106 protein-coding genes, 1 tRNA gene and 1 pseudogene (1 of these 108 cut by a window edge) are annotated in these 113,974 nt (G+C 69.6%); 26 read left to right on the top strand and 82 right to left on the bottom strand.

Annotation, left to right across the window (positions count from 1 at the left end):
• Positions 1-724: the 5' portion of a replication-associated recombination protein A gene (locus tag FN821_RS02480; RefSeq protein ID WP_131170977.1), read on the bottom strand. It extends 644 nt beyond the left edge of the window; the window shows 724 of its 1,368 coding nt (coding positions 1-724); its start codon is at positions 722-724; the stop codon falls past the left edge of the window.
• 153 nt (positions 725-877) lie between these two features.
• On the opposite strand from FN821_RS02480, the gene FN821_RS02475 reads away from it, so the two are divergent.
• The gene (locus FN821_RS02475) at positions 878-1,648 is read left to right on the top strand and encodes a PadR family transcriptional regulator (RefSeq protein ID WP_206661963.1); all 771 of its coding nucleotides are present in this window, start codon (positions 878-880) and stop codon (positions 1,646-1,648) included.
• 103 nt (positions 1,649-1,751) lie between these two features.
• On the opposite strand, the gene FN821_RS02470 is transcribed toward FN821_RS02475, so the two are convergent.
• Both FN821_RS02470 and FN821_RS02465 read right to left on the bottom strand, forming a co-directional pair.
• Entirely contained in the window at positions 1,752-3,575 is a 1,824-nt protein-coding gene (locus FN821_RS02470) for an AMP-dependent synthetase/ligase (RefSeq protein WP_131170976.1), read from the bottom strand.
• On the bottom strand, positions 3,572-4,057 hold the full coding sequence (locus FN821_RS02465) for a MarR family winged helix-turn-helix transcriptional regulator (RefSeq protein ID WP_131170975.1): 486 nt from the start codon (positions 4,055-4,057) through the stop codon (positions 3,572-3,574). Before FN821_RS02465 ends, FN821_RS02470 begins: the two co-directional genes overlap by 4 nt.
• 95 nt (positions 4,058-4,152) lie before the next feature.
• Here FN821_RS02465 and FN821_RS02460 point away from each other — a divergent pair, with 95 nt between their 5' ends.
• Complete coding sequence (locus FN821_RS02460) at positions 4,153-4,929, top strand: tryptophan-rich sensory protein (RefSeq protein WP_131170974.1); 777 nt, start codon at positions 4,153-4,155, stop codon at positions 4,927-4,929.
• 592 nt (positions 4,930-5,521) lie between these two features.
• Positions 5,522-6,571 (top strand): hypothetical protein, encoded by a 1,050-nt coding sequence (locus FN821_RS02455; protein ID WP_131170973.1) that lies wholly within the window; start codon positions 5,522-5,524, stop codon positions 6,569-6,571.
• 377 nt (positions 6,572-6,948) lie between these two features.
• On the opposite strand, the gene aspS is transcribed toward FN821_RS02455, so the two are convergent.
• Positions 6,949-8,751, bottom strand: a complete 1,803-nt coding sequence (gene aspS, locus FN821_RS02450) for an aspartate--tRNA ligase (RefSeq protein WP_131170972.1) — start codon at positions 8,749-8,751, stop codon at positions 6,949-6,951.
• 144 nt (positions 8,752-8,895) lie between these two features.
• Here aspS and FN821_RS02445 point away from each other — a divergent pair, with 144 nt between their 5' ends.
• Positions 8,896-9,807 carry a Dyp-type peroxidase gene (locus FN821_RS02445; RefSeq protein WP_131170971.1) on the top strand — a complete coding sequence of 304 codons (912 nt, stop codon included), beginning with the start codon at positions 8,896-8,898 and terminating at the stop codon, positions 9,805-9,807.
• A gap of 6 nt (positions 9,808-9,813) precedes the next feature.
• Here the strand turns inward: FN821_RS02445 and FN821_RS02440 are convergent, their stop codons facing one another.
• A complete protein-coding gene (locus FN821_RS02440) occupies positions 9,814-10,566 on the bottom strand; it encodes a HEAT repeat domain-containing protein (RefSeq protein WP_131170970.1) in 753 nt (250 codons plus the stop codon).
• A gap of 110 nt (positions 10,567-10,676) precedes the next feature.
• On the opposite strand from FN821_RS02440, the gene FN821_RS02435 reads away from it, so the two are divergent.
• Entirely contained in the window at positions 10,677-11,222 is a 546-nt protein-coding gene (locus FN821_RS02435; RefSeq protein WP_131170969.1) for a P-loop nucleotide/nucleoside kinase family protein, read from the top strand.
• A gap of 1 nt (position 11,223) precedes the next feature.
• On the opposite strand, the gene FN821_RS02430 is transcribed toward FN821_RS02435, so the two are convergent.
• From FN821_RS02430 to FN821_RS02420, 3 genes are all read right to left on the bottom strand, one after another.
• Positions 11,224-12,156 (bottom strand): GNAT family N-acetyltransferase, encoded by a 933-nt coding sequence (locus tag FN821_RS02430; protein ID WP_131170968.1) that lies wholly within the window; start codon positions 12,154-12,156, stop codon positions 11,224-11,226.
• 74 nt (positions 12,157-12,230) lie between these two features.
• Entirely contained in the window at positions 12,231-13,553 is a 1,323-nt protein-coding gene (gene hisS, locus FN821_RS02425) for a histidine--tRNA ligase (RefSeq protein WP_131170967.1), read from the bottom strand.
• Positions 13,550-14,242, bottom strand: a complete 693-nt coding sequence (locus FN821_RS02420; RefSeq protein ID WP_131170966.1) for an MBL fold metallo-hydrolase — start codon at positions 14,240-14,242, stop codon at positions 13,550-13,552. The genes hisS and FN821_RS02420 overlap by 4 nt, the downstream gene beginning before the upstream one ends.
• A gap of 94 nt (positions 14,243-14,336) precedes the next feature.
• Between FN821_RS02420 and FN821_RS02415 the strand changes: the two genes are divergently transcribed.
• Complete coding sequence (locus FN821_RS02415; RefSeq protein WP_131170965.1) at positions 14,337-15,581, top strand: DUF349 domain-containing protein; 1,245 nt, start codon at positions 14,337-14,339, stop codon at positions 15,579-15,581.
• Positions 15,582-15,846: 265 nt separating this feature from the next.
• Here the strand turns inward: FN821_RS02415 and FN821_RS02410 are convergent, their stop codons facing one another.
• The 9 genes from FN821_RS02410 to FN821_RS02370 form a co-directional block, all read right to left on the bottom strand.
• Complete coding sequence (locus tag FN821_RS02410) at positions 15,847-18,045, bottom strand: RelA/SpoT family protein (RefSeq protein ID WP_206661976.1); 2,199 nt, start codon at positions 18,043-18,045, stop codon at positions 15,847-15,849.
• Positions 18,046-18,321: 276 nt separating this feature from the next.
• The gene (locus tag FN821_RS02405) at positions 18,322-18,855 is read right to left on the bottom strand and encodes an adenine phosphoribosyltransferase (RefSeq protein ID WP_131170963.1); all 534 of its coding nucleotides are present in this window, start codon (positions 18,853-18,855) and stop codon (positions 18,322-18,324) included.
• On the bottom strand, positions 18,852-20,051 hold the full coding sequence (secF, locus tag FN821_RS02400; protein WP_131170962.1) for a protein translocase subunit SecF: 1,200 nt from the start codon (positions 20,049-20,051) through the stop codon (positions 18,852-18,854). Before secF ends, FN821_RS02405 begins: the two co-directional genes overlap by 4 nt.
• Positions 20,051-21,748, bottom strand: a complete 1,698-nt coding sequence (secD, locus tag FN821_RS02395; RefSeq protein WP_241660059.1) for a protein translocase subunit SecD — start codon at positions 21,746-21,748, stop codon at positions 20,051-20,053. Before secD ends, secF begins: the two co-directional genes overlap by 1 nt.
• A 12-nt stretch (positions 21,749-21,760) precedes the next feature.
• The gene (gene yajC / locus FN821_RS02390) at positions 21,761-22,156 is read right to left on the bottom strand and encodes a preprotein translocase subunit YajC (RefSeq protein ID WP_131170961.1); all 396 of its coding nucleotides are present in this window, start codon (positions 22,154-22,156) and stop codon (positions 21,761-21,763) included.
• A gap of 50 nt (positions 22,157-22,206) precedes the next feature.
• A complete protein-coding gene (gene ruvB / locus FN821_RS02385; protein ID WP_131170960.1) occupies positions 22,207-23,265 on the bottom strand; it encodes a Holliday junction branch migration DNA helicase RuvB in 1,059 nt (352 codons plus the stop codon).
• A 3-nt stretch (positions 23,266-23,268) separates the two neighbouring features.
• The gene (gene ruvA / locus FN821_RS02380) at positions 23,269-23,877 is read right to left on the bottom strand and encodes a Holliday junction branch migration protein RuvA (RefSeq protein ID WP_131170959.1); all 609 of its coding nucleotides are present in this window, start codon (positions 23,875-23,877) and stop codon (positions 23,269-23,271) included.
• Complete coding sequence (locus FN821_RS02375) at positions 23,874-24,440, bottom strand: crossover junction endodeoxyribonuclease RuvC (protein ID WP_131170958.1); 567 nt, start codon at positions 24,438-24,440, stop codon at positions 23,874-23,876. The genes ruvA and FN821_RS02375 overlap by 4 nt, the downstream gene beginning before the upstream one ends.
• Positions 24,441-24,477: 37 nt before the next feature.
• Complete coding sequence (locus FN821_RS02370) at positions 24,478-25,266, bottom strand: YebC/PmpR family DNA-binding transcriptional regulator (protein WP_131170957.1); 789 nt, start codon at positions 25,264-25,266, stop codon at positions 24,478-24,480.
• A gap of 192 nt (positions 25,267-25,458) precedes the next feature.
• Here FN821_RS02370 and FN821_RS02365 point away from each other — a divergent pair, with 192 nt between their 5' ends.
• Positions 25,459-26,451, top strand: a complete 993-nt coding sequence (locus FN821_RS02365) for a L,D-transpeptidase family protein (protein WP_131170956.1) — start codon at positions 25,459-25,461, stop codon at positions 26,449-26,451.
• A gap of 95 nt (positions 26,452-26,546) precedes the next feature.
• Here FN821_RS02365 and FN821_RS02360 read toward each other — a convergent pair whose 3' ends face one another.
• Positions 26,547-26,897, bottom strand: coding sequence for a HEAT repeat domain-containing protein (locus tag FN821_RS02360; protein ID WP_131170955.1), 351 nt, complete (start codon positions 26,895-26,897; stop codon positions 26,547-26,549).
• Between the two features lie 4 nt (positions 26,898-26,901).
• Entirely contained in the window at positions 26,902-27,627 is a 726-nt protein-coding gene (gene priA / locus FN821_RS02355; RefSeq protein ID WP_131170954.1) for a bifunctional 1-(5-phosphoribosyl)-5-((5-phosphoribosylamino)methylideneamino)imidazole-4-carboxamide isomerase/phosphoribosylanthranilate isomerase PriA, read from the bottom strand.
• Positions 27,628-28,171: 544 nt separating this feature from the next.
• Here priA and FN821_RS02350 point away from each other — a divergent pair.
• Positions 28,172-28,873 (top strand): DUF6498-containing protein, encoded by a 702-nt coding sequence (locus tag FN821_RS02350; RefSeq protein WP_131170953.1) that lies wholly within the window; start codon positions 28,172-28,174, stop codon positions 28,871-28,873.
• Here the strand turns inward: FN821_RS02350 and hisH are convergent.
• Genes hisH through hisD form a run of 4 tightly spaced genes read right to left on the bottom strand, consistent with a single transcriptional unit; the run spans position 28,788 to position 32,414 of the window.
• A complete protein-coding gene (gene hisH / locus FN821_RS02345) occupies positions 28,788-29,414 on the bottom strand; it encodes an imidazole glycerol phosphate synthase subunit HisH (RefSeq protein WP_131170952.1) in 627 nt (208 codons plus the stop codon). The two genes, FN821_RS02350 and hisH, sit on opposite strands and share 86 nt — an antisense overlap.
• The gene (gene hisB, locus FN821_RS02340) at positions 29,411-30,025 is read right to left on the bottom strand and encodes an imidazoleglycerol-phosphate dehydratase HisB (RefSeq protein WP_131170951.1); all 615 of its coding nucleotides are present in this window, start codon (positions 30,023-30,025) and stop codon (positions 29,411-29,413) included. Before hisB ends, hisH begins: the two co-directional genes overlap by 4 nt.
• On the bottom strand, positions 30,022-31,110 hold the full coding sequence (locus FN821_RS02335) for a histidinol-phosphate transaminase (protein ID WP_131170950.1): 1,089 nt from the start codon (positions 31,108-31,110) through the stop codon (positions 30,022-30,024). Before FN821_RS02335 ends, hisB begins: the two co-directional genes overlap by 4 nt.
• Positions 31,107-32,414: a histidinol dehydrogenase gene (gene hisD, locus FN821_RS02330; protein ID WP_241660058.1), complete on the bottom strand. Its 1,308-nt coding sequence runs from the start codon at positions 32,412-32,414 to the stop codon at positions 31,107-31,109. Before hisD ends, FN821_RS02335 begins: the two co-directional genes overlap by 4 nt.
• 19 nt (positions 32,415-32,433) lie before the next feature.
• Here hisD and FN821_RS02325 point away from each other — a divergent pair, with 19 nt between their 5' ends.
• Both FN821_RS02325 and ybaK read left to right on the top strand, forming a co-directional pair.
• Positions 32,434-33,171: a DUF554 domain-containing protein gene (locus tag FN821_RS02325; RefSeq protein ID WP_131170948.1), complete on the top strand. Its 738-nt coding sequence runs from the start codon at positions 32,434-32,436 to the stop codon at positions 33,169-33,171.
• Between the two features lies 1 nt (position 33,172).
• Complete coding sequence (gene ybaK, locus FN821_RS02320; protein WP_131170947.1) at positions 33,173-33,670, top strand: Cys-tRNA(Pro) deacylase; 498 nt, start codon at positions 33,173-33,175, stop codon at positions 33,668-33,670.
• Here ybaK and FN821_RS02315 read toward each other — a convergent pair.
• The 14 genes from FN821_RS02315 to FN821_RS02250 all read right to left on the bottom strand — a co-directional run bounded on the left by FN821_RS02315 (position 33,599) and on the right by FN821_RS02250 (position 53,052).
• The gene (locus tag FN821_RS02315) at positions 33,599-35,137 is read right to left on the bottom strand and encodes a CYTH and CHAD domain-containing protein (RefSeq protein ID WP_131170946.1); all 1,539 of its coding nucleotides are present in this window, start codon (positions 35,135-35,137) and stop codon (positions 33,599-33,601) included. The two genes, ybaK and FN821_RS02315, sit on opposite strands and share 72 nt — an antisense overlap.
• 3 nt (positions 35,138-35,140) lie before the next feature.
• Positions 35,141-35,701 carry a hypothetical protein gene (locus FN821_RS02310; protein ID WP_131170945.1) on the bottom strand — a complete coding sequence of 187 codons (561 nt, stop codon included), beginning with the start codon at positions 35,699-35,701 and terminating at the stop codon, positions 35,141-35,143.
• Between the two features lie 13 nt (positions 35,702-35,714).
• Positions 35,715-39,245: a DNA polymerase III subunit alpha gene (gene dnaE, locus FN821_RS02305; protein WP_131171189.1), complete on the bottom strand. Its 3,531-nt coding sequence runs from the start codon at positions 39,243-39,245 to the stop codon at positions 35,715-35,717.
• A 142-nt stretch (positions 39,246-39,387) separates the two neighbouring features.
• The gene (locus FN821_RS02300; RefSeq protein ID WP_165489202.1) at positions 39,388-39,918 is read right to left on the bottom strand and encodes a DUF1697 domain-containing protein; all 531 of its coding nucleotides are present in this window, start codon (positions 39,916-39,918) and stop codon (positions 39,388-39,390) included.
• A 2-nt stretch (positions 39,919-39,920) separates the two neighbouring features.
• A complete protein-coding gene (locus FN821_RS02295; RefSeq protein WP_165489201.1) occupies positions 39,921-40,508 on the bottom strand; it encodes a YybH family protein in 588 nt (195 codons plus the stop codon).
• A 55-nt stretch (positions 40,509-40,563) separates the two neighbouring features.
• Positions 40,564-41,280, bottom strand: a complete 717-nt coding sequence (locus FN821_RS02290; protein ID WP_241660057.1) for an MOSC domain-containing protein — start codon at positions 41,278-41,280, stop codon at positions 40,564-40,566.
• A gap of 5 nt (positions 41,281-41,285) precedes the next feature.
• Entirely contained in the window at positions 41,286-42,752 is a 1,467-nt protein-coding gene (locus tag FN821_RS02285; protein ID WP_131170942.1) for a glutamate synthase subunit beta, read from the bottom strand.
• Positions 42,745-47,271: a glutamate synthase large subunit gene (gene gltB / locus FN821_RS02280; RefSeq protein WP_131170941.1), complete on the bottom strand. Its 4,527-nt coding sequence runs from the start codon at positions 47,269-47,271 to the stop codon at positions 42,745-42,747. The genes FN821_RS02285 and gltB overlap by 8 nt, the downstream gene beginning before the upstream one ends.
• Before the next feature lie 129 nt (positions 47,272-47,400).
• A complete protein-coding gene (gene lgt, locus FN821_RS02275) occupies positions 47,401-48,267 on the bottom strand; it encodes a prolipoprotein diacylglyceryl transferase (protein ID WP_131170940.1) in 867 nt (288 codons plus the stop codon).
• A complete protein-coding gene (trpA, locus tag FN821_RS02270) occupies positions 48,264-49,094 on the bottom strand; it encodes a tryptophan synthase subunit alpha (protein ID WP_131170939.1) in 831 nt (276 codons plus the stop codon). Before trpA ends, lgt begins: the two co-directional genes overlap by 4 nt.
• Positions 49,094-50,329 (bottom strand): tryptophan synthase subunit beta, encoded by a 1,236-nt coding sequence (gene trpB, locus FN821_RS02265; protein WP_241660056.1) that lies wholly within the window; start codon positions 50,327-50,329, stop codon positions 49,094-49,096. The genes trpA and trpB overlap by 1 nt, the downstream gene beginning before the upstream one ends.
• A 35-nt stretch (positions 50,330-50,364) precedes the next feature.
• Positions 50,365-51,162 (bottom strand): indole-3-glycerol phosphate synthase TrpC, encoded by a 798-nt coding sequence (trpC, locus tag FN821_RS02260; protein ID WP_131170937.1) that lies wholly within the window; start codon positions 51,160-51,162, stop codon positions 50,365-50,367.
• Positions 51,163-51,420 (bottom strand): DUF202 domain-containing protein, encoded by a 258-nt coding sequence (locus FN821_RS02255; RefSeq protein WP_131170936.1) that lies wholly within the window; start codon positions 51,418-51,420, stop codon positions 51,163-51,165. It lies immediately after the preceding gene.
• A 111-nt stretch (positions 51,421-51,531) separates the two neighbouring features.
• Complete coding sequence (locus tag FN821_RS02250; RefSeq protein WP_131170935.1) at positions 51,532-53,052, bottom strand: anthranilate synthase component I; 1,521 nt, start codon at positions 53,050-53,052, stop codon at positions 51,532-51,534.
• A 74-nt stretch (positions 53,053-53,126) separates the two neighbouring features.
• Between FN821_RS02250 and FN821_RS02245 the strand changes: the two genes are divergently transcribed.
• On the top strand, positions 53,127-53,759 hold the full coding sequence (locus tag FN821_RS02245) for a TIGR03085 family metal-binding protein (RefSeq protein WP_131170934.1): 633 nt from the start codon (positions 53,127-53,129) through the stop codon (positions 53,757-53,759).
• Between the two features lie 184 nt (positions 53,760-53,943).
• Here FN821_RS02245 and FN821_RS02240 read toward each other — a convergent pair whose 3' ends face one another.
• The 6 genes from FN821_RS02240 to hrcA all read right to left on the bottom strand — a co-directional run bounded on the left by FN821_RS02240 (position 53,944) and on the right by hrcA (position 58,656).
• Positions 53,944-54,183, bottom strand: coding sequence for a helix-turn-helix domain-containing protein (locus FN821_RS02240; RefSeq protein WP_131170933.1), 240 nt, complete (start codon positions 54,181-54,183; stop codon positions 53,944-53,946).
• A complete protein-coding gene (locus FN821_RS02235) occupies positions 54,173-54,442 on the bottom strand; it encodes a hypothetical protein (protein ID WP_131170932.1) in 270 nt (89 codons plus the stop codon). Before FN821_RS02235 ends, FN821_RS02240 begins: the two co-directional genes overlap by 11 nt.
• A gap of 65 nt (positions 54,443-54,507) precedes the next feature.
• Complete coding sequence (tgt, locus tag FN821_RS02230) at positions 54,508-55,755, bottom strand: tRNA guanosine(34) transglycosylase Tgt (RefSeq protein ID WP_241660055.1); 1,248 nt, start codon at positions 55,753-55,755, stop codon at positions 54,508-54,510.
• Entirely contained in the window at positions 55,745-56,476 is a 732-nt protein-coding gene (locus FN821_RS02225; protein ID WP_131170930.1) for a 16S rRNA (uracil(1498)-N(3))-methyltransferase, read from the bottom strand. Before FN821_RS02225 ends, tgt begins: the two co-directional genes overlap by 11 nt.
• Positions 56,473-57,636, bottom strand: a complete 1,164-nt coding sequence (gene dnaJ / locus FN821_RS02220; RefSeq protein ID WP_131170929.1) for a molecular chaperone DnaJ — start codon at positions 57,634-57,636, stop codon at positions 56,473-56,475. The genes FN821_RS02225 and dnaJ overlap by 4 nt, the downstream gene beginning before the upstream one ends.
• A gap of 3 nt (positions 57,637-57,639) precedes the next feature.
• Entirely contained in the window at positions 57,640-58,656 is a 1,017-nt protein-coding gene (hrcA, locus tag FN821_RS02215) for a heat-inducible transcriptional repressor HrcA (protein WP_131170928.1), read from the bottom strand.
• A gap of 112 nt (positions 58,657-58,768) precedes the next feature.
• On the opposite strand from hrcA, the gene FN821_RS02210 reads away from it, so the two are divergent.
• Both FN821_RS02210 and FN821_RS02205 read left to right on the top strand, forming a co-directional pair.
• The gene (locus FN821_RS02210; RefSeq protein ID WP_131170927.1) at positions 58,769-59,125 is read left to right on the top strand and encodes a DUF6054 family protein; all 357 of its coding nucleotides are present in this window, start codon (positions 58,769-58,771) and stop codon (positions 59,123-59,125) included.
• Positions 59,126-59,158: 33 nt separating this feature from the next.
• On the top strand, positions 59,159-59,992 hold the full coding sequence (locus tag FN821_RS02205; RefSeq protein WP_131170926.1) for an MBL fold metallo-hydrolase: 834 nt from the start codon (positions 59,159-59,161) through the stop codon (positions 59,990-59,992).
• 178 nt (positions 59,993-60,170) lie between these two features.
• Here FN821_RS02205 and FN821_RS02200 read toward each other — a convergent pair whose 3' ends face one another.
• Positions 60,171-60,548 (bottom strand): phage holin family protein, encoded by a 378-nt coding sequence (locus FN821_RS02200; protein ID WP_131170925.1) that lies wholly within the window; start codon positions 60,546-60,548, stop codon positions 60,171-60,173.
• 211 nt (positions 60,549-60,759) lie between these two features.
• Here FN821_RS02200 and FN821_RS02195 point away from each other — a divergent pair, with 211 nt between their 5' ends.
• Complete coding sequence (locus tag FN821_RS02195) at positions 60,760-62,790, top strand: PTS mannitol transporter subunit IICBA (protein WP_131170924.1); 2,031 nt, start codon at positions 60,760-60,762, stop codon at positions 62,788-62,790.
• Positions 62,791-62,847: 57 nt separating this feature from the next.
• Here the strand turns inward: FN821_RS02195 and FN821_RS02190 are convergent, their stop codons facing one another.
• The 4 genes and pseudogenes from FN821_RS02190 to hemW form a co-directional block, all read right to left on the bottom strand.
• Positions 62,848-63,645 (bottom strand): DeoR/GlpR family DNA-binding transcription regulator, encoded by a 798-nt coding sequence (locus tag FN821_RS02190; RefSeq protein WP_131170923.1) that lies wholly within the window; start codon positions 63,643-63,645, stop codon positions 62,848-62,850.
• A 79-nt stretch (positions 63,646-63,724) separates the two neighbouring features.
• Positions 63,725-64,585: a DUF3097 domain-containing protein gene (locus FN821_RS02185; RefSeq protein WP_131170922.1), complete on the bottom strand. Its 861-nt coding sequence runs from the start codon at positions 64,583-64,585 to the stop codon at positions 63,725-63,727.
• A gap of 173 nt (positions 64,586-64,758) precedes the next feature.
• Positions 64,759-65,067: pseudogene (locus tag FN821_RS15010) on the bottom strand (ATP-binding cassette domain-containing protein); the annotation flags it as partial.
• Between the two features lie 120 nt (positions 65,068-65,187).
• Complete coding sequence (gene hemW / locus FN821_RS02175; RefSeq protein WP_131170920.1) at positions 65,188-66,405, bottom strand: radical SAM family heme chaperone HemW; 1,218 nt, start codon at positions 66,403-66,405, stop codon at positions 65,188-65,190.
• Positions 66,406-66,465: 60 nt separating this feature from the next.
• Here hemW and FN821_RS02170 point away from each other — a divergent pair, with 60 nt between their 5' ends.
• Positions 66,466-67,083 carry a rhomboid family intramembrane serine protease gene (locus FN821_RS02170; RefSeq protein WP_180319728.1) on the top strand — a complete coding sequence of 206 codons (618 nt, stop codon included), beginning with the start codon at positions 66,466-66,468 and terminating at the stop codon, positions 67,081-67,083.
• Here FN821_RS02170 and FN821_RS02165 read toward each other — a convergent pair.
• Complete coding sequence (locus FN821_RS02165) at positions 67,080-67,883, bottom strand: DsbA family protein (protein WP_131170919.1); 804 nt, start codon at positions 67,881-67,883, stop codon at positions 67,080-67,082. The two genes, FN821_RS02170 and FN821_RS02165, sit on opposite strands and share 4 nt — an antisense overlap.
• A 10-nt stretch (positions 67,884-67,893) precedes the next feature.
• Positions 67,894-69,726, bottom strand: coding sequence for a translation elongation factor 4 (gene lepA, locus FN821_RS02160; protein ID WP_131170918.1), 1,833 nt, complete (start codon positions 69,724-69,726; stop codon positions 67,894-67,896).
• A gap of 158 nt (positions 69,727-69,884) precedes the next feature.
• Between lepA and rpsT the strand changes: the two genes are divergently transcribed.
• Positions 69,885-70,145 (top strand): 30S ribosomal protein S20, encoded by a 261-nt coding sequence (gene rpsT / locus FN821_RS02155; protein WP_131170917.1) that lies wholly within the window; start codon positions 69,885-69,887, stop codon positions 70,143-70,145.
• Between the two features lie 72 nt (positions 70,146-70,217).
• Here rpsT and holA read toward each other — a convergent pair whose 3' ends face one another.
• Genes holA through FN821_RS02140 form a run of 3 tightly spaced genes read right to left on the bottom strand, consistent with a single transcriptional unit; the run spans position 70,218 to position 74,375 of the window.
• Positions 70,218-71,210, bottom strand: coding sequence for a DNA polymerase III subunit delta (gene holA, locus FN821_RS02150; protein WP_131170916.1), 993 nt, complete (start codon positions 71,208-71,210; stop codon positions 70,218-70,220).
• A gap of 43 nt (positions 71,211-71,253) precedes the next feature.
• On the bottom strand, positions 71,254-73,560 hold the full coding sequence (locus FN821_RS02145; RefSeq protein WP_131170915.1) for a ComEC/Rec2 family competence protein: 2,307 nt from the start codon (positions 73,558-73,560) through the stop codon (positions 71,254-71,256).
• Complete coding sequence (locus FN821_RS02140) at positions 73,560-74,375, bottom strand: helix-hairpin-helix domain-containing protein (protein ID WP_241660054.1); 816 nt, start codon at positions 74,373-74,375, stop codon at positions 73,560-73,562. Before FN821_RS02140 ends, FN821_RS02145 begins: the two co-directional genes overlap by 1 nt.
• Positions 74,376-74,481: 106 nt before the next feature.
• Here FN821_RS02140 and FN821_RS02135 point away from each other — a divergent pair, with 106 nt between their 5' ends.
• Positions 74,482-75,474, top strand: coding sequence for an endonuclease/exonuclease/phosphatase family protein (locus FN821_RS02135; RefSeq protein ID WP_131170914.1), 993 nt, complete (start codon positions 74,482-74,484; stop codon positions 75,472-75,474).
• A gap of 96 nt (positions 75,475-75,570) precedes the next feature.
• Here FN821_RS02135 and leuS read toward each other — a convergent pair whose 3' ends face one another.
• Together leuS and FN821_RS02125 are read right to left on the bottom strand one after the other, a co-directional pair.
• Positions 75,571-78,048: a leucine--tRNA ligase gene (gene leuS / locus FN821_RS02130; RefSeq protein ID WP_131170913.1), complete on the bottom strand. Its 2,478-nt coding sequence runs from the start codon at positions 78,046-78,048 to the stop codon at positions 75,571-75,573.
• A gap of 192 nt (positions 78,049-78,240) precedes the next feature.
• Complete coding sequence (locus FN821_RS02125; protein WP_165489200.1) at positions 78,241-79,188, bottom strand: DUF4192 domain-containing protein; 948 nt, start codon at positions 79,186-79,188, stop codon at positions 78,241-78,243.
• 100 nt (positions 79,189-79,288) lie between these two features.
• Here FN821_RS02125 and FN821_RS02120 point away from each other — a divergent pair, with 100 nt between their 5' ends.
• Positions 79,289-79,960, top strand: a complete 672-nt coding sequence (locus FN821_RS02120) for a hypothetical protein (RefSeq protein ID WP_131170911.1) — start codon at positions 79,289-79,291, stop codon at positions 79,958-79,960.
• Here the strand turns inward: FN821_RS02120 and FN821_RS02115 are convergent.
• Positions 79,937-80,836 (bottom strand): DMT family protein, encoded by a 900-nt coding sequence (locus FN821_RS02115; protein ID WP_131170910.1) that lies wholly within the window; start codon positions 80,834-80,836, stop codon positions 79,937-79,939. The two genes, FN821_RS02120 and FN821_RS02115, sit on opposite strands and share 24 nt — an antisense overlap.
• Positions 80,837-81,113: 277 nt before the next feature.
• On the opposite strand from FN821_RS02115, the gene aqpZ reads away from it, so the two are divergent.
• Positions 81,114-81,902, top strand: coding sequence for an aquaporin Z (gene aqpZ, locus FN821_RS02110; protein ID WP_206661961.1), 789 nt, complete (start codon positions 81,114-81,116; stop codon positions 81,900-81,902).
• A 75-nt stretch (positions 81,903-81,977) separates the two neighbouring features.
• Here aqpZ and FN821_RS02105 read toward each other — a convergent pair whose 3' ends face one another.
• The 6 genes from FN821_RS02105 to FN821_RS02080 all read right to left on the bottom strand — a co-directional run bounded on the left by FN821_RS02105 (position 81,978) and on the right by FN821_RS02080 (position 87,190).
• Positions 81,978-82,583, bottom strand: coding sequence for a TetR/AcrR family transcriptional regulator (locus FN821_RS02105; protein WP_131170909.1), 606 nt, complete (start codon positions 82,581-82,583; stop codon positions 81,978-81,980).
• Between the two features lie 101 nt (positions 82,584-82,684).
• Complete coding sequence (locus FN821_RS02100) at positions 82,685-83,059, bottom strand: YdeI/OmpD-associated family protein (RefSeq protein WP_131170908.1); 375 nt, start codon at positions 83,057-83,059, stop codon at positions 82,685-82,687.
• Positions 83,056-85,656, bottom strand: a complete 2,601-nt coding sequence (locus FN821_RS02095) for a sucrose phosphorylase (RefSeq protein ID WP_241660053.1) — start codon at positions 85,654-85,656, stop codon at positions 83,056-83,058. The genes FN821_RS02100 and FN821_RS02095 overlap by 4 nt, the downstream gene beginning before the upstream one ends.
• A gap of 106 nt (positions 85,657-85,762) precedes the next feature.
• A complete protein-coding gene (add, locus tag FN821_RS02090; RefSeq protein WP_131170907.1) occupies positions 85,763-86,776 on the bottom strand; it encodes an adenosine deaminase in 1,014 nt (337 codons plus the stop codon).
• Positions 86,777-86,867: 91 nt separating this feature from the next.
• On the bottom strand, positions 86,868-86,984 hold the full coding sequence (locus tag FN821_RS14855) for a PIN domain nuclease (RefSeq protein WP_142640435.1): 117 nt from the start codon (positions 86,982-86,984) through the stop codon (positions 86,868-86,870).
• A 133-nt stretch (positions 86,985-87,117) separates the two neighbouring features.
• Positions 87,118-87,190: transfer RNA gene (locus tag FN821_RS02080), tRNA-Ala, on the bottom strand.
• 146 nt (positions 87,191-87,336) lie between these two features.
• On the opposite strand from FN821_RS02080, the gene FN821_RS02075 reads away from it, so the two are divergent.
• The 3 genes from FN821_RS02075 (at position 87,337) to FN821_RS02065 (ending at position 89,406) form a co-directional block, all read left to right on the top strand.
• Positions 87,337-87,858: a hypothetical protein gene (locus FN821_RS02075; RefSeq protein ID WP_131170906.1), complete on the top strand. Its 522-nt coding sequence runs from the start codon at positions 87,337-87,339 to the stop codon at positions 87,856-87,858.
• Positions 87,859-87,922: 64 nt separating this feature from the next.
• Positions 87,923-88,636 carry a purine-nucleoside phosphorylase gene (gene deoD / locus FN821_RS02070; RefSeq protein ID WP_131170905.1) on the top strand — a complete coding sequence of 238 codons (714 nt, stop codon included), beginning with the start codon at positions 87,923-87,925 and terminating at the stop codon, positions 88,634-88,636.
• Positions 88,636-89,406, top strand: a complete 771-nt coding sequence (locus FN821_RS02065) for an SDR family oxidoreductase (RefSeq protein WP_131170904.1) — start codon at positions 88,636-88,638, stop codon at positions 89,404-89,406. The genes deoD and FN821_RS02065 overlap by 1 nt, the downstream gene beginning before the upstream one ends.
• Here FN821_RS02065 and FN821_RS02060 read toward each other — a convergent pair.
• From FN821_RS02060 to FN821_RS01975, 19 genes are all read right to left on the bottom strand, one after another.
• Positions 89,403-90,017 (bottom strand): histidine phosphatase family protein, encoded by a 615-nt coding sequence (locus tag FN821_RS02060; protein ID WP_165489199.1) that lies wholly within the window; start codon positions 90,015-90,017, stop codon positions 89,403-89,405. The two genes, FN821_RS02065 and FN821_RS02060, sit on opposite strands and share 4 nt — an antisense overlap.
• Positions 90,014-90,403 carry a ribosome silencing factor gene (gene rsfS / locus FN821_RS02055; protein ID WP_131170902.1) on the bottom strand — a complete coding sequence of 130 codons (390 nt, stop codon included), beginning with the start codon at positions 90,401-90,403 and terminating at the stop codon, positions 90,014-90,016. Before rsfS ends, FN821_RS02060 begins: the two co-directional genes overlap by 4 nt.
• A complete protein-coding gene (gene nadD, locus FN821_RS02050) occupies positions 90,390-91,097 on the bottom strand; it encodes a nicotinate-nucleotide adenylyltransferase (RefSeq protein WP_131170901.1) in 708 nt (235 codons plus the stop codon). Before nadD ends, rsfS begins: the two co-directional genes overlap by 14 nt.
• Positions 91,097-91,225 carry a hypothetical protein gene (locus tag FN821_RS14850; protein ID WP_277751003.1) on the bottom strand — a complete coding sequence of 43 codons (129 nt, stop codon included), beginning with the start codon at positions 91,223-91,225 and terminating at the stop codon, positions 91,097-91,099. The genes nadD and FN821_RS14850 overlap by 1 nt, the downstream gene beginning before the upstream one ends.
• 71 nt (positions 91,226-91,296) lie before the next feature.
• Positions 91,297-92,550 (bottom strand): glutamate-5-semialdehyde dehydrogenase, encoded by a 1,254-nt coding sequence (locus tag FN821_RS02045; protein ID WP_131170900.1) that lies wholly within the window; start codon positions 92,548-92,550, stop codon positions 91,297-91,299.
• A 38-nt stretch (positions 92,551-92,588) separates the two neighbouring features.
• Positions 92,589-93,704 (bottom strand): glutamate 5-kinase, encoded by a 1,116-nt coding sequence (gene proB / locus FN821_RS02040; protein ID WP_131170899.1) that lies wholly within the window; start codon positions 93,702-93,704, stop codon positions 92,589-92,591.
• Positions 93,705-95,219: a GTPase ObgE gene (gene obgE, locus FN821_RS02035; protein ID WP_131170898.1), complete on the bottom strand. Its 1,515-nt coding sequence runs from the start codon at positions 95,217-95,219 to the stop codon at positions 93,705-93,707.
• A 10-nt stretch (positions 95,220-95,229) separates the two neighbouring features.
• Complete coding sequence (locus tag FN821_RS02030; protein ID WP_131170897.1) at positions 95,230-96,030, bottom strand: hypothetical protein; 801 nt, start codon at positions 96,028-96,030, stop codon at positions 95,230-95,232.
• 11 nt (positions 96,031-96,041) lie between these two features.
• A complete protein-coding gene (locus FN821_RS02025) occupies positions 96,042-96,743 on the bottom strand; it encodes a hypothetical protein (protein ID WP_131170896.1) in 702 nt (233 codons plus the stop codon).
• 128 nt (positions 96,744-96,871) lie between these two features.
• On the bottom strand, positions 96,872-97,537 hold the full coding sequence (locus tag FN821_RS02020) for an LppM family (lipo)protein (RefSeq protein ID WP_131170895.1): 666 nt from the start codon (positions 97,535-97,537) through the stop codon (positions 96,872-96,874).
• Positions 97,534-98,232 carry an LppM family (lipo)protein gene (locus FN821_RS02015; RefSeq protein WP_131170894.1) on the bottom strand — a complete coding sequence of 233 codons (699 nt, stop codon included), beginning with the start codon at positions 98,230-98,232 and terminating at the stop codon, positions 97,534-97,536. Before FN821_RS02015 ends, FN821_RS02020 begins: the two co-directional genes overlap by 4 nt.
• Before the next feature lie 42 nt (positions 98,233-98,274).
• Positions 98,275-98,646: an RNA-binding S4 domain-containing protein gene (locus FN821_RS02010; RefSeq protein WP_131170893.1), complete on the bottom strand. Its 372-nt coding sequence runs from the start codon at positions 98,644-98,646 to the stop codon at positions 98,275-98,277.
• Positions 98,647-98,704: 58 nt separating this feature from the next.
• Positions 98,705-98,968, bottom strand: coding sequence for a 50S ribosomal protein L27 (gene rpmA, locus FN821_RS02005; RefSeq protein ID WP_131170892.1), 264 nt, complete (start codon positions 98,966-98,968; stop codon positions 98,705-98,707).
• A gap of 10 nt (positions 98,969-98,978) precedes the next feature.
• A complete protein-coding gene (gene rplU, locus FN821_RS02000; protein WP_131170891.1) occupies positions 98,979-99,287 on the bottom strand; it encodes a 50S ribosomal protein L21 in 309 nt (102 codons plus the stop codon).
• A gap of 107 nt (positions 99,288-99,394) precedes the next feature.
• A complete protein-coding gene (locus FN821_RS01995) occupies positions 99,395-100,234 on the bottom strand; it encodes an NAD(P)-dependent oxidoreductase (protein WP_131170890.1) in 840 nt (279 codons plus the stop codon).
• A gap of 7 nt (positions 100,235-100,241) precedes the next feature.
• The gene (locus tag FN821_RS01990) at positions 100,242-100,880 is read right to left on the bottom strand and encodes an alpha/beta hydrolase family protein (protein WP_131170889.1); all 639 of its coding nucleotides are present in this window, start codon (positions 100,878-100,880) and stop codon (positions 100,242-100,244) included.
• A complete protein-coding gene (locus FN821_RS01985; protein WP_131170888.1) occupies positions 100,877-101,080 on the bottom strand; it encodes a hypothetical protein in 204 nt (67 codons plus the stop codon). The genes FN821_RS01990 and FN821_RS01985 overlap by 4 nt, the downstream gene beginning before the upstream one ends.
• A gap of 10 nt (positions 101,081-101,090) precedes the next feature.
• Positions 101,091-103,277, bottom strand: coding sequence for an NAD-dependent DNA ligase LigA (gene ligA / locus FN821_RS01980; protein WP_206661960.1), 2,187 nt, complete (start codon positions 103,275-103,277; stop codon positions 101,091-101,093).
• A 30-nt stretch (positions 103,278-103,307) separates the two neighbouring features.
• The gene (locus tag FN821_RS01975) at positions 103,308-104,294 is read right to left on the bottom strand and encodes a uroporphyrinogen decarboxylase/cobalamine-independent methonine synthase family protein (protein ID WP_131170886.1); all 987 of its coding nucleotides are present in this window, start codon (positions 104,292-104,294) and stop codon (positions 103,308-103,310) included.
• A gap of 181 nt (positions 104,295-104,475) precedes the next feature.
• On the opposite strand from FN821_RS01975, the gene glgX reads away from it, so the two are divergent.
• Positions 104,476-106,737, top strand: coding sequence for a glycogen debranching protein GlgX (gene glgX / locus FN821_RS01970; protein ID WP_206661959.1), 2,262 nt, complete (start codon positions 104,476-104,478; stop codon positions 106,735-106,737).
• A gap of 79 nt (positions 106,738-106,816) precedes the next feature.
• On the opposite strand, the gene FN821_RS01965 is transcribed toward glgX, so the two are convergent.
• A complete protein-coding gene (locus tag FN821_RS01965) occupies positions 106,817-109,378 on the bottom strand; it encodes a glycogen/starch/alpha-glucan phosphorylase (protein ID WP_131170885.1) in 2,562 nt (853 codons plus the stop codon).
• Between the two features lie 148 nt (positions 109,379-109,526).
• Here FN821_RS01965 and FN821_RS01960 point away from each other — a divergent pair, with 148 nt between their 5' ends.
• From FN821_RS01960 to FN821_RS01950, 3 genes are read left to right on the top strand one after another with little or no spacing between them, the layout of a single operon-like run.
• On the top strand, positions 109,527-111,569 hold the full coding sequence (locus FN821_RS01960) for a maltotransferase domain-containing protein (RefSeq protein WP_131170884.1): 2,043 nt from the start codon (positions 109,527-109,529) through the stop codon (positions 111,567-111,569).
• 7 nt (positions 111,570-111,576) lie between these two features.
• A complete protein-coding gene (treS, locus tag FN821_RS01955; protein ID WP_131170883.1) occupies positions 111,577-113,220 on the top strand; it encodes a maltose alpha-D-glucosyltransferase in 1,644 nt (547 codons plus the stop codon).
• On the top strand, positions 113,217-113,894 hold the full coding sequence (locus tag FN821_RS01950; RefSeq protein ID WP_131170882.1) for a maltokinase N-terminal cap-like domain-containing protein: 678 nt from the start codon (positions 113,217-113,219) through the stop codon (positions 113,892-113,894). Before treS ends, FN821_RS01950 begins: the two co-directional genes overlap by 4 nt.
• Positions 113,895-113,974 lie beyond the last annotated feature (80 nt).

The raw sequence follows: 113,974 nt of genomic DNA, 5'->3' as shown, positions 1-113,974 counted from the left end.
GGCCCTGGGCGGACGCCGACGCCGCGGCCTCCTCCAGGTAGGTCAGCACCCGGCGAGCATCACCACCGGCCAGCTGGACGATGGTCGAGCGCGCGTCATCGGTGAGGGAGTACTGGGCTCCGTCCGGCGTGGCCAGCCCGCGTTCGTCCGTCAGCGCCCGGTCGATCAGGACGCCGATGTCGGCGTCCGTCAGCGGCTTGAGGGTGAGCAGGAGGCTGCGCGAGAGCAGCGGCGAGATCACCGAGAAGGACGGGTTCTCGGTGGTGGCGGCGATGAGGGTGACCAGCCGGTTCTCGACGGCTGGCAGCAGCACGTCCTGCTGGGCCTTGTTGAAGCGATGCACCTCGTCGACGAACAAGACCGTGGCCCGCCCACGGGCCAGCTCGCGCCGTGCGGCGTCCAACTCGGCGCGGACCTCCTTGACGCCGGCCGTGACGGCCGACAGTTCGACGAACCGGCGGTTCGTGGCGCGCGAGACCACGGACGCGATCGTCGTCTTGCCGACGCCAGGCGGACCCCAGAGGAAGACCGACATCGGCTGGCCGTCGGCGAGCCGCCGCAACGGCGAACCCGGCGCCAGCAGGTGCTGTTGCCCCACGATCTCGTCGATCGTCTGTGGCCTCAGGCGCACCGCCAAGGGCAGGTGGCCGTGGTCCGCGCTCGACAGCGACCCACCGCGCGCGGGGGCGTCCGCGAGGTCGGGGTTGCCGAACAGGTCCGTCACGCGTCCGACCGTACAACGTCCCTACGACAGGACAGCATCCGTCGACCCTGTCGACCGGCCGTCGATCGCCCACCTGAAACTCGTTGGCGATTCGACTTGTCTAGCGTGTTACTTTCGATATATCGTTATGGCAACGCACGAAAGGAACTCATCATGAGGAACGCACCTTGGGGCTCGCAATGGCCCACGACAGACACCGGACGCCGTGGGCGTCCGTTTGACGGGGCCGAGCCCCATCACCACCATCGCGGCGACGGCTGCGGGCCGCGCATGCAGACCGAGGGCCCGGGCGGCCAGGTTCCCGGCGACCGCGACGGACGCCGCGGCCGAGGCGAGGGACGCGGACCGCGTGGACCCCGCGGGTTCGGCGGATTCGGACCCATGGGTCCGATGGGGCCGATGGGTCCCGGCGGCTTCGGGCCGGGCGGTCCCGGCTTCCCGGGCGGCCCCGGCGGACGCCGCGGGCGGGCTCGGCGCGGTGACGTGCGCCAAGCCATCTTGGCCCTGCTCGCCGAACAGCCGATGAACGGCTACCAGATCATCCAGACGCTTGCCGAGCGCACGAACGGGGTCTGGAAGCCGAGCCCCGGCGCGATCTACCCCGCGATCAGCCAGCTCCTCGACGAAGCGCTGATCGAGAACCACGAGGCGGAGGGCTTCAAGGGCTTCCGGCTCACCGGGGCCGGAGCAGCGGCAGCCGCCGAGGTCACGGTCAAGCCGTGGGAGGCCGTCAACGCCGAATCCGGCCACGACGCCGAGGGTGCTGCGGAGATGTGGCAGGCCTTCGCTGGCCTCGGCGCGGCGCTGAAGTCGGCCACCGTCGCCGGCTCCCCCGGCCAACTCGCCGATGCCGCCGCGCTCCTCCACGAGACGCGCCGCAAGCTCTTCGGCATCCTCGCCGAGCAGCCGCGCGAGACCAACTAGCGCCAAGCAAGTGGGGGCCCGGCCGATCGGCCGGGCCCCCTTTGGCATTCCCCGTCCCGGCGCTGAGCCGCGGGCTGGCAACCACCTCGCGACCCGGTCCGGGTCAGGTTCTCGAGTACAACGCCTCGACGTGCGTCCGGGCGGCGGCCAGCAGGGCGTCCCTGCGGACCTTCATCGTGGGCGTGAACGTGCCGTGGACGGGATCGGTGTCGGCGACGACCGCAGCGAACGCTTTGACCTGCTCGGCGCGCGACACCCGAGCGTTGGCCCGGTCGACGATGCGCTGCAGCCTCGCCTGCAGCTCGGGAGACGGCACCCGGACGCCGCCCGGGCCGGCCGCCATCGACTCCAGCTGAGCCGCCAGGGCGTCCAGCTTGTGGCGGGCCGCCCAGGCGCTGACTTCGGCGCGCTCCAGCAGCAGCAGGGCGGCCAGGAACGGACGCCCCTCCCCCACCATGACGGCGTTGGCCACAAGAGGGTGCGCGCTGACAGCCTCTTCCCACGGCTCGGGTGCCACGTTCTTGCCGCCCGCGGTCACCAGGATGTTCTTGGCCCGACCGGTGAGGATCAGCCGCCCGTCGGCGTCCAGCCGCCCGAGATCGCCGGTGCGGAACCAGCCGTCGACGAAGGCGTCGGCGTCCAGCGCCTTGTTGCGATACCCCGGGGCCACCCCGAGCCCGCGGACCTGCACCTCGCCGTCGTCGGCGATCCGCACCTCGGCGCCCGGCACCGGACGCCCGACGGTGCCGGGACGGATGTCCGAAGGCAGGTTGCCCGTCACGGGCGCGGTGGTCTCGGTGAGGCCGTAGCCCTCGATGACCGGAAGGCCGGCGCCCCAGAAGAAGCGCGCCAGGTCGGCGTCCAGGGGCGCGGCGCCGGACAGCAGGTACTGGACGCGTCCGCCCAGGACGCCCCTGATTCGCGCGTAGAAGAGGCGTTCGAACAAGGCATGCCGGACGCGCAGGCCCAGCGGCGGGCGGCGTCCGGGCTCGTCCTGGGACGCCTCCAGGTGCTGGGCCCAGTCGACGGCGGTCCGGCGCGCGGCGGCGAACGCGCCGCCCAGGCGCGCGTCGAGCGCGCGGCGACCGACGGCGTCCGCGATCTTCTGCAGCAACCGCGGCGCGACAACGACGAACGTCGGACGCGCCTTCGAGAACGCGGACGCCACGGTGGACGGGTCGCTGTGGTGGAGGACGCGCATCCCGGACGCCACCGCCGCGACCTGCAACGCCCGGGCCAGGATGTGCGCGAGGGGCAGGACGATCACCGTGTTGGCGCGGTCGTGCACCACGTCGGCGTAGGCGTGGGCGATCTGCTGGACGAGTCCGACGAGGTTGCCGTGCGTGATGCGGACGCCCTTCGCACCGGCGGTCGTCCCCGAGGTGTAGACGAGGGTGGCCAGATCATCGCGGCCGGCGAGGGCGCGGCGGCGCTCGAGCTCGTCGGTGGTGACGGACGCCCCGCCCGCCGCGAGAGCGCCCAGGTCGTCGTCCATCGTCCAGATGGTGAGCGACGGGTCGGCGCTGCGCAGCACCTCGGCGTGCCGGGCCGAGCCCGCCACGACGTGCCGGACGCCGGCGTCCGCGACGATCGCCGCGGTCTGCTCGACCGAGGAGGTCTCGTAGATGGGCACGACCACGATGCCAGCGAACCAGCAGGCGAAGTCGACCACGGCCCACTCGTAGCGGGTGGGGGCCATCACGCCGACGCGGTCGCCCGGCTGGATGCCGACGGCGATCAGTCCGGCGGCCAGGGCCCGCGCCTCGTCGACGAACTGCCTGGTGGTGACCCGCTCGAGGTCATCCCCCTGGGGCCGGTCGAACGCGTCCGCGTCGGGGGCTTCGGCGAGGCGACGCAGCAGGAGATCGGTGACGCTCCGCAGCGTCAAGTCGTCGACGGCGACCGGGGTCGCGGCCTGGGCGGTCATGCCGACGCCTGGTTCCGGAGGGCATCAATGGCGTCCTGCATCGCGCGGACCGACACCCGCAAGTACTCGACGACCGCCGCCTGCGCGTCGGCGTCCATCGCCTTGATGCTCTGCTCGACCGACGACAGGATCGGCAGGATCGTGCCCATCGCCCGCCCGGCACTCTCGGGATTGGCGCGCACGAGGACGCGACGACGGTCGCCGGGATCCTCCTCGCGGGTGAGGTGGCCGACGCGCTCCAGCCTTTCGATGATGTTCGACGTGGCCGAAGGCGTGGTGCCGAGTTCGACGGCGAGGCGTCCGGGCGTGACGGGCCCCTGGCCCAGCAGGACGCCCATGGCGCGGTAGTCGACGAGATTGACGTCCAGGGAGCGGGCATGCGCTCGCTCCAGGTCCTCGCGGCCGAGCATCAGCTGCCGCAGCAGGAGCGTGGCCGGGTGCATCGGACCGGCGGTCCACTGCCTGACGGGTTCAGCGAGCATCGCTTTCCTTCATCATCTTGAATAGTTCAATCTCTTGAAGATAGCGTAGTGAGCAGTAGCCCTCCGCGCCAGAGGGTCCCGTCGAAAGGCCCACCGTGAACTCCACTCTGACCCGCCAGCTCTTCGTGACCGCGTCCTTCGTGTTCTGCGTCGTCGGCACCCTGTTCGGCATCGGCGTCATCGGCACGCGCGTCGAGGAGTCGTCCGGTGGAGCCCTCGCCGCGGACGCGACCCTGCTCGCGCCCGCCGTGCGCGCCTTCTCGATCTGGTCGGTGATCTACCTTGGGCTGCTGGCGTACACGGTCTGGCAGTGGCTGCCCATCGCCCAGCGGTCGGCCCGGACCCGCGACATCTGGTGGCTGGCCGGGGTGTCGATGATCCTGAACGCCGTCTGGCTGCTCGTCACGCAGGTGGGCTGGATTTGGCCGAGCGTGGGCGTCATCGCCGTGCTGGTGGTGGTGCTGGGACGCCTCGTCGCGCGCCTCACCCGCGAGCGCGCGTCCTCGACGGCCGAGCTGATCGTGGTTGACGGCACGTTCGGGCTCTACCTCGGCTGGGTGTCGATCGCGACGGCGGCGAACATCACGGCGGCGCTGGTGCAGTCCGGGGTGAGTTTCGGCAGCCTGGATCCGGTTGTCGCGGCGATCGTTCTGGCGGTCGCGGCCGGGATCGGCGTCCTGCTGGCCGTCCGGCTCGGCGGCCGGTTCGCCGTCGCCGGAGCGTTGTCCTGGGGCCTGGTCTGGATCGCGGTCGGACGCCTCACGGACTCCCCCGCGTCCGCGTTGACCGGTTGGGCGGCCGTCGCCGCTGCCGCCATCGTGCTCGGATCCGCGGCATGGATCCGCTTCGGACGCCGGGCCGCGCTCTCCTAGAGCGGCACGGTCCCTGTCAACCTCCCTCCGAGGCGGATCATGGTGCGTAACTCGGCGTTCTAGCACCGCAAACCTCACGATTGGCTCCGGTGCGGTCACCGCCCACGGAATCCTCCACACCCTCCGCTTCCTCTTCATCCTCCACACCCTCCGCTTCCTCTTCGGAAGCGGATCACTGTGCGCAACCCGGCGTCCTAGCACCGCAAACCTCACGATGATGCGTGGCTCCGGCGCGGTCACCGCCCACGGAATCCTCCCCATTCACCTCCCCCGAGCGGATCACTGTGCGCAACCCGGCGCCAGGGCACCGCAAACCTCACGATGATGCCTGGCTCCGGCGAGGTGCGGACAACGGCATCTTCCTCCTCCTCACGAGAACCTCCCCCGAGGCGAGGCGGATCATTGTGCGCAACCCGGCGCCAGGGCACCGCGAACTTCACGATGATCTGGTTGCCGGCCTAGCTCCCGGAACTCGCCGCGCTCACCCGGGAATCGTATCTGGCGCAGGAGTTATCCACAGATTCTCTCCGCGTGACAAGAATCGCCCTTTGGCGTCCAACGTGTAGGGCAGTCACGCCGAAGGAGAAACTCCATGCGCACCCTCCCCCGCTTCCCCGAACAGCACGGACTCGCGTCGCGGAACCAGTTGTCCGCGGCGGAGTGGACGCCGGACGCGCGGCGCCACTTGACGGCCACCGTGGGCCAACGGCCGTTCCCCGGCGTTTATGCAGGTCATCGAGGCACCCTGACCGACGCCGAGGAACTCTCCGCTGCCGTCCTCTGGGCTGGCCCTCGGGCCCTGTTGACCGGCGCCCACGCGTTGAAGATCCTCGGCGTCGAACTGCCCCACCCGCCGAGCGTCTACCGCTTCCTCACCCAGGATGGGCTTTACGCCCACGAATGCCCGGGAGCAGCTGTCGTGCGCACCACGCGCTGGCCCGCGGAACGCCCTGTGGGTGGGCTACGGGTGGCAGCACTGGAACGCTCACTCCTCGACGCGAGTCGGTATCAGGAGTACCCGGCCGCGCAGATCCAAGCGTTGACGATCTCGGTCCTTCAGGGCGGCCTCAGCACCGTGGCTCGCGTCCGCGCTGAGGTGAGAGGGGGACGCCGGAATGGAACGGCGGCCGTCAACCGCGGCCTCAGGGACTTCGAAGGCGGATCATGGTCGATGGCCGAGGTCTCACTTCGCCGGTTGCTGGCGCGGCGTCCCTGGACCGTGCTGTACAACCCCAGGCTTGAGGATGCACGCGGATTGCCCATCGGAACGCCGGACGCCTACCTTCCTGAGCACGGGATCGCCGTGCAGATCCACTCGAAGCGATACCACTGCGGTCCGGACAGCGACGGGGCAGACCTCTGGGAGGCCACCGTGGAGGGCGATTCCCGGTTCGGCGCCCAGGGGATCATCGCCCTCGGCTTCGCCCCGAACACCATCCGAAAACAAGGCATCCGGGTCCTGGCAACGATCGAGGCCGCCGTTGCCGCCCGGGCTGGGGCAAGCCTCCCTCCTGTGCGCATCGCGCTGTCTAGGGCTTCGACAAGTTCAGCCATCGATCCAAGCCTCCCTCCTGTGCGGATCGCGCAAACGGGATCACTGGTCCAGGACGCGAGCTCATCTCGATCGGGACCCCGAGCATGACCGGAATCTCCCGGCACGACACCTCGATCTTCGTGAGGAATCCGGCGCCCCAGCACCGGATTCCTCACGTAGATGACTGCCGTCGACTGTGGGAACCCAGCTGACCCAGGTCAGTCATTGTGCCCAATCCGTGGCCCATCCACCCGATCACGCACAGCGATCCCGTTCACGGAGGGGTACCCCCCTGGCCCGGCGGGGATCCCGTTCACGGAGGGGTACCCCCCTGGCCCGGCGGGGATCCCGTTCACGGAGGGGACCCCCCTTGCCGGCGGGGATCCCGTTCACGGAGGGGACCCCCCTTGCCGGCGGGGATCCCGTTCACGGAGGGGACCCCCGTTGAGGACGCGTCAGCCGCTTAGCCGAGCCAGAGGGACGCCCTAGCTGGCGGGGGCGTCCGCCTTGGCGGTCTTGTCGACCGGCTTGGCGTCGACGCCGGCCTCCTTGCGCTGCTGCGCGGTGATCGGCGCCGGGGCCGAGGTGAGCGGATCGAATCCGCCGCCCGACTTCGGGAACGCGATGACGTCGCGGATCGTGTCGAAGCCGCCGAGCAGCATGACCAGCCGGTCCAGGCCGAACGCGATGCCGCCGTGCGGCGGCGCGCCGAACTGGAAGGCGTCCAGCAGGAAGCCGAACTTCTCCTGCGACTCCTCCGGCGAGAGGCCCATGACCTTGAACACCCGCTCCTGCACGTCGCGACGGTGGATACGGATCGAGCCGCCGCCCACCTCGTTGCCGTTGCAGATGAAGTCGTAGCCGTAGCTCAGCGCCGACCCCGGATCGGTGTCGAACGTGTCCAGCGACTCGGGCTTGGGCGACGTGAACGCGTGGTGCACGGCCGCCCACTTCCCCGCCGCGATCGAGACGTCCCCGGACGCCTCGGCGTCCTCGCGGAGCTTGAACATCGGCGCGTCCACGACCCACAGGAACGACCAGGCGTTCTCGTCGATCAAGCCGCAGCGGCGTCCGATCTCCAGCCGAGCCGCGCCAAGGAGCTCCTGGGTAGCCTCGCGCTTCCCGGCGCCGAAGAACACGCAGTCCCCGGGCTTGGCACCTGTCGCGGACGCCAGGCCCGCGCGCTCGGCGTCCGAGAGGTTCTTGGCGACCGGTCCGCCCAGCTCGCCGCTCTCGTCGTACGTGACGTACGCGAGGCCGCGCGCGCCGCGCTGCTTCGCCCATTCCTGCCACGCATCGAACGTCCGCCGCGGCTGCGAGCCGCCGCCGGGCATCACGACGGCGCCGACGTAGGGCGCCTGGAAGACCCGGAACTCGGTGCTGGCGAAGTAGTCCGTCAGCTCGACGATCCGGTTCTCGAAGCGCAGATCGGGCTTGTCGGAGCCGTAGTGGTCCATGGCGTCGTGCCAGGTCATCCGCGGAAGCGGCAACTGCATCTCGACGTCGACCAGCTTCCAGCAGGCCGCCATGACCTTCTCGGCCATCGAGATCACGTCGTCCTGGTCGACGAAGCTCATCTCGATGTCGAGCTGGGTGAACTCGGGCTGGCGGTCGGCGCGGAAGTCCTCGTCGCGGTAGCAGCGGGCGATCTGGTAGTAGCGCTCCAGGCCGGCCACCATCAGCAGCTGCTTGAACAGCTGGGGGCTCTGCGGCAGGGCGTACCAGCTGCCCGGATGCAGGCGCGCGGGCACCACGAAGTCGCGGGCACCCTCGGGCGTCGACCGGGTCAGCGTGGGCGTTTCGATGTCGACGAAATCCATCTCGTCCAGCGCCTTGCGCATCGCGGACGTGACCTTCGACCGAAGCCGGATCGCGGCCGCCTGGCGCGGACGCCGCAGGTCGAGGTAGCGGTACTTCAGGCGCGCGTCCTCACCGACGGTGGTGCGCTCGTCGATCTGGAACGGCAGCGGAGCCGCCGGGTTCAGCACCTCCAGCTCACGGATCGCGACCTCGATCTCGCCGGACGGCAGGTCGGGGTTCGCGTTGCCCTCCGGGCGAAGCTCGACGACGCCGGTCACCTTGACGCAGAACTCGTTGCGCAGGTCATGGGCGCCGGAACTGTCCAGCAGCTCGTCTCGGACGACCACCTGAGCGATGCCGGACGCGTCCCGAAGATCGATGAAGGCGACGCCTCCGTGATCGCGGCGGCGGGCGACCCAGCCGGCCAGCGTGACCTCGGATCCGACATCGGAGGCCCTGAGGCGTCCGGCGGAATGGGTGCGAATCATGTGTGTATTCCCTTCTTGCCGCGCATAGACGGTGCGCGCACGAGGCTTCAGTCTAGGGGCAGGCTCAGACCGGATGGACACCGGCGAGGCGCCTGCGACAAGGTAGTTCCGTCAGCGTCGGCCCGCTTCTTTCAAGGATGAGCCATGCACAGCCCCCAGCCCGGAATCTTCGCCCTCAGCAATCCCGACAACGACTTCTTGGAACTCGACCTCGTCGGCGACGCCACCCTGGACGCCGCGATCCGCGCGCTCGTCAACGCCGCCGAGCCCTGGTCGACCCGCGGCGGCGTGACCGTCGTCCTGGGCGCTCGGCCCAGCCTGTGGCGGGCCCTCGCCCCCGATCGGACGCCGCAGGATGCGGCCGACTTCGACGAGCCCGTCGTGGGGCTCGACGGCTTCACCATGCCGGCCACGCAGCGCGACCTCTGGGTCTGGATCGCCGGACCCGACCGCCCCAGCGTGTTCGACGCAGCCATGGCGCTGCGAGCGGCCGTCGAAGGCGTGGCCGAGGTCAAGACCGAGCGCGTCGGCTGGCACTACAAGGAGAGCCGTGACCTGACCGGCTTCGTCGACGGCACCGAGAACCCACCGGTGCTGCGTGCGGCCGACGTCGTGACCGTGCCGTCCGGCGAGCCGGGGTCTGGGACGAGCGTCCTGCTGTACCAGATCTGGGAGCACGACATCGAGGCCTGGACGTCCCTGCCGGTCAAGGCCCAGGAGGACGCCATCGGCCGGACCAAGGCCGACGACGTCGAGATGGACGACGCCGTCAAGCCGCCGACGGCCCACATCGCCCGCTCGAAGGTGCACGTCGACGGCGAGGAGCAGAAGATCTTCCGCCGCAACACGGCCTACGGCGAGTCCGGACGCCACGGCACACTGTTCGTCGGCTTCTCCCGCGACCAGTTCCGGCAAGCCGAGATGCTCCGCCGGATGGCGGGCGTGGGCGACGGCGTCCGCGATCAGCTGACCCGGTTCACGACGCCGCTAACGGGCGCGTTCTACGTCGTGCCGACGGCGTCAGACCTCGCGGCGTACGTCGTCGACGAAGACTGAACCTGCTCAGCGGCCCAGGAGCCGCTTCGCCACGCCTGCTACGACAGCATCATCGGACGCCGCGGCGCGCGTGAGCGCGTCCACGGCGGCTTGCCGATCCAGTTCGCCGAGGGCGCTGACTGCGGCGAGCCGCACGTCGGCGTCCGCGTCGCCCAGGAGGCCTGACAAGGCATCAACGGCGGCGTCGGCCGTCGGCGAGCCCACGTGACCCAGGGCGTCCGCGGCATGGGCCCGAGCGGCCGGACGCGCATCTCCCAGGGCCGTGACCAGGTCGTCCAGGGCAACCTCCCCGAGCGTGGCGAAGGCGCTGTTGAGGGCGTCGCGCTGCTCGAGGTCGCCGTCGGCGAGCCGGGAGATCAGCGCCGGCACCACCTCGGCGCGACGCGTGTTCGCGGCGGCGCGGTAGGCCTTGACGGCCACCTGGGCGTCGGCGTCCGCCACCACGGGGATGATGTGCTCGGCGTGCGCCGGATCGGCGATCTTGCTGAGGACGTGGGCCGCCTGCATGCGCGCGGAGGCGTCCGGGCTCGTCAGCTGGTCCAGGACGCCCGGCACCGCGACCTCGCCCGCGTGGACGGTGGCCCAGGTCAGCGCCTCGCGGACGAAGCAGTCCTGCTCGGCGCCGAGGCGGGCCACCAGCGCGCCCGCCGCCTGTGGCGTCCGGACGCCGCCCAGCGCGATGGCAGCCTCCCGGCGCACGTTCTGGTCGGGGTCGACGAGACCTTTGATGAGCGTCGCGGTGTCGATGGTGTTGGTCATGGTGTTGCCTCCTCACCGGGCAGCAACGCTGTCCGACTCCCTGACATTCCAGGCCCATTCACACCGTGATTTCCTCGCCCGCCGAGCCCGGGGACACCTACGATGCGGGCATGGCTCGACTCGTCCTGCTCAACGGTGCACCGGGCGTCGGCAAGTCCACGATCGGCGCCCTGGTCGCGGGGCGTCTCCCCCGCGCGATCGCGATCGACGTTGACGACCTGAAGCACGCCCTTCCGTCCTGGCCGTCCGATCGCAAGGCCGCCGGACGACTCGCCCGCGCCCAAGCCGTGGAGACAGCCCGCGAACAGCTCGCGGCCGGCAGCGACGTCGTCATCGCCCAGTACGTTGCGCGCTCCGACTTCGTGGACGAGCTGGAGGCTGGCGCCGGCGACCTGGGCGCGTCCTTCCACGAACTGGTGTTGATGGTGCCCGCGTCCGAGTTGCGGCGACGGATCGCGGAGCGTTCGGCGACGGACGAGCCGCGCAAAGAGGGTCCGATCGCACCGAGCGACGCGACGGCGCTCATCGAGGCGCTGAACGCCTTCGTCCAGCAGCGTCCCCGGGCCGACACCGTGGACGCCAGCGGCTCCCAGGAGCAGACGGTGGCGAACGTGATCGAGGCCCTGGAGCACGGCGATCCAGAGGACGGATCCTGAGTCAGGACGCCTCGACGAGCCGCCGGAACCACACCTCCGAGCCGCTGGGTTGAAAACCCAACCGCTGATTGATCTCGCGCATCCAACGATTGGCGTCATTGTTGCCGGTGGTCACCTTGGGATCGCCGCGATCGAGCGCCTGCAGGGCCCGGAGGTTGGCGACTTTGAGAGCCAGGCCAAGCCCGTGGCCGCGGTGCTCAGCGAGCACGAGCGTCCCTTGTTGGTAGACCTCGCGTCGGGGATCGCTCGGTAGCTGCAGCACGGTGTAGCCGACCACCCGCTCGTCGTCTGTCAGCGCCAGGCTGGTGAGAAGGTCGCGCCCCGCGGCCTGGAGCAGGGCGACCTGTGCCCGGTAGTCCTCTGGGTGCACTGGAACGGGCTCGACATGAGCGTCCCCGGTGGACGCGTCGGCGTTGACCAGCCCATCCAGGATCCCAACACCGGCTTGATACGCCACCGGGACGGCTCCCTGGAAGCTCTCCACTCGGTACCCGGCCGGAGTCGGACCCGCCAAGGAATCGAGCACGTCATTCGCGACGGGCAGCGGTAAGGCGCTGAGCACGCTCCTCTCGACCTCGGTGTATCCCAGGCGAGCCACCGCCACCAGCCAGCCCTCGCTGGCGTGGCCATCGAAGAACTCGACGCAGCCGTGCAACTCCGTCCGCTGGGCCGGCAGCTCGGCGCGGATCTGGGCCTCGATGGCACGGCCGAAGCCGCGGCGCCTCCACTCGGGGGCGACGCGCACCGAGACGTAGGCATGGCTGAGGTTGCCGTTCATCGGCAACAGTGCCCAGCCCAGGCCGACGAAGCTGCCAGCTGCGATCGCGACGTACCGCCGACGCTCGTAGCCGGGCTCGGGAGCACCAAGACGATGGGAGTACTCAGCAAAGGGAACGTCAACGAAGCCGGGCTCGATGGACCGCCAGATCGCCATGTCCAGATCCCAGTACGCCAGGACTTCGGCCTCGTCGTCGATCCGGACAGGTCGGACTCAGAGCGACGGCTCGCTCACCCCGCGCTGACCGTCGGCCGCAGATCGGACGCCGGGGGCGTCCAGGTGTCGGGGTCGGCGTCCGACTGGTCGCCGGAGCGGATGTCCTTGACCGAGCCTTCCCCGAACCAGACGAACGGGATGCCGCGGCGCTCGGCGTAGCGGATCTGGCGTCCGTACTTGTCAGCCTTCGGCGCGACCTCGGTCGCGATGCCGCGAGAACGCAACCGAGACGCGACGGCCATGGCGGCGTCTCGGGTGTCTTCCGAGTCGACCGCGACCAGCACGCACGTCGGCACCGACCGAGACGCGACGAGCTTGCCGCGTCCGATCAGGACGCCCAGGATGCGCGTCACCCCGACCGAGATCCCGACGCCCGGGTAGGTCGTCTTGCCGTCGGTGGCCAGCGAGTCGTAGCGCCCGCCCGAGCAGATCGAGCCGAGCTTGGCGTAGCCCTCGAGCTCGGTCTCGTAGACGGTCCCGGTGTAGTAGTCGAGCCCGCGGGCGATCTTGAGGTCGGCGACGACGCGTCCGGGCGCGACCTTGGCCGCCGCCCGAACGACGGACGCCAGCGCCTCCAGCCCCTCGTCCAGCAGGTCGTTTCGGACGCCCAACGCGCGGACGGCGTCCACGAACGACGCGTCGGCGCTGGTGATGGTCGCGAGCGCCAGGCACTTGTCGGCAGACTCGGGCGCCATCCCCAACTCGTCGACCAGAAGCCCGCGGACGGCGTCCGGCCCGATCTTGTCGAGCTTGTCGACGCGCTGCAGGACGGCGAGGTGGTCGTCGACGCCGAGGCCGCGGTAGAAGCCCTCGGCGAGCTTGCGGTTGTTGACGTGGATGGTGACCGGCGGGACTCCGAGCGCTCGCAGTCCCTCCAGCGCCTCCAGCATCACCAGCGCGACCTCGACGTCGTGGTGTTCGGCCAGCGAGCCCTCGCCGACGATGTCGATGTCGGCCTGGACGAACTCGCGGTAGCGGCCCTCCTGCGGCCGCTCCCCACGCCACACCTTCTGGATCTGGTAGCGCCGGAACGGGAACGCCAGGTGGCCCGAGGTCTCCAGCACGTAGCGCGCGAAGGGGACCGTCAGGTCGAAGTGCAGCCCAAGATCGTCGGACGCCTCGCCCTCCGCCGCGTGCAGGCGGCGCACGACGTAGACCTCCTTGGTGATCTCACCCTTGCGGGTCAGCGACTCCATCGTCTCGACGGCCCGGGTTTCGACGGACGCGAACCCGTGCAGCTCGAACGTCGAGCGCAGCGAGTCGAGCACGGCCTGCTCGACGATGCGTCCGGCGGGCAGGAACTCGGGGAAGCCGGACAGGGGCTTGGGGCGGCTCATAGCGTCCTCAGGTAGCGGTCTTGCAGGTACGGGTTGCTCGCGCGCTCGGCGCCGATCGAGGTTTCGGGCCCGTGGCCCGATAGCACTGCCCAGTCGTCGGGCAGCACCGAGACGACGTCGCGGAGGGTGCGTCCCATGACGGCCGCGTTGCCGCCGGGCAGGTCGGTTCGACCGATCGAGCCGGCGAACAGCACGTCGCCGGTGAACAGCAACTGGGACGGCTCGTCCTCGTCGATTCCGCCGTACGGCAGCGACAACATCACGCACCCCGGGCGGTGCCCAGGCGCGGCGTGGACGTGGAAGTCCAGGCCGCCCAGCGACAGGTCCTCTCCCCCGGCCAGCAGCCGGAGGTCCTTGGGCTCGCGGAGGTCGACGCCGAGTTCCAGGGCCAGCTTCAGCGACGACGACAGGATCGGCCCCGCCTCGGTCAGCAACTCCCGGTCGGCGGCGTGAATCCAGGCCGGGACGCCCCAGTGATCGGCGACGTCCGCCGCGGACGCCACATGGTCGATGTGCCCATGGGTCAACAGGACGCCGGCAACACCGGCGCCGTCGGCGTCCAGACTCTGCCTGATGACGTCGAAGGCGCCCACACCCGGATCGATGACCACGACGTCGCGTCCGCGCTCGGGCGCGACCAGGTAGCAGTTGGTCTGCCAGGGCCCGGCCGGGAAGGATGCGAGAAACACCCCGACACCCTATCGCCGCCCCTGCGAGGCTCGGCGTTCCACTCCGCGCGGGGCGATGAAGCGGGCGCGGCCCGAATGGGGCAAAATATCGCCCATGAGTGAAACGACAGGTCCGGCGAGCCACGGCCGCGTCGCGGAGGACGGCACGGTCTACGTGCTCACCGCTGACGGCGAGCGTGCGGTCGGTCAGATTCCCGGGATGCCCGCCGACGAGGCCCTCGCCTTTTACGTCCGGCGATTCGAGGCACTGGAAGTCGAGGTGGGACTCCTCGACCAGAGAATCCGCAACGGGTCACTCAGCCCCGAAGAGGCTCGGCAGTCGATCGGGATCGTCCGTAAGAGCGTGACCGGCGCGAACGCCGTCGGTGACCTCGCGGCCCTGTCCGCCAAGCTCGACGCTCTGAGCCCCCTGCTGGCCGAGCAGTCCGAAGCCCGGAAGGCGGAGCGCGCCAAGCAGCACGAGGCGACGCGCGAGGCCAAGGAGGCCATGGTGGCTGAGGCCGAGAAGCTCGCCGAGGGCAACGACTGGCGGGCGGGCGTGAACCGGTTCCGCGACCTTCTGGAGGCGTGGCGTGGGCTCCCCCGCATCGATCGGGCGACCGACGACGCCCTCTGGCATCGCTTCTCGACCGCGCGCACGACGTACACGCGGCGCCGCAAGTCGCAGTTCGCCGAGCAGGCCGCCAAGCGCGACAGTTCCAAGTCGCTCAAGGACCAGATCATCGCCGAGGCGCGCGAACTGGCCACCTCGACCGACTGGGGCGCCACCTCGGGCGCGTTCCGCGATCTCATGACTCGGTGGAAGGCCGCCGGCAGCGCGCCGCGCGCCGTCGACGAGGCGCTCTGGACCGAGTTCCGCGGCCTGCAGGACGCCTTCTTCACCGCCCGGTCGGCGGCCCTCAACGAGCAGGACGCCGAGTTCAAGGGCAACCTGGACGCCAAGGAGGCGCTGCTGGCGCAGGCCGAGGCGTCCATCGTGCCCGTGAAGGACGTCAACGAGGCCCGCGCCGCCTTCCGCACCTTCCTGGAGAGGTACAACGCGCTCGGCAAGGTGCCGCGGGATGCGATCCGCGGCCTCGACAACCGCCTCCGCGCTATCGAGCAGGCCGTGAAGTCCGCCGAGGAGGACGAGTGGCGGCGCACCGATCCCGAGGCTCGTCAGCGCGCCGAGGAGACGGTCGGCATGCTGAGCGCCGAGATCGCCAAGTTGACCGAGAAGATCGCCAAGGCCGAGGCTCGGGGCGACAAGGCCGCCGCCAAGAAGGCCCAGGACTCGATCGACACCTACACCACCTGGCTCGACCAGGCGAAGGCCACGCTGGAGGACTTCAAGCGGTAGGCCCTCGTCGGATTCAGGGGTCGGACGCCGTCCGGCCCCTTTCTGTCGGACGCCTGAGCGGCCGGCGTCCCTTGGTCTGGCCACCGGTGCGGACTCGATGGCCGTCACCGGCTACGTCTCCCACGACTCCCCGCCCTGGTTCGGCAGCGTCACCGTGGTGGGACTCTTGCTCTGCGCGACCGCATGCTTGGTCGTGACTAGCGCGAGTCGGGCGCCTGAAGCGCTTCCCGCGGACGAACTCGCGCCGGCGGCGTCCTGAGGCGGGTCAGCTGGCCTGAGTCCGGTAGACGTCGAAGACCCCCGGGACGCGGCGCATCGCCGAGATGACGTTGTTGAGGTGCCGCGGATCCGGGGTCTCGAAGGCCAGCCGGATGCCGAACTCGCCCGTGCGGCTCCCCTTCGCGTTCACGGAGATGATGTTCATCCTCATGTCGGACAGCACACGGGTGACGTCGGTGATCAGGCCCGAGCGATCGATGGCGTCCACCTGAACGGCAACCAGGTACGCGGCGTCCGCGGCTTGGGTCCAGCCGACCGGGACGATCCGCTCGGGCGTGTTGAACAGACTCTTGCTGTTCGTGCAGTCCTTGCGGTGCACCGATACGCCCTCGCCGCGCGTCACGAAGCCGACGATCTCGTCGCCGGGCACCGGCATGCAGCACTTGGCGAGCTTCACCCACATGTCGGGATCGCCGTCCACGGCCACGCCGGTCGCGTTGAGCTTCTTTCGGATGGAGCGTCCGGTCAGGACCGGCTGATCCGCAGCGGACGCCTCCGCCGCGGCGTCCCCGCCGCCCATCGAGTCGATCAGCTGGCCGACGACGGCCTGGGCGTTGAGGTTGCCCTCCCCCACCGCGGCGAACAGCGCGACGGCGTCCGCCAGGTGGTAATGCTGCGCGACGCCCATCAGGTGCTCGGGGGTCATCGTCCGCGAGATCGACAGGCCGCGGCGGCGCAGCTGCTTGGTCAGCGCCTCCTTGCCCAGCTCGATCGACTCGTCGCGGCGCTCGCGGGTGAAGTGCTGCCGGATCTTCGAGCGAGCCCGCGGCGTCTTGACGAAGTTGAGCCAGTCGCGGCTCGGGCCGGCGTTCGTGGCGCGGGAGGTGATGACCTCGACCGACATCCCCATCTCGAGCTGGCTGTCGAGCGGCACGAGGCGTCCGTTGACGCGCGCGCCGATGCAGCGATGGCCGATCTCGGTGTGGATCGCGTAGGCGAAGTCGACGGGCGTCGCGCCTTGTGGCAGCGAGATGACGTCGCCCTTCGGTGAGAACACGAACACCTCGTTGCGGCTGATCTCGTCGCGGAACGTGTCGAGGAACTCGCCCGAGTCCTCGGTCTCCTTCTGCCACTCCGAGATCGACTGCACCCAGTTGATCTCGGTGCCCGCGCCGCCTTCCTTGTACTTCCAGTGCGCCGCGACGCCGAACTCGGCCTCCCGGTGCATCTGGTGCGTTCGGATCTGCAGTTCCACCGGACGCCCACCCGGCCCCACCACGGTCGTGTGCAACGACTGGTAGAGGTTGAACTTTGGCATCGCGATGTAGTCCTTGAAGCGGCCAGGCAGCGGACGCCAGCGCGCGTGCAGGATGCCCAGCACGTCGTAGCAGTCGCGTTTGTCCTCGACCAGCACGCGGAGGCCCACGAGGTCGTAGATCTCGTAGAAGTCGCGGCCGCGGACCATCATCTTCTGGTAGATCGAGTAGTAGTGCTTCGGACGCCCGTACACCGTCGCCTTGATGTGCGCCTCGGCGAGGTCACCTTTGACCTGCTCGATCACGGTCCGCAGGTACTCGTCGCGCATCGGCGCACGTTCGGTGACCATGCTGACGATCTCGTGGTAGATCTTCGGCTCGATCACCTCGAAGCTCAGGTCTTCCAGCTCCCACTTGATGGCGTTCATGCCGAGCCGGTGGGCCAGCGGGGCGTAGATCTCGAGCGTGTCGCGGGCGATGCGCTTCTGCTTCTCGTCGGTCAGGAAGTGGATCGTCCGCATGTTGTGCAGGCGATCGGCGAGCTTGATCACCAGGACGCGGATGTCGCGGCTCATCGCCATCACCATCTTGCGGATGGTCTCGGCCTTCGCCGACTCGCCGTAGGTGAGCTTGTCCAGCTTCGTCACCCCGTCGACCATCGTGGCGACCTCGTCGGAGAAGTCGTCCCGCAGCTGGTCCAGCGTGTAGGACGTGTCCTCCAGCGTGTCGTGCAGCAAGGCGGCCACGATCGTCGGCTCGGTCATGCCCAGCCCGGCGAGGATCGTCGCCACCGCGAGCGGATGCGTGATGTAGGGATCGCCGCTCTTGCGGCTCTGCTCCAGGTGGTGGCGGGCGGCCACCTTGTAGGCCCGCTCGATGAGTGCGGCGTCCACCTTGGGGTGGTGGGCGCGCATCGCGCTCAGCAGCGGCTCGAGTTGGGCGTCGTAGGTGGTGCGTTGGCCGCCGAGGCGCGCCAGCACGTTACGCATGCGCAGGCGAGGCTGCTCGGTCTTGGCGACCTCGGGGGGCAGGACGCGGTGGCCTTGGCTGTCGGTGTCGATCGCCGCCATGGCCGGGTCAGGACGCGGCTCGTCCAGGCCGAAGGGTGCGGCGTCCGTCGCGGTTGACGCGGGGGCAGGCGAAGGTCTCGGTCCGGACGCCTCCCGCCGTCCTCGGTCTGATGTCGCGCCTGCCATGGTTCACCTCCCCGCTCCGTGGGAGGTAAGTGTAGGCCCCGCCGACGAGTGATCCGCGTCGGCGACGACTCAGACGACGACGACCGCCGAGTAGGAGTCGATGCCAGCGGCGTCCAGGGCCTTTCGCCCGTTCAGGAAGCCCAGTTCCATCAGGACCGCGACGTGCACCAGTTCGGCGCCCAACTGCTTCAGCAGGGACGCCGTCGCCGCGACCGTTCCGCCGGTGGCGAGGATGTCGTCGACCACCATGACCCGGGCGCCGGGCCAGAGCGCATCGTGCAGCATCGTGAGCGTCTCGTGGCCGTACTCGAGCGAGAACTGCTGCTCGATCACCCGTCCGGGGAGCTTGCCCGGCTTGCGCACCGGGACGAAGCCGGCGCCCAGCTGCAGGGCGACGGGCGCCGCGAAGATGAACCCGCGCGCCTCCATGCCCACGACGACGTCGATCGGCCCGGGCGCCTGGGCGCACAGCTCGTCGACCGCGGCGCGGAGCCCCTCGGCCTTCTCGAGCAGCGGAGTGATGTCCTTGAAGACCACCCCGGGCTTCGGCCAGTCCGGAACGTCGCGGATCAGGTCGATGATGAGCTGCTGCCGGGAGTTCACGGCTTCTTCCTGTCAGCGCGGGACGACTTCGAGGGCTGGACGCGAGCGGCCGGCGGCTGCTTGAAGCCCTGGGAGAGGTCCGGGACGTCCGTGGTGGCGACGGGCGCCAGCTTCAGGGTGGACGCCTCCTGAACCGCGACGGTGGCGACCGGGGCCGACGGGGCTGCGGGAGCCGACCTGCGGGTCACCCGGCGGGCGAGGCGCGCCCGGTGCTCCTTCATAGCCGGCTCGGCCTCACGCATCAGGCAGAGCAGCGGCGTCGCGATCAGCACCGAGCTGTAGGCGCCGGTCAGCATGCCGACGAACAAGGCCAGGCCGAGATCCTTCAGCGGGCCGGTGCCGAGGATGAAGGTGCCGGCGAACAGAATGGCCGCCACGGGCAGCACGCCGATGATCGTCGTGTTGATCGACCGGACCAGCACCTGGTTGACGGAGGTGTTGGCGGCCTCCGAGTAGGTGCGGCTCTGTTTGGTGATGTCCTTGACGTTCTCGCGCACCTTGTCGAACACCACGACGTTGTCGTAGAGGGAGTAGCCCAGGATCGTCAGGATGCCGATCAGGCTGGCAGGACTGAACGCGAACTGCAGGACAGCGAAGACGCCCAGGGTCAGGATCAGGTCATGGATCAGGCCGCTGATGGCCGCCACCGACATCTTCCAGTCCCGGAAGTAGACCCAGATCATCAGGCTGACCAGCGCTAGGAACACCAGGAGGGCGACGACGCCGGCCTGGGTGATCTGCTGACCCCACGAGGCGCCAATCAGGCTGTTCGTCACCTGGGCCGGCTGCAGCTGCGCCTTCTCCGCTAAAGCGGAGCGGACCTTGCCCAGTTCCTCGGCGTTGAGGCTGCGCACCTGCACGTCGACCTGGCCGGTTCCGACCGTGCTGACATGGACCTCTGCCATGTCGGGCAGGTTGAGCGCTTGAACCGTCCGGCGATAGTCGTCGATCGACGTGGCGGTCACGGCGGTGGGCACCACGAACTGGGTGCCGCCCCGGAAGTCGATCGACAGGTTCAGCCCCCGCGTCGCCAAGGCGATGACCGAGATGGCGAGCAGGACGCCCGACATGACGAACCAACGCCTCCACTTGGGAACGAAGTCGTACGACAGCTGACCGGTGTAGAGCCGGTGGGCAAGCGAGCCGCGCTTGGCGTCAGCCGCCTCACCGAGCGTGGTGGTCTCCGTGGCGCTCATCACGCCCCCTTTCCGGCCGCCGCGGGCGTGCGCGGGCGAAGTCCTGGACGGCGGCGTGCGCCCATGTGGTCGGGCTCGAAGCCGGAGAACCTGCGCCCCTCGCCGAAGTACTTCGTGCGGCCGAGCAGCGTCACCAGCGGCTTGGTGAAGAAGAACACGATCGCCACGTCGATCAGCGTCGTCAGGCCCAGGGTGAAGGCGAAGCCCTTCACCGCGCCCATGGCCAAGACGAACAGGACGACGGCGGCCAGGACGGACACGGCGTCCGCGATCACGATCGTCTTCCGCGATCCCAGCCACCCGGTCTCGATGGACGTGCGCAGGGTTCGACCGTCGCGGACCTCGTCGCGGATGCGTTCGAAGTAGATGATGAACGAGTCGGCCGTGACGCCGATGGCGACGATCGCGCCCGCGATGCCGGGCAAGTTGAGCGCGAAGCCCATCGCCTGGCCCAGCAGCACCATGAACGCGTAGGTGATCGCGGCTGCCAGCGCCAGCGACGCCACCACCACGACGGCCAGGGCCCGGTAATAGATCAGCGAGTAGATCACCACGAGCGCGAGGCCAATGAGCCCGGCAATGATGCCGGCGTGCAGCTGCTCGCCGCCGAGCGTCGGGGACACGGTGTTCTGCTCGGACAGGACGAAGGACAGCGGCAGGGCACCGTACTTCAGGACGTTGGCAAGATCCTGGGCCGAGGCCATGGTGAAGCTGCCCGAGATCTCGGCACCGCCGCCGGCGATGCCGTTGGGCGTCTTCAGCGGGTTGATCTCGGGGTAGGAGATCACCTTCGAGTCGAGGACGATGGCGAAGGCGTTCTGCGGGGACGTCTTGGCCACCAAGGCCTTCGTCGCCTGCTCGAAGATCGTCGCACCCTCGGCGTTGAACTGGAGAGCGACGATGGGCGCCACCTGGCCCTGCGGGATGCCGGCGGACGCGCTCGTGAGCTGGCTGCCCTTCAGGATGACCGGGCCCAGCAGGAACTTGGTCTGGCCAGCGCGATCGCACGTGATCAACGGCTGATCGGTGATGTCCGGGGTGGGCGACGGGTCGCCGCACTTGTAGGCCTCGAACTCCGCCTGGTCCTGCGGCGTCGGTGTCCAGGCCATGGCCTCGGCCGTGGTCGGCTGCTTGTCGGCCGCGACCGTCGGGCGCGGGGTGGGCGGCAGCGTCGGCAGCATGGGCAGCGGGCGGCGGTTCGGGGTCGGGGACGCCGAGGGTCCGGACGCCGTCGCGTCCGAGGTCGGCGTGGCGCCGGCCGCCGGCGTGGCGCCGGCTGACGGGGACGCCGTCGCCGCGGGCACCGGGGACGCCGCGATGGTGTTCACGGGACGGAAGTAGAGCTGCGCGGTCTGGCCGACCATCTCGTTGAGCTTGTCGGGGGCGACGTTCGGCACGGCGACGATGATCTGGGTGTCACCGGAGGTCGTGACCTGCGACTCGCCCACACCGATGCTGTCGACGCGCTGCTGGATGATCGTGCGGGCCAGCTCGAGGCTGGTCTTGTCGACGGCACCCGACCCGGACACGTTGGCCGCGGTCAGCGTGATCGTTGTACCGCCCCGCAGATCGAGGCCGAGCTTCGGCGTCCAGATGTTGTTGATCGCCATGATCGCGTAGAGCGCGATCACGCACGCCCCGAAGATCAGGAGCGTCCGGAGCGGGTGCTGGTGCGTGTTGGTGCTCGTGGTGGCCACAAACAGTCCTGTCTAAATCTTGTCGTCGGGGCGGGGGTAGCCCTGGAACTCCGTGCCCGGAACCGCCTCGGACGCGATGGGTTCCGTCGCCGCCTCGTCGACCGTCGCGGCCGGCTCGGCCGAGGCGTCGTCGTACTCGAACTCCTCGTCGGCGGGGGCGACGACCTTGGCGATCGCCGCCTTGGCGATGGTCATCTCAACCCCGGGCGAGATCTCCAGGACGGCCTGCTTCTCGCCCAGGTGGACCACGGTTGCGAACACGCCGGCGGTCGTCATGATGCGGACGCCGGGCTCGATCGAGCTCAGGGTCTTCTGCTGCTCGGCCTGGCGCTTCTGGCTGGGACGGATGAGCAGGAAATAGCCGACAGCGATCACCGCGGCCATGGTGAGCAACGTCGTGTAGTCCATTGGAAATCCTCGGGTCGTGTGCGATGGCGACAGGCCACCGGCGAGCAAGACTAGCGCGTGGGGTCTGTGTCGCTGAAAAGGTCCGGCACCCCAGTGCCCTCGACGCGCGGCGCCGACAGACCCAGGTGCTGCCAGGCCCGGGGGGTCGCGACGCGACCTCGAGGCGTCCGCATCAGAAAGCCTTGCCGGATCAGGAACGGCTCGGCGACCTCCTCGACGGTCTCGGTCTCTTCGCCGACGCTCATCGCCAGGGTCGACAGGCCCACGGGGCCGCCACCGAACCGGGTGCAGACAGCCTCCAGGACGGCCCGGTCAAGACGGTCGAGGCCCAGTTCGTCCACTTCGTACAGCGTCAGCGCCTCCGACGCCACGGCCGGGTCGATGCGTCCGTTGCGACGAACCAACGCGTAATCGCGGACGCGGCGCAGCAGCCGGTTCGCGATGCGAGGCGTCCCGCGCGACCGGGACGCGATGACGGTCGCTGACGTGCGATCGATCGCGATGCCGAGCAGCGACGCGGAGCGCTCGACGATGCCGACCAGGGCGTCCGTCTCGTAGTAGTCGAGCTGCCCGGTGAAGCCGAAGCGGTCGCGCAGCGGGCCTGGCAGCAGGCCCGCGCGGGTCGTGGCCCCGACCAGGGTGAACGGCGGGATCTCCAAGGGGATCTCGGTCGCCCCCGGGCCCTTGCCGACGATGATGTCGACCCGGAAGTCCTCCATGGCCAGGTACAGCATCTCCTCGGCCGGACGCGACATGCGGTGGATCTCGTCGAGGAAGAAGACCTCGCCCTCGGACAGCCCAGACAAGATCGCGGCCAGGTCGCCGGCGTGCTGGATCGCCGGCCCGGACGAGATGCGCAGGGGGACGCCGATCTCGTTCGCAATGATCATCGCCAGGGTTGTCTTGCCCAGGCCAGGCGGGCCGGACAGGAGCACGTGATCCGGGACGCGTCCGCGCCGCTGGGCGGCGGTCAGCACGAGCTCCAACTGCTCGGCGACGCGCGGCTGGCCCTTGAACTCGGCCAGCGACGGCGGTCGCAGCGCCGACTCGGCGGCCAGGTCGCCGACGTGGGCGTGGGGGTCCAGCGGATCGTCCGTGAGCTTCGCCATGGACTAGCCCTTCGCCAGCGTGCGCAGGGCGGCGCGCATCAGCGCGCCGACGCCCAGGGTGGGGTCCTCGGCGGCGAGCGGCGCGATGCGCTCGACCGCGGCGGCGGCGTCGCGGGCCGACCAGCCGAGCGTCTCCAGGCCCGAGGCGACCTGGTCCTGCCAGCCGGACGCCGCGGGCGCGGCCTGGGCGGCCGGCTCGGCGCCCGAGCCGAGCCCGGCGACCTTGTCCCGCAACTCGATGACCAGCCGTTCCGCGCCCTTCTTCCCGATGCCGGGCACCTTCATCAGCGCGACGAGATTCGCTGTCGAGATGGCGGTACGCAGGGCGTCCGGAGGCAGCACCGACACCGTGGCGAGGGCGATCTTGGGGCCGATCCCCGACGCGGATTGGACCAGCTCGAACGCGTCGCGCTCGTCGGCGTCCGCGAAGGCGTAGAGGGTGAGCGAGTCCTCGCGCACGACGAGCGACGTCTGCAGCGTGACGGGCTGGCCCGGCCTGGCCCCGGCCGACGTCGACGGCGTCGTCAGCGCCCGGAGGCCGAGCCCGCCCAGCTCGACGACGATCCAGGTCGGCCCGGCCGACACGACATTCCCGGTGATCTGGGCGATCATCCCAGCCTCCTTTCGCGCGCCCTCGCGCGGCACTGGGCGATGCTCTGGGCCAGCTCGGCGCGCTCCCGGGCCTGCTCGATCCGCGCGATGGCCGGCGCTCGCCAAAGATGGCAGACGGCCAGGGCGACCGCATCGGCGGCGTCCGCGGGCTGTGGCGGGGCGTCCAGCTTGAGGATCCGCATCACCATGTGGCCGATCTGTGCCTTGTCGGCCCGTCCGCTGCCGGTGATGGACGCCTTCACCTCGGTCGGCGTGTGCTGGGCGACGCTGAGGCCCGCGCGCGTCCCGACGAGCAGGACCACACCGGCCGCCTGGACGGTGCCGATGATGGTCGAGACGTCGCGGCGCGCGAACGGACGCTCCACCGCGATGGCGTCCGGACGGTACTCGGCGAGGTACTGCACCAGCGACCGCTCCAACGCCGCGAGGCGCTGGCCGGTCTCCAGATCGGACGCCGTCCGGATGACGTCGGCGAGCAACAGCGTCGGCGTCCGACCGGGGTCGCCCTCGACCACGCCCACACCGCAGCGGGTGAGGCCGGGATCGATCCCGAGCACGCGCATGACTCAGCTCCTCCGAACGTTTGTTCGGATGTTAGCCCTAGTCCTCCAGGGCAGCGAGGATTTCGTCCGGCACGTCCTCATTACTCCAGACGTCCTGGACATCCTCGACGTCCTCGATGGCGTCCAGAAGCTTGAAGAGCTTGGCGGCCTGGTCGGCGTTGTCGACTGCCTGGTCGAACTGGGCCCTGAACTCGGTGTCGGCGCTGTCGTAATCGAGGCCGGCGGCCTGGACGGCCTTGCGAACCTCGACGAGGTTGTTGGGGTCGCAGATGATCTTGAAGGTGTCGCCCTCGTCGCTGATGTCCTCGGGCTCGGCGTCCAGGGTGGCCTCGAGCAGGTCGTCCTCGGTCACGACCTTGTCCGGGACGCCCTTCTGACCGGACGGCTGCTTCTTCGAGACCTCGACCACGCCCTTGCGGTCGAAGACGCGCGCCACGGAGCCCATATCGGCCATCGTCCCGCCGTTGCGGGTGACCGCCACCTTGACGTCGGCGGCCGAGCGGTTGCGGTTGTCGGTGAGGCAGTCGATGAGAATCGACACCCCCGCCGGGCCGTACGCCTCGTAGGTGATCGTGAGGTACTCGACAGACTCGCCGCTGATGCCGGCGCCACGCTTGACGGCGCGGTCGATGTTGTCGTTCGGAACCGAGTTCTTCTTCGCCTTGGTGATGGCGTCGTACAGCGTGGGGTTGCCTCCGGGGTCACCACCGCCGAGCCGGGCCGCAACCTCGATCTTCTTGATGAGGTTCGCGAAGAGCTTGCCGCGCTTCGCGTCGATCGCCGCCTTCTTGTGCTTCGTCGTGGCCCACTTGGAGTGACCGCTCATGTGATGTCCGCCTTGCTTGTACGTCTGAAATGACCGCCGCGATTCTAGTGCACGCCACGCTGGGCCCTTGGAGGCGGCCCGCCGCGCTCGACGGCAGGCGCGGACCCCGTCCGGGATTTCTCAGGTTGCTGAGTTACCCTAGCCAGCAGCGTGGCTGCCCAACGCCACCGCATTGCACCCCGAGGTAGATGTATGAGCACTGTCGACGCACCCACGACCGCTAACCGCGGCTGGGCCACGATGCTGGCCTGGCCCGTTGTCGCCGCGATCGCATTGAGCGGCTGCGCCGTGTCTCCGCCCACCCAGGCGTCCACCTCGACGGCCGTCTCGACGTCCACGCCGACCTCGGTGGCGGTGACGGTGACCTCCCCGAGCCCCTCGCTGGCGCCCAGCATCAACCCCACCACCGCGACGCCTACACAGACCACCCCGACTCCTACGGCTGCGACCTCCACCGCGACCCCATCGCCGACGAAGACCACCACCACGGCCACCCCGAAGCCGAATCCCGCCGACTCCCTGACGGCCGAGCAGCGGGCGGCGTTGGGCAACTGCCTCACGGCGTCCGTCGGACCGGGCTCGAGCGGCACCTGCGCTGCGCTGGCCTTGAAGCTGCTGAACACGGCGGGCTATTACTCGTCCAAGACGTCGAAGTCGGTCGGCACGGCGGGCGCCAACGCGATCCTCAACTACCAGCGCTCCCGTGGCATCAACCCCAACGCCTACGTCCGGACGGAGACGTGGGTGGCGCTCGCGAGCAACGCACCCGCCGTCCCGGAGGTCATCCCGGACCAGTGCAAGTCGGCCGGCGTCGTCCTGTGCGTCGACAAGGCCCATCGCAAGCTCACCTACCTCAAGAGCGGCGCGGTCGTGAAGGTCGTCCCGATCCGAGTCGGCGGCTGGAACTCTGAGGCCAAGACGGGCAAGTGGCGGGTCTTCCAGACGGTCAGCGGCACCTACCGGGTGTACAACAAGCTGGTCAACCCGCCCTCGGATAACTACGGCTCCGGGGCCATGCCCTACTCGGTGATGTTCGACCCGAACATGTACGTGCACTACTCGTCGCTGTTCCGGTCACAGGGCTACTCCACGTCGAGCCACGGCTGCGTCAACGTCGGCAACCTGGCCGACGCGAAGTGGTTCTTCACCAACACGCCCATCGGCGCGAAGGTCTACGTCTTCTGACGATCGTCAGCCTCGACCGATGGTGGTTCTGGCTGCCATGACTGGGGCTGGCGTGCTCGAACCTCGCGCCCGGCTCCTGGGTCACGGCCCCAGCGCTACTCGAAGCGGCCGATCGCCGGATCGCGCCACAGGGTCGAATCCGGACCGCGCGTCCGAGCCGTGCCCTGAATGAGGGCGTGGACCGCCAATTGTACGCGGTAGTCGTCTGACTGCAGCGCCCACTTCAGGGCGTCCTCGGTCTCGCGCGGGTCCATGCTGCCGAGGGCGTGAACAGCCGCGAGCCGCACCTCGCCGTCCGGATCGTCGAGCAGCAACGTCAGGGCATCCAGGGCTGGGAGCGCCTCATCCCGCAAGGCTCCGAGGGCCTCGACCGCGTCGAGGCGGACTCGCGCGTCGGCGTCCGACAGTCGTTCGAGAAGGACGCCGACGCGCGCCTCGTCTGCCATACGACTACTCCCCCGCAACGGCCAGCGCGTCGGTCAAGGTGAAGTTGCCGACGTACAGGGCCGTGCCGATGATGGCGCCGGTCACGCCCACGGGCACCAAGGTGCGGAGCGCGCGGAGGTCGTCCAACTGGGCGATGCCGCCGGAGGCGATGACCTCGGCGTCGGTCAGGGCGGCGACCTGCCGCAGCAGGTCCAGGTTGGGGCCGGTCAGCATGCCGTCGCTCTTGACGTCGGTGACGACGAACGTGCTGCAGCCGGCTGCCGTGAGGCGGCGAACCGCCTCGGCCCAGTCGCCGCCCTCGCGGACCCACCCGCGCGCGGCCAGGTTCGACCCCTTGACGTCGATCGCGATGCCGATCTGGTCGCCGTGCTTCGCAATCACCCGCTCGCACCAGGCCGGATCCTCCAGGGCGGCCGTGCCGATGTTCACGCGGCGGCAGCCGGTGGCGAGCGCCCGATCCAGGGAGGCGTCGTCGCGAATGCCGCCCGAGAGTTCGACGTTCAGCGTCATGTGCCGAGTGATCTCGGCGATGACCTCGGCGTTCGAGCCACGCCCGAAGGCGGCGTCCAGGTCGACGAGGTGCAGCCACTCGGCTCCCGCGTCCTGCCAGCGCCGGGCGGCGGCGAGTGGGTCGCCGAACGTCTTCTCCGAGCCGGCGATCCCTTGGGTGAGTTGGACGGCCTGGCCGCCCTGGACGTCGACGGCGGGCAGAAGCGTCAGTGGGAGCATGGGACGGAATCCTACCGAGCCGAACCCCTCCCCCTGGACGGGCCTGAGGTGCTGGAATGCACTCGCACCCTTCCACCTTGACCGCGACGGGCAGCCGACGGTCGCTGGCGCGTTGTACGGCGACAGCACGACGCCGACGTTGTCGGCCCCGCGTCTGGCAGCGCGTCCTTCCATGGCGATCCCCAGGGCGGCGATTTCTACAGTGGCGAGCCCCTGCCGAGGCATCTGGACGCCGACTGGGTGGCGACGGGTCCAGCGAAGATGACCCTTCAGGCTGGGCCGACGCAGTTCGCGCGAAACGAGTTCTTCCGCAACGCGGAGCGAGCAGCCGCAGCGATCTACCGCCTCACGGTCGGCGACCGGGTGTCTTCGGGCGTGGCAACCGGGACCATCGTGCGCGGCCACCATCTGTTGGTCCTCCAGAAAGGTTAGGACGTCGTAGCCTCGGGCAGGCCGCTGCGGTCTCGACGAGGGCGAGAGGCACCGACGTGACCCACGGCTGGACGTAGGTAGACACGTCGGGCCAGAGCCGTACCATCCAGCCATGGCAGTCACCCCGGCCCCCAGCCCTGCGCCCCACGCTGCACTCAACACGCTCGGCGTCGTTGCCTACAACCTCTTGACAGTCCTGGCCGTGGCCCTCTTTGGCGCCAAGATCGGGAACCTGCTGCTCCTCTACTTGATCGAGGCCGTGCTGGCGGGACTGGTCGGGCTGGCGCTGGTGAGTCGCGCCCAAGCCGGCGATGAGGTCGCACTTCTCCCACCGGTCGGCGACCGGCCTACCGGTTACCTTGCGGCCCTCTTCGGCGTCTACACGCTGCTGCTCGGCCTGTTCTGCGTGCTCGTCGCGATCATCGCCGGCTACAGCCTCACGCCGCTGGCCTTCTGGCTGCCGCTGGCGCTCCTGATCGTCCGCCAAACGACCGATGCCATCGCGCTGTCCAGGCCCGAGCGTCCCATCGGCGAGCGGGCGGCCGTGGGCCTGGCGTCCGCCGTGATCCGGTTCATCGTCCTGGCCGTCTCCGTCGGCTTGCTCGTGTGGATCTCGCGCGATCTTCTGGACGACGCCGACTCGCGCACCATCGGCATCGTCGCCTTGATCTGTCTCGTCAGCATCAAGACGGTCAGCGAGGCCTGGCTAGCGAGTCATCCGCTCCACTTCACCCCGCGAGCGTCGCCACCCAGTTCCGGAGCAGGCGGGCGCCCGCGTCCCCGGACTTCTCGGGATGGAACTGGGTCGAACTGAGGGAGCCGTACTCGACCGCGGCGACGAACCGGTCGCCGCCGTGCTCGCACCACGTCAGTCGGACGCCGTCCGGCCAGTTCGCCTCGTGGACGGCGTAGCTGTGGACGAAGTAGAACCGCTCATCCTGGACGCCGTCGAACAGGACGCTCCCCGGGGCCGCCACGACCGTGTTCCAGCCCATGTGCGGCAGTCGAACCGAGGTCAACTGATCGACCGTTCCGGGCAGGACGCCGACCCCGGGCGCCTCGATGCCGTGCTCGATACCGGCCGCGAACATGGCCTGGTGACCGACGCAGATGCCCAGCACAGGGCGTCCGGACGCCAGCCTCCGGCGAATGACGTCGGGGCCACCGACCGCCCGCAGCCCGTCCAGGCAGGCGGCGAAGGCACCCACTCCGGGCACGACGAGCCCGTCCGCGGCGAAGGCCGCGTCGGCGTCCGACGTCAGGACGGCCTCGCAGCCCCTGGCCTCGATAGCGCGGGAGGCCGAATGCAGGTTGCCGGAGCCGTAGTCCAGGATCGCGACAACCGGACGACTCACAAGGCGCCCTTCGTGGACGGCACCGCGCCCGCGACGCGGGCGTCCGGCTCGACAGCCTGGCGCAGCGCCCGGGCGAGCGCCTTGAACTGGGCCTCGACGATGTGGTGCGGGTCGCGTCCGGCTAGGAGGTTGAGGTGCACGCAGAGGCCAGCGTTCAACGCGAGCGACTCCACCACGTGGCGGGTCATCGAGCCGGCGAACGCCACCCCAGCTCCCCCGATGCGCGCGTAGACCTGCGCGTCGGGCTCGCCCGTGCAGACGACGTAGGGTCGTCCGGCGACGTCGACGGTGCACTCGGCGAGCGCCTCGTCCAGCGGGATGCGGGCGTAGCCGAACCGGCGGATGCCCCGCTTGTCCCCCAGCGCCTGAGCGAGAGCCTGACCGAGCACGATGGCCGTGTCCTCGACCACGTGATGGGCGTCGATTTCAACGTCACCGGACGCCGCGACCACCAGGTCGACCAGCGAGTGCTTCGCCAGCGACGTGAGCATGTGGTCATAGAAGCCCACGCCGGTGCTGACGTCCGCCGTACCGGTTCCGTCGAGGTTCACCTCGACGCGCACCGAGGACTCGCTGGTGGTGCGCTCGACGGCGCCCGTCCGCTCGCTCATGGGTGTCCGATCTGTTCGACTGCCGCGTAGAAGGCGGCCATTTCTTCCGGGGTTCCCGCGGAGACGCGCAGGTAGCCGGCCGGGCCAGTTTCGCGTACCAGGACGCCGGCGTCCAAGAGCCGCTGCCAGGCGAGGTGCCGGTCGGTGAAGCGTCCGAAGAGGACGAAGTTCGCATCGGACGGCACGACCTCGTACCCCAGCTCCGGCAGCCGGACCAGCAACTCGTCACGTGCTGCCCGTAGGAGGTCGACGTTGGCCAGCATCGCGGGGGCGTGCGCGAGGGCCACCTCGGCGATCGCCTGGGTCTGCGCCGAGAGGTGGTACGGCAGCCGGACGATCCGGCAGGCGTCCACGATCGCCGGCGCGGCGGCCAAGTAGCCGACGCGTCCGCCTGCGAGGGCGAACGCCTTCGACATCGTGCGCGACACGATCAGGTTGCCGAAGCGCGGCAGCAAGCCCAGGGCGCTGGCGTCCGGGGTGGTCGAGAACTCCTGATAGGCCTCGTCGACGACCACGATCGCGTCCGTGCCCTCGAGCACCGTCTCGATGACGTCGAGCGGAGTCGAGGTGCCCGTGGGATTATTCGGCGTGGTGATGAGCACGACATCGGCCCGCTGGGTGTCGATGGCGCTCAGCACGAGGCCCGCATCCAAGGTGTAGTCGTCGTGCCGGGCCGCGGTGACGTACTCGGTGTGCGTGTTCCGCGCGTACTCGGGGTACATCGAGTAGGTCGGCGTGAACGTGAGGCAGCGGCGTCCGGGTCCGCCGAAGGCGCCCAGCACGTGGGTCATGACTTCGTTGGAGCCGTTCGCGGCCCACACGTTCGTCATCGTCAGCCCGTACCCGAGATAGGCCGCCAGCCGGCGGCGCAGCTCGGACGCCTCCCGGTCCGGATAGCGGTCGATCCGGGCGGACGCCGCGAGGATCGCGTCCGCCATCTCGCGCCGGATCGCGTCCGAGGGCGGGTACGGGTTCTCGTTGACGTTGAGGCAGACGGGGACGTCCAGCTGGGGTGCGCCGTAGGGCTCCTCCCCCACCAACTCGGGGCGCAGCGGCAGGTCCGCGAGCGTGACGTCGGCCCTCATCGCGGACGCCTCGTCCGGATCGCGATCGCCTCGCGATGCCCCGGCAGCAGCTCGGCCGACGCGAAGGCCTCGACGAGGGGGCCGAGTTCGGCGAGGGCCTCCGCGGAGTACTCGATGACGTGCACGGTCTTGCAGAAGCTGCGCACGGTGAGCCCGGAACTGTGCGCCGCCGTGCCCGACGTCGGCAGCACGTGCGTCGAGCCCGCCGAGTAGTCGCCCAGCGGTACCGGCGCGTACGGGCCCACGAAGATGGCGCCCGCGTTGCGGATGCGGCGAGCCACGTCGCGCGCGTCGGAGGTGTGGATTTCCAGGTGCTCGGCGCCGTAGGCGTCCGCGACGGCGATGCCCTGGTCCAGGTCGTCCACCAGGACGACGGCCGATTGCGAGCCCGATAGGGCCGTCCGGATGCGATCGGTGTTGTCGAGCGCGTCGATCTGGTCGTCGAGCAGCGCGTTGACGGCGTCGGCCAACGCGGGGGCGTCGGTGACGAGGACCGACCCGGCCATCGGATCGTGCTCGGCCTGGCTGATCAGGTCGGCGGCGACGAACGCGGGGTCGGCAGTCGCGTCGGCTAAGACCATGATCTCGGTCGGTCCGGCCTCGGAGTCGATGCCGACGAGGCCGCGCAGCAGCCGCTTGGCCGCGACCACATAGATGTTGCCCGGACCCGTCACGAGGTCGACCGGCTCGCAGAGCCCCGCGACGCCGTGGGCGAACATGGCGATCGCCTGGGCTCCGCCGACGGCGTACACCTCGTCCACGCCGAGCAGGTGGCACAGGCCCAGCACCGTCGGGTCCGGCAGGCCGCCGTGCGCGCGGCTCGGCGGGGTGGCCAGCGCCAGCGACTCGACCCCCGCCACCTGGGCGGGGACGACGTTCATGAGCACCGAGGACGCCAGCGGCGCCAGTCCCCCGGGCACGTAGAGGCCGACGCGACGCACCGGAACCGTTCGAATCTCGACGGACGCCCCGGGCGCCAGCTCGACCGTGATCGAGTCCGGCTCCCGCTCGGCGAGCGCGACCGCGCGGCGGCGGCGGATCGACTCTTCCAGGGCGGCCCGCACGTCGGCGTCCATGGTCTCGGCGGAGCGGGCCAGGACCTCGACCGGCACCCGGAACGACTCAGGAACGACCCCGTCGAAGCGCTGGGAGAACTCGACCAGCGCATCGACCCCGCGGTCGCGGACGGCGTCACAGATCGGTCTGACGGCGTCCAACGCCTGCTCGACGTCGAACGAGCCGCGCGGGATGACGGCGCGGTAGTCCGGTTTCTGTCCGCGGACGTCGATGGTTCGAAGCTGCACCCGATGATTGTATTGGCGCATGTTCATCGGGCTCGGCACGGTCGCCAACGTGGTCACCGTCGCGGTGGGCTCGGTGATCGGGCTCCTATTCGGATCCCGCATTCCCGAGCGGACCAGGCAGCTCATCACCGCGACACTCGGCCTCGTCACGCTCGTGCTGGGTATCTCATCGGCCGGGTCGATCGGCTCGACGGCGCTCGCCGGCGTGGTCGGCAAGGGCGGGCTGCTGGTCGTCATCGGCGCCCTGCTGGTCGGCGGTCTGATCGGGTCGGCGCTCCGCATCGAGCAGCGGCTGGAGGGTGCCGCCGACTGGCTGCGGTCCAAGATCGCCGACGACGAGGACTCCGGACGCTTCGTCGACGCCGTCGTGACGCCCACGCTGCTGTTCTGCGTCGGCCCGCTGACCATCCTGGGGTCGTTGTCGGACGGCCTCGGCCGCGGCGCAGACCAGCTCTTGGTGAAGTCGCTGCTGGACGGCTTCGCCGCCATCGCCTTCGCCGCCTCGCTCGGCTACGGCGTGCTGTTCTCCGCGGTGCTCGTCGGCGTGTTGCAGGGCGGCCTGACCCTGCTCGCGTTCGCGCTCGGCGACTTCTTGTCCTTGGCGCAGATCGATGCCCTCACCGCCACCGGCGGCGTGATCCTGATGGCGCTCTCACTGCGGCTTTTGCAGCTCAAGCAGATCCCGGTCGGCGACATGCTGCCCGCCCTGCTGCTCGCTCCCGTGATCGTGGCCGGCGCGGCGGCCCTCCTACACTGAGATGGCCAAGAAGCTCAGCGGCGGGACGCCCGCGACCGATGCCCTGACCGCCGCCGGCGTGGCCTTCGAACTGCACGCCTACGAGCACGACCCGTCCGAGCGGCACTTCGGCGACGAGACGATCGCCATCTTGGGGCTCGACCCCCAGCGCGTGTTCAAGACCCTGATCGTCGACGTCAACCCCGGCGGACGCCCCGAGCTGGCCGTCGGCGTCGTGCCGGTCGCCGGGATGCTCGACCTCAAGGCGATCGCCGCCGCCCTCGGGGCCAAGAAGGCCGACCTGGCCGATCCGAAGGACGCGGAGCGGTCGTCGGGCTACGTCGTGGGTGGCATCTCTCCCCTGGGTCAGCGCACGCCCCTGCCCACCGTGATCGACGAGACCGCGCTGCTGTTCGACACGATCTTCTGTTCCGCCGGACGCCGCGGGCTACAAGTCGAGGTGGACGCCGAGGCGCTGGCGTCCGTCATCGGAGCTGTCTTCGCCGACATCGCCCGCTGACGCCTCCTGCTTGAGCCAGGCCAAGGGGTCGTCCAGCGCCTCGACCAGGGCCGCGCGGCCCTGATCGAGCGCGGCGGTCCGTTTCGTCACCTGCTGCTCCACCAGCAGCGCTAGCCCTGGTCCGGGATCACGCCCGGCCAGTTCGGTGAGGGCCTCGCTCGCGACGACGGTGTCCTGGGCGTCCCCGAGCGCCTCCGTGACGGCCTCCCAGCGCTTCGCGGACGCCGTCGCCTCCGGCCCATAGGCCTCGGCCAGCGCCTCGCAGGCGTAGCGAACGGCCTTGGCGGCCTTGCGCACCTCATGCCAGGGCGCGAGGTCGTTGGGACGGCTCTGAGCGGCGTCCGCGCGACGACGCACCCGCCCGATCGCCTTGGCCAGGCAGACCGCGACCACGTCGTGGGTCGGCTTGCGGCGGCGTCCGCTGAGTGGGGGGGCCGCGACGAAGTCCGCCAGCGACCGCTGGAGGGCGGCATAGCGATCCGTCTCCAGGGCCGCCACAAGCGCACCGTGGGCGGCGAAGTGCTTCTCGGCCAGGTGGCGCAGCACCTGGTCGACGCCGCCCTGGTCGACCGCGCCAGCCAGGTCGGCCAACGTGGCGGCGACGTGTTCGGCAAGCACCTCGAGATCCCGCGACGCCCCAGCCACGAGCCCGTACCAGCGCAGTTCCTCGGCCAGCGGCCGCGCCACAGACGGATCGAACACCGGGACGAACACCCTCAGCACGCTGCGGAGCCGGCGGGCCGCGACGCGGGACTTGTGGACGGCGTCCGGCGCGTCCGCTCGGACCCCCTCGTCGTAGGCCTGAAGGGACCCGACCTGCCGGGCCAGATACCCAGCGACGACGACGTTGGCCGGGCTCGTCACCGTCGTCGGCGCGGGCGGCGTCCGCAGGGCGAGTGCCCGAGCCACCTTCGACGAGTGCTCGGCCGGACCGCAGCCGGAGGCCGCGAGGGCCGCGGCGACGGCGTCCAGCGTCGTTCGTGGCTCGTCCGGGGCCAACTCGACCTCGACCTCGGACCAGGCCGAGCTGCGGTCGCCCACCTCGGCGCGGACGCGGTCGTGGCACAGGTGCGCCCGGACGCCGCCGCCGGCGCGCAGCAGGTCGTGTTCCTCGCGGACGGTGATGAGGCGGGCCACCGGGATCAGCGGTTCGTCGTCGAGCAGGTGGCCCACCTCCCGGCGGAGCGACGCCGGGGGAACGGAGCCAGCCAGCGGAACGCGCCGCTCGACCCGCGCGTCGCCGCTGCGGGGCGACTTCAGATGCCAGCCCTCGTCCCCGCCACCGGTGCGCCGCCTTAGGCTCCAGCCGGCCCGCGTCAGCGCCAACGTGGGGGTGTCGAAGTACTCGGCGTCCAGGTCGAACTGTTTCGGGGCCGCCCACTCCCCCAGCGACCGGGGCGGCACCAGGTCGCCACCGACAGGAACAGAGAACTTGCGCTCCACCTCGTTCTCGGCGACGCCGCCCATCGCCTAGGCGTCCTGGTCGATCGGCGCGGGTTCGGGGCTGACCGCGGCCCGACCGCGCGGGCCGGCGTCGCCGTGTGGCGATAGCTCGGGGCCCAGCGCGGACGCCAACAGTGTCGGCAACACCGCGGCCATCGCCCACGCCGCGAGGGCGGCCGGCGAGTGCAGCTGGAAGGCGGCGGGAACGGTGTCGCCGGGGTTAGCGTGGTCGAGGCGGACGTCCAGCGGACCGGGCCCCCAGAGCTGCCCGATCTCGCGGCAGACCAGCCCGGCCACCAGCCCCGCGCCCAGTGTGATCAGGACGACCGGCCAGCCGAGGCTGCGAAACCAGGACCAGGTCAGGCCGCCCAGGACGAGCCCGCCCACCAGGCCGATCGCCACGAACCAGGCGTCCGACGCGAAGAGCTCGGAATGCCCGCGCTCGGTCATGACGGCCACGTGGTCAGGGCCGATGACGTAGACGGGCAGGTGCACCATCCGGGCCCACACGAGAGAGCCCAAGACCCCGACCACCACCGCCAGCCCGGCGAGGACGCCGACCCACGAGACGATGCGCTGCCCGGTCATGACCGCAGCCTAGCTACACGCCCACGCAGGACGGGCCGAGCAGGGCCTTGAGCTCCGCCATCAGCGAGGGCGAGGTGGCCACCCGGAGTCGGTCGTCCAGCTTCCAGACCTTGGCGCCCGCGCCCGCGATGAGCCGCATGCGTACTTCCTGGGTGCCCGGATGCCGGCCCAGGACGAACTTCAGCTGCTCGACGACCGCCGGCGTGCAGCGCGTGGTCGGCAGGTTGAGCGTCAACGGCCCCGTCGGCCCGGTGGTCACGTCCGGGAACGACACATCGGACGCCGAGAGCTCGACGCTCTCGTCCTTCTCGCGGACGCGTCCCTTGATGCGGACGAGCGTGTCCGGGGCCACCGACATCGCCACCGGGGCGTAGGCGTTGGTGAAGACCAGCACCTCCAGGGACGCCTCGAGGTCTTCGACCGTGAGGATCGCCCACTGCCGGCCGTCCTTGCTCTGCTTGCGCTGGACGTGGGTGATCAAGCCGCAGATCGTGACGGTGCCGTCGCGGGGGCCACCGTCGGCGACGAGCATCGCGATCGAGAGGTCGCGGTTGGCCGCCACGATGTGCTCCAGGCCGTTCAGCGGGTGATCGCTCACGTAGAGGCCGAGCATCTCGCGCTCGAACGCGAGCAGGGCCGTCTTGTCCCACTCGGCGATCGCGGGAATCGGCGTCGCCATCGAGGCCGAGCCGGCGGCGTCCGAACTATCGAAGAAGGCCGCGAAGAGGTCGTCCTGGCCGTTGGCCTGGTTGCGTTTGAGGTCGATGACGGCGTCCACCTTGGCCTCGAAGCACTCCATCAGCGCGCGCCTGGTGTGGCCCAGCGAGTCGAAGGCGCCCGCCTTGATCAGCGACTCGATGACCCGCTTGTTGCAGACCACGAGCGGCACGTTGTCGAGGAACTCGTTGAAGTCGGACGCCTTGCCGTGCTCGTCCCGTCCGGCGACGATCCCTCGGACGACGTTGTCGCCGACGTTGCGGATCGCACCCAGCCCGTAGCGGATGTCGGTGCCGACGGGGGTGAACATGCCAACGGACTCGTTCACGTCGGGCGGCAGCACCCTGATGCCCATGCGCCGACACTCGGCGAGGTACACCGCCGACTTGTCCTTGTCGCCCTTCACGGACTCCAGCAACGCGGCCATGTACTCGGCCGGGTAGTTCGCCTTGAGGTAGGCCGTCCAGTACGAGATGACGCCGTAGGCGGCGGTGTGGGCCTTGTTGAAGGCGTAGTCGGAGAAGGGCACGAGGATGTCCCAGAGCGACTTGATGGCCGCGTCCGAGTAGCCGTTCGCCCGCATTCCGCCCGAGAACGGGACGAACTCGGCTTCCAGCACTTCCTTCTTCTTCTTGCCCATCGCGCGCCGCAGCAGGTCGGCCTTGCCGAGGCTGTACCCGGCGACCCGCTGGGCGATCTGCTGCACCTGCTCCTGGTAGACGATCAGGCCGTAGGTGGTGTCGAGGATGTCGCGCAAGGGCTCGGCCAGCTCGGGATGGATCGGCTCAATCGGCTGCTTGCCGTTCTTGCGGAGCGCGTAGTTGGTGTGCGAGTCGGCGCCCATCGGGCCGGGCCGGTACAGGGCCAGGGCCGCGGAGATGTCCTCGAAGTTGTCGGGCTGCATGAGGCGCAGGAGGGAGCGCATGCCGCCGCCGTCGAGTTGGAAGATGCCCAGGGTTTCACCGGACGCCAGCAGGTCGTACGCCGCTCGATCCGTCATCTCCCGGCTCAGCTCGTCGAGGTCGAGGACGACGCCCCGGTTCGACTCGACGTTGCGGATGGCGTCGTCGAGGATCGTAAGGTTGCGCAGGCCCAGGAAGTCCATCTTGACCAGGCCGAGCGCCTCGCAGCTCGGGTAGTCGAACTGGGTGATGATCTGGCCGTCTTGCTCCCGCTTCATGATGGGGATGACGTCGATCAACGGCTTGCTCGACATGATGACGCCGGCCGCGTGGACGCCCCACTGGCGCTTGAGGTTCTCGATGCCGCGGGCGGTGTCCACGACCTCCTTCACCTCGGGGTCGGTGTCGTACAGCTCGCGGAACTCGGTGCCCTCGCCGTAGCGCGGATGCTGGGGGTTGAAGACCTCGGCGATCGGGACGTCCTTGCCCATCGCCGGCGGCGTGTAGGCCTTGGTGATCTTCTCGCCGAGGCTGAAGGGCTTGCCCAGGACGCGTCCGGCGTCCTTGATCGCCTGCTTGGCCTTGATGGTGCCGTAGGTGACGATCTGGCAGACCCGGTCGTCGCCGTACTTCTCGGTGACGTAGCGGATCACCTCGCCGCGGCGACGCTCGTCGAAGTCGACGTCGAAGTCGGGCATGGACGGACGCTCCGGGTTGAGGAAGCGCTCGAAGATCAGCCCGTGCGGCACCGGGTCGAGGTCGGTGATCCGCATCGCGTAGGCGCACATCGAGCCGGCGCCCGAGCCGCGCCCGGGGCCGACCCGGATGCCGTTCTCCTTGGCCCAGTTGATGAAGTCGGCGACCACGAGGAAGTAGCCCGCGTAGCCCTTGCCGATGATGACGTCCTGCTCGAACTCCGCCTGCTTCAGCGCGTACTCGGGAATGCCGTTCGGGAAGCGCGCGGTCAGCCCCCGCGCCACCTCCTTGATGAACCAGGACGCCTCGGTCTCGCCCTCGGGCACCCCGAACTCGGGCATGTAGGTGCCGCTGCCCTCGTCGAACGAGATTTCGCACCGCTCGGCGATCTCGAGGGTGTTGTCGCAGGCCTCCGGCAGGTTCGAGAACAGCAGCCGCATCGCCTCGGCCGGCTTCAGGTAGTAGCCGTTGCCGTCGAACTTGAAGCGTCCTGGCGTGTCCCGATTCGAGCCGGACGAGACGCACAGCAGGGTGTCGTGGGCCTCGGCGTCCTCGGCGTTGACGTAGTGCAGGTCGTTGGTGGCGACTAGCGGCAGCTTGAGCTCCTTGGCCAGCTTCAGGAGGTCGGCCCGGACGCGGGCCTCGATGTCGAGGCCGTGGTCCATCAACTCGCAGTAGAAGTTGCCGGCGCCGAAGATGTCGCGGAACTCGGCCGCGGACTTCACCGCGTCCGCGTACTGACCGAGCCGCAGGTAGGTCTGCACCTCGCCGGACGGGCAACCGGTGGTGGCGATCAGGCCCTTGCCGTAGCGGTTCAGCAGCTCGCGGTCGGCGCGCGGCTTGTAGAAAAACCCCTCCAGGCTCGACAGCGAGCTGAGCCGGAACAGGTTGTGCATGCCTGCGTTGTTCTCGGCCCACATGGTCATGTGGGTGTAGGCGCCCTTGGCCGCCACGTCGTCGCCGGTGCCGTCGCCGAACTGGACCCGCTTGCGCTCAGACCGATGCGTCTTCGGCGTCAGGTACGCCTCGAGGCCGATGATCGGCTTCACCGGGCTGCCCTTGGCCGTCTTGTACCACTCGTAGGCGCCGAACAGGTTGCCGTGATCGGTCACCGCCAGCGCGGGCATCCCCATCTTCTCGGCGCCCTGGACCAGCCCCTTCAGTCGGGCCGCCCCGTCGAGCATCGAGAACTCGGAATGGCAGTGCAGATGTACGAAACCGTCCGGCATGGCGGTGGTCCGCGCCTCCTTCAGCTCGTGCGTGCGCAAGGGATGCCGGGCGGGGAAGAACCCGAGAGCCCTCACCCTAACCCCGGCCCCCGACAGTTCCACGACGCGACGCCCGGCGTGGTCGACATCGTCGATCGAGGGCTCAATCAGTCATCAACTGCAGCAGCGTCCGGCACGTAGCGAGGTTCCGCAGGGTCACGAACTCGGGCTTCAGCGCCGGGGTCACGCTGGCCGCGAGCTTGGAATCGTGGACGCCGTCGGCGAGGTCCGCGTACAGCAGCGTTCCGTCCGCCGTGACCCGTTCGGACGCCGACGCGACAGCCCGCAGCCGGTCGAGGGCGGCGTCCGGGATCGGGCCGGAGGCGAAGCCGACGTGCACCTGCTTGGGGTCGCCGTCGGCGTACGGGTGGGCGGCGACGGCCCTGGTCAGCACGTCCTTGGAGGCCACGACGACGTCGACGGCGAAGCCGAAGCGCTCGGGGATGGCGGCCGTCAGCTCGGCCGCGCAGGCGGCGTCCGTGTTCTCGGAGTGGAAGATCAGGTTGCCGGACGCGATGTAGGTGCGGACGCTGGCGTAGCCGAGGTCCCCGGCCAGGGCGCGCAACTCGGCCATCGGCACCTTGTTGCGGCCGCCCACGTTGACGGCCCGCAGTAGGGCCAGGTGACGCGGCACCGCTAGACCGAGCCGGGCTCGGGATCGGGCAGGTTTGGCACCTCGGGCACGTAGCTGGTGGCGGTCAGCTGGCCGTCGCGGGCGATCAGGGTGTCCGCGGCGATCGCGATGTCGGTGGCCTGGGCGCTGACGATGAGCCAGCTGGCGTCGGCGACCTTCTCGAGCACGAACATGATCATGCCGCGACGGACGTCGGCGACTTCGTCCTCGGGGTCGACCTGCCCCGAGATCTGCCATCGGCCGTGCAGCACGGCGGCGTCCGAGCCGACCTGGCGGAACGACACCTTCTCGAAGGTGAACGTCGCCGTCTTGAACTCGTCCTTGAAGGAGCGCTTGAACACGCGCTGGATGGAGTGTCGAGACGTCCACCACAGGCCGACCACGTTGACGTAGTCCGCATCCTCGGCGAACAGGGAGCCGATCGCGGCGGCGTCCTTGCTCTCCCACGCGGCCGCGAACTTGGCGACGACCTCCAGCGGGCCGGCCAGCGGCGTCGGTCCGGGAGGCATGGGCAGGTACTCGCGCGAGGCCGCGGCCAAGTCGCGGACCAGCTTGACCTGCCGCTCGAACCTCTTCTTCGTTCCGCTCATGGACGCCATCGTGGCACGCCGGCGTCCGGACGCCCATGGCGGCACGCACCGTCCGTCAGGACGGCTCGGCGTCCAGCGCGTAGGGGGCCCGACGCCGCAGCACGTCGATGGTCTCGGCGTCCAGGTGGTCGGCGGCCGTCAGCACCCGCCCGGCGAGGTCCGGCTCGGTCGTGATCGCCCGGTACAGCAGCGGCACCGTGACGCCGTGATCGGGCCGAGCCGACACCGTGACGCTCATGCCGGGGCGGATCGTGCCGGGCGTGACGACCGCCAGGTATGCCCCCGTGCGGCCGCGGTCGGAGAACCGCCGCACCCAGCCGGGTACGCCCATTGCGGCCCGGAAGGTGTTGCACGGGATGCGCGGGCCGGTGACCCGCACCTCAACCTCGTCCCCGATGCGCCACCGCTCCCCCACCAGCGCGGCGTCCACGTCGAACCCGGCCAGCGTGAGGTTCTCCCCGAACGCCCCCGGACGCAGCTCGCGGCCGAGCTCGGCCGACCACCAGGCGAGCTCCTCGGACGCCACCGCGTAGACCGCCTGGAGCGACCCCCCGTGGTGTCGGCCGTCCCCCACGTGGTCGTCGGCGACGCCGCTCACCGCGGCGCCGTCCAGGACGCGCTTGGGCCCCGGGTCGCGCACCTCGATGGACTCCACCGGCGCCTTGAAGATGCCGGTGCGGGGGCCGCGTCCGGTGGGACTCGGCCGAGCCGTCCCGACGTTCACCGAGAGCACCGACGGCGTCGGTTCGCCCGCGCCAGCAGCGGACGGCACGGCGCTCAGACCACCAGCGGACGCGCGGTCGGCAGGATCGGCTTCGGCAGCTGTGACTTCTCGCCCTGCAGGAACGCGTCCACTCCGTTGGCGCAGGAGCGGCCCTCGGCAATCGCCCAGACAATCAACGACTGGCCACGTCCGGCGTCCCCGCAGACGAAAACGCCCGGCACCGAGGTCTCGAAGTCGTCGTTGCGCGCGACGTTGCCGCGGGCGTCCAGGTCGACACCCAGCTGCTCGACGAGGCCCTCGCGCTGCGGGTGCAGGAAGCCCATGGCGAGCAGCACGAGGTCGGCGTCCAGGACGCGCTCGCTGCCCTCGACCGGCACGAAGCGACCGCCCTCGAAGCGCACCTCGTCGAGGCGCAGCCCGGTCACCTGGCCGTCGGCGCCGATGAACTCGCGCGTGTTGACCGAGTAGAGCCGCTCGCCGCCCTCCTCGTGAGCCGAGCTGACGCGGTAGACCATCGGGTAGGTCGGCCACGGCTGGGTGTCGGGACGCCCCTGCGGCGGGGTCGGCAGGATCTCCAACTGCGTGATCGACGTGGCGCCCTGCCGGATGGACGTGCCGAGGCAGTCTGCGCCGGTGTCGCCACCGCCGATGATGACGACGTTCTTGCCCGTGGCCAGGATCTGATCGGTCACCTCCTCGCCGACCGCCACGCGGTTGGCCTGCGGCAGGAACTCCATGGCCTGGTGGATCCCGGCCAGCTCGCGTCCGGGGACGTCCAGGTCGCGCGGGACGGTCGACCCGATGGCCAGCAAGACCGCGTCGTACTGCTCGCGCAGCTGGTCGCCCGTGATGTCGACGCCGACGTTGACGCCGGTCCGGAAGACGGTGCCTTCACGGACCATCTGCTTGACGCGGCGATCGAGGATCGCCTTCTCCATCTTGAACTCGGGGATGCCGTAGCGCAGGAGCCCGCCGACGGCGTCCGCACGCTCGTAGACGACGACCGTGTGGCCCATCCGGGTCAGCTGCTGGGCCGCGGCCAGGCCCGCCGGACCCGAGCCGACGATCGCGACCGTCTTGAGCGTGTGCCACTCGGTCAGCACCGGATCGATGCGGCGGTCGTCCCACGCCTTGTCGGCGATGGCGACCTCGATGTTCTTGATCGTGACCGGGTCGCGGTTGATGCCCTCGACGCAGGCCGTCTCGCAGGGCGCCGGGCAGAGGCGTCCGGTGAACTCGGGGAAGTTGTTCGTCGCGTGCAGTCGGTCGGTGGCCTCGACCCAGGCGTCCCGGTAGATGAGGTCGTTCCACTCCGGGATGAGGTTGCCCAGCGGGCAGCCGGAGTGGCAGAACGGGATGCCGCAGTCCATGCACCGGGCCGCCTGCTTGGTGATGATCGGCAGGACGGCGCGTCCCGGCGATTCGGGGTACACCTCCTGCCAGTCCTGCACGCGCTCGGCGACCGGACGCCGCGTCGCGACCTCGCGGGGGTACTTCATGAAGCCCCTGGGATCAGCCATGAGCGGCCTCCATCATCAGCTTGACCGTAGTTTCGGAATCGAGACCGGACGCCTCCGCGTCGGCCTTGGCGGCCAGCACGCGCGCATAGTCGCGCGGCAGGACCTTGGTGAAGCGCCTAGCCAGCTCGTCACGGCCGGCGTCCAGGAGCACCCGGGCGACGGTCGAGCCGGTCTCGGCGTGGTGCTTGGCCAGCAGCTCGGTGACCCGATCGAGGTCGGTATCGCTCAGGGGACACGGGTCGGCCAGCTCGGAGTTGAGCCGGTCGAGATCGAGGTCGAGGATCCAGGCCACGCCACCGGACATGCCGGCGGCGACGTTGCGTCCGGTGGGGCCGAGGATCAGCGCCTCTCCCCCGGTCATGTACTCGCACGCATGGTCGCCCACGCCCTCGACGACCGCGGTCGCCCCGGAGTTGCGGACGCAGAACCGCTCGCCCACGAGACCGCGGATGAACAGCTCACCGGACGTGGCGCCGTAGCCGATGACGTTGCCGGCGATGATCTGCTCCTCGGCGGCGAATGGCGCGTCCGCGGCTGGACGCACGACGAGGCGTCCGCCCGACAGGCCCTTGCCCAGGTAGTCGTTCGTGTCGCCGGTGAGCCGCAGCGTGATGCCCTTCGGCACGAACGCGCCGAAGCTCTGGCCGCCGGTGCCGGTGAAGTCGATCTCGATGGTGTCGTCCGGCAGACCCTCGCCCTTCGTGGCCTTGGTGACGTGGTGGCCCAGCATCGTGCCGACGGTGCGGTCGACATTGCGGACGTCCACCGCGAACCGGACGCGTTCGCCCTTGTCGAGCGCCGGACGCGCCTGCTCGATGAGGGTCACGTCCAGCTTGGCGTCGAGGCCGTGGTCCTGGGTCGTCGAGTTCTTCAGGGACGCCCCCGGCGCCAGTTCGACGCGGTGCAGGATCGGCGCGAGGTCGAGCCCCTGCGCCTTCCAGTGGTCGATGGCCTCGCGCGTCCGGAGCAGCTCGACGTGACCGACGGCGTCCTCGAGACGGCGGAAGCCCAGGGACGCCAGCAGTTCGCGGACCTCTTCGGCGATGTACTCAAAAAACGTGACGACAAACTCCGGGTCGCCGGTGAACTTCTCGCGCAGCTCGGGGTTCTGCGTGGCGACGCCGACGGGGCAGGTGTCGAGGTGGCACGCGCGCATCATGATGCAGCCCGACACGACCAGCGGGGCGGTGGCGAAGCCGAACTCCTCGGCCCCGAGCAGCGCGCCGATGACGACGTCGCGTCCGGTCTTGAGCTGGCCGTCGACCTGCACGACCACGCGTTCGCGCAGCCCGTTGAGCAGGAGCGTCTGCTGCGTCTCGGCGAGGCCGAGCTCCCAGGGCCCGCCGGCGTGCTTGACGGACGTGAGGGGCGCGGCGCCGGTGCCACCGTCGTGGCCGGAGATCAGCACCACGTCGGCCTTGGCCTTGCTGACGCCGGCGGCGACCGTGCCGACGCCCACCTCGGCGACCAGCTTCACGTGGATGCGGGCCACCGGGTTCGCGCACTTCAGGTCGTGGATCAGCTGCTTGAGATCCTCGATCGAGTAGATGTCGTGGTGCGGCGGCGGGCTGATCAGGCCGACGCCCGGCGTGGAGTGCCGGGTCGAGGCGATCCAGGGGTAAACCTTCTGGCCGGGCAGCTGGCCACCCTCGCCGGGCTTGGCGCCCTGGGCCATCTTGATCTGGATGTCGTCGGCGTTCGTCAGGTAGTCGCTCGTGACGCCGAAACGTCCGGACGCCACCTGCTTGATCGCCGAGCGGCGCTCGGGGTCGTAGAGGCGCTCGCGGTCCTCGCCGCCCTCGCCGGTGTTCGACTTGGCACCCAGCTTGTTCATCGCACGCGCCAGCGTCTCGTGGGCCTCGCGGCTGATCGAGCCGTAGCTCATGGCACCCGTCGAGAACCGCTTGACGATCGCGCTGATCGGCTCGACCTCGTCGATGCTGATCGGCTCGCGGGCGTCCGTGTCGAACTCCAGCAGGCCGCGCAGCGTCATCAGGCGCTTGGCCTGGTCGTTCACGCCCTGGGTGTACTGGCGGAAGATGTCGAACCGCTTCGTGCGTGTCGCGTGCTGCAGCCGGAAGACCGTGTCGGGATCGAACAGGTGCGGCGGGCCCTCGCGGCGCCACTTGTACTCGCCGCCGACGTCGAGCGTGCGGTGGGCCACCGTCCGGTGGTCGGACGGATGCGCCCACGAATGCCGCTGCCGGATCTCCTCGGCGATCTCGGTGACCCCGATGCCCTCGATGCGGGATGCCGTGCCCGTGAAGTACTTGCCCACGAACTCGCTGGACAGGCCCACGGCCTCGAAGATCATCGAGCCGGTGTAGGACGCCAGCGTCGAGACGCCCATCTTGCTCATGACCTTCAACACGCCCTTGCCGAGCGCCTTGCGGACGTTGTAGATCGCCTTCTCGGGGGTCACCGTGAGGTACAGCTCGTTGCGGGCCAGGTCCTCGGCGGTCTCGAAGACCAGGTAGGGGTTGACGGCCGCAGCGCCGTAGGCGATCAGGAGCGCCATGTGGTGCACCTCGCGGACGTCGCCGGCCTCGACGATCAGGCCGACCTGCGTGCGCAGCTTCTCGCGCACCAGGTACTGGTGCACCGCCGCGACCAGCAGCAGCGACGGGATCGGGGCCTCGTCGGTGTTGCTGTGGCGATCGGACAAGATGATCGTCCGCTTGCCGTTCTTGATCGCCTCGCCGACCTCGGTGCAGATCTCGTCCAGGCGAGCTTCCAGCGCAGGGCCGCCGTCGTGCACCTGGTAGAGCCCGCGGATGACGTAGCTGTCGAACTCGGGGTGGCTGCCGTCGCGGTTGATCCGGACCAGCTTGGCCAGCTCGTCGGAGTCCAGAACGGGGTACGGGATCACGATCTGGTGGCAGGAGTCCGGGCCGGGCTCCAGCAGGTTGCTCTCAGGCCCGATCGAGCTCGACAGCGACGTCACCATCTCTTCGCGGATGGCGTCCAGCGGCGGGTTCGTCACCTGCGCGAAGAGCTGGCTGAAGTAGTCGAACAGCAGCCGCGGACGCTCGGAGAGCACCGCCAGCGGGGTGTCGGTGCCCATCGATCCGATCGCCTCGGCGCCGGTCTCGGCCATCGGGGCGATGATCGTCTTCACCTCTTCGTTGGTGTAGCCGAACATCTGGTGGCGGCGCAGCACCGAGCTGTGCGAGTGCACCACGTGGGCGCGCTCGGGCAGGTTCTTCAGGTTCAGGCGTCGGGTCACCCACTCGCCGTACGGCTGCGCCTCGGCCAACTGCTGCTTGATCTCGGTGTCGTCGATGAGGCGATGCTGCTCGAGGTCGACCAGCAGCATGCGACCGGGCTGGAGGCGCCCCTTCTTCACGACCTTGCTCTGCGGAATGTCGAGCACTCCGGCCTCGGACGCGAACACGACGAGTCCGTCGTCGGTCACCCAGAACCGTCCCGGACGCAGGCCGTTGCGGTCCAGCGTGGCCCCGATGAGCGACCCGTCGGTAAAGCAGACGGCCGCCGGGCCGTCCCAGGGCTCGATGACGGACGCGTGGAAGCGGTAGAAGTCGCGCCGCTTGGCGTCCATCTGGCGGTTGTTCTCCCAGGCCTCCGGGATCATCATCATGACCGCGTGCGGCAGGGAGCGTCCGGCCAGGTGCAGCAGTTCGAGCACCTCGTCGAAGGACGCCGAGTCGGAGCCGCCCGGCGTGACCACCGGGAAGGTCCGGGACAGGTCGCCGGGGATCTTGTCGGTGGACAGCAGCGACTCGCGCGCGGCCATCCAGTTGCGGTTGCCCTTGATGGTGTTGATCTCGCCGTTGTGGGCCAGCATCCGGTAGGGGTGCGCCAGCTCCCAGGACGGGAACGTGTTGGTCGAGAAGCGCGAGTGCACCAGCGAGAGCGCGGACTCGCAGCGCTCGTCGGTGAGATCCGGGAACACCTCGCGCAGCTGTTGGGTGGTGAGCATGCCCTTGTAGACAAGCGTCCGCGCCGACAGCGAGGCGATGTACACGGACGCCTCGTTTTGGGCGCGCTTGCGCAGCGGGTACACCATCCGGTCCAGGTCGATGCCGGCGGTCGGGTCGACGTCGTCGGTGACGATGAGCTGCTCGAAGAACGGCTTCACCGCCAACGAGACGGGGCTGAGCGTGTCGGTGTTGGTGGGCACGTCGCGCCAGCCGAGGACGCGCAGCCCCTCCTCGATCGCGATGTACTCGATGGTGCGCTTGGCGGTGGCGCGGGCGCGGGCGTCCGAGGGCAGGAAGGCCATGCCGATGGCGTAGTGGCCGGGCTCGGGCAGGTGGAAATTGACCGTCTCGCGGATGAGCCGGTCGGGCACCTGCAGCAGCATCCCCGCGCCGTCGCCGGCCGCCTCGTCGGCGCCGGTGGCGCCACGATGGTCCAGGTTCTCGAGTGCGGTGAGCCCCTTGGCGACGATGTCGTGGCTCGGCGTCCCGCTCAACTGGGCGACGAAGGCGACACCGCAGGCGTCGTGCTCGAACGAAGGGTCGTACAGACCTTCGGCCGCGCGGCTGGGCATCACCATGGGAACTCCCGTCTTTGCAGTTCATCGGCGCACGAGACCAGACCGGGAGCAGCGCGTCGCGCGCCCGGCCGGCGCGTCATGGCCGGGGTCAGCGCCTCAGCGACGCCGACCCGCGCGCAGCTTACAGATTCATTCGGACGCCGACGCGTCCGTCCCAGCCTCCGACGTCACCGGCTCGGACGCCTCGAGGTGCGGCGCCTCGCGGCCCGGCAGGAAGCGCCGCAGCAGGACGAAACCGATGGCGCCACCGATGCAGACCGCCAGCGCCGTGACCTGGTTCGTCCGGAGCGGGCCGAGGTAGTACGAGAAGTCGGTGCGCATGCCCTCGATGACGAAGCGGATCGCGCCGTACAGCGCGATGTATAGGGCGAAGCAGGCCCCGTGGCCCAGGCGAAGCATCTTGTCGAGCTTGAGGATGATCGCCGCGGCCAGCAGGTTCAGCAGCAGCTCGTAGAGGAACGTGGGCTCGAAGGTGGCGAACTGCTCCAGGCCCGGGGGCCGGTGAGCGAGGTCGATCTCGAGCGCCCAGGGGGCCGTTGAGGGCTGTCCGAGGAGTTCCTGGTTGAACCAGTTGCCGAGGCGTCCGACGGCCTGCGCGACCGCGATGCCGGGGGCGATGCAGTCGCCGAAGGCCCACAGGCGCACCTTGTAGAGCCGGGCCGCGATGAGGGCGCCGATGGCGCCGCCCATGAGCGACCCGAACATCGCGATGCCGCCCTCCCAGATCGCGAAGGGGTTGAGGTGCCCCGGGCCGAAGTAGTCGCCCCAGTGGGTGAGCACGTGGTAGATCCGCGCCCCGACGAGGCCGGACGGGATCGCCCACATCACGATGTTCTCGAAGACGACGGGGTCTCCCCCGCGCGTGACCCAGCGCCGGCGTCCGATCAGGAACGCCACCGCGAAGCCGGACAGCATCGTCAGCGCGTAGAAGTGCACGAAGAACGGCCCCAGTTGGACGCCGTTGATCGGCGGGCTCGGAATGAACAGCAGGCTCACGACCGCAACCGTACGCCCGCAGTGAGGTCGGCCACGACCCGGCGTAGACCGCTCAGATCGCTCGGGCGTCCGGCATCCTCGGCCTCGATCAGGGTTCGGACGAGGGCGGAGCCGACGATGGCGGCGTCCGCGTAGCCGGTGATCTCACGCGCCTGGGCGCCGGTCGAGACACCGAGCCCGACGCCGACGAGCGTGTCGGGGGCCAAGGCACGGAGGCGTCCGACCAGTTCGGGAGCCAGGGACGAGGTCTCGGTCCGGGCGCCGGTGACGCCCATGACAGCGGTCGCGTAGACCCAGCCCCGGCAGGCGGCGGTCGTGGCGACGATGCGCTCGTCGGTCGAACTCGGAGACACCAGGAAGATGCGGTCGAGGCCGTAGGCGTCGGAGGCGGCCAGCCACTCCTCGGCCTCGTCCGGGGTGAGGTCGGGCGTGATCAAGCCGCAGCCGCCGGCGTTCGCGAAGTCGCGGGCGAAGGCGTCCACGCCGTAGCGGTCGACGAGGTTCCAGTAGGTCATGGCCACCGCAGGCGTCCCCGTGGAGGCGACGGCCTCGATGGCGCCGAAGACGTCCCGCGTCCGGACGCCGCGCTGCAGGGCCTGGGTGCCGGCCCGCTGGATGACGGGTCCGTCGAGGACCGGGTCGCTGTAGGGCAGCCCGATCTCGACCAGGTCGACGCCGGGGGTGTCCCCGTCGCCGCAGACGGCGCGCATCGCGGCGTACGACGTGGCCACGTCCGGGTAGCCGACCGGCACGTAGGCGACCAGCGCGCCGCGTCCTTCGGCCTTGGCCTTGAGGAAGGCCTGCCCCGACTGTCCGTAATCCGCCATCAGAACCCGCCTCCCATCGACCGATCGGGGGTGCCGTCGAGGCCGAACCAGGAGAGCGCCGTGTCGGTGTCCTTGTCGCCGCGGCCGGACAGGCAGATGCAGATCGTAGGCCGCAGCTCGGGCTGCTCCTCGGCGAGCCGGCGGCCGAGGCGCATTGCCCCGGCGACCGCGTGCGCCGACTCGATGGCCGGGATGATGCCCTCCTCGCGGGTGAGCAGCCGAAAGGCGTCCATCGCCTCGGCGTCGGTCACGGGCTCGTAGGTGCCGCGTCCGGACGCCGCCAGCCAGGCGTGCTCCGGGCCGACGCCCGGGTAGTCCAGGCCGGCCGAGATCGAATGGGACTCGAGGGTCTGGCCGTCGTCATCCTGCAGGACGTACGTCCGCATGCCGTGCAGGACGCCGACGCTGCCGGCCGAGATGGACGCCGCGTGGCGTCCGGTCTCGACGCCGTCGCCGGCGGCCTCGAAGCCGTACAGCGCGACGTCCGGGTCGTCGATGAACGCCGCGAACATGCCCATCGCGTTGCTGCCACCGCCGACGCAGGCGGCCACCCCGTAGGGCAGCACCCCGTCGCGATCGAGCAGCTGGGCGCGGGCCTCGTCGCTGATGACCCGCTGGAAGCCCTTGACCATGCGCGGGAAGGGGTGCGGGCCGGCGACCGAGCCGATCAGGTAGTGGGTCTCGTCGACGGTGGCCACCCACTCGCGCATGGCCTCGTTCATGGCGTCCTTGAGGGTCTTCGACCCGGACTCGACCGCGACCACCTCGGCGCCCAGCAGCTGCATCCGGGCGACGTTGAGGGCCTGGCGGTCGGTGTCGACGCGGCCCATGTAGACGCGGCACTCGAGGCCCAGCAGCGCGGCGGCGGTCGCGGTGGCCACGCCGTGCTGGCCGGCTCCGGTCTCGGCGATGACCCGGCGCTTGCCCATGCGTTTGGTGAGCAGCGCCTGGCCGAGAACGTTGTTGATCTTGTGCGAGCCGGTGTGGTTCAGATCCTCGCGCTTGGCGACCAGGCGGGCGTTGCCCGCGTGTCGGCTGAGCTTGGGCAGCTCCGTGATGGGGCTCGGACGCCCCGCGTAGTCGCGCAGGAGGCGTCCGAGTTCGGCCTGGAACTCCGGGTCGGACTGGGCCGCGGTGAACTCGCGGTCGAGCTGGTCGAGGGCCGCGTACAGCGCCTCGGGAACGTACTTGCCGCCGAAGATGTCGTAGTGACCACCGGCATCGGGCCAGGACACGTCGTTTCCTCTCGATGGTGGGACGCCGACTGACGTCAGCGCTGGCGAGCAGCCGTTCCCGCCGCCGTGAAGTCTGCCACGGCGCGACGGGGGTCCCCGGACCTGACCAGCGCCTCCCCTACCAGGATCACGTCGGCCCCGGCAGACGCCACGCGTTCGACGTCGCCGACGGCCAGGATCCCGGACTCGGCGACCTTGATCCGGTCGGCCGGAATGAGGCTCGCCAGCTTCTCGAACTCGGCGATGTTGACGTCGAGGGTCTGCAGGTTGCGGTTGTTGACCCCGATCAGCGCCGCCCCGGACGCGACCGCGCGCCGGGTCTCCTCGGGCGTGTGGACCTCAACCAGCGGCGTGAGCATGAGATGCCGGGAGAGTTCCAGGAAGCGTCCGAGCTCGGCATCGGTGAGGGCTGCAGCGATCAGCAGCACCAGGTCGGCCCCCGCGACCCGGGCCTCGTAGAACTGGTAGTCGGCGACCATGAAGTCCTTGCGGAGCACCGGGACCCCGACGCTCTGCCTGACCGCCACCAGGTCGGCCAGCTCGCCGCCGAAGCGGCGTCGCTCGGTCAAGACCGAGATCGCGGCGGCCCCCCCGGCGGCGTACTCGGACGCCAGCGCGGCGGGATCAGCGATCTCGGCCAGCGCGCCCTTCGACGGGCTGGACCGCTTGACCTCGGCGATGACCGCCAGTTCCGGTGCCCGGAAGCGGGGCATGGGGTCGAGCGTGGGGGGAAGCTGCGCGACGGCGTCCATCAGTTCCCGGAGGGGAAGAGACGCCTCGCGGACGGCTAAGTCTTCGCGGACCCCGACGATGATCTCGTCCAGGACCCCCACTCAGTTCTCCTTGGCGCCGTGGCCCATGTTGCGCAGCACGAGGCCGACGATCGCCGACAGGGCCACGATGGCCAGCCCGATCCACATGACGGTCCAGTTGATGCCGCCGGGCAGCACGAACGCGACCGCGGCGATGACGAACCCGACGAGGGCGATGACGCTTCCGGTCCAGGCCGCCAGGGTGCGTCCGTGATGGGTCAGCGGCTGGGTCGCGCTGCGGACGGGATCGATGGACTGATGGGCCGTGCCGTGGGTCATGGCTCGTCCTTCCTGGTTCGACGTGGTCGTGGGCTGGAGACAGCATCCCAGGAGTGGGTGCGTTTCTCCACCACGGGGTGCGCGATTCGGAACGGCGCGCCTGCTGGCGGTCTAGGCCGGACCCACCCGGGTCAGGCCGGCGGCCTGCTGGACGGCGCGCAGGACGGCCATGGCCTTGTTGCGGCACTCGGCGTCCTCGCTGGCCGGGACGGAATCGGCGACGAGCCCGGCGCCGGCCTGGACGTAGGCGCGACCGTCCTTGATCACGGCCGTCCGAATAGCGATGGCCACATCGCTGTCGCCGGAGAGGTCGAAGTGGCCCACCACGCCGCCGTAGAGGCCGCGGCGGCTGACCTCGAGCCGGTCGATGATCTCCATCGCCCGGACCTTCGGGGCACCCGAGAGCGTCCCCGCCGGGAAGCACGACAGGGTGGCGTCCAGGGCGGTCCGACCGGGCGCGAGGCGTCCGATGACGGCCGCCTCCAGGTGCATGACGTGGCTGTAGCGGCGCACCTTCATGAACTCGACGACCTCGACAGAGCCGGGCACGCAGACGCGTCCGAGGTCGTTGCGTCCGAGGTCGACCAACATCAGGTGCTCGGCGCGCTCCTTCGGGTCGGCGAGCAGCTCGGCTTCCAAGGCAACGTCTTGTTCGGGGGTGGCGCCCCGCGGACGCGTCCCGGCGATCGGACGCGTCACCGCGCGGCCGTCCGTCACCGTGACGAGTGCCTCGGGGCTGGACCCGACGACCGCGAAGCCGTCGAGCCGCAGGAGGTAGAGGTAGGGACTGGGGTTGGTCCGACGCAGCACCCGGTAGACGTCGAGCGGGTCGGCCGTGCACGGCACCTCGAAGCGCTGGCTGCCGACGATCTGGAAGGCCTCACCGGCACGGATCTCCTCGACGGCGTCGACGACGAGCGCCTGGTACTCCTCGGGGGTCCGCTGTCGGACGACGTCGGGCCATTCTTCGTCGGACGCCGTGGCGATCAGCGGCGCGGCGGGCTCGGTGAGGCGGTCGACCATCGCCTGGACGCGCACGGCGGCGTCGGCGTGGGCGTCATCCACGCGGTCGTGGGAGCCGTCGAAGTTGAGGGCGTTGGCGATGAGCCAGACCTCACCGGTGTGGTGGTCGAGGACGGCCAGGTCAGTCATCAGCATCATGACCAGCTCGGGCAGGCCGAGATCGTCGGCCGGGGCGTCCGGCAGATGCTCGAGCCGGCGGACCACGTCGTAGCCCAGGTAGCCGACCAGCGTGGCGCACATCGGCGGCAGTCCTGGGGCGGTCGGGGTGGCCAACAACGCCAGCGTGTCGCGCAACACCTGAACGGGATCGCCTCCGGTGGGCAGGCCCGCGATGGGGCGTCCGGACCAACGCCACACGGCGTCGCCGTTGGCCTCGGTCAGGGTGGCGGCGGCGTTCACGCCGACCACGGAGTAGCGGCTCCACTGCCCGTTGTCGGCGGACTCGAACAGGAAGGTGCCCGTGCGGTCGCCGCAGAGGGCGTGGTAGAGCCCGACCGGGGTGAAGTCGTCGGCCAGCAGGCGCGTGAACACCGAGATCACCCGGACGCCGTCGGCGGACGCGGCCTCGCGGAAGGCGTCCAGGTCAGGGGTGATGGTGAGTGCGGTCACGGCGGCATTGTCGCATCGGGTGCCGGTGGCGGCGCAGCGGCGTCCGGTCGGTGGCGCCGGGTATTCTCCGGGCCATGGGACACGCATCCGATCAGCGCCAGGCCTACTCGTCCGCCCTGCTGGAGGTCGGGGCCCATGCGCCGACGCTGTGCGAGGGCTGGACGGCCTACGACCTCGCGTCCCACAGCTGGGTGCGTGAGCGCAACGTGGCGTCCCTGCTGGGCATCGCGTCGAAGCGGTTCGAGAAGGTCACCGAAGACGCCATGGCGGCCGCCCGCGAGAAGATGAGCTTCGTCGAGATGGCCACGCGGCTACGGGAAACGCCGCGAACGCCGTTGACGCTGCTGCCGGCGACGGATGATCTGGTCAACGCCACCGAGTTCCTCGTCCACACCGAGGACGTCCGCCGGGCCAACGGCCTGCCGCGGCGTCCGATCGACGCCTCGTTCGAGGACGCGCTGTGGAAGCGCCTACCCGTCATGGGACGACTGCTCTTCGCGAAGGCGCCGGTCGGCGTCCTGCTGGAACGGTCGGACGCCGACGCGCCGCCGGTCCGGGTGAAGGCCGGCGAGTCGACCGTGACGATCGTGGGACGCCCGTCCGAGCTGACCCTGTTCGCCTTCGGACGCCAGCGCGCCGCCGACGTCCGTCTCATCGGCGAGGACGCCTGGGTCAAGGCTCTGAACCGAGCCAAACTCGGCGCCTGACGACAAGCACCACCACTCCCACCTAGGCGCCTCGGATTCACCAACTCCGTCACGGCTGCACATGGCCTGCTCCCAGCAGCCAAACGTCGCCTCGACCAGCGGCGTCCAAGGACGACGGGTCGTCGGGGTCCCCTCTCGACACAACGTCACCATGAAGGCCCAGAGGAACGGCGCCACCCGCAGGCTAGGGCTCCCGCAGGGTCAGCAGGTCAGCCGGGGTGCAGTCGAGGGCCTCGCAGATGGCCGTGAGCGTCGTGAAGCGGATCGCACGCGCCTTGCCAGTCTTGAGGATCGACAGGTTGGCCATCGTGATGCCCGTGCGCGCCGAAAGTTCAGTGAGGGTGACCCCGCGCGCGTCCAGGACGTCGGCCAGCCGGCAGGTGATCCGGTGGGCGTCACCGTCGTCGTAGGGCTCAGATGACACCGACGGCGTCCCTCTCTAACCGCGCGCCCGCCCGGAAGGCCACCACCAGGGACGCCGTGATCAAGGCCACCCTCACCAGGGGCAGGTTCGCGTAGACCGGATCCACCCCGATCCCCGCGACCATGCCGAGGATCACCCGCAGTCCGAGCTCGACCACTCCCACCAGCACGGCCAACACGGTCATGAATCGGGTGAGGGCCCGCAGCCCTCGGCCCCGCACCTCCAGCCGTCGCAACCGACTCCCCTCGATACCAGGCATGGCCCCTCATATCGTCGACCGATGTTATCGATAAACGATATTGACGTGTGGCAACCTGTCGAGACCTAGCGGCGTCCGGCGTAGAACCGTCCCAGGAACTCGTCTCGGAACGCCTCGAACGATCCGGACTCGATCGACGCGCGAATGTCGTCGACCAGCCGCACCGTGAACCGCTCGTTGTGGATCGTCGCCAGCGTGGACGCCAGCATCTCCTTGGCCTTGAACAGGTGGTGCAGGTACGCCCGCGTGTAGTGCGCACACGTGTAGCAGTCGCAGCCGGCCTCCAAGGGCGCGAACGCCCGCCGGTTCGCGGCCGTGTTGACGTTGTAGCGCCCGTCGGCGGTGTAGATCGCGCCGTTGCGGGCGACCCGGCTGGGGTTCACGCAGTCGAACGTGTCCGCGCCGGCCTCGATGGCCGCGAAGAAGTCGTCCGGCTCGGAGATGCCGAGCAGGTGTCGCGGCTTGTCAGCGGGCAGTTCCTCGCAGCACCAGCCCACGATCCGCCCCAAGTTCTCCTTCTCGATGGCCCCGCCGAGGCCGAAGCCGTCGAAGCGGCGTCCGTCGACCTCCAACGCAGCCAGGCCGGACGCCGCGCGCCGCCGCAGGTCCTCGTACTGGGCGCCCTGGACCACCCCGAACAACGCCTGATAGGGCTTCCCCACCCGGTCGCGAGTCAGCTCGCCGTGCGCCGCCAGGCAACGCGCAGCCCAGCGATGCGTCCGCTCGACGGACGCCTCCTGGTAAGCCCGCGAATCGGCCAGCGTCGTGAGCTCGTCGAAGGCGAACATGATGTCGGCGCCCAGCTCGTGCTGGACGCGCATGCTGACCTCGGGCGTGAACCGATGCAGCGACCCGTTCAGGAACGACTTGAACGTCACCCCGTCGTCGTCGACGTGGGCCATCCGCTCCTTGTTGGGCGCCACGATGTCGGACGCCGCGAGCCCGGCGGTGTCCATCGCGAGCACCTTCTTGAAGCCGACGCCCTGGCTCATCACCTGGAAGCCACCAGAGTCCGTGAACGTCGGGCCCGGCCAGTTCATAAACGCACCGAGCCCGCCCCCGGCGTCCACGATGTCGGAGCCCGGCTGGAGGTAGAGGTGATAGGCGTTCGCCAGCACCGCCTGGCCGCCCACGGCGGCCACCGCCTCCGGGACGACCGCCTTCACCGTCGCCTTGGTGCCGACGACGATGAACGCCGGGGTCTTGATCTCGCCGTGCGGCGTGGTGATGACGCCGGTCCGGCCGAGGGCGTCCGGCAGCGTGGATGCTACCGAGAAGCCGAACGGGCGGGCGGCGTCCGACTCAGCGGGCACCGAGGGCCTGCAACTGGGCCAGCGCGACGACCCCGGCGGTCGACGTGCGCAGCACCCCATCGCTGATCGACACCGGCACTCCCCCGGCGGCCGTCAGCGCCTCGAGCTCGTCGGGCGCGATGCCGCCCTCGGGGCCGATCACGATCATCACGTCGCCGGACGCCGGCAGCGCGACCGACGCCAGCGGCACTGACGCCTCCTCGTGCAGGATCAGCGTCAAAGCCGTCTCGGGAACGCGCAGGGCCAGCTCACGCGTCGACATCGGCACGGTCACCACCGGCACCAGGAAGCGACGCGACTGCTTAGTGGCCTCCCGTGCCGTCGACCGCCACTTCGCCAGGTGCCGCTCGGCGCGATCCGGCACCCACTTCACGATCGAGCGCGCCGCCTGCCACGGCACCACCTCGTCGATGCCCATCTCGGTCATCACTTCGACGGCCAACTCGGCGCGGTCCCCCTTGGCGAGGGCCTGCGCGGCGATGTAGCGACGGTCGCGCGTCGGCGTCCGAAGAACTTCATCCACGCGCAAGGACAACGACGCTTTCTCCGTCGAGAGCACCTCGCCGCGCACGGCCGTGCCGGCACCGTCCGAGAGCAGGATGCGCTCCCCCACCGCGATCCGCCGGACGGCCACCGCGTGGCGTCCCTCGTCACCGGACAGCGTGATCTCGTCGCCGACCGTCGGGTCGGAGAACTCTGCCAGGAACAGTGCCTCTGTCATGCCGTGAACGCGTCCTTGATTCGGTCGAACATGCCCTTGCGCGCGCGATCCACGCTTACCTCTGGACGGCTCTCCCCGCGCAGCTCGGCGAGCTGTCGAAGCAGGTCGCGCTGGGCGTCGTCCAGGTGTTTGGGGGTCTGCACCAGCAGCGTAACCCCGAGGTCGCCGCGTCCGCCCCCGCGCAGGCGCGGAACGCCGCGTCCGGCGACGACCAGCCGCGTCCCGGACTGGGTCGACGGCGGAACGTGCAGCTTCACCGTCGCGTCACCCGCCGCCGTCCCCTCACGCTCGGCCTCCAGCGTGGCGAGGTCGACCTCGGTGCCCAAGGCGGCCGCCGTCATCGGCACCTTGACGACCATCTCGAGGTTGTCGCCATCGCGGCGGAAGACGTCGTGCGGCTGAACCGAGATCTCGACGTAGAGGTCGCCCGCCGGCCCGCCGCCGGGACCCACCTCACCCTGCGAGTCCAGGTGGACGCGGTTGCCCGTCGACACCCCCGGCGGGATCTTGACGTTGATCGTCCGGGTGCTGCGGACGCGTCCCTCGCCGGAACATTCGCCACACGGGTGGGCGATGATCGTGCCGAAGCCGCGGCAGTTGGGGCACGGCTGGACGGTGCGGATGTCGCCCAGGAACGAGCGCTGGACGGTCGTCACGTCGCCTTGGCCGTGGCACGTCGTGCACTGCACCGGCTGGCCGCCGTCCCCCGACCCGGACCCTTGGCAGGAGGGGCAGATCACCGCGGTGTCGACCGTGATCGGCTTCGTCACCCCGAACGCCGCCTCCGCCAGCGCCAGATTGAGCCGGACGAGGGCGTCCTGGCCCCGCCGGACGCGCGACCGCGGCCCGCGCGACGCGGACTGGCCGAACATCGCCCCGAACAGATCGCCCATGTCGAAGCCCTGCGCGCCGCCGAAGCCGAAGCCGCCCATGCCGCCGCCCGAGCCCATCGGGTCGCCGCCGCGGTCGTAGATCGACTTCTTCTGCGGATCGTGCAGGACCTCGTAGGCCTCCTGGATCTGCTTGAACTTCTCCGCGGCGTCAGGGGCATCGCTGACGTCCGGGTGATACTTCATGGCGAGCTTGCGGTACGCCTTCTTGACCTCGTCGGCGGACGCGTCCCGCCCCACACCGAGGATCTCGTAGTAATCAGCGCTCACGCGTCATCCTTCTGCCAGGAACCGGCCGACATACCGCGCGACGGCGCGCACGGAAGCAATGGTGGAGGGGTAGTCCATCCGCGTGGGCCCGACCACTCCGAGCGTGGCCCACACGTCCTCGTCGAAGCCGTAGGCGCTCGCCACGACGGACGTCGCCTGTAGCGGCTCGTACGGGTTCTCGTGCCCGATCCGGACGGTCACATCGGAGGCCGTCGTCGCCTCGCCGAGCAGGCGCAGCAGCACGACCTGCTCCTCCAGGGCCTCAAGCACGGGCTTCACGGTGGTCTCGAACTGGTCCCCGAATCGGGTCAGGTTCGGCACGCCACCCACCACGACCCGCGTGGACGGATCCGTCGCCATCAGGTCGAGCAGCGTCGCCACCAGGACGCCTCCGGCACCTTGGGCGTCCGGCGGCAGTTGTTCGAGCAGGACACCCAGGCGATCGACGGCCTGTGCCGGGGTCAGTCCGACGACGGCCTCGTTGACGCGGGCGCGGACCAGGGCGACGGCGTCCGAGGTCAGCCCGGCGAGTTCCATCGGACGCTGCTCGATGCGTCCGGAGGAGTTGACGACGATGACGAGCGCCCGATCGGACGACAGTTCGACGACCTCCACGTGCCGGATGGTGGCCGAGTTGAGGACCGGGTATTGCACGATCGCGACCTGATGCGTGACCTGCGCGAGCAGCCGGACCGTGCGACGCACCACATCGTCGAGGTCCAGGGCGCCTGCCATGAACGTCGAGATGGCGCGCTGCTCGGCCGGGCTCAGCGGCTTGACCTGGCCGAGGCGGTCGACGAAGAGCCGATAGCCCTTGTCGGTCGGGATGCGTCCGGCGCTGGTGTGCGGCTGGGCGATGTAGCCCTCTTCCTCGAGCACGGCCATGTCGTTGCGCACCGTCGCGGGCGAGACACCGAGCCGGTGCCGCTCCACCAGGGCGCGTGACCCCACGGGCTCGCGCGAGGACACGTAGTCGGTGACGATCGCGCGCAAGATCTCGAGCTTGCGGTCGTCCATCAGTCACCTCCTGGCACTCGCGGGTTCAGAGTGCCAGCGTACTGCACCGGGTTTCAGCGCTCGACACGACACCCACCTGGCACCATGGAGTGACCCAACCCCAAGGAGGCCACTCATGGCCAAGTACGAAAGGTCGTTTTTCGGACGCCTCGACGACTTCGTTCCTTACCTCGATCGGGCGATCCTCAGCGGCAGCATGACCGCGAGCGTGGAGGACTCGACCGATGTCATGGCGGGCGACGCCCGCGTGGTGGTCCGGGTCTACGAGCGCTTCGCGGCCTCGACCCGGAGCCGGGTCAGCCTGAACATCACCGCCGTGGGCTGGGGCAGCCAGATCTACGTCTCGGCGATCACGTCCGGCGGCACCGAGGCGATGTTCACCAAGATCTTCACCCTCGGCGAGGACACCTTCCTCGACAAGGCGGTCCAGGCGATCGACGCCTTCGGAGCTACTGGCTTCGAACGTCGCTAGGAGCGTTGGCGCGGGGGCCTAGGGTTGGCGCTCATGGAGTTCTCTCTGGGTCCGTTCGAGCTCGTCGGCGACCGGGTGTGGCGCGCGGTGGCGGAGCCCGCGTCGGTCAACATCGGCCTGGTCGCCGGACGCGACGGCTGCGTCGTCATCGACACCGGCTCGACTCCCGCGCAGGGTCGCGAGATCAGGGACGCCGCCGCGCGCGTCGCCGGGGTCCCGGTCGTTGCCGCCGTCGTCACCCACGCCCACTACGACCACGCCTTCGGCCTCGCGGCTTTCGCCGATCTGCCCACGTACGCCCACGCAAGCGTGTGGCCGACCATCGAAGCCGAGGCGTCCGACGAGGAACTCGCCCACCTCGGACTGAAACGGACCGATCTCGCGGCAGCAACCCACCCCTTCAAACTCGCCGCCATGGTCGATCTGGGCGACCGCCACGTCGAGGTCGTGCATTTCGGCCCAGGCCATACCCCCGGGGACGCCGTCGCCCTCGTCCCGGACGCCCGAGTCGTCTTCGCCGGCGACCTCATCGAGAACCCGGCGCCGTACGCGAGATCGGACTCAACCCTGTCCGGCTGGCCGCTGGCGCTGGACGGCGTGCTAGGGACCCTCCGAGCCGACAGCGTCATCGTCGGTGGCCATGGCGACCCGGTCGACCGGGTGTTCGCCGTCAACCAGCGCGGGCAGTTGGCGGGGATCTACCTGCAACTGGAGTACCTCTTCCAGTGCGGGACCTCGCTCGCCCACGTGGTGGCCAAGGGCGATTGGCCGTTCCCGGACGACCACTTCGCGGGCGCCGTCGCCCGCGTGCACGCCGAGCTCAAAGCCAAGGGCAAGATCGGGCGTCCGCTCAAGGTCATTCACTGACCCGATCGAGGGGAGGCCGACCGACGACAGGCCGCCGCGTCGGCGTCCCCTCGGAGAAGCCAGCGGGCGGATCCCACTCAACCGGCGGACCCCCATCGCCGTTCGTGGAGCCCCCCATCACCGTTGGCTGAGCTTGTCGAAGCCTCGCGCTTGAATGTGACGTCGGACGCCGCAGGCGTCAACTTCGGTTCGTGCCGAGCATGCCGTTCATCACACCGCTCACGATGCTGATGATGATCGAGCCGAAGAGCGCGGGCAGGAACCCGGCCACGGAGAAGCCCAGGCCGAAGGACTGGGCGATCACGGACGCCAGCAGCAGCAGGCCGGCGTTGATGACCAGCAGGAACAGCCCGAAGGTCACCATGATCAGGCAGCCCGTCAGCGCCTGAAGGATCGGCTTGACGAGCGTGTTCAGCACGCCGATGACGAGGGCTACTGCCACCAGGGTGACGAGTTTGTCGGTCACGGAGTTCCCCGTGACGGAGATGCCCTGGATCAGGAAGGCCGCCACCGCGACGGACACGGCGGTGACGAAGGTGCGCACCAGAAAGGTCATGTGGTCCAGGATGCCCCGCGTCGGCAGCAGCACACTCCTGGGAAACCCGCGGCGCCCCCGGGCACGTCATGACAGAAATTGAAGGACTCCATGCGATTGTGACCGATTCCACCGTGGCGACCATTGACTTTCTGTGGTCACGTGTTGTTTTCTGTGGTCCAAGCTCGTTCGAGCGTCCAGAGTCACCTCACGTCAAGATCGGCCACTGCACATGACAACAGCCTCCACTGGTGTCCGCGCGAGCGACACCGCTCCGGGCTTGAACGCGCGCGCCCGCGTGCAGAAGTTCGGCACGTTCCTCTCCAACATGGTGATGCCCAACATCGGCGCCTTCATCGCCTGGGGCCTCATCACCTCCCTCTTCATCAAGGTCGGCTGGCTGAACCTGCTCGCCGGCGGAAACCTGCCCACCGATGGCTGGGTCGCCGCCCTAGGCGGTTGGGGCAGCCACCTGGTGGACGGCAAGGAAGTGGCGTACACGGGCATCGTCGGCCCGATGATCACCTACCTCCTGCCGGTCCTGATCGGCTACACCGGCGGCCGCATGACGTACACCGAGCGCGCGATGCGCGGCGGCGTGGTCGGCGCGATCGCGACCTTCGGCGTCATCGCCGGCACGTCAATCCCGATGTTCATGGGCGCCATGATCATGGGCCCGCTCGGCGGCTGGTCGATGAAGAAGATCGACTCCATCTGGGACGGCAAGATCAAGCCCGGCTTCGAGATGCTCGTCGACAACTTCTCCGCCGGCATCTGGGGGCTCATCCTCGCCGTGTTCGGCTTCTTCGCGCTGTCCCCGATCGTCACCGCCGTCGCCACGGCTGCCGGCGCTGCCGTGGGCTTCCTCGTCAAGAGCGGCCTGCTGCCCCTGACGTCGATCTTCATCGAGCCGGCCAAGGTGCTGTTCCTCAACAACGCCATCAACCACGGCGTCCTGACCCCGCTCGGCCTCGCCGAGTCGCAGGCGACCGGACAGTCCATCCTGTTCCTGCTCGAGGCCAACCCCGGCCCCGGCCTGGGTCTGCTGCTGGCCTACATGTTCTTCGGCAAGGGCACGGCCAAGGCGTCGGCGTCCGGCGCCGCGATCATCCACTTCATCGGCGGCATCCACGAGATCTACTTCCCGTACGTGCTGATGAAGCCGATCATGATCCTCGCCACCATCGCGGGCGGCATGACCGGTGTCCTGATGAACGTCATGTTCAACGGCGGCCTCCGCGCTCCCGCGGCCCCCGGCTCGATCATCGCGGTCTACACCTCCAGCACGCCCCAGGGCATCCTCGGCGTGACGATCTCGTGGATCGCCGCAGCCGCCGTCGCCTTCGTCGTGGGCGCGTTCCTGCTGCGCATCAGCAAGGACGACTCCGAGGGTGACCTCAGCAAGGCCACGGCCGACATGGAGGCCCTCAAGGGCAAGAAGTCCTCGATCTCGTCCGCCCTCACCGGCGGCGTCGCGACCCTCACCCACCCGGTGAAGAACGTCGTCTTCGCGTGCGACGCCGGCATGGGCAGCTCGGCCATGGGCGCGTCCATCCTGCGCAAGAAGATCCACGACGCGGGCTTCAAGGACGTCAAGGTCGTCAACCAGGCGATCGCGAACCTGACCGACTCCTACGACATCATCGTCACGCACAAGGACCTCGCGACCCGCGCGGCTCCCCTCGTGCCCTCGGCGAAGATGTTCACGGTCGACAACTTCATGGGCAGCCCGGTCTACGACGACGTCGTGGCCACGGTCCAGGCCGTGAATTCGGCTCCGGTCGAGGCCGCGCCCGCGGCGTCCGCTGCGCCCACGAAGAAGAAGTCGCTGGACGCGGGCCTCCTGCCGCGCGAGGCCGTCAAGCTCGGCCAGATCGCCGTCAGCAAGGACGACGCCATCCGCCAGGCCGGCAGCCTGCTGGTCGCTCTGGGCGCCTCGGACCCGAGTTACACCGACGGCATGCTCGCTCGTGAGCAGCAGGTCAGCACGTTCATGGGCAACGGCGTCGCGATCCCCCACGGCACCAACGAGTCCCGTGGCGCGATCAAGAAGACGCAGCTCGCCTTCCTCCAGTTCCCCCAGGGCATCGACTGGAACGGCAAGACCTGCTATGTGGCGATCCCCATCGCCTCGAACAGCGACGAGCACGTCGGCATCCTGTCCGCTCTCGCCGGCGTTCTCGCCGACAAGGACAAGGCTCAGCGTCTCGCGACGACCACGAGCGTCGACGAGGTTCTCGACCTGCTGACGCCCGAGGACTGACCCTCAACACCGAAGCGGGCCAGGGGAACACTCCCCTGGCCCGCTTTGCGTTCGGTGTCAGACGCGGACGACATCGGGCCCTTGGGCGGACAGCTTCTCGGCCGTCTCCTCGTCCAGGCCGGTGTCCGTCACGATCGTGTCGAGCTGGGCGACGTCGCCGAACTTGCAGAACTGGACCGCGCCGACCTTGCTGTGATCGGTGAGCAGTACGACCCGACGGGACGCCGCGATCATCGCTTCCTTGGTCTTCGACTCGTCGGGATTGGGGGTGGTGAGCCCGTGCTCGACGGTGAGCCCGTTGGTGCCGATGAAGGCGACGTCGATCACCAGATCCCGGAGGGCCGCGCTGGCCCAGCCACCCACGGCGGCCGCCGTGCGTGCCCGGACGCGTCCGCCGAGAAGGTAGAAGTCAACCTTCGGCAAGGCGGAGAGCAGCCCGGCCGCGGGGAGCGAGTTGGTGACCACCGTCAGGGCGCGGTCTTGGGGCAGCAGGCGCGCCAGGGCCATGGCCGTGGTGCCCGAATCAATCAAGACCGAGCCGCCGTCGGGCAGAAGCGCGGTCGCGGCCCTGCCGATGCGCTCCTTCTCGGCGGAGAACCGCTCGCCGCGGACCATCAGCGTCGGCTCGTAGCCGAGACGTTCGACGTGGATCGCCCCGCCGTGCACGCGCCGCACCAGCCCCTGACGGACCAGTTTGGTGAGATCGCGACGGATGGTCTCGGTGGTGACGTCGAGCTCCTCGGCGAGCGTCGTGACCTCGACCCGTCCGCGGGTGGCGACCAGTTCGAGAATGCGGTGGTGCCGCTCCTGGGGGTAGAGCTTTGCATCCGCCGCGAGGAGGGCGTCAGTGACCATACGGGCCAATATAGCGACGGACCCACACGCTCGTAACCATCCGGACGTGGGATTGTGATTGGTTCAGGCCGAAGTGCTGTCAGGAATCAGTTTCGAGGTGGTCTTCGGTGACGAAGTCGATCAGCCGCTCCACCGAGCGGAGCAGTCCGGGATCCAGGTCGCGCCACGATTCGACGCGTCGAAGGATCTGCTTCCACGCCGTGGCGACGTCGGCCTGCGTGGCATGCGGCCAGCCCAGGGCCGCGCAGATGCCCGACTTGTAGTCGGTGCCTTGAGGGATCTGCGGCCAGGCGGCCAGTCCCAGTCGACCAGGGCGGACGGCCGTCCAGATGTCGACGAAGTCATGCCCCGTGACGAGCACGTGGTCGTCGGTTACGGACGCCACGATGCGTGACTCCTTCGACCCGGGCACGAGGTGATCGACGAGGACGCCGAGGCGGCGTCCCGGGCCGGGAGCGAACTCCCGGACGATCCCCGGAAGGTCATCGATGCCCCCTAGGTACTCGACCACCACGCCGACGTGCCGCAGGTCGGCACCCCACACCTTCTCGACCAGTTCGGCGTCGTGCCGCCCCTCGACGTAGATCCGGGACGGGAGGGCGACCTTGGCGGGGGCGACCGGACCAACCCGCGAGCCGGAAGCCGTGTGCGTGCGGGCGTACTCCTGCGCACGGTCGCGGGCGGTCGCCACCCGCGCCGGCGGCTTCAGGTCGATGGGTGAGCCGTCCAGCCAGAAGTTGGGTCCGAAGGGGAACGATCGCCGCTTGCCGCGTCGGTCCTCGAGCACGACCAGACCGTTCTCCCAGCCGACCACCGCTCCCACGAAGCCCGAGGTCGGGTCTTCCAGCACCAAGTCGCGGGTCACCGGGGTCGGCACCGCCGGTCGCCGCCTGGCCTGTTGCCAGCCCTTGGCCAGCACGTCGTCTGCGTAGCGATCCACTCGGGCGAGACTAGCCAGCGCCCTGGCGCGCCCGCGAGGCGGCTCACCGGGCGCGGGCCACGCGCCCCTCGTCCCAGACCGGTTCGGACGCCTCGTAGACGCCGCCGTCCGAGCCGAACACCAGGAAGCGATCGAACCCGCGGGCGAACCAGCGGTCGTGCGTCACGGCGATCACCGTCCCCGTGCACCCAGAGGGTGTTGCCGCCCCCGCCCAGCTCGAGCGCGGCGATCGCCGTGGCCGCGTTCGCGAGCAGTTCACGATCGTGGCTCACCAGAAGGACCGTCTTCCGAGTAGCCCTCAGCTGCCCCTCCAGCCAGCGTTTGGCGGGCACGTCGAGGTAGTTGTCGGGCTCGTCGAGGAGCAACACCTCGTCGTGCCCGCGCAGCAGGACCTCCAGGGCCAGCCGCTTCTGCTCGCCTCCCGACAGCGTCGAGGTCTCGCGCCACCGTGCCTTGTCCCACGGCAGGTCCAGGGCGGCCATGCAGCACGCGTCGAACAGCACCTCCTGGTCGTAGCCGCCGGCGTCCGCGTAGTCGGCCAGGGCCGCGGCGGAGGCCAGGTTCAACTCCTCGGAGTCGTCGTCCATGAGGGAGCAGCCTCGTCAGTCCAGCAGATCGCGCACGACGGCGTCGGCGAGCAGCCGACCGCGCAGGGTGAGCCGGAGGCGTCCGGACCACTGTTCGGCGAGACCCCGGGCCAGGAGTCCAGGAACGCGCTCCGCCTCGGACGCCGTCAAGACGTCCAGCGGCAGGCCGGTCGCGAGGCGCAGCTCCAGCAGCACGCGCTCGACGCGCCGTTCGGACGCCGTGAGCGTCTCGCGTCCGGCCGCCGGGGCGCCGGCGGCCAGCCGCTGGGCGTAGGTGCGCGGATGCTTGACGTTCCACCACCGGACGCCGCCCACATGGCTGTGGGCGCCCGGGCCAAAGCCCCACCAGGGACGCCCCGTCCAGTAGGCGAGGTTGTGGCGGCACTCGTGGCCCGGACGCGCCCAGTTCGAGACCTCGTACCAGCCGTAGCCGGCCTCCGACAGCGCCTCGTCGGCGACCAGGTAGAAGTCGGCGTGCAGGTCCTCATCGGGGGCGGCCAACTCGCCGCGCGCGATGCGGCGGGCCAGCGGGGTGCCCTCCTCCACGATCAGGCTGTAGGCCGAGACGTGATCCGGTCCGACGGCCAGTGTGGCGTCGATGGTCGCGCGCCAGTCGTCCACCGTCTCCCCCGGCGAGCCGTAGATCAGATCGACCGACACCGACTCGAATCCGGCCTCGCGAGCCCAGCCGACCGCCGCCAGCGCGCGTCCGGGCGTGTGGGTCCGGTCCAAGGTCGCCAGGACGTGCGGAACGACCGACTGCATGCCGAACGAGATCCGGGTGACACCGCCCGCGCGCAGCGCGGCCAAGGACTCCGGCGTCACCGAGTCAGGATTGGCCTCGGTGGTCACCTCGGCTCCGGGGACGAGACCGAAGGCGTCCCGAAGTCGGCCCAGCAGGCCGACCTGGGCGTCCACCGACAGCAGCGTCGGCGTCCCCCCGCCGAAGAAGACCGTCTGCAGCGGGCCCGGCGCGACGGCGCCGGCAGACAGAACCGCGCCGGCCAGGTCGACCTCGCGGGCGACGGCGTCCAGGTAGGCCGACACCGAGCCTGCGGCGTCGCCCAGCTCGGACGCGGTGTAGGTGTTGAAGTCGCAGTAGCCGCACCGCGAGGCGCAGAACGGGACGTGGACGTAGGCGCTGAAACCGGCGGCGAGGTCCGCCAGCGCCTCGGCGGGAAGCATCCCGTCCGGCGGTGCCGGGTCGCCGTCCGGGAGCGCTGAGGGTGCCATCGGGTCAGTGTAGGCACTCGGCGGATCGCACCCTTGCCCGCATCGGTCACACTGGTCGACATGACAGCCCGCGCGTCTACTTCAGCCCCGGCCACCGTGGCCACTCCCCGCGAAGCCGTGGTGATCATGAGTGCCTGGCTCGCCCTGCTGTGGATCGTCGAGGCCGTCGAGCAGGTCACGCGAGGCTCGCTGCTGTGGCTGGGCATCTCGCCCCGTCAGCTGGAGGACCTGCCGCAGATCTACACCGCGCCTCTCGTCCACTTGGACTGGCAGCACCTGATGGGCAACTCGGCGCCATTCTTCATCCTGGGCCTGGTGATCCTGCTGTCCGGGGTGTGGCGATGGCTCGTGTCCACGTTCGCCTCGCTCACGAGCTCGGGCCTGGCAGTGTGGCTGCTGTCGCCGCCCAACACGGTCACCGTTGGGATCTCCGGCCTGATCTTCGGCTGGCTGACCTACCTGCTGACGCGCGGCATCTTCAGCCGCAACTGGCGACAGATCGCTCTCGCCGTCGTGGTGTTCGCCGTCTACGGCGGCATCCTGTGGGGTGTCCTGCCGGGCAGCCCGGGCGTGTCCTGGCTGGGACACCTGGGTGGTGCGGTCGGAGGCGTCGCCGCCGCCTGGTTCCTGCACAGCACCTCTGAGCGGCGCCGCCGGCTGTCCAGCCAGGGCCGCTAGCGGTTCGCCTCGACGAACTTCACCAGGCCGCCCGCTGCCGCGACCGCGTTGAGGTTCAGGGAGGTGCCGTTCAGCTTGTAGGTCGGGGTCGCCTTCACCCCGGCCGCGATGGACAGCTGGTTCGCATCACTCACGGCTCCCGCGTACTTCTTCGAGGCGAGGCACGTGCTCCAGGCCGTCACGTCCAGCCCGGACTGCTGGGCGAACGCCGTGAGCTGGGCGTCGGTCCAGCCGTCGCCCTCCTTCGGCGGTCGGTTCGCCGGCGCGAAGAGGGTGTCGTGCCACGCCGGGAAGCGGCCCTGCTCGTTGGCGCAGAATCCCCCGTTGGCCGCCCGCACGGACGAGTCGTTGCGCAGCATGCCGTCCAGGAACGACATCGCGTGATAGCGGACCTCCACCTGACCGGACGCGATCAGCGCGTCGACCTGCGGGCCGAACGTCTTCTCGACCTGGGCGCACGCCGGGCACTGGAAGTCCTCGTAGATATCGAGGACCGGGTGCCCCTGATTCGGCGTGCCCAGGATGATCGTCCCGGACGGCGCCGCTCCCGCGTCCGCCGGCTTCCCGATCGGTTCGGACGCCGTCGCCGCGGCCTGCGCCGGGGAGGACTGCCCCGGCACCGCCTGGACGACCGCAGCCTGCGGCGTCCGCATGAGGGCGAAGCCCGCCAACGCCGTGGCGACCAGTCCGACGGCGAGGCCGCCGAACGCCAGCGTCCGAAGCTTGGCGACCTCGGCCTGCAGCCTCGCGACCGGATCGGGCTGCGCGGGCGGCGGCGGGAAGCCCAACGGCTGAGTCACGTGCTCTCCTCTACTTCGTCTCGCGGGACTCGCCGGTCGACAGGGCAGCCACGAATGCCTCTTGGGGGACCTCCACGCGGCCGACCATCTTCATGCGCTTCTTGCCCTCCTTCTGCTTCTCGAGCAGCTTGCGCTTGCGGGTGATGTCGCCGCCGTAGCACTTCGCGAGCACGTCCTTGCGGAGCGCGCGTACCGTCTCGCGCGCGATGACGCGGGCCCCGATGGCGGCCTGGATCGGCACCTCGAACTGCTGCCGCGGGATGAGCTCCTTGAGCTTCTTGGCCATGGCTAGGCCGTACGCGTACGAGGCGTCCTTGTGGACGATGCTGGAGAAGGCGTCCACGGTGTCGCCGTGCAGCAGGATGTCGACCTTCACGAGGTCTGCGGTTTGCTCGCCCGCCTCGTCGTAGTCGAGGCTCGCGTAGCCCTTGGTGCGCGACTTCAGGGCGTCGAAGAAGTCGAACACGATCTCGGCGAGCGGCAGGGTGTAGCGGATCTCAACCCGGTCCTCGGAGAGGTAGTCCATGCCGGTCTGGGTGCCACGGCGGCTCTGGCACAGCTCCATCACCGTGCCGATGAAGTCGGTCGGCGTCAGGATCGTCGCCTTCACGATCGGCTCCCACACCTCGGCGATCTTGCCGTCGGGGTACTCGCTCGGGTTGGTGACGGTGTGCTCGGACCCGTCCTCCATGACGACGCGATAGACCACGTTCGGGGCCGTCGAGATCAGGTCGAGGCGGAACTCGCGCTCCAGACGCTCGCGGACGATCTCCATGTGCAGCAGGCCGAGGAACCCGACGCGGAAGCCGAAGCCCAACGCGCCCGAGGTCTCGGGCTCGTAGGTGAGTGCCGCGTCGTTGAGCTGCAGCTTCTCGAGCGCCTCGCGAAGCTCCGGGAAGTCTGCGCCGTCGATCGGGTACAGGCCCGCGTAGACCATAGGACGCGGGTGTCGATAGCCGGACAACGCCTGGGTGGCCGCCTTGTACGCCAGCGTTACGGTGTCGCCGACGCGCGACTGGCGCACGTCCTTCACGCCCGTGATCAGGTAGCCCACCTCGCCGACGCCCAGCGCACGCGACTCGACCGGCTCGGGGCTGATCACGCCGATCTCGAGCACCTCGTGGGTGGCCTTGGTCGACATCATCAGGATCTTCTCGCGGTGCGACAGCGCGCCGTCGATGACGCGGACGTACGTCACCACCCCGCGATAGGTGTCGTAGACCGAGTCGAAGATCAGGGCCCGTGCGGCCGCCCTCGGGTCGCCCTGGGGGGCCGGAACCTGGGCCACGATCGTGTCGAGCAGCTCCCGGACCCCGGCGCCAGTCTTGGCGCTGACCCGGTGCACGTCGTCAGGATCGCAGCCGACCAGGTGCGCGAGCTCGGCCGCGTACTTGTCGGGCTGAGCGCTGGGCAGGTCGATCTTGTTGAGCACCGGGATGACGTGCAGGTCGGCCCCCATGGCCAGATAGAGGTTCGCCAGCGTCTGGGCCTCGATGCCCTGCGCCGCATCGACCAGGAGGATCGCCCCTTCGCACGCCTCGAGGCTGCGCGAGACCTCGTAGGTGAAGTCGACATGGCCCGGGGTGTCGATCATGTTCAGGACGAAGCTCTCGTCGCCGACCGTCCAGGGCAGCCGGACCGCCTGGCTCTTGATGGTGATGCCCCGCTCGCGCTCGATGTCCATCCGGTCGAGGTACTGCGCTCGCATCGACCGCTCGTCGACGACCCCGGTCAGTTGCAGCATGCGGTCAGCGAGCGTCGACTTGCCGTGATCGATATGGGCGATGATGCAGAAGTTCCTGATGATCTCAGGAGGCGTGTGCCCGGGCTTCGGGGAACTCAATGCGGGGTCCTGGCGCGCTAGTGGGGACAAAGTCGAGATATCCTCTCACGTCCGCGTAGCCTGCCCTAACCGATTTGGGGCGCATCCGGCGCGCTGCTAAGGTAGGCAATCGCGTCCGTCGTGGGCGCATCCCGTTCATCAAACCGAAGGTTTCTCGAGTGGCAAACATCAAGTCCCAGAAGAAGCGGATTCTCACCAACGAGAAGGCGCGCCTGCGCAACAAGGCCGTCAAGTCCGCCCTGCGCACCCACGTGCGCAAGTTCCGGGAGGCCGTCGCGGCCGAGGATACCGAGAAGGCCGCCGAGCTGGCCCGCGTCGCGTGCAAGGCGCTCGATCGCGCCGTCAGCAAGGGCGTCATCCACAAGAACCAGGCTGCGAACCGCAAGTCGGCCATCGCTCAGACTGCCGCGTCGGTCTGACCTCAACGTCTTCATCGCCCTGGGACCTCTTGGTCCCGGGGCGATGTTGTGTTGTGGCGCGCGAGCGTTGCGTCAGTGGTGGGACGCCTCGGGCCGGCGTCCACGGTGCCCGGCGACCTCGATCACCATCTGTTCCAGCGAGAACCCCGGGTCGGACGCCGCCCCCTTGATCTCCGCATCGACGCGGGCCACGGTGCCGATCGAGGCGGCCAGGCCGTGCGGCGTCCAGTCGCGGGATTGTCGGTTCAGGTCCTTGATCTTCCACGGTGGGACGCCGACCACGCGCGCCAGATCGGCGTCCCGGACGCGCCCCTCACGGGCGTCCAGGTAGCGGCCCAGGCTGCGCAGGGCGGCAGCCATGGCGCTGCACACCAGCACCGGGGCTACACCGTTCTCGAGGGCCCAGCGGAGTTGGCCTAGCGCTTCGTCGCGTCGTCCGGCCATGACGGCGTCCGCGACGCTGAAGGACGTGACGTCGGCCCGGCCGGCAAAGTAGCGCCGGGCGACGGCTTCGGTGATGTGCCCGTCGTCGGAGTCAGCGAGGAGTTGGCGCACCGCTCCGACGATGGCCCGAACGTCCGCACCCAAGGCCTCGACCAAGGTGGCGGCCGTCGCCTGGTCGAGGCGTCCGCCGGCCTGACGGGCCTCGGAGATGGCGAACTGGGGCAGCTCCCAGGCCTTCAGGCTGGGGCAGTCGATGACCTGAGTGGGTGTCTTCTTGAGACGATCGAGCAGACCCTTGCCCTTCATTCCCCCGGGGTGAACCAGCACGAGCGCCAGGTCCTCGACTCGCGACGTGGCCAGCGAGACGACCGCGTCGAACAGGTCTTGCGGGAGATCATCGAGCCCCTCGATCACGACGATCTGATCGGAGGCGAACAGCGAACCACCAGTGGCTTCCGCGAGGGCTCCTGCGTCCAGGGTCGAGGCGGCCAACCGGAACAGCGACGCGCCGGGTCGCTCGGCGCCGGCGTCCGTGATCAGACGCTTGACGGCCCGCTCGGCGAGCAGCGTTTCGGGGCCGGATACCAGGACCACGTGCCCGAATCGCCTCGTCTCTTCCACGGGCCCCAGCATGCCAGCCACCGCGGACAGTTTCGCGTCCGGGTCAGCGTTGCGTCGTCAGCACCAGCCTCCCCTGGTCGATGCCGACCGCGATCGAGCCATGTTGGTCCGTCCGGATCACGTTGCCCGTCAAGCTGTTAACGAGCTTCAGCGTCTTGGCCGTGGGATGGCCGTAGTCGTTCTTGGCTCCCACGCTGATGAGGGCCACCTGCGGGGTGGTGGCCGCGAGGAAATCCGGGTACTGGCGCGAGCTGCCGTGATGAGGCACCAGCAGGACGTCCACGTCGAGCGAACCGGCTAGGCGCATGAGCCGCTCCTGGCCGGTGTCCTCCGTGTCGCCGGCCAAGAGAACCGTGATGCCGTCCACGGCGACGAGGATCAGCAGGGACGCGTCGTTCTCGACTGAGGACTCGCCCTCGGCGGGTTGGAGGTCGCTTCCCACGGGCTCAGCGGCTAGGACCTGGACGCTCGCCCGGCCGACGGTCCAACGATCGCCGGCCTGGGCCGTCACGTGCCGGACGCCTTCGCCGACGAGTTGCTGCACGAGGGCCTGCCCGGACGCCGGCGTCCGGACGCCGGACGTCACGACCTGATGCACACCGCGGCCAACCAGCGTAGGAAGGCCGGACACGTGATCGGCGTGCAGGTGCGTCAGCACCACGAGCGGGACCCTGGCGACGCCGAGCTGAGCCAGGCAGCGGCTGAGCAGGGCCGGGTCGGGGCCGGCGTCTACGACGATCGCCTCCCCTGGTCCGGCCGCGATGACGGTGGCGTCGCCTTGGCCGACGTCACACGACACGATCGACCACGCGGGCGGGGGCCAGCCGGGCGGGCTGGGCGTGCGCAGGAGGGCGATGACCAACGCCAGCGCGCAGGCCGCAGCGATCCAGCGCTGCGCCAATGCCCGCGGAGCGAGGATGCCGGCGGCCAGGCACAGGCCGGTGACCAGCAGGACCGCCCAGCCCGTTGCCGGCCAGGGGGTGGTGGCGCCCGGGAGGGTGGCACCGAGGCGGGCGATCCAGCAGAGCCCCAGGGCGCACCAGCCGGCCGCCCAGGCCAGCACCGACGCCAATGGCAGCCACAGCGTCGACACTCCGGCGGCGAGGAATCCCAGCACCGTCGCGGGACCGACGAGCGGTCCTGCCAGTGCGTTGGCGAGAACCCCAACCACACTCACCTGACCCGAAATCGCCGTGATGATCGGCTGGGTCGCCAGCTGCGCGGCGAGCGGAACGGCCGTGGCCTCGGCGAGCCACCGCGGCGCCCACTTCGCCATGGCCTCCGTCCAGGGGCCAGCCCACCAGAGCAGTCCCGCGGAGGCCGTGACCGAGAGCGCGAAACCGAGCGAGCGGGAGATCCAAGGGTCCCAGAGCGTGAGCGCCAACACGGCGACCGCGAGGTAGCGCAGCCCCTGGCGGGAGCGGGTGCTCGTGCCGAGGGCGGCGAGCCCGACCATGCCCATGGCCGCGGCCCGGACCACGCTGGGCTCGGCGAGGCAGAGCGTGACGAACCCCAGCACCGTTCCGGCCAGGACGCCGGTAAGGAGCCTGCCGCGGACCCCGAGCCGGACCACGGCGGCCCGCACGAACACCATCAGTAAGACCAGGTTCGCGCCCGACACTGCGGTCAAGTGGGTCAAGCCGGTCGTCTTGAACCGGGCCGTCAGGTCCGGACTCATCAGGCTGGTGTCGCCCACCACCAACGCCGGAACGAGTGCGCGGGCGTCGGGATCCAGTCCGTCACTGGCCCGGCGTAGCCCGGAGCGGACGGCCTCGACCGCGGCGTCCACTCCCCCGGGCGGGGCGAGTAGAACCGGCCTGCCGCGTGCCCTGGTGAGGGCGGCAAGACCGTCCTCCGGGCCGGCCTGGCCGAGCCGGACCGCCACCCGAACGGTCGTCCCGGGCGCCAGGCGGCGCCACTGTTGCACGTCATCGCCGGTCGCGCTGAGTTCGACTGGGGTGCCGGCCAACCATTCACCGTCGCGTCCGCTGAGGCGGGTGACGACGGCCCGGCTCATCCAGGATTGCGGCCGGGTCCCAGAGGCCAGGAACACCCGCGGCCCACCCTGGAGCACCGCCTCGATCTCGACCACGGCGCCCTCCCGCGCCAGGTAGGCGACCTCGCCGGACGCGAGCCCCACCACCCGGACGACTCCCCCGAGCAGTGCCCCTAGCGCCAGCACGGCGCAGGCCACCAGCAAGCGTCGCCGCACGCGAAGGCCGACCAGCCCGACAACGGCCGCGGCGAGCGCACCACCCAGCCACCAGGTCTGCTCGCCCGACGTCGCGAGCCAGGCGCCGGCCCACGCCGAGCAGCCCAACACCAGCGGCCGGGCGTCCGTTCGGCGCATCAGACCGTGACCTTAGGCGCCAACTGGGCGTAGGTCTTGGGTCCGATGCCGTCCACTTCTTGAATTTCCTGGACGCGCGAGAACTTTCCGTGCTTCTCGCGCCAGGCGAGGATCGCCTGCGCCGTGACCGGACCAACCCCGGGCAGGGTGTCCAACTGGTCGACCGTGGCCGTGTTGAGGTTCACCAGCCCGCCACTACCGGCGGTGCCGCCGGCAGCCGACGACCCCTGCGGCGAACGCACCTCACCGGCCGGCTGGGCCTTCGTTCCGATGACGATCTGCGAGCCGTCAATGAGGACGGCCGCCAGATTCAGCTGACCCGGCTGGGCTTCAGGGGTCAAGCCGCCGGCCGCCGCGATGGCGTCCTCGACCCTGGAGCCCGGACTCAGCCGGACGACCCCTGGGTGCACCACCGCCCCCACCACGTGAACCTGGATCGGCGGCACCGCCGACGGCGTCCCAGCTGACGGCATGGCCGTCGGAGCAGCGCTCGTGACTGCCAGCGGAACTGTCCGCGCCTGCGTCATCGAGTAGGCCGCCCACAGGCAGCCCGCGAGAGCGATGATCGCGACCACCACCAGGTGCTCGCGGGCGAAGGCCATCGCCCGCCGCCGGAGCGCCGAGCCGACGGCGTCCGACCGCTGGTCGCCGGGCAGTCCAGGCGGCGAAGGCGATTCGACTGGCCCGACGGCCTCGACGCGATCGACACCAGATGCAACGACCTTTGGCTCGCGTCCCGGTGGGCCGAACAGCGCCTCCAACCGGGCGCGCAGAACGTCGCCCTCGACCGCGCCCCGCGCCGACCTGTCCGTCACGCTCACACATTGGGCGTGGAGGCCTCACTTTTTGCAGACGGGCGAAATCTGTGGACAACTCAGCGGCGCCGAGTCGACCCAGGGCGAACTCTGGCATCGTGGCCGCGTGACCAGAGCGAGGGTGTGGCGTCTGCTGGGCTGGGCGGCGGCGCTCCCCCTCGTGCTGCTCGGTGGCACCCTGCTGGCGCTCAGCGCCGCACCAGAGCTCCAAGAACGGCACCGCCTGGCCACGCTGCTGGCAGCGTTCGTCCCCTTCGGCATCCTCGTGTGGTGCCTCGCTGCCGTCGTGGCCGCGGCGAGCGCCCGCGGACGCCTCGCGCGGTTGCTCTGCAGCCTCTGCTTGGCTGCGGCCCTCCTGCAGGCAGCCCTGGCGCATCCGCCCTGGCCACGTCCCATGTCGACCGGAGGGATCGCCTCGCTCACCCTGCTGGTCCTGAACACGAACTTCGGCAAAGCGGACCCCGACGCGCTGGCGTCCCAACTGGCCGCGGAGCGGCCGGACGTCGTCATGCTGCTTGAGGTCCAGGAACCGCTCCTCACCGCGCTGGAGAAGGGAGGCGCCCTGGCGGACTTCCGCGAGCGCATCGGCACCGCGCCGCTCGGCTACACCACGATGGGCTACGAGAGCGACCACGGGACGATGGTGCTGTCGCGGCGGCCGCTCGCCCTCGTCGAGCAGTTGCCAACCCTCAACGACCAGTACGTCGTCAGGATCTCCAACGCAGGCGGTGACGTCGTGTTCATCACCGCACGCCCCAGGAACCCGCTGCACGAGTTCGAGACCTGGCGGTCAGACCAACGCCTGCTCGCCGACGCCGCGCAACGCTACGCGTCCGAGCCGGTGGTGCTGGCGGGCGACTTCGCAGCCACCCTGGATCACGCGCCCCTGCGCAGGGTCCGTGAGCTCGGCTTCAAAGACGCGGCTGAGGCGACGGGGGTCGGGTGGCTGCCGACCTATCCCTCGCACGGGGCGCTACCGCCCGTCATCGCCATCGACCACGTGCTCGTGGGCAGCCGCCTACAGGCGACCGCGATCAGGACGTTCCAGATCGACGGGACCGATCACCTCGGCCTGGTCGCCCAACTGGCCGTGCCCTGACGCCCGAGAGAAAGCCTGACCATCGACGTCTGACCTTGTCGCAGCGATTGCAGCTGCCTCGGCAACGCCAGCCAACCGACGCCGCTTTGAGGAGTCCTAGCCCTGAGGGACGATCGACACCATCTTGGGCAGCCGCACGATGACCTTGGCCACCGCCCGTCCGTCCAGGGCACGCTGGACGCCGGCATCCGCCAGCGCGAGCCGTTCGGCGTCCGCCTCGCTCAGATCGGACGGGACCTCGATCTTCGCCCGGACCTTGCCCTGCACCTGGACGACCATCGTGACCGTGTCCTGGACCAGGAGCGCCGGGTCGGCGTCCGGCCAGGAGGAACGGGCGACGGACGGCTGGTGACCGAGGACCTCCCACATCTCCTCGGCGACGTAGGGGGCGACGACTGACAGGGCCTGGGTGACGAACTCCACCGCCTCGCGGACGGCCGGGTCGGACGCCCCGCAGCCCGAGTCGATCGCCTTGCGGGAAGCGTTGACCAGCTCCATGATCCGGGCCACGACGACGTTGAAGCGTCGCGTGTCGAGGGCCTCGGTGATGTCGGCGATCGCTCGGTGCGTGGTGCGTCGCAGCTCCACGTCGCCGGCGGAGGCGTCCGCGTCGACACCGGACGCGACATCGCAGGCGAGCCGGTAGGCGCGCTGCAGGAACTTGGCCGTCGAGCCGGGCGACATGTCCGCCCAGTCGATGTCGTCCTCCGGCGGGCCGGCGAAGACGATCGTCGTCCGGATCGTATCGACCCCGAACTGGTCGATCTGGGCGCCCAGGTCGACGCCGTTGCCGAGCGACTTGCTCATGGCTTTGCCCTGGTTGATGACCTGACCCTGGTTCAGCAACCGCGTGAAGGGCTCGACGAAGTCGATGGCCCCCATGTCGTGCAGCACCTTGGTGAAGAAGCGGCTGTACAGCAGGTGCAGGATCGCGTGCTCAACGCCGCCCACGTACTGGTCGACGGGCATCCAACGCTTCACGGCGTCCAGGTCGAACGCCTGGGTGTCGTCCGTGGGCGAGCAGTAGCGGAAGAAGTACCAGGACGAGTCCACGAAGGTGTCCATCGTGTCGGTGTCGCGCTGCGCAGGACCACCGCACGTCGGGCACGCGACCTCGCGCCAGGCGGACGCCGCAGGCCCGGCCAGCGGGGACGCGCCCTTGGGCGCCAGGTCATGGCCGCGCAGGTCAGTGGGCAGCGTCACCGGCAACTGGCTCTCCGGAACCGGGACCTCGCCGCAGGCAGCGCAGTGAATGATCGGGATCGGGCAGCCCCAGAACCGCTGGCGGGACAGCAGCCAGTCACGCAGGCGGAACGTGACCGCGGCACGGCCCGTTCCGGCGGCTTCCAGCACCTCGTTGGTGCGCGCCACGGCCGACTTGACGTCGGTCAGGCCCGTCAGAGGTCCGGCGTTGACGTACACGCCGTCGCCCTTGGTCGCGATCCCCGACTCGGCCGGATGCGGCTCACCGCTGTCCAGGACGATCCGGACCGGCAGGCCGAAGGCGCGGGCGAAGTCCAGGTCGCGCTGGTCGTGGCCGGGCATGCCCATCACGGCGCCCGTCCCGTAGTCGGCCAGCACATAGTCGGCGGCGTAGACCGGCAGCTTCTCGCCGTTCACGGGGTTGATGACGTGGACGCCCAGGAAGACGCCCGTCTTCGGGCGCTCGGTCGACTGGCGCTCGATCTCGGACGCCCGCTTGGTCTTCTCCGCGTAGGCCTCGAACTCGGCGCGGTGCTCAGCGGTGACGATCTCCTCGGCCAGCGCCGCCTCCGGCGCCACCACGAAGAACGTCGCCCCGTACAGGGTGTCCGGACGCGTCGTGAACACCGTCACCGGCTCGTCGCGGCCCTCGATCCGGAAGTCGACGTAGGCGCCCTCGGAGCGGCCGATCCAGTTGCGCTGCATCGCCAGGACGCGGTCGGGCCACTTGCCCTCCAGCGCCTTCATGTCGTCCAGCAGCCGTTGGGCGTAGTCGGTGATCTTGAAGTACCACTGGTTCAGCTTGCGCTTGGTCACAACGGCACCGCAGCGCTCGCACTCCCCCTGGACGACCTGCTCGTTGGCCAGCACCGTCTGATCGTTCGGGCACCAGTTGACGTAGGAGTCCTTCCGGTACGCCAGCCCGCGCGAGTAGAACTGCAGGAACAGCCACTGCGTCCAGCGGTAGTACTCGGGGTCGGACGTGTGCAGGCGACGCGTCCAGTCGAAGCTCAGGCCGTAGCGCTTGAACGAGTGCGCCTGGGTCTCGATGTTGGCGTACGTCCACTCGGCGGGGTGGGCGTCCCGCTTGATCGCGGCGTTCTCGGCGGGGAGTCCGAAGCTGTCCCAGCCGATCGGATGCATGACGTCGAACCCGCGCAGCATCCAGTAGCGCGAAACCACGTCCCCCATGACGAACGCCTCCGCGTGCCCCATGTGGAGGTCGCCGGAGGGGTACGGGAACATGTCGAGCACGTAGCGACGCTCGGCGTCCCCGGTGTCGGACGCGACGAACGTGCCGTTCTCTTCCCAGAACCGCTGCCAGCGCACCTGGGCCGCCGCGGCATCGTAGGTGGGTCGGACGCTCTCCATGCGTATCTCCTTGGTTTGTTCGGTTGCTTCGTGCCCTGACATGAAAAAGCCCCTCGCCCGCCGACAGGCGTGAAGGGGCGCCGCGTCACCGTGCCGTGACGCGGCTAGCGAAGAAGTCGCGCAGTGTGTTCGAAGCAAGCCACGGGAGAACTCTAAACCATGCCGCAGACCCTGCAGTGCGCGGACGACCCCTCAGGCAGCCCGCCCACGCACCAGTTCCGTCCGGACCTCGCCCCACTGGCTCGGCGGCAGCGCCACTCGCGCGGCGATCTCCAAGAACCGGAACCACTGGTTCCCCCCGGCGGAGTCCACGGCCCGTTCCAGGCAGACGTTCACCAGGGCGCCGTCACCCGAGACCCAGGCGGCCATCCCGACGAAGACGGCAGCCATTCCGCCCGCGAAGGGCGGCACTCGGCGCACGACGTCGGTCCACAGGGCTCGCACCCCTCCCGCCGTCCGGTGTTCGATGTCGCCGACCACGACGTCGGCGAAGGCCGGGCTGAAGGCAGCCACGGCGAGCATGGACGCCTCGTGGGCAGACGGTGGACGCGGGCTCGCCGACAGCGACGCCAACACGTCCAGCGCGGACGCCACGGTCGTGGTCGGCTCAATCGCGATCACGCGGGCCAGGGCCTGATCCATCTCGGGTCGGCTGATCACCGGCTGGAGCGTGGCTGCGAGTGACCCACGGTCGGGCAGGACGTTCACCCCCCAGTAGGCGGCCTCGGCGGCGACGGCGCTGCTAGGTGGGTCGTAGCGATGAGCGACCCCGAACGGCGCGTCGAACCACGCGTGCCCGTCGACGTGGGCGGCGTCCACCCACACGTCGGCCGGCAGCTCGCCGATGAAGTCCTCCACCACGGACCACGCCGCCTCGGCGTCCGTCGAGAAGGCGATCACGACGCAGGCGCAGCTCGGGTAGCGATCCCACAGCGCGCCGAAGCAGTCGTCGATGTCATCGGCGCAGGTCAGGCGCGCCAAGTCCGCCCGGGCGGTCACCGCCACCCGGCCTTCGTCTAGGCACACCACCACCAAGGACTCTTCGGGGTGGAAGCCCAGCATGCTGGGCACGAGGTGGATCAGGTCGGACAGGCCGCGGACGCGCACGGTCGGCGTCCCTCGTTGACGTTTGTTGCTCATGCCCTTCAATAGAGGCGCGAACCGGCCAAATCCGTCATCATCCACAGGTCGATTTCGGACGGTTCGGCGAACGGGAACCCGCCGGTACCCTGGAGCCACCATGAGCGACCCTCGCCCACCGTTCTCGCAGCCACCGAGTGACCCGGCTCAGCCCCCGGTGCCACTGGGCCCGTACGCGTCGTGGCAGCCGCCCTCGCCTCAGTACCCTCTGCCCTCACAGCCCGGCGCCCCCTGGACGCCCCCGGGCGCCCCCCAGCCTCCGTCCACGCGCGCCGACATCAACGCCTACGCCGCACCGCGCGTCAAGACGTCCGTCATCGTGGCGGTCGCGGTCGGGCTCATCTTGGTGGCCGTGCTGTTCGCGGGCGTGTTCCTCCGTGGCGACAAACCGACGCCGGCGCCCACCCCGACGTCCGGTACGTCCACCTCGGCCCTTCCGGGGATGCCGTTCACGATGCCCGGCGACACCACGTCCACCGGACGCTGGGAGGTCGTGGACCGCGAGTGGACGGACCAGGGAGTGAGCGTCCATATCCGCGTGTACGCCTCGAGCGGTACCGTGACCTACGGCTTCCAGGCCTACGCGAAGGGGGCGTCCGATGCCATCCGGCCGACTCGGGGCGGACGCCAGCCCGAGCTGACGACGGGCTCGATCACCAACGGCCAGGTGGCCGACGGCTACATCTTCTTGGCGTTACCGCACGCAGAGTCGACGTTGTTCTTGACGACGCGCGGTGGCCGGGCCATTTCAGCCCTGCCGATCACCGCCTAGCACTGCCGCGCGCGGCGCGTGCGTGTTCGTGGCGTTCGGGTGGTTGCGCAGGAGGATGACCACGCCGGACACCGCGATGATCGCCGCAACCGCCATGAAGGACGCCTCCAGCGCATCGATGTTCACGCCTTCGCCGAGCAGGATCAGGCCGAACGTGACGCCGACGATCGGGTCGGTGGTGTCCATCGACCCCACGACCACCTCGGCAGGCCCGCAGGCGTAGCCCTGCTGGATCATGATCCCGCCCGTGGCCAGGGTGAGCGCGAAGATCACCATCATCACGTAGAACCACGTCGAGCCGACGAACCCTTGGCCGTTGCGCATCATGACGCTGATGGCCTTGATCTGCGCCGACGAGAGCCCGAACAAGAAGGACCCGCCCGTCGCCCACCACAGCGACCGCCACAGGGCTGAGCGACCCTTGACCGCCAGGACGGCGAAAAAGCAGCCCAGCGCGTAAACCACCAGGGAGCCACGCAGCACGGCCTCCGGGTGCGTGTTGTGGTCGGGGGCGGCGTTCGCGGCGGCCGTCGAGGTGAACATCACGATGCCGGCGAGCGTGATCAGCACCGCCAGCCACATCTTGGGCGAGATCTTGTGGCCGTGGATCTTGGACGCCATCAGGATCGACCACGGCACGGCGAGGATGCCCAAGGGCTGAATCACCGTGACCGGCGCCATGGTGATCGCCGTGACGTGCAGCGTGAAGCCGCAGATGACGACGAGCAGCGCCCCGAGCCACTTGGGGTTCGTCACCATCGCGATCAGCTGGCGGCGTCCCATGGTCTTGTTCTCGGCGGTGTGGTCGATCATCCGGCCGATGACGGTGTGCTGCAGGGTCGCGCCCGTGGCGAAGAACAGCGACGCAAAGACCATGACGACGATGGCCAGCGGGATGTTTCCTGGTCCGTGCGGATGCAAGAGGGGCCGTTTCTCTTCGGGCGGGCGGGTGGCTTGGGGGAACGATGCGCGGCCCACAGTAGCCGTTCGACCCGCGGCTGCACGGCCGTTCCGTCCGGACTAGGGAAAACCCCGATGCCGCGCGCCGTTTCATCCGGGAGGCGAAAGCCTTTAGTGTTGTTGACCAGAAGGGCTGCGTCACCATCGGCGATCGCGTATCCACCCGCAGCTCTGCCCAATCAACGGAGTAACCATGAACGTCCCCATGTCCAAGCGCCTCTGGGCCGAGTTCCTCGGCACTTTCTGGCTCACCTTCGGTGGCTGCGGCTCCGCAGTCCTGGCGGCGACCTACGTCACCAAGTCCGGCTTCCAGGCCGGGATCGGCTTCCTCGGCGTCGCGCTGGCCTTCGGCCTGACCGTCGTCACGGGCGCCTACGCGCTGGGTCACCTGTCCGGCGGCCACTTCAACCCGGCCGTCACCGTGGGCCTGTGGGTCGGCAAGCGCATCGAGACCGTCGCGGTCCCGCTGTACATCGCCGCTCAGATCGTCGGCGCCACCGTCGCCGGCGCCGTGCTGTTCGTCATCGCCTCGGGACGCGGCGGCTTCAACGCCGTGAAGTCCGGCTTCGCGACCAACGGTTACGACAACCTGTCCCCCAACGGCTACTCGATGCTGGCCGTTCTCATCACCGAGATCGTCCTCACCGCCGTCTTCGTCTGGGTCATCCTGGGCACGACGTCGTCGAAGGCGCCCAAGGGCTTCGCCCCGTTGGCGATCGGCCTCACGCTGACCCTGATCCACCTGATCTCGATCCCGGTCGACAACACCTCGGTCAACCCGGCCCGTTCGCTGGGTGTCGCCTGGTTCGCCGGCGCCGCCCCCCTGAGCCAGGTCTGGCTGTTCACCGTCGCCCCGATCGTGGGCGCCGCGATCGCCGGCTTCACCTACCGGTACGTCACCGGTGACCAGGACGGCTTCGTCTCCCCGGATGCCCCGGTGTCCGAGGGTGCGCGCGCCGTCAAGCACGCCGTCACCGGCTAGTCCCCCCGACGCAGACCGGCCCCTCCCGCTCGCGGGAGGGGCCGGTCTGCGTTCTGGTGGTCGGACGCCGACGCGTCAGCTCTGCGGTCGGTCGCCGCGCACCTCGGACGCCTCGATGATGGCTTCCACGGCCACCAAGGCCCAGTGCGTGACGTCGTCCAGCTGGTGCCCGGCGTCCAGCGAGCGGAAGCCGGCGTCCACCACGGACCGGATGAGTTCGGTACGGATGGGCATGTCGGCCAGCCCGAGCGCCGACAGGCCCGACTTGAGAAAGTCTTGGGTTTGGTGCGCCTGGTCGAGGTCGGAGCGAAGCCCCTGCTCCAGCCGGGTCGACCGAGCGACCGCCATCAGCCAGCCGTGGCCGTTGACGGACGCCTGCTCGAGGTTGGCCCGGACCCACTCCAGGACACGCTCTCGCGGGTCGTCGATCCGAGCGAGACGCTCGTCCACGGCCCTCATCCAGCGCGGCAGGTAGCGCGCCAGGACGAGCCCGCGCAGGTCGCCGATCGAGTCGACGTACCGGTAGATGCTGTTCCGGGCGATCCCCGCCTCGGCCGTCACCGCCCCAGCGGTCAGTTCGGCGACGCCCTGGGTGCGCAGGATGCCCTCGGCGGCATCGATCAGGCGGGCCAGCACGATCTGGCGGTGTTCCCTCACCGTCGGGGCGGAAATCTTAGGCATGGGTCTCCCTGAACGGCACCGCAGATGGATCTCTTGGCGACGCAGTGTCGCACACTGGGCTCGCGCGCGCGATGAGGCGCGCCACTCGACCGCCTTGGCTCTCAGCGGACGCCCAGCGCGTGCTCCTTGCGGTGGGTGTAGGACAGGCGATCCCACGCGGCCCGCAGGTCGGCGTCCCCGGACAGGACCGCCTCGAGGTCCTCGGGGATCTCGACCATCCGCTCTTCGGTGTCGAGGACGAACTCGATCTCGTAGCTCTGACCCGCCTGGACGCCCGTCTGCGCGTACTGCGCCTTGGTCAGGCCCAGACAGAAGTGGCCGCCCATCGGCGCGATCGAGGTGCGCCAGGTCACGCCCTCGACGGTCACGACCACCTTGGGACGCCGCCCGCCGCCCAGGGCGAGCACGTCCGCCTCGTCGACCCAGAAGGCCGAGTTGGACGCCGACATCGGCTCCAGCGTCAAGGTGCGGATCATGAACGCGCCTCGAAGGTGACCGCGCCGTCGGCGTCCGTCGCCTTGATGACGAACGTGCCGGACGCGAGGTCGGCGTCCAACTGAGCCACGTGGCCGTGGTTCGTCCAGGTGACGCTGAGTTCGGACGCCGGCGTCTCGGCGACGACGCAGCTGGCGTCGAAGCCGAAGGCGGGGCAGCTGTTGCGGAAGCGCAGCAGCTCCAACTGTCGCTGGACGACCGGCTTCGCCAGCCCGTCCGCGATGTCGGACGCCGTGAGGTTCGTCCGGTTGATCTCCTTGTGGCCGCCCGATCCGGCCTTCTCGACGGCCGCCAGGTTGTTCTCGCCGGCGAAGAGGTCCAGGTACCAGACCTGCGGCTTGCCGGGCATGAACAGTTGGATCGCGCGGGCGAGCAGCAGCGCCTGCTCGGACGCCCCCAGCGCCGAGAAGTACGTCGCGTTGACCTGGTAGTACATCTTCTTCTCGCCGTGCAGGTCTTTGACGTAGCCGCCCCGACCCTTGACCGTGGCGATGACCGAGTCGATCTCGCCGTCGGTGAGGAGTCCCTTGAGGTCGAGCAGCGGGATGCCGTCGTGGCAGCCGAGCATGTTGACCGTCCGGATCTTCTTGGTGACCAGGTCGCCGATCCAGCCCTTGAGCTTGGAGGCGTCCTGGGTCTCGAAGGCGTGGATCAGCAGCCCGGGCAGGAAGAAGTCGTAGGTCATGAAGCCCTTGGCGGAGATCACCTCGTGGATCTTGTCGGCGTACGTCGAGTGGATCTCGGGCAGCAGCACGACGCCGTGACGGTCGGCCAGCGACTTCACGCGGTCGAGGGTGTCCCAGGTGCCGGGGTCGTTGAGGAAGTTCTTCTCCCCCGGCTCCTTGGGGGCGTACGCGAAGGCGTCCAGGCGCACGATGCGTGCCCCGTAGCCGGCAAGCTTGGCGAGGGTGTCGGCGTAGAAGTCCCACACCTGCTGGGACTTGATGTTGAGGTCCATCTGACCCAGGTACGTGCGACGACTGTCGAGGTACTCGACGACGGCGTCGCGGTGGGCGTCGAAGCGACCCAGATCCAGATCGGACGCCGCGCGTCCGGCGTCCAGTTGGGTGTTGATGCTGGACGCCAGCGCGTCGGCCGAGGCGTACTGCAGTCCGGTGGCGGCCATCAGGTCCTGGGCGTCGGGGCGCGGGTAGCGGACCTCCTGGTAGAAGGTGTTCCAGTAGGGCCGTTCGGAGCCGTCCGGGAAGCGCACCATCAGGATCGGCAGCCCGGGCTTGCGGAAGAACATGTCCTTGATGAGGTCGGCGTCCGGCTGGACGTAGCCGCCCTCGGTCATCGTGCCGTGGCCGGCCCAGAACGCGTTCCAGTCGATGAAGAAGTCCTTGTAGTCGGACGCCTCACCGCGCGCCAACAGGTCCTGGAACTGGGGCGACAGCACCGAGGCGTGGTTGAGGATGAAGTCGAACTTGAAGTCGAGGCCGGCGTCGGCGACGGCCTGCAGGTCGGCGTCCGTCGTGTAGAGGTCGTTGAGGTCGTAATCGATCACGGAAAAGCCGCGGTCGAGGTCGGTGTTGAAAATGCTCGGCAGCATGTAGATCGAGCTGAAGGCGTCCGAGACTCCCGGCTCGTTCAGCAGGGCGAGGAGGCCCGGCACGTCGCCGCCGACGCTGTCGGGGTAGACGTTCAGCATCGGGCCTGCGCCCATGCTCGAGGCGCCCATGCTTGCCAGGTACTCGGGGTAAGTCAGCAGTTCCCCCGACTTCGAGACGATGATCTTGGCCTTGGACGCCTGCGCGTGCAGCTTCGCCTGTTCCAGGGCCAGGACCAGCATCGTGAAGGGGCTGTCGGTGGCACCGTCGCGGGCGCGGGACCGGCGATGCGCGAGGGTCTCCTCGGGGGTCGAGTTGAGCAGGATCGGGATGTCGACGCCCGTGAGCAGGTCGTTGTTGCCGTGGGTCCACTCGACGATGAGCACGTCGATGCCGGTGAAGTCGACCGGGTCGTACCAGAGCTCGCCCTCGGTGCGTCCCATGCGCTTCAGCGGGATGGTCGTGGCGCCGTCTTTGAAGGCGGTGAAGATGCCGTTGACCTCGTCGAAGTCGATCTCGTTGGTGGTGCCGAGGTAGGCGGCCAGCGCCCCGCGGCCCGCGTCCTGGTAGTGCTGGAGCCACGGGTGGGCCGCGACCTGCCCGGGGTCAGCGTCCTGATCGGCCGCCTGGAGCGCTGCCAACTGCGCGCGAACCTCGTCGCCGAACACTCCGGACGCCGCCAGCCCCTGGACGCCTCCGGTGCGGAACCGGCGCAGCCGCTCGGCATCGTTGGCCGCGGGGATGCGGCGCGGGTAGTTGTCGCCCGACATGACGTAGGCGCCGATGCCGTCGCGGCGGAGCATCTCACCCAGGACCGATCCAATCTCCGACTTGCCCACTCCGGAACCGCCGTGGACCGCGACGATCGCTCGGTGGTGGCCGTTCGCGGCGAAGGCGTCCCCGAGCAGTTCGCGCAGGCGCGGGTAGACGCGTTCGGCCTTGTCGAGGTGGGATTGACCGATCTGGACGCTATCGCCCGGCATGTCTCCGGTGGGGATTCCTGCGTAGTCGTCGAGCGTGAGGCTCACGGCGTTCCTTCCGCTGAGGGCGCGTGCGCCCGTGATCGGTACCTGCCGCGTGGGCGGCGTCTGAATTCAACCGGACTTGACCGGCTGAGTCCACCGTGCAAGACGGTCAGCGGAGGTCGGCCGCGATGCGGTCGACCTCGGCCAGCCACTCGTCGCGGAGGCTGGTCGGCGCCCACGAGACCTCGAACGCGTTGCGGACCAGCTGGGTGAGCTCCGCCCGGGTGAGGTGCTGTTCGGCGTCGACGAGTTCGAGGTTCGCGTTGAGGTAGCCATTGAAGTAGGCGGGGTCGTCGCTGTTGATCGTGACCTTCACGCCGGCGTCCAGGAGCTGCTTGATGAGGTGCGACTTGGACGACTCGGAGACCCACGTGTTGGAGACCGGGCAACAGGTCAGGCCGATGCGTCGGCGTCCGACTTCTGCCACGAGGTCCGGGGACTCGACGATGTTGGTCCCGTGGTCGAGGCGCTGGACGCCGATCTCGTGCAGAGCCTGTCGAATGTGCTCGATCGAGTCGGCCTGGTCGACGTCGCAGTGCATGGTGAGGAAGTAGCCCTCCTGCCGCGCGCGGGCGAAGACGGCCGCGAATTTGGCGGGCGGATTGTCGCTCTCGTCGGAATCGAGGCCGACGCCCAGGATCCACTGCCGGTAGGGCAGCGACTCCAGCAGGGTCGCCATCGCGAATTCGGGGGTGAAGTCGCGCAGGAAGCACATGATGAGGGCCGATCGGACGCCGAGCGTCGCCTCGGCGTCCAACTGGGCGCGGCGGAGGCCGCGGATGACGATGTCGAACGGGACACCACGCGACGTGTGCGCCTGGGGATCGAAGAACAGCTCGACCCAGCGCACATGGTCGGACGCCGCGCGGGTGAAGTACGCCATGGCGAGGTCGTAGAAGTCGGGCTCGGTGAGCAGGACGTTCATGCCGTCGTAGTACTGGACCAGGAACGACGTGAGATCGGTGAAGCTGTACGCGTCCCGTACGGCCTGGGGCGAGTCGTACGGCAGTCGGACGCCGTTGCGTGCAGCGAGGTCGAACTTCAGTGCTGGCTCCAGCGTGCCCTCGACATGGACGTGAAGTTCGGCTTTCGGCAATGCTGCGATCAGTTGGACATTCGTCATCGTCTCGCCCCTCAGCTATGAGTCGTGCTCGTGAATGCACCCTAGCGAGGGCAATCAGCGCGCGCTGTCGTCCGCGGAGAAGCGAAGCAACTCAGCGGTCGACGTCCAGCCGCACGACAGGTTGGCCGGTGATGGCGGCGATGATCTCGACATCCTTGTCCAGGTGCAGGACCGTCGATGACCAGGTCAATGCGACGGTCGTGCACATCAATGGTGGGAAAGCGAGAACTCGCTCAAGCCTGGTCCGCATCGGACTGTGGCATCGCACTGTCACGGAGGCGCCGAACGTGGCGATGATGTGGCTGTATCGGAGGAGACTCAAGAGCTGAGTCTCCGATGAGTGGAGCTAACGGGATTCGAACCCGTGGCCTCTTCCATGCCATGGAAGCGCGCTACCAACTGCGCCATAGCCCCTCACGTCCTCGCGGACGGTTACGAATACTAGCCACAACTTTCCCGACGCGCGAATCGAGCGGACGCCCCGTGGCGGCGTCCGAGACACCGCTGCGACCGGCACGGATCGGCCATACTTGGCCCATCCCCCGTCGTCAGGAGCCATCGTGAGAGCCCCCCGAGCAGCCATCGCGGCGTCCGCGCTGCTGCTCGTCGGCTGCACCCCGGCGGCACCGCAGCCGACGGCGTCTGCGATCGAAACCCCCGGACTGGTCGCCCCCTACTTCGCACCGCTGGCGCCCGGCAGCCCGACGGCGAGCCTGCCGAACCTCTCCCCTGCGCCGGCCCCGAAGCCCACGTCTCCGCTGCCCAAGACCCTGGGCGAGTGGGTGTCGTATCGCGAACGGCTCCAGGACGACGGCGCGATCCAGGTGTTCTACAGCCGCGAGTCGACCCCCAAGGCCGTTGTGAGCGCCGCGGTCATGCCGTCCAACAAGTCGGACGCCCAGTTCGAGACCGCCTGGCCGGACGCCAAGCGCTACAGCAAGGCCTGGTGCGCCCGCCAGAGCCCGACGATGATCGCCTGCGTGGTCAAGGTCGAGCCCGGACGCGCCGTCCTCGCGCTCGGCAACGACGTGACGTTCGAGGAACTGGGCCAGCTCACCACCGACCTGGCGGCGACCCTCTGACCCCCCGCCCACCGCCGCGCGTGTGATGGAATAGCTCTTCCAGATCAGCACCTCAGGAGCACCCATGGCCACGCCGCACATCACCGCCGACGTCGGAGAGATCGCCCCCCTCGTCCTCATGCCCGGCGATCCGCGCCGCGCCGAGCGGATCGCCAAAGACATCCTGGACGACCCCAAGCTCGTCTCCGAGGTCCGCGGCATCGGCGCCTGGACCGGCACCTACAACGGCACCCCGATGAGCGTCATGGCGTCCGGCATGGGCATCCCGAGCGTCTGCATCTACGCGACCGAGCTGTACCGCTTCTACGGCGTGAAGCGGATCATCCGGGTCGGCACCTGTGGCGCCATGAGCCCGAACGTCCGCGTCCGCGACGTCATCGTCGCCACCGCCGCCCACACGAACTCGTCACTGCCCCACCTGTTCGTTCCGGACGCGTCGCTCTCCCTCGCGCCGTCCTTCTCGCTGCTGCACGGCGCCGGCCATGCGGCCAAGGCGGTCAAGGATGTGCCGGTCCACTTCGGACCGATCTACTCCAGCGATCACTTCTACCTCGTGAAGCCCGCGACCACCGAGGGCCTCATCAAGCTCGGCACGCTGGGCGTCGAGATGGAGGCGACCGGCCTGTACGCGACGGCCATGGCCGAGGGCGGCGAGGCGCTGGCGATCCTGACGGCGTCCGATCATCTCTTCGACCCGTCTCAGGACATGACCGCCGCCGAGCGCGAAACCTCCTACCAGGCCATGGTCGAGATCGCGGCGAACACCCTGGTGTTCTGATGTCGTCGCGCGGCACAGTCCTGATCACCGGCGTCGGACGCCGCCGCGGCATCGCCGCCGGCATCGCCGTCGACCTGGCCCAGGACGGCTGGGACGTCGCCCTCAACCACTGGACGCCGTACGACGCCCGCCTGGGACTGGTCCAGGGGGCGTCCGATCCGGAGGACATCGCCGTCGAGTGCCGCTCGTTCGGCGTCCACGCCGACGTGGTCGCGGGCGACTTGTCCGACCCAGGGACGCCGTCGCGCCTGATCGGCGCCGCAAACGCCCGCGGCGACCTGCGTGCGCTGGTGCTGTCGCACTGCGAAAGTGTCGACAGCCACACCCTCGACACGTCCGTCGAGGCCTGGGATCGGCACTTCGCCGTCAACGCGCGCGCGTCCTGGCTGCTGATCAAGGAGCTGACGCGCGTCCTGCCCCAGACGCCAACCTCGGACGCCGTCGCGCGCGTCGTGGCCCTGACCAGCGATCACACTGCGTTCAACCTGCCCTACGGGGCGTCCAAGGGGGCCCTGGATCGGCTCGTCCAGGCGGCAGGAGTCGAACTCGGGCCGCGGGGACTGCGGGCGAACGTCATCAACCCCGGCCCCGTCGACACGGGCTGGATGACCCCGGAATGGTCCGCCGAGCTGACGGCGCTGACCCCGCCCGGACGCCTCGGCACACCGCAGGACATCGCAAACGTCATCCGCTTCCTGCTCTCGGACGCCGGCGGCTGGATCAACGCCCAACTGTTGAAGGTGGACGGCGGCTTTAAGCCCGCTGGCTAGGACGAACGCTCGCCTACGACGTTGTTGTAGGACAAGATCCGCCACCGATCGCGCAGCTCCATAACGCTCCAGGAACAGTTCCACAGGCCCGTGAACGCGGTGCCCGTCGGCATGTCCATGCCGAGCAGCTGCAGGATGCCCATGCGCAGCGACAGCCCATGACCCACGACAGCCGTGGTCAGCCCCGCACCCCGGTGGGCGATCTCGCGCAGAGCCTCGGCCACCCTCGCACCGGCCTCGGTGGCCGTTTCCCCCGTGGCCGAACGCCTGAAGTCCTGGCCGGTCCGCAGCAGCTCGTCGAAGCCCGGCAGCTCGGCCGCGGCGTCCTCCTTGCGCATGCCGGCCCACGTGCCGACGTTGATCTCGGCCAGCCGGGCGTCGACCTCGACCGACAGCCCGATCTCAGACGCCAGCGCATCCGCCGTCGCCTTGGCCCGCAGCAGCGGCGACGACCAGAGGGCACCTACTCCGAGCGCCGCCACCCGAGGGGCCAGAGCAGCGGCCTGGGCCGCGCCGACGGCGTCCAACGGAATGTCGGCCTGGCCCTGGAAGCGTCCGTCGTGGTTCCACGCGGTGCGGCCGTGCCGCACCAGCACCAGCCGGGTGCTCACTCCCCCACGGCCTCCCGCGCGGGGGCGACGTCCAGCTGCAAGGGGATCGCCGGGCAATCGCGCCACAGACGATCCAGGGAGTACAGGTGGCGCTCGTCGGTGTGCTGCGCGTGCAGGACGAGGTCGCCGAAGTCCAGCAGGACCCAGCGCGCCTCGCGGTCGCCCTCGCGGCGCTTGACTTTGACGCCTTCCTTGAAGAGCGCCTCCTCGACACCGTCGACAACGGAACTGACCTGCCGCTCGTTGGACGCCGTCACGATGAGGAAGACGTCGGTGAGCGCCAGCCTCTCGGAGACGTCGTACGCGACGATGTCCGTCCCGAGCTTGTCTGCGGCCGCCTGGGCGGCGATGCGGGTGATGCTCAGGGCGTGATCAGTGGCCGGCATTCGGTTCCTTCGGTTCGGGGGACGACCCCCCACGGTACAGGCCCCGCTTGTTGATGTGCTGCACGATGCCGTCCGGGACGAGGTACCAGATGGGCAGCCCCTCCGCGACGCGCTCGCGGCAGTCGGTCGAGGAGATCGCCAGCGCGGGCACCTCCATGAGCGTGACCTTGTCGGCTGGCAGATGCGAGATGTCGCGCTCGTCCAGCGGGACGCCTGGGCGAGAACAGCCGATGAAATGGGCCAGCTCGAACAGTTCGTCCGCGCCGTGCCACGTCAGGATCGAGGCGAGGGCGTCCGCGCCGGTGATGAAGTACAGATCGGTCTCGGTGCCCCGCTGGGCGTGCAGGTCCTTGAGAGTGTCGACGGTGTAGGTGTCGCCCGGACGCTCGATGTCGACCCGGCTGACCGTGAACTTCGGGTTGGACGCCGTGGCGATGACGGTCATCAGATAGCGGTCCTCGGCCGGCGAGACCACACGGTTCTTCTTCTGCCACGGGGTTCCGGTGGGGACGAACACCACCTCGTCGAGCCCGAACTTGGCAGCGACTTCGCTGCCGGCCACGAGGTGGCCGTGGTGGATGGGGTCGAAGGTGCCGCCCATGACGCCCAGGCGCCAGGGGCGTCCAGGTTCATTGGACGCCAGCGGCCCCGGATCGTTCGCCGCAAGTCGGGCCGGATCAGGGGCGGGGGTCATCAGCTGTGCGGCCGGCTGGAGCCGAAGGCGTGCACGATCAGCATCAGGACCACGAGCAGGATGAACACCGCAACGCCGACCGCGATGTTGATCGGCGCGAAGTGCGAGGAGGACTCCAGGAGCGTCATGGGGGCGAGCATAGCGACAACCCCGGCGCCGGTGGAGGGCGTGTTCACGGTCCCCGACAAGGCCGGACGCCTCAGGGCCGCGTTTGCCCCTGCCCGGTCAGCACGTACTTCGTCGAGGTCATCTCGGGCAGCGCCATCGGTCCGCGGGCGTGCAGCTTTTGGGTCGAGATGCCGATCTCGGCGCCGAAGCCGAACTCGCCGCCGTCGACGAACCGGCTGGAGGCGTTCACCAGGACGGCTGCGGCGTCCACCTCGGCGACGAACCGGTCGGCGTTGGCGATCGAGGCCGTGACGATGGTCTCGGAGTGGCCGGTCGAATGGTGGCGGATGTGGTCCAGCGCCTCGTCCAGGTCGGCGACCACGGCGGCGGCCAGGTCGAGCGACAGGTACTCGGCGTCGAACTCGTCGTCGGCGGCAGGGACGACGGCGTCCGAGAAGGCCCGGACCTGAGGCGTCCCGTGGACCGTGACGCCGGCCTCACCGAGGGCGGCGATGGCGCGCGGCAGGAAGGCGTCCGCGACGGCCCGATGGACGAGCAGCGTCTCGGCGGCATTGCACACGCTGGGCCGCTGGACCTTGGCGTTGAGCAGGATGTCGAGCGCGACGTCGAGGTCGGCGGTGGCGTCCACGAAGACGTGGCAGTTGCCGGTCCCGGTCTCGATCACGGGCACCTTGGAGCCCTCGACCACCGCGTTGATCAGGCCGGCTCCCCCGCGCGGGATGAGGACGTCGATGAGTCCCCGGGCGGCCATCATCTCGGCCGTGACCTCGCGTCCGCCCTCGACCAACTGGACGCACGTGCGAGGCAGGCCTGCCGCCGCCAGGCCATCCTGCAGGGCTGCGACCGTGGCCCGGTTCGAGTTGAAGGCGGACGACGACCCGCGCAGCAGGGCCGCGTTGCCCGACTTCACGCAGATGCCGGCGGCGTCCGCGGTGACGTTCGGACGCCCCTCGTAGATGATGCCGACCACCCCGAAGGGCACCCGGATCTGCCGCACCTGGACGCCGTTGGGGTTCGTCCAGCCGCGCAGCACGTCGCCCACCGGGTCGGGCAGCGCGGCGACGTCGCGGAGCCCCTGCACCATGCCCGCCAGCCGCGCCGGCGTGAGGGCGAGACGATCGATCAGGGCGTCCGACATGCCGGAAGCGCGTCCGGCCGCGACGTCGTCGGCGTTCGCGGCCAGCACCGACGCCTCCGCCGCGGCCAGCGCGTCGGCCATGGCGTGCAGAGCCTGGTCCTTGAGGCGGCGCCCGGCGGTCGCGAGCGAGCGCGAGGCGTCCTGGGCTGCGCGTGCCTGATCGGTGAAGGTGAGGTCGCTCTCCATGGGCGCATCGTACGGCCCACGACCGGACGCCTCCGGCGCTACGACCGCTTCTTGAGCGTCAACTGGTCGCGGTGGACGACCTCGCGCTCGAACTCGGCGCCCAACTCGGAGGCCAGCTCGCGGGTCGACCGACCCATGATCCGGGGCAGGTCGGACGCGTCGTAGTTCACGATGCCGCGCGCGATGACGCGACCGGTTGCGTCGAGGAGCTTGACCGCGTCCCCGGCGTGGAAGTCGCCCTTGGCTCCGGTGATGCCGGCCGGCAGCAGCGACGCCTGCCGCAGCGTGACCGCGTCGACGGCGCCCTCGTCCAGGGTGAGCTCGCCACGCGCCTTGGACGCGTAGGCCAGCCAGAGCAGGCGACGCGAGCGACGGCGTCCAGTCGGCAGGAACAGGGTGCCGACGTCGCGTCCGGCCAGGGCGTCCCCGACCGAGTCCGCGGACGCCAACAGCACCGGGATGCCACTGTCGGTGGCAATCCGGGCGGCCTCGACCTTGGTCGTCATGCCGCCGGTGCCGACGGTCGAGCCGGCCCGGGAGGTGTCGACGTCGAGGGCGTCGAGGTCGTCGACCAGCTCGATGCGACGCGCGTCCGGGGAGGCGGGATGAGCGGTGTAGAGCGCGTCGACGTCCGAGAGCAGAATCAGCGCGTCGGCCTGCACCAGGTGCGCCACCAGGGCCGCCAGCCGGTCGTTGTCGCCGAACCGGATCTCGTGGGTGGCGACCGTGTCGTTCTCGTTGACGATCGTGACCACGCCCAACTCGAGCAGGCGGGTGAACGTGCGCAGCGCGTTGCTGTAGGTGTTCTTGTGCGTGACGTCGTCGACCGTCAGCAGCACCTGACCGACGGTCATGCCCCGGGCGCCGAACAGCTGCGAGTACTTCTCCAGTAGGACGCCCTGGCCAACGGACGCCGCCGCCTGCTGCGAAGCCAAGTCTCGGGGACGCGACTTCAGCTTCAGCGGACCCATCCCAGCCGCGATCGCCCCCGACGAAACGAGGACCACCTGGCGTCCGTTCTCGACGGCCGTCGCGATGGCGTCCACGAGGGCGAACAGGTGACGCCCGTCGAGGCGTCCGCCCGGACCGGTCAGGGACGAGGACCCGATCTTGACGACAACGCGACGCGCATCGCCAATGTGCGTGCGCCGCATCTAGTCGTCCCAGCCCTTGTCGATCGTCTCGGGATCGAGCCCGTAGGACGCGATGCGCACGGCCCGCTCGGCCTCGGTCTCGGCCTTGCGGGCGTGGTACTCGGCGTCCAGCTCGCGGCGGCGGGCCGCAGCCGGACGCTCGCGCTCCAGGCGCTGGTCCTCGCCGCGACGGGCCAGAATCTCGGCCCCCGATTGGATCTGCGGCGCGAAGTCGAACACCACCGGGTTGTCGCCGCCCCCGATCGCCACGGCGTCGCCCGCGCGCGCCCCGAGGCGCAGCAGCTCGTCCTCGATGCCGAGCCGGGTGAACCGGTCGGCCAAGTAGCCGACGGCCTCGGGGATGTTGAAGTCGGTCTGCCGGACCCAGCGTTCGGGCTTGTCGCCCCGGACGCGCCAGACGAAGCCGCCCTCGCCGTCGCCCATCTGCTTGATCGTGAACTCCGGGCCCGCACCGGCCGGCGCGGGACGGATCACGATGCGCGCGGGTGCGGCCGGCGGGGCCTCGGCGCGGCGGCGCGCGACCAGGTCGGCCATGGCGAAGGTCAGCCCCTGCAGGCCCTCGCCCGACTTCGTCGAGATCTCGAAGACGCGCAGCCCGCGAGACTCCAACTCAGGCCTGACGATGTCGGCCAGCTCGCGGGCATCCGGGATGTCGATCTTGTTGAGCACGACGAGGCGCGGACGGTCCTCGAGGCCGCCGTGGGCCGCCAGCTCGCCCTCGATGATGTCGAGGTCGGTGAGCGGGTCGCGTCCGGGCTCGTAGGTCGCGCAGTCGATGACGTGGGCGATCGCCAGGCAGCGCTCGATGTGACGCAGGAAGTCGAAGCCGAGTCCGCGCCCCTCGGACGCCCCCTCGATCAGCCCGGGGACGTCGGCCACGGTGAACGTGGTCTCCCCCGCCACCACGACGCCCAGGTTCGGGATCAGCGTTGTGAACGGGTAATCAGCGATCTTCGGCCGCGCCCGGCTGATCGCGGCGATCAGGCTGGACTTGCCCGCGGACGGGAAGCCCACGAGGCCGATGTCGGCCAGCACCTTCAGTTCGAGGGCGATCGTGCGGGCTTCGCCCTCTTCGCCGAGCAGCGCAAATCCGGGGGCCTTGCGGGCGCTGGACGCCAGGGCCGCGTTGCCGAGCCCGCCGCGTCCGCCGCCCGCCACGGTCACCTCGGCGCCCGGGCCCACCAGGTCGGCGAGGATGTCGCCGGTGTCGGCGTCCGACACGATCGTGCCGTCCGGGACGGCCAGGACGATGTCGTCGCCGTTGGCGCCGTTGCGGTAGTCGCCCATGCCGGGCTGGCCGTTGGTAGCGCGGCGGCGCGACTGGCGGTGGTAATCGACCAGCGTGGTGAGGCTGTCGTCCACCCGCAGGATCACCGATCCGCCGTTGCCGCCGTTGCCACCGTCGGGACCGCCGAGGGGCTTGAACTTCTCGCGGTGCACCGACGCGCAGCCGTGCCCGCCGTGTCCGCCCGCGACGTGCAGGGTCGCGCGGTCGACGAAGGAGGGAATGGCCATGCGGGTCAGTCTATCGGTCGGCGTCCGGCGCCCAGACCGAGTGGTCCTCTGGGGTCTCCGGCGGCTCCGAGACGGGCTCAGGTTCAACCTCCGCGGGGACCGGCGCGTCGGCGTCCGGCTGGCTGTCGATCTGATCGGACGCCGACGGCGCCAGCCGACGGCGTCCCCGGCGGCCAGCGATCACCAGCCCGGCAGCCGCCCCGCCGAACACCAGCCCACCCGCGCCGAACACCGGCAGGAGGCTGGGCGGTGACGGATGGTCGCCGGGCCGGACGGAAGCAACTCTCATCCCCGTCTTGGACAAGGCGACGGTGTCGGACCAGCGGACCGTCGTGCCGCTCAACGTCGATGCCTCGTCGTGCTCCAGCACCTGGCCGGGGAAGGTGACGGACAGATCGAACACCGGTCGGATCGACGCGTCCGGCAGGTACTGCGTGCTCTGCTTGAAGAAGTCCCTGTTGACAAGGATGATCGTCCGGGAATCGCTCTGGGTCAGCGTGCCCGCGCCGGGTTCCACGCTTTGGAGCGCCTCCACTGTCGTGACGCCGGTCCAATGGCAGCCCACTCTCTTGGGGTTCTTCGCGTCGACCTCTGAGGAAGCGATCAGCCCCTCCACCTGGATGGACAGGTACTCGCAGCCCGGCCTCGGTGGCAGAGCGGTCTCGTTGCCGTACTCGTCGACCGACACCTCCTCGCCGACCTCGGCCCACGCGGTGACATCGACCTTGACCTTGTCGTCAGCCGCGATGACCAGCGAGCCGGACGCCTCACACCCGGCGAGCAGGAGCAACGAGGTGGCGATGGCGGCCAACCGGACGCCTCTCATCGGCCAGGGCCGTTCTTGCGACGACGCCGGACGAACCCGACCACAGCGGCCGCTCCGACGATCGCGCCTAAGGCTGAGATCAGCCCTGTGACGAAGGGATTTGGTGCCTCATAGGCGATCGCCTGCAGGGGGGTCAAGAACACCATCCCGCCAGCGGTGGACACATCCACCGACGGGCGGATGTCGGACCAGGTCACCGTTGTGCCGTCGACAGTCGCCGAGGAATCAGTCGACTCGACGGGGCCCGGGAAGGTGATCGAGAGGTGGGCCGGTCGGGCCTTCTGCCCCGGCGGGACCGACACGTCGTTCGCGAAGTTCTGTCGCCAGGTCGGCGACGCGAAGAGGACGTAGCGGTCCCCCACATGCACCAAAGGCGTCCTGCCATCGATCGCCGCCAGCGTCGTGGTGCCCGTGGCCCGGCAGCCGATCACGGGCACGAAGTCGGAGGCGGCCGTGAGGGTTTCGTACTGCAGTCCTGGCAAGAAGTGCTTCAAGTTGGAGCAGCCCTGCTCGTCGGCAGGGACAACGTTCCCCTCCTGGTCGAACACGACACCGTCCATGCGCTGCCACGACTCGACGTCGACGGTCACCGTGTCATCGGCATGGATCACGAACGTGGCGTCAACCGTGCAGCCGCCCAGACACAGCAACGCCGCCGACGCGGCCAACGCGGCCGCCCAACGCCGCCGGGGGTGCATGAGCGCGAGCCTACGGCTCGTCGGCGTCCGGAGCCGAGACGTTCGGGTCCGCGGCGAGCGGTGGCAGGACGGCGCGCGATCGAACCCTCCGGGGACAGGCTCGTCGGCGTCCGACTGCCTGAGCGTGCCTAGTCCTGGGACCAGTCGGGCGCCGTCGCTTGGCTCATCTCCACCGGCCGGACGCCACGTCGACGCCAGGCAGCGCGGACGGCCTGGTAGGCGATCACCGCGCCGACTCCAGCTAGAAGGGCCAGCCCCGACCAGAAGGCCAGCCAGGTGAGTGGAGGCAGCTGGCCGCCCTCCAGGCTGACCGCCTCGAGGCCCCGGCCCGGCGCCGGCGGGGCCGTCCAGGACACCGTGGAACCGTCCACGGACGCCGCAGGGTCAGTCTCGATGACAGGTCCGGGGAAGGTGACCCGAAAGTCCAACTCCGGGCTGCTGGCGGAGGGAGTGGCCGCGTCCCACAGACCTGACGGGGCGATGAGCACGTAACGGCCATCGCCGGTATGCCTGAGGCTCACCCCGAGGTCGGGCACGGCCAGCGCGACCAGGTGCAGGCTGCCCTTCACGCGGCACCCGCTGCGTGCGGGGCTGGCGGGATCAGTCAGGGGCTGGACCGACAGTCCGAGGAGCGGGTCCGCCAGCCCGGTGCAGGCTCTCTGTCCGTCCCTGGACTCCCAAATCGTCGCCTCCACCGTGACGATGTCGTCCGGCGAGATAACCGCCGTGCCGACCACCGAGCACCCGCCGACGAGCGGCAGCAACAGGCCAACGAGCGCGAGCCTCCACCTCATGGCTCGGCTCCTTCCGCCTCGGGCCTGCCCGCCGCGCTTGCCACGCGTCGGGCGGCGAGCCGCCAGGCCAGCAGCCCCAGGCCGACACCGGCCAGGCCAGAGCCGACCACCGCGAGGGGGAGCGCCAGATCCGGCATCGAGCTGCGGTCGGCGGTGGCCTCCAGGGCCATCCAGGGAAATGCGCTGGCGTCGGACCACGTCACCGTACGCCCGCTGATCGCCCCGCCCGCGGATGCCGACAGAACCGGTCCGGGAAACGTGATCGAGATGCTGGACGAGTCCTTGTTGGGCAGCGTCCCGTGTGAGGTCAGGAGCATCTTGTGCATCTGGGACGCCGACACCGCCACCACGTAGCGTCCGGCGACTTGCCCGACCGTCTGGTGCTTTGCGACCTCGGCGAACGGGACGCGTCCCGTGGCCCGGCAACCGACCCGATCTGGGTCGCCCGGATCGTGCAGCTCGACCAGCGTCAGGTGTTGCGCGTAGGGCTGTAGGTCTCGGCAGGGACTCGGCGCATGGGTGACCTGTTGGCCACTGGCGTCCACCCAAGAGGATGCCGACTTCTCCCAGGACGTGATCTGGACGTCAACGACGTCGTCTGCGCCGATCGTGACGCGGGCGTCCACGTCGCAGCCCGTGAGGCACAGCCCCAGGGCGGACATGGCGAGGGATGCCACGAAGCGCGAGCAGGTCACGAACGCAGGCTAGGCCGAGCCGATCCGTGACGGACCAGCGTCTCAGTGCTCGAAGCCGCGCAACTTGTCCAGGTCGCGGCGTTCGCGTTTCGTCGGACGCCCCGCGCCCCGCTCTCGGACGGCGATCCGTCCGGTCATCTCGATGATGGGCGGCGGCTTCTCCGGCGTCCGATCGAGGTAGGCCTTGACGGCCAAACTGGCTCCGACGCGTTTGACCAAGGAAGCGTCCACGACCTCGACGATCCGCTCGTCCTCGCCGGACCGCACCCTGACGATGTCACCAGGCGCGAGCACCTGCGCCGGCTTCGCGGACTCGTCGTTGACCTTGACGTGCCCACCCCGGACGCCCGCGGTCGCCGCTGACCGCGTCTTGTACAGCCGGACGCCCCACAGCCAGGAATCGAGTCGCGCCATGTGCCCATTAACGCACCGAAGGGCCGGTGTGAACCGGCCCAACGTGTGCGTGTGTTGGTTACTTGGCCTCAGCCTCGACCGCGACGTTGACGACCTTGCGGCCACGACGCGTGCCGAACTCGACCTTGCCCTCGCGCAGCGCGAACAGCGTGTCATCGCCACCGCGGCCGACGCCGTCGCCCGGGTGGAAGTGGGTGCCGCGCTGACGGACGATGATCTCTCCGGCGCCGACGAGCTCGCCGCCGAAGCGCTTCACGCCGAGGCGCTGGCTATTGGAATCGCGACCGTTACGGGAGCTGGATGCGCCCTTCTTGTGTGCCATCTTCTGCTCCTCAGGCCTTGATGTCCGTGACCTTGACCTGCGTGTAGCGCTGGCGGTGGCCCATGCGCTTCTTGTAGCCGGTCTTGTTCTTGTACTTCAGGATGCGAATCTTGGGACCCTTGGTCTCCGCGAGCACCTCGGCCTTCACGGCCACCTTGCCCAGGCCCTCGGCCTCGGCGGTCACGGTGTCGCCGTCGACCAGGAGCAGCGGAACGAGGTCCACGGTCGAACCGACCGCTGCATCGAGCTTGTCGACTTCGAGGACGTCGCCCACGGCAACCTTGTGCTGGCGTCCGCCACTGCGCACGATCGCGTACACGGCTGACCTACTCTCTGTGGTGACTTGACGAATGGCACCTCCGGCGGCAACGAGGCCGACCCAACCGGGCACCGAAGGACAAGATTACGTGGGGCGTCCCCACCCGGTCAAACCGACACGAGCGCGCGCACGATGCTCACCACGGCGGCTCCCAGCCGCTGCTTGGTTTCGAGCGAATGGCCGGCGACGACCCTCGGAAAGATCACCCGCTCGAGTCCCGCATACGCGGCGTAGGTCTCCTCACCTGCGCCGAGATCGAAGATCGCGAAATTGCCGGGACGCGACAGCCAGTCGCGGAAGCCCTGATCATCGAATGCCTGGCCGCCGCTGGCCTGGACCAGGATGGCCCCGTCCGCCAGCAGGTCGAAGTCGGCCCGGGACAGCATCTCGGTGTCGGTGGGTCCGGTCAGGATCACGATCTCGGCCCGCGGCAGCAGTTCGGTGCGCGTTCCGCGGACCGCGCCCGCGGCGTCCAACTCCGGTTTGGATTGCCGGCTGATGTAGCTGAGGTCCATGCCGTAGGCGAGGGCCAGGTGGGCCATCGAGCGGCCGAGATCGCCCAGCCCGATGATGGTGCAGCGCTTCCCCGCCAGTTCCCGCGGCTCGGGCCGCCACTGATGGACGCCAAAGCCGCGAGCGAGCGCGGCGAGCTGCATGAACGTGACCTCCGCCGCCGGGTGATCGCCGTAGTGGGTGACGTTGTCGACGCTGATGCCGCGCTCTGCGAGCGCGCCCAGATCGATCCGGCCCAACGACGTGCCGCAGACCAGGACGTGCCGAAGCGAGGGCAGGCTGGCGAGCGCGGGACGATCCAGCGTCGCCGTGGTGGAGATCAGCAGGACCTCCGGATCGATCGCGTCGAGGGTCCCGGCGTCGGCGAGGTCCCGCAGCGCCGCGAGGGCGTCCGGCAGCAGGGCCGGCTCACCGAGGGTTCCGATTCGCAGCATGAGGCTCTCAGCTCTGGGGCGGCAGCAGCCCGAGGACGAACTCGGACGCCGCGGCCGCGAGCTGCGCCGCTCCGGGCGCCCGGAACGAGTGCGCCGAGCCAGGAACGATGACGAGCTGCCGTTCGCCGGCTTGACCTGCCGCGATCGCCGTCCGCAACTCCTCGGGGCTTGCGAAAGGGTCGCGGTCGCCCGAGATCAGCAGGACGGGTCCGGCGACGCTGGCCAACTCGTCGACGCGCGACTTCTCCGGACGCCCCGGCGGGTGCAGCGGAAAGCTCAACGCCAGGACGCCGACGGCCGGCTCCGCGAAACAGCGACACGCCACGCGGGCGCCCGCGCTGCGGCCGCCGACCACCAACGGAACGCCCGGGAACCGGGCGGCGACGGCGTCCAACCCCGGGCGCCAGCCGGCGTCGAGGGTGGCGGGCGGCGAGGCGACCTTCTTGCCGGCGACGCGCCACGGCTGCTCGTACCGGACCACCGCGATGCCCTGGGCCGGAAGCGCCTCAGCGAGGGCCACGAGGTCGACCGTGTCGATCCCGCCACCCGCTCCATGGCTCACCAGAAGGACCGCGCGGGGGGCGTCCGCTGTCAGCGACAGCGTCAGGCGTCCGGGGCCGACCGGCGTGTCGACGTCGACGATCATCCGTTGAGCACCGTGTAGATGAACCAGCCGAACAGGGTGACGGCGGTCAGCGCGAGGGTGAAAAAGAGCACGATCAGCCAGCGCATGCGCTTCTTCGACCGCGTGCTGGGCACGCTCGTCGGCCCCCACTCCCCCAGCCCCGGGATCACGGTCGGCGAGGCGTCCCCGTTGAGGTTGAGGTTGCTGTTGAGCCCGTCCACGCGCGCAAGGCTACCCGGGGATGGCATCGGCGCCCCGCGCCAGCAGGTCGTCGAAGGAGTCGGCGTCCAGGATCGGGATGCCGAGCGACTCGGCCTTCGCGTACTTCGACCCCGTCGTCTCGCCGGCGACCAGCACGGACGTGTTCTTGGACACCGAGCCGGCGCTCTTGCCGCCCCGGGCGACGACCGCCTCGGACGCCGATTCGCGGGTGTACCCCGGCACCGCCCCGGTGATCACGACGGTCTGTCCCATCAGCGTCTGAGGCAGCTCGGACGTCTCAGCGGCCTCGTCGGCCATCCGGACGCCGGCGGCCCGCCAGCGCTCCACGATGTCGCGGTGCCAGGACGAGTCCGGGCCGTCAAACCAGTCCCGGATCGCCGCCGCGATCGTTCCGCCGACGCCGTCCACGGCCGACAGCTCCTCGACGGACGCCGCCGCGACGGCGTCCACCGACTTGAAATGGTCCGCGAGCGCCCGCGCCGCTGTCGGGCCCACGTGACGGATCGACAGCGCGACCAGCACGCGCCAGACGGGCTGGCTTTTGGCCTTGTCCAGCTCGGCGAGCAGCACCTCGGTGGTCGCACGCGGCACGGCGGGCTTCTTCGGCGTGGCCTTGGTGAAGAAGAACGGCTCGAGCGCGGGCGGCTGCTCAACGCCCGCCTTCTTGCGTCGGCGCCAGACCTCGACTCCGGCCAGCCGATCGAGCGCGAGGTCGAACAGCCCTGCCTCGGAGTCCAGCACCGGCGACTGCGGCAGGCTGAACGCGTCGTGGGGGCGTCCGAACTCGGGATCGGTCAGAGCGATCGCGGCCTCCCAGCCGAGTGCCTCGATGTCGAACGCACCGCGGGACGCCAGGCCGAAGATCCGCTCCCGCAGTTGGGCCGGGCAGGAGCGGGCGTTGGGGCAGCGCAGGTCCTTGTCACCCTCTTTCTCCGGACGCAGGGTCGCCCCGCATGAGGGGCACTCGGTGGGCATCACCCAGGCCGGCAAGCCCTCGGGACGCAGGTCCAGCACGGGTCCCACGATCTCGGGGATCACGTCGCCCGCCTTGCGGAGAACCACCGTGTCGCCCGGACGCACGTCCTTTCGCGCCACCTCGAAGGCGTTGTGCAGCGTGGCCATCTCGACGGTCGACCCCGACACGAACACCGGCTCCATGACGCCATACGGCGTGACCCGCCCGGTGCGTCCGGTGTTCACCTCAATGCGCAGGAGCTTGGTGTTGACCTCCTCCGGCGGGTACTTGTACGCCAGCGCCCAGCGCGGGGCGCGGGACGTGAATCCCAGCGCGGCCTGCCGAGCACGATCGTCGACCTTCAGCACGACGCCGTCCATCTCGTGCGGCAGGTCGTGGCGCCGCTCACCCCGTTCGACGATGTAGCCCAGGGCTTCGTCCAACGAGCCGACCACTCGGTTGTGCCGGCTGACCGGCAGGCCCAGCGACGTGAGCACGCCATAGGCGTCCGACTGCCGCTCGAACGGCGTCCCGGAGTAGGCGCCGATGCCGTGGCTCAGAAAGTCGAGCTTCCTGGACGCCGTGACGCGGGCGTCCTTTTGCCGCAGTGATCCGGCGGCCGCGTTGCGTGGATTGGCGAAGGTGCGCGGCGGCTTGCCTGCGGCCAGGGCCTCTTCGGACAGCCGGCGGTTCAGGTCGGCGAAGTCGGCGGCGTTCATGAAGACCTCGCCGCGCACCTCCAGCAGGTCGGGCACCCCCTCGCCCGCGAGACGCTGGGGCACCGAAGCGATAGTGCGCACGTTCGCGGTGACGTCTTCCCCGACTCGGCCGTCGCCGCGGGTCGCCGCCGACACCAGGCGCCCGGACCGGTACACCAGATCGAGCGCGAGACCGTCGATCTTGACCTCGCAGAGCAACGCAGGGAACGGCTCGCCCAGGCGCGCGGCCCAGCGCCGGACCTCGTCGACCGAGAACGCATTGTCGAGGCTCATCAGGGGCTCGAGGTGGGTCACGGGCTCGAAGGACGCCCCGACAGCGCCGCCGACCTGCTGCGTCGGCGAGTCGGGCGTCTTCAGGTCGGGATGCAGCTCTTCGAGGGCCTCCAACTCGCGCATCATGGCGTCAAAGGCGGCATCGCTCAGCGTCGGCGCGTCGAGCACGTAGTAGCGGAAACGGGCGTCCTCGACGTCCTGGGCGAGGCGCGCATGGCGGGCGCGGTCATCTGTTTCGCTCACGCGCACAACCTAGCGCCGGCCACCGACAGTCGGCCGTCAGCCCCGCAGCGCCTCGTCGACGTGCTCGGCGGCGCGGCGCAAGGCGGACAGCTGCCTCGGCACCTCTCGCGGCTCGACGCCCGCGAGGCCGCAGGTGTGGGTGAGCCAGAGGCGATCGGCCAGCACGGCGCCCAGTTCCAATGGCCGCAGCCAGCCCAGGGCACGCTGCACGATGGGGTCCGGCCCGCCTGCGGCGTCCGAGGGGTCAAGGACGCCGAGGTACAACCCCGTCCCGTCCTCGACGGCCTGCGCGACGGCGTCCCACTGCGTCCGGTCCAGCAGGGAGCCGTCGAGGCTGATGCCGGCGAAGCCGGCGCCGTGGCGTCCGGACGCCGTCAACAGCCGCACTGGGACGTCCGGCGCGCAGCAGTGGACCAGCGACTCATCGCTCAACTGCGCGAACGGCTCTAGGACCTCTGCCACCTCTGCTTCGGTGACCGAGCGATGCCGGAAGAAGCCGCCCTCGGTCGGGACGCGTCCGCCCAAGACCGCCGGCAGGGACGGCTCGTCGACCTGCACGCGCACCTCAAGGCCCGGAAGCCGGCGCCTGAGGTCAGCCACAAGGACGCCCATGCCATCCGCCAGCGACTGGGCGACGTCACGGCGCGCGCCGCGGTCGCCGAGGACGCGTCCGCCGAGCGGACGAAACAGCTGGGACGCCAGCGTCCAAGGCCCGCAGACGGACAGCTTGACCGGTCCCGAATACCCCTGGGCGTTCTCTTCCAGCACCTCCAGGTCGTCGCGCAGCGTCCCCCGCGCGCGCCGCTGGTCGATGCCGGACGCCGACGACAGACGCCACTCGCCGGCGCTGAGATCGGTCGAGAGACCCGTCAACAGGGCCGTCGCGCGGCCCACCATGGACGCCCACGGCCCGCGCGCCGGCAGCTCGGGCAGCCAGGCGGGGTCGACGTCGGCCAACGCAAGACGGACGGCGGCCGCAGCGTCCGTGCCGGGCAGCGATCCGACCCCGGTCGTGCCAGCCATGAAGGTCCTCTCGTCGAGGCCGATCCTAGGCGCGGACGGCGCCAGGGCGCTCGCATGCGCCTGCCCGAATGGGGCTTTCGGCGTCCACTGCGGCACAATGGAACGTCCGCCTCCGGCGCGACGCCTCGCGAACCTGCCCGTGGCAAGGCAGTTCGCGATGCACGTAGAACGAAAGAGACGCATGACACGACCGGACCTGCCACGGCCGACCGACTCGTCCATCCTGGGCGCGACGGTCACGGACGCCGGCACCCGATTCGCCCTGTGGTCACCGCGCGCGACGCGCGTCGAGCTCGCCCTCGTGGGCAGCGACCGCCGCCAGGTGAACCACGACATGACCCGCTCGACCGACGGCGTCTGGACCGTCTTCGTGCCCGGGGTCGGCGCCGAGCAGCGCTACGGCTACCGCGTTCACGGGCCGTGGAGCCCCGACACCGGCCAGCGCTTCAACCCGGCCAAGCTGCTGCTTGACCCCTACGCCCGCGCGATCACCGGCGGCGTGGACTACTCCGGACCCATCAGCGACCACACCGTCGACAACAACTTCACGCCCGACCCGACGGACTCCTTCGCGGCCGTCCCCCTGAGCGTCGTCGTGGCCGACACCCCGCCCCCGATCCCGCTGCCCGAGCGGCCGAAGCTCGAAGACCTGGTCCTGTACGAGACCCACCTCAAGGGCTACACGCGCCTGCACCCGGCGGTTCCCGAGCACCTGCGCGGCACCTACGCGGGGCTGGCCTACCCGGCCGTCGTCCAGAGCATCTCCGATCTCGGCATCAACGCCGTGCAGTTGCTGCCGGTGCAGCACTTCGTCTCGGAGCCCTTCACGGTCGGCCGCGGGCTCACCAACTTCTGGGGCTACAACACGCTGGGCTTCTTTGCGCCGCACGCCCCCTACTCGAGCGCCGGCACGCTGGGCGAGCAGGTGCGCGAGTTCAAGGCGATGGTCAGCGCGCTGCACTCCGCCGGCATCGCCGTGATCCTGGACGTGGTCTACAACCACACGGCCGAGGGCGGCCACGAGGGCCCGACGCTGTCGTTCCGCGGCATCGATCACGCCGGCTACTACCGGCTGACCAACGACCTGCGCAACGACTACGACGTGACCGGCTGCGGCAACGCCGTGGACACCTCGGTCGACGGCGTCCTCGACCTCGTCCTCGACTCCCTGCGCTACTGGGTGACCGAGATGGGCGTCGACGGGTTCCGCTTCGACCTGTGCACCACGCTCATCCGCGACGAGTTCCATCACGTCGACCAGGCGCACGAGTTCAAGCGCCGCATCGCCGAGGACCCCGTCCTGAGCGAGGCGATCATGATCTCGGAGCCCTGGGACCTCGGCCCCTACGGCTACCAAGTCGGCCGCTGGGGCCAGGGCTGGGCCGAGTGGAACGACCGCTACCGCGGCTTCACCCGCGACTTTTGGCGCAACGCCATTCCCGGCGTCCAGGAGTTGGCGACGAGGCTTGTCGGCAGCACCGACATCTTCGATCACGACGGACGCCCCGCAACCAGTTCGGTCAACTTCGTCACCGCCCACGACGGCTTCACGATGCGTGACGTCGTCACCTACGACCTCAAGCACAACGAGGCCAACGGCGAGCGCAACCGCGACGGGGCCGACGATAACCGGTCCTGGAACCACGGCTTCGAGGGCGACACCGACGACGCGGTGATCACCGAGGCCCGCCATCGGACCACCCGCAACATGATGGCCACCATGCTGCTCAGCACCGGCACCCCGATGATCCTCGCGGGCGACGAGATGGGCCGCACCCAGCAGGGCAACAACAACGCCTACTGCCAGGATTCGCCCTTGTCGTGGGTCGATTGGCACACGTCCGAGGAGTGGGGCGACCAGCTCGACCTCACCCGCACGCTGCTGCGACTGCGCCGCGAACACCCGATCCTGCGGCCCCGCGACTTCCGCTCGTCCACCGAGATCGTGGACGCCGAGGGCCGCGGCCTGGGCCGTCGGGCGTCCGCCTGGTTCTTCGAGACCGGCTGGGAGATGGGCATTCCCGAGTGGAACGACTCCGGACGCCGCAGCCTCGGCCTCTACCTATCCGACGTCGACGAAGCGTTCTACATCTTCATCCACAGCGGCGACTGGGACACGACGTTGCGGCTCCCGGGCGAGCCCTGGGCGCGCGGCTACGCGTTGGTCGCCCACACCGGACGCGCCGACGAGTTCGTGGCTGAAACAGCGGTCACGCTCGCGCCCGGGTCCGTACTGGAGGTTCCCGGCCGGACGATCCTGGTGTTCCAGGCGGACGTCCCGAGCGAGTACACCGAGCCCGCTCCCATCGTGGGCGCCGCGGACGACCCAGCGACCGAGTCAGCCTCGGCGGGCCAGCCGGAGGCCGAGTCGCGGCAGGCGGACGGCCCCACCGCGCCCACGACGGAGGCCGAGCCGACGGCGTCCGCCCTGGATGCTGTCTAGACCGCGTCCGAGGCCCTCCGACAGAACAACGAGGCGGGGCGATCGCTGACTGCGATCGCCCCGCCTCGTGGGTTCAGCCTCAGAACGCCGGCGGCGTCCCCCAGATGCGCTGGATGTAGTCGCGCATGGACCGGTCCGAGCTGAAGTAGCCAGACCGAGCGACGTTGAGCACGGCCGACCGCGTCCACTCTTCGGTGTCGGCGTAGGCCTTCTCGACGCGCTCCTGGGCGTCCATGTATGAGGCGTAATCGGCCAGGGCCATGAACCGGTCGACGGTGACGAGGTTGGTCACGATGGAGCCGAAGGTGCCACGGTCACCACCCGAGAAGTGGCCCGAGCCGATGAGGTCGATCGCACCCCGCAGCCGGCGGTCGGACTCGTAGTACGTGCCGGGGTCGTAGCCCTTCGCCTGCAGCTCGGCCACCTCGGGCTCCGACATGCCGAACAGGAAGAAGTTCTCGTCACCCACGAGGCGGCGGATCTCGACGTTCGCGCCGTCGTCCGTGCCGATGGTCAGGGCGCCGTTCATCTGGAACTTCATGTTGCCGGTGCCGGACGCCTCCATGCCCGCGAGCGAGATCTGCTCCGACAGGTCGGCCGCCGGGATCAGCTTCTCCGCCAGCGTGACGTTGTAGTTCGGCGGGAAGGCGATCTTGAGGACGCCGCCTACGCGCTCGTCCGCGTTGACCGTCGAGCCCACCGCGTTGATCAGATGGATGATCTGCTTCGCCATCAGGTAGCCCGGGGCCGCCTTGGCGCCGAACACGAAGTTGCGCGGCGTCACGGTCTTCGGGTCGAGGCGTCCCGAGATGATCTCGTTGTAGAGCGTGACGATGTGCAGCAACTTCAGGGTCTGGCGCTTGTACTCGTGCAGGCGCTTCACCATGACGTCGAGCATATGGTCCTGGCCGAGCTCGATGCCGTCGCGTGCGATCAGCACCTCGTTCAACTTGGCCTTGTTGCGGGTCTTGACGTCGCGGAACGCCGACCGGAACTCGGCGTCCTCGGCGTAGGGCTCCAGCTCGCGCAGCCGCTCGAGATCGGTGACCCAGCCGGTGCCGATGGCGCTCGAGATCAGCTCCGAGAGGCCGCGGTTGGCCAGCCGCAGGAAGCGGCGGGGCGTCACGCCATTGGTGACGTTGGTGAACTTCTCCGGCCACAGCTGGCTGAAGTCGGGCAGGACCTTGTCGCGCAGCAGCTGGCTGTGCAGCTCGGCCACGCCGTTGACCTTGCAGCCGGCGACCGTGGCGAGGTATGCCATCCGCACTGCACGCGCCGGATGCTCGGCGACGATGGACATGCGGCGAATCCGCATCTCGTCGCCCGGGAACGCCTCGCGGACCTCGTCCAGGAACTCCTCGTTGATGCGGTAGATGATCTCCAGGTGCCGCGGCAGGAGGCGACCGAGCAGGTCGACCGGCCAGACCTCCAGGGCCTCGGGCAGCAGCGTGTGGCAGGTGTAGGCGAAGCACTTCTTGGTGACGGCCCACGCCTCGTCCCAGTCGAAGCCCTTGAGGTCGACCAGGATGCGCATCAGCTCGGGCACCGCGATCACCGGATGCGTGTCGTTGAGCTGGAAGATGATGCGCGAGTCGAGCTCGTGCAGGTCGAACTCCGGTCCGAGGACCCGCTCGATGTAGTCGCGCAGCGAGCAGGCCACGAAGAAGTACTGCTGCTGCAGGCGCAGTTCCTTGCCCTGGGGCGTCGAGTCCTCGGGGTAGAGCACCTTGGTGATGTTCTCGGCGAACGTCTGGGCGCGGACGGCCTGGGCGTAGTCGCCGCTGTTGAAGATGGCCAGGTCGAACGCCTTGGTCGCCTCGGCGCTCCACAGGCGCAGCGTGTTGACGCGCCCGTTGAGGTAGCCCGGAACCATGTAGTTGTAGGGAATTCCGAGGACGTTCCACTCGGGAACCCAGCGGGTTCGCTCGACGCCGTCGGCGTCCACGTACGTCTCGATCGTCCCCCCGAAGTCGATCTGAATGGCGTGCTCGGGGTGCGCGAACTCCCACGGGCAGCCCAGCGCCAGCCAGGTGTCGGGCTGCTCGACCTGCTGGCCGTCCACGAAGGTCTGACGGAAGATGCCGTACTCATACCGCAGGCCGTAGCCGATGCAGGGCACGTTCATGGTGGCGAGCGAGTCGACGAAGCAGGCCGCGAGGCGTCCGAGACCGCCGTTGCCGAGGCCCGGCTCGACCTCTTGCGCGCGGAGCACAGCGATGTCGAGACCGCACTGCTTCATGGCCTCTTCGGCGATGTCGATCAGCCCGGTGGCCAGCAGGTTGTTGCCGAGCTGGCGGCCCAGGAGGTACTCGGCCGAGAGGTACGCCACGCCCTTGGGTCGGGTCGTCCGCTGCTTCTTCTGCGTCTCGATCCAGCGTGCGGACAGGTAGTTGCGGACGGTCTGGGCCAGGGCCAGGTACTGGTCGTTGACGGTCGACCGCTCCAGCGACACACCCTGGTTCGACGTCAGCTCGTGCAGGAACTCACGAACGAAGCCGTCGACCGTGGGAGGCGGGGTGCCGACGGGCGCGTTGGCGACCGGGTGCGTCGGCGGGAACATCGGGCCCACGTGCGGGCCCGCGTGCTGGCTCTCGTCGGTCACGTCGAAGGACGTGGCGCTGACAGGACTGGTCGGATTCATAGACACGAGCGCCAAGGATAACGGGTCGACACGGACGCCCCCGCACACGCCCCGGTCCGCGGACCAACACACCCGGGCGTCCGGCGCTGTCAGCACGGGGTTGTCCATGCCCGATGTCAAGGAGAAATCGGTGCAGTAGGTTGTGCTCATGTCGACCCCTGCCAAGCCAGACGCGGCCGCCAGCAAGGCCGCAAACAGCGCGCGTGTCCCGGCGGGGACCCGCCCTACCATCACCCCGGTTCCCGGGATCGGACGCATCCCCGTCATCGACGTCTCACCCGTCGTGAACGGTGGCGCCTACCCCGCCAAGGCCGTGGTCAACGAGCAGTTGCCGGTGCGGGCGACCGTGTTCCGCGAGGGGCACGACGCGGTGAACGCGTCGGTCATCCTGACCAGCCCGACCGGACGCGAGACCCGGGTCGACATGACGCCGCTCGAGCCCAGGGGCCTGGATCCCTGGGAGGCCTGGATCAGGCCGGACGCCGAGGGCGACTGGACGTTTAGGGTCGAGGGCTGGTCGGACCCGTGGGGCACCTGGGTCCACAACGCCGAGGCGAAGCTGCCGGCGGGCGTCGACATCGAGTTGGTGTGCGCGGAGGGCCAAGACCTGCTGGGCCGCACGGCGCTCGCCGCCGATGCCGCGGCGGACCCGATCGCGGCGTCCGTCCTGCGCGCCAACGCGCAGTTGCTGATCCCGCAGCGGTCGGCGTCCGACTTGTTGGACGTCGTGACCAACCGCGGCCTGAACGACGCGATGCGCCGCTACGGACCGCGCGAGCTGGTCTCCCCCACTGAGGAATTCAGGCTGAGGGTCGACCGCCGACGCGCGCTCTACGGCTCGTGGTACGAGTTCTTCCCCCGCAGCCAGGGCGCCTACGTCGATGCCGACGGCCACTGGGTCTCGGGCACCTTCGACACCTGCCACGACCGCCTCGACGAGGTCGCGGCCATGGGCTTCGACGTCGTCTACTTCCCGCCGGTCCACCCGATCGGCAACGCGTTCAAGAAGGGCAAGAACAACACCCTGGACGCCTCCGCCGAGGACCCGGGCTCGCCCTGGGCCATCGGCAACGCCGCCGGCGGACACGACGCCCTGCACCCCGACCTCGGCGACTGGGACTCCTTCGACCGCCTCGTCGCCAAGGCCAAGGACCTGGGCCTCGAGATCGCGCTGGACTTCGCGCTGCAGGCGTCCCCGGACCACCCCTGGGTCACCGAGCATCCCGAGTGGTTCACCACCCGCATCGACGGCACCATCGCGTACGCCGAGAATCCGCCGAAGAAGTACCAGGACATCTACCCGATCAACTTCGACAACGATCCGGTGGGCATCTACCACGAGGTGCTGCGCATCCTGAAGCTGTGGATGAGCCACGGCGTCCGCATCTTCCGCGTGGACAACCCGCACACCAAGCCCGTCGACTTCTGGGCCTGGATCATGGACCAGATCCACGCGACGGACCCCGACGTGCTCTTCTTCGCCGAGGCGTTCACGCGTCCGGCCATGATGGGCGCCCTCGGCAAGGTGGGCTTCCACATGAGCTACACCTACTACACCTGGCGCAACACCAAGAAGGAGCTGACCGACTACCTGGTCGAGCTGTCCACCGTGACGGACGCCTTCTACCGGCCTAACTTCTTCGTCAACACCCCCGACATCAACCCGATGCCGCTGCAGTCGGGCAATCCGGCGATGTTCGCGATCCGAGCGATCCTGGCCGCGACGATGTCGCCGAACTGGGGCGTGTACTCGGGCTTCGAGCTGTTCGAGCACCTGCCCCTCGCGCCTGGCAAGGAGGAGTACCTCGACTCCGAGAAGTACGAGTACCGGCCGCGCGACTACCACAAGGCCCCGAACCTGAATCTGCTGATGGGCAACCTGAACGCGATCCGTCGCAACCACCCCGCTCTGCAGCAGCTGCGCCGCATCCACTTCCACGACGCGGCTCACGACGGCGTCATCGCCTTCTCGAAGGTCGACGGCAACGACGTCGTGTTGACGATCTGCTCGCTCGACCCCGACAACACGGTCGAGTGCGAGCTGTCCCTCGACATGGCCGCCCTTGGTCTCGCACCGGACGCGCCGCTGCACGTCCGCGACGAGCTCACCGGCGCGACCTTCACCTGGGGCCAGCGCAACTTCGTCCGGCTGACCCCGGCGCAGCCGGCGCACATCCTCCACGTCCTGTAGAGCTGAGATGATCGACAACTCCGAGTGGTTCAAGTCGGCGGTCTTCTACGAGGTGCTCGTGCGATCGTTCGCCGACAGTGACGGCAACGGCATCGGCGACTTGGCGGGCCTGACCGGCAAGCTCGACTACCTCAAGGACCTGGGCATCGACTGCCTCTGGCTGCCCCCGTTCTTCCCGTCGCCGCTGCGCGACGGCGGGTACGACGTCGCCGAGTACCGCAGCGTCCAGCCCGAGTTGGGCACCCTGGACGACCTCAAGCGGCTGCTGGACGAGGCCCACGCGCGCGGCATGAAGGTCATCACCGACTTCGTGATGAACCACACGTCCGACCAGCACGCATGGTTCCAGGCGTCCCGCACCAACCCAGACGGCCCCTACGGCGACTTCTACGTCTGGCGCGATTCCCCGGACGTCTACCTGGACGCCCGCGTCATCTTCTACGACTACTTCAACCGCGAGTACCCGGACAACCCGCCCAACTGGTCCTTCGACGAGGTCCGCGGCCAGTGGTACTACCACCGCTTCTACGAGTTCCAGCCCGACCTCAACTTCGAGAACCCCGCGGTCCTGGACGCGATCCTGGACGCCATCCGGTTCTGGCTCGCGCTGGGCGTCGACGGCTTCCGACTGGACGCCGTCCCGTACCTCGTCGAGCAGGACGGCACCAACTGCGAGAACCTGCCGGGGACGCATGCGATCCTCAAGCAGGTCCGCGCCATGGTGGACGCCGAGTTCCCCGGCAAGATCCTGCTGTGCGAGGCCAACCAGTGGCCGGACGACGTCGTCGAGTACTTCGGTGATGACGACGAGTGCCAGATGGCCTTCCACTTCCCGGTGATGCCGCGCCTCTACATGGGCCTGCGGCAGGGCTCGCGGCAGTGCATCAGCCAGATCCTGGCCGCAACTCCCCCGATCCCGCCCGGCTGCCAGTGGGGCACCTTCCTGCGCAACCACGACGAGCTCACCCTCGAGATGGTCACGCCGGACGAGCGCAACTGGATGTGGAGCGAGTACGCGCCGGATCCGCGCATGAAGCTCAACGACGGCATCCGGCGTCGTCTCGCACCGCTGATGGACAACGACCCGCGGCGGATCCGGCTCATCCACGCGATGCTCTTAGCGTTGCCCGGTTCCCCGTGCCTCTACTACGGCGACGAGATCGGCATGGGCGACAACATCTGGCTGAACGATCGCGACGGCGTCCGGACGCCGATGCAGTGGGACGACTCTCCGAACGCCGGCTTCTCGGACGCCGACCCGTCCACCTACACCTACCCCCTCATCACGGACGCCACCTACGGTCCGAAGGCCATCAACGTGGCCGCCCAGCAGGCCGACCCCGACAGCCAGCTCAACTGGCTCAAGGGCATCTTGGCGGTGCGCGCGGCCAACCCCGCGCTGACCCTGGGCACGTTCACCGACCTGGAGGGAGCCGACGAGGTCTTCACGTTCTCCCGCAGCCACGACGGGACGACCGTGTTCGCGCTCAACAACCTGACCGAGGTCCCGCAGACGACGTCGATCGCATCGGGCAAGGACCACGGCGGCTTCAGCCTGCTGGCCGGTGCCGCCGACGTTGTGCCCGCCGAGGCCGGCCTGGAGGTCACGTTGGAGCCCTACGGGTTCGTCTGGCTGACGGTGACGGCATGACCCTGGCGTCCGCCTGGTGGGACTATCTGCAGACGGTCCGCTGGTTCGGCGGCAAGGGACGCGACGGCCGGGTGAGCAAGCTGGAACGCCTGCCCGCCTACACGGCTCCCGGCGTTGTCCCGGCCGTCGAGAGCTTCGTGGCCACGATCGACTACACCGACGGCGAACGCGAGTTCTACCACCTCCTCGCCGCCACCTATCCCGAGGCGGACGCCCCCGTGCCGCCGATCCGGGTCGCCTGCGGGCACGCGACCATCGAGGCGGCCGCCGATCCGCGGGCCATCCAGGTGCTCGTCGAGGCCCTGTACGGCAGCACGCGGGCCATGCGGTGGCAGGACGCGCCGGGCAAGCCCGGGGCGGCGTCCGTCATGCGCGGCGAGCAGTCCAACACCAACGTCACGGTCGGCGCGGACGCCATCCTCAAGATCTTCCGCAAGATCGAGCCCGGACCCAACCTGGACGCCGAAGTACTGGCCGCCCTGGACGACACCGGCTGCGCCGTTCCGGCGTTGTTCGGACGCCTCGTCGCCGAGTGGCCGACCGGCCACGCCACCGACCTCGGCATGGTGATCGAGCGACTCACAGGCGTGCGCGACGGCTGGGAGTTCGCCACCGAGGCCTGCGCGGCCGACCAGGACTTCTCGGCCGAGGCCCACGCCCTAGGAGCCTGCTGAACAATCCGTCCGCGAGTCCGCCGCGTTGATCGGTTCTGGGCTGGAATTGTTGGGTTGTGCAGGGTGAGTCGAGTCCGCAG

The organism is Propioniciclava tarda (genome assembly GCF_900182665.1).
Taxonomy (GTDB): Bacteria; Actinomycetota; Actinomycetes; order Propionibacteriales; family Propionibacteriaceae; genus Propioniciclava; species Propioniciclava tarda.
The sequence above is the reverse complement of the archived record's forward strand: the minus strand, read 5'-3'. Positions and strand labels throughout refer to the sequence as shown.

Bases quoted from the DNA above. Each gene is read 5' to 3' on its own strand.
- FN821_RS02475 (WP_206661963.1), top strand. From the start codon at position 878: ATGAGGAACGCACCTTGGGGCTCGCAATGGCCCACGACAGACACCGGA.
- FN821_RS02470 (WP_131170976.1), bottom strand. From the start codon at position 3,575: ATGACCGCCCAGGCCGCGACCCCGGTCGCCGTCGACGACTTGACGCTG.
- FN821_RS02465 (WP_131170975.1), bottom strand. From the start codon at position 4,057: ATGCTCGCTGAACCCGTCAGGCAGTGGACCGCCGGTCCGATGCACCCG.
- FN821_RS02455 (WP_131170973.1), top strand. From the start codon at position 5,522: ATGCGCACCCTCCCCCGCTTCCCCGAACAGCACGGACTCGCGTCGCGG.
- aspS (WP_131170972.1), bottom strand. From the start codon at position 8,751: ATGATTCGCACCCATTCCGCCGGACGCCTCAGGGCCTCCGATGTCGGA.
- FN821_RS02445 (WP_131170971.1), top strand. From the start codon at position 8,896: ATGCACAGCCCCCAGCCCGGAATCTTCGCCCTCAGCAATCCCGACAAC.
- FN821_RS02440 (WP_131170970.1), bottom strand. From the start codon at position 10,566: ATGACCAACACCATCGACACCGCGACGCTCATCAAAGGTCTCGTCGAC.
- FN821_RS02435 (WP_131170969.1), top strand. From the start codon at position 10,677: ATGGCTCGACTCGTCCTGCTCAACGGTGCACCGGGCGTCGGCAAGTCC.
- FN821_RS02430 (WP_131170968.1), bottom strand. From the start codon at position 12,156: ATGGCGATCTGGCGGTCCATCGAGCCCGGCTTCGTTGACGTTCCCTTT.
- hisS (WP_131170967.1), bottom strand. From the start codon at position 13,553: ATGAGCCGCCCCAAGCCCCTGTCCGGCTTCCCCGAGTTCCTGCCCGCC.
- FN821_RS02415 (WP_131170965.1), top strand. From the start codon at position 14,337: ATGAGTGAAACGACAGGTCCGGCGAGCCACGGCCGCGTCGCGGAGGAC.
- FN821_RS02410 (WP_206661976.1), bottom strand. From the start codon at position 18,045: ATGCGTAACGTGCTGGCGCGCCTCGGCGGCCAACGCACCACCTACGAC.
- secF (WP_131170962.1), bottom strand. From the start codon at position 20,051: ATGAGCGCCACGGAGACCACCACGCTCGGTGAGGCGGCTGACGCCAAG.
- yajC (WP_131170961.1), bottom strand. From the start codon at position 22,156: ATGGACTACACGACGTTGCTCACCATGGCCGCGGTGATCGCTGTCGGC.
- ruvB (WP_131170960.1), bottom strand. From the start codon at position 23,265: ATGGCGAAGCTCACGGACGATCCGCTGGACCCCCACGCCCACGTCGGC.
- ruvA (WP_131170959.1), bottom strand. From the start codon at position 23,877: ATGATCGCCCAGATCACCGGGAATGTCGTGTCGGCCGGGCCGACCTGG.
- FN821_RS02375 (WP_131170958.1), bottom strand. From the start codon at position 24,440: ATGCGCGTGCTCGGGATCGATCCCGGCCTCACCCGCTGCGGTGTGGGC.
- FN821_RS02370 (WP_131170957.1), bottom strand. From the start codon at position 25,266: ATGAGCGGTCACTCCAAGTGGGCCACGACGAAGCACAAGAAGGCGGCG.
- FN821_RS02365 (WP_131170956.1), top strand. From the start codon at position 25,459: ATGAGCACTGTCGACGCACCCACGACCGCTAACCGCGGCTGGGCCACG.
- FN821_RS02360 (WP_131170955.1), bottom strand. From the start codon at position 26,897: ATGGCAGACGAGGCGCGCGTCGGCGTCCTTCTCGAACGACTGTCGGAC.
- priA (WP_131170954.1), bottom strand. From the start codon at position 27,627: ATGCTCCCACTGACGCTTCTGCCCGCCGTCGACGTCCAGGGCGGCCAG.
- FN821_RS02350 (WP_131170953.1), top strand. From the start codon at position 28,172: ATGGCAGTCACCCCGGCCCCCAGCCCTGCGCCCCACGCTGCACTCAAC.
- hisB (WP_131170951.1), bottom strand. From the start codon at position 30,025: ATGAGCGAGCGGACGGGCGCCGTCGAGCGCACCACCAGCGAGTCCTCG.
- FN821_RS02335 (WP_131170950.1), bottom strand. From the start codon at position 31,110: ATGAGGGCCGACGTCACGCTCGCGGACCTGCCGCTGCGCCCCGAGTTG.
- FN821_RS02325 (WP_131170948.1), top strand. From the start codon at position 32,434: ATGTTCATCGGGCTCGGCACGGTCGCCAACGTGGTCACCGTCGCGGTG.
- ybaK (WP_131170947.1), top strand. From the start codon at position 33,173: ATGGCCAAGAAGCTCAGCGGCGGGACGCCCGCGACCGATGCCCTGACC.
- FN821_RS02315 (WP_131170946.1), bottom strand. From the start codon at position 35,137: ATGGGCGGCGTCGCCGAGAACGAGGTGGAGCGCAAGTTCTCTGTTCCT.
- FN821_RS02310 (WP_131170945.1), bottom strand. From the start codon at position 35,701: ATGACCGGGCAGCGCATCGTCTCGTGGGTCGGCGTCCTCGCCGGGCTG.
- dnaE (WP_131171189.1), bottom strand. From the start codon at position 39,245: ATGCCGGACGGTTTCGTACATCTGCACTGCCATTCCGAGTTCTCGATG.
- FN821_RS02295 (WP_165489201.1), bottom strand. From the start codon at position 40,508: ATGAGCGGAACGAAGAAGAGGTTCGAGCGGCAGGTCAAGCTGGTCCGC.
- FN821_RS02285 (WP_131170942.1), bottom strand. From the start codon at position 42,752: ATGGCTGATCCCAGGGGCTTCATGAAGTACCCCCGCGAGGTCGCGACG.
- gltB (WP_131170941.1), bottom strand. From the start codon at position 47,271: ATGGTGATGCCCAGCCGCGCGGCCGAAGGTCTGTACGACCCTTCGTTC.
- trpA (WP_131170939.1), bottom strand. From the start codon at position 49,094: ATGGCGGATTACGGACAGTCGGGGCAGGCCTTCCTCAAGGCCAAGGCC.
- FN821_RS02255 (WP_131170936.1), bottom strand. From the start codon at position 51,420: ATGACCCACGGCACGGCCCATCAGTCCATCGATCCCGTCCGCAGCGCG.
- FN821_RS02245 (WP_131170934.1), top strand. From the start codon at position 53,127: ATGGGACACGCATCCGATCAGCGCCAGGCCTACTCGTCCGCCCTGCTG.
- FN821_RS02235 (WP_131170932.1), bottom strand. From the start codon at position 54,442: ATGCCTGGTATCGAGGGGAGTCGGTTGCGACGGCTGGAGGTGCGGGGC.
- FN821_RS02225 (WP_131170930.1), bottom strand. From the start codon at position 56,476: ATGACAGAGGCACTGTTCCTGGCAGAGTTCTCCGACCCGACGGTCGGC.
- FN821_RS02210 (WP_131170927.1), top strand. From the start codon at position 58,769: ATGGCCAAGTACGAAAGGTCGTTTTTCGGACGCCTCGACGACTTCGTT.
- FN821_RS02205 (WP_131170926.1), top strand. From the start codon at position 59,159: ATGGAGTTCTCTCTGGGTCCGTTCGAGCTCGTCGGCGACCGGGTGTGG.
- FN821_RS02200 (WP_131170925.1), bottom strand. From the start codon at position 60,548: ATGACCTTTCTGGTGCGCACCTTCGTCACCGCCGTGTCCGTCGCGGTG.
- FN821_RS02195 (WP_131170924.1), top strand. From the start codon at position 60,760: ATGACAACAGCCTCCACTGGTGTCCGCGCGAGCGACACCGCTCCGGGC.
- FN821_RS02190 (WP_131170923.1), bottom strand. From the start codon at position 63,645: ATGGTCACTGACGCCCTCCTCGCGGCGGATGCAAAGCTCTACCCCCAG.
- hemW (WP_131170920.1), bottom strand. From the start codon at position 66,405: ATGGCACCCTCAGCGCTCCCGGACGGCGACCCGGCACCGCCGGACGGG.
- FN821_RS02170 (WP_180319728.1), top strand. From the start codon at position 66,466: ATGACAGCCCGCGCGTCTACTTCAGCCCCGGCCACCGTGGCCACTCCC.
- FN821_RS02145 (WP_131170915.1), bottom strand. From the start codon at position 73,560: ATGCGCCGAACGGACGCCCGGCCGCTGGTGTTGGGCTGCTCGGCGTGG.
- leuS (WP_131170913.1), bottom strand. From the start codon at position 78,048: ATGGAGAGCGTCCGACCCACCTACGATGCCGCGGCGGCCCAGGTGCGC.
- FN821_RS02125 (WP_165489200.1), bottom strand. From the start codon at position 79,188: ATGAGCAACAAACGTCAACGAGGGACGCCGACCGTGCGCGTCCGCGGC.
- FN821_RS02120 (WP_131170911.1), top strand. From the start codon at position 79,289: ATGAGCGACCCTCGCCCACCGTTCTCGCAGCCACCGAGTGACCCGGCT.
- FN821_RS02115 (WP_131170910.1), bottom strand. From the start codon at position 80,836: ATGGTCTTTGCGTCGCTGTTCTTCGCCACGGGCGCGACCCTGCAGCAC.
- aqpZ (WP_206661961.1), top strand. From the start codon at position 81,114: ATGAACGTCCCCATGTCCAAGCGCCTCTGGGCCGAGTTCCTCGGCACT.
- FN821_RS02105 (WP_131170909.1), bottom strand. From the start codon at position 82,583: ATGCCTAAGATTTCCGCCCCGACGGTGAGGGAACACCGCCAGATCGTG.
- FN821_RS02100 (WP_131170908.1), bottom strand. From the start codon at position 83,059: ATGATCCGCACCTTGACGCTGGAGCCGATGTCGGCGTCCAACTCGGCC.
- add (WP_131170907.1), bottom strand. From the start codon at position 86,776: ATGACGAATGTCCAACTGATCGCAGCATTGCCGAAAGCCGAACTTCAC.
- FN821_RS14855 (WP_142640435.1), bottom strand. From the start codon at position 86,984: ATGTGCACGACCGTCGCATTGACCTGGTCATCGACGGTCCTGCACCTG.
- deoD (WP_131170905.1), top strand. From the start codon at position 87,923: ATGGCCACGCCGCACATCACCGCCGACGTCGGAGAGATCGCCCCCCTC.
- FN821_RS02065 (WP_131170904.1), top strand. From the start codon at position 88,636: ATGTCGTCGCGCGGCACAGTCCTGATCACCGGCGTCGGACGCCGCCGC.
- rsfS (WP_131170902.1), bottom strand. From the start codon at position 90,403: ATGCCGGCCACTGATCACGCCCTGAGCATCACCCGCATCGCCGCCCAG.
- nadD (WP_131170901.1), bottom strand. From the start codon at position 91,097: ATGACCCCCGCCCCTGATCCGGCCCGACTTGCGGCGAACGATCCGGGG.
- FN821_RS14850 (WP_277751003.1), bottom strand. From the start codon at position 91,225: ATGACGCTCCTGGAGTCCTCCTCGCACTTCGCGCCGATCAACATCGCG.
- FN821_RS02045 (WP_131170900.1), bottom strand. From the start codon at position 92,550: ATGGAGAGCGACCTCACCTTCACCGATCAGGCACGCGCAGCCCAGGAC.
- proB (WP_131170899.1), bottom strand. From the start codon at position 93,704: ATGCGGCGCACGCACATTGGCGATGCGCGTCGCGTTGTCGTCAAGATC.
- obgE (WP_131170898.1), bottom strand. From the start codon at position 95,219: ATGGCCATTCCCTCCTTCGTCGACCGCGCGACCCTGCACGTCGCGGGC.
- FN821_RS02025 (WP_131170896.1), bottom strand. From the start codon at position 96,743: ATGCACCCCCGGCGGCGTTGGGCGGCCGCGTTGGCCGCGTCGGCGGCG.
- FN821_RS02020 (WP_131170895.1), bottom strand. From the start codon at position 97,537: ATGAGGTGGAGGCTCGCGCTCGTTGGCCTGTTGCTGCCGCTCGTCGGC.
- FN821_RS02010 (WP_131170893.1), bottom strand. From the start codon at position 98,646: ATGGCGCGACTCGATTCCTGGCTGTGGGGCGTCCGGCTGTACAAGACG.
- rpmA (WP_131170892.1), bottom strand. From the start codon at position 98,968: ATGGCACACAAGAAGGGCGCATCCAGCTCCCGTAACGGTCGCGATTCC.
- FN821_RS01995 (WP_131170890.1), bottom strand. From the start codon at position 100,234: ATGCTGCGAATCGGAACCCTCGGTGAGCCGGCCCTGCTGCCGGACGCC.
- FN821_RS01990 (WP_131170889.1), bottom strand. From the start codon at position 100,880: ATGATCGTCGACGTCGACACGCCGGTCGGCCCCGGACGCCTGACGCTG.
- FN821_RS01975 (WP_131170886.1), bottom strand. From the start codon at position 104,294: ATGGCTGGCACGACCGGGGTCGGATCGCTGCCCGGCACGGACGCTGCG.
- glgX (WP_206661959.1), top strand. From the start codon at position 104,476: ATGACACGACCGGACCTGCCACGGCCGACCGACTCGTCCATCCTGGGC.
- FN821_RS01965 (WP_131170885.1), bottom strand. From the start codon at position 109,378: ATGAATCCGACCAGTCCTGTCAGCGCCACGTCCTTCGACGTGACCGAC.
- FN821_RS01960 (WP_131170884.1), top strand. From the start codon at position 109,527: ATGTCGACCCCTGCCAAGCCAGACGCGGCCGCCAGCAAGGCCGCAAAC.
- treS (WP_131170883.1), top strand. From the start codon at position 111,577: ATGATCGACAACTCCGAGTGGTTCAAGTCGGCGGTCTTCTACGAGGTG.
- FN821_RS01950 (WP_131170882.1), top strand. From the start codon at position 113,217: ATGACCCTGGCGTCCGCCTGGTGGGACTATCTGCAGACGGTCCGCTGG.